The organism is Streptococcus sanguinis, assembly GCF_026781265.1.
Lineage (GTDB): Bacteria > Bacillota > Bacilli > Lactobacillales > Streptococcaceae > Streptococcus > Streptococcus sanguinis_T.
On the sequence record NZ_JAKUVC010000010.1, the window covers coordinates 1 to 115,343 of the forward strand.

General features: G+C 41.0%; 112 protein-coding genes, 5 tRNA genes, 2 pseudogenes and 1 riboswitch (1 of these 120 running past the window's edge). Of the genes and pseudogenes, 77 read left to right on the forward strand and 42 right to left on the reverse strand.

Going from position 1 to position 115,343, the window contains the following annotated elements:
• Positions 1-106 precede the first annotated feature (106 nt).
• The 13 genes from MK370_RS09990 to ychF all read right to left on the reverse strand — a co-directional run bounded on the left by MK370_RS09990 (position 107) and on the right by ychF (position 12,259).
• Complete coding sequence (locus MK370_RS09990) at positions 107-592, reverse strand: sigma-70 family RNA polymerase sigma factor (RefSeq protein ID WP_002894314.1); 486 nt, start codon at positions 590-592, stop codon at positions 107-109.
• A gap of 213 nt (positions 593-805) precedes the next feature.
• A tRNA-Asn gene (locus tag MK370_RS09995) sits at positions 806-879 on the reverse strand.
• Between the two features lie 5 nt (positions 880-884).
• Positions 885-956, reverse strand: a tRNA-Glu gene (locus MK370_RS10000).
• Positions 957-1,061: 105 nt separating this feature from the next.
• Complete coding sequence (gene ftsH, locus MK370_RS10005; protein ID WP_268685125.1) at positions 1,062-3,041, reverse strand: ATP-dependent zinc metalloprotease FtsH; 1,980 nt, start codon at positions 3,039-3,041, stop codon at positions 1,062-1,064.
• Positions 3,042-3,059: 18 nt separating this feature from the next.
• The gene (gene hpt, locus MK370_RS10010) at positions 3,060-3,602 is read right to left on the reverse strand and encodes a hypoxanthine phosphoribosyltransferase (protein ID WP_268685225.1); all 543 of its coding nucleotides are present in this window, start codon (positions 3,600-3,602) and stop codon (positions 3,060-3,062) included.
• A gap of 4 nt (positions 3,603-3,606) precedes the next feature.
• Positions 3,607-4,884 (reverse strand): tRNA lysidine(34) synthetase TilS, encoded by a 1,278-nt coding sequence (gene tilS / locus MK370_RS10015; RefSeq protein WP_268685126.1) that lies wholly within the window; start codon positions 4,882-4,884, stop codon positions 3,607-3,609.
• Positions 4,881-6,164, reverse strand: a complete 1,284-nt coding sequence (locus MK370_RS10020; RefSeq protein WP_268685127.1) for a serine hydrolase — start codon at positions 6,162-6,164, stop codon at positions 4,881-4,883. The genes tilS and MK370_RS10020 overlap by 4 nt, the downstream gene beginning before the upstream one ends.
• Positions 6,157-6,285 (reverse strand): SP_0009 family protein, encoded by a 129-nt coding sequence (locus MK370_RS10025; RefSeq protein WP_268685128.1) that lies wholly within the window; start codon positions 6,283-6,285, stop codon positions 6,157-6,159. The genes MK370_RS10020 and MK370_RS10025 overlap by 8 nt, the downstream gene beginning before the upstream one ends.
• 2 nt (positions 6,286-6,287) lie before the next feature.
• Positions 6,288-6,656: a septum formation initiator family protein gene (locus MK370_RS10030; RefSeq protein WP_268685129.1), complete on the reverse strand. Its 369-nt coding sequence runs from the start codon at positions 6,654-6,656 to the stop codon at positions 6,288-6,290.
• Positions 6,649-6,915 (reverse strand): RNA-binding S4 domain-containing protein, encoded by a 267-nt coding sequence (locus tag MK370_RS10035; RefSeq protein WP_002894302.1) that lies wholly within the window; start codon positions 6,913-6,915, stop codon positions 6,649-6,651. Before MK370_RS10035 ends, MK370_RS10030 begins: the two co-directional genes overlap by 8 nt.
• Before the next feature lie 90 nt (positions 6,916-7,005).
• The gene (mfd, locus tag MK370_RS10040) at positions 7,006-10,509 is read right to left on the reverse strand and encodes a transcription-repair coupling factor (protein ID WP_268685130.1); all 3,504 of its coding nucleotides are present in this window, start codon (positions 10,507-10,509) and stop codon (positions 7,006-7,008) included.
• Entirely contained in the window at positions 10,502-11,071 is a 570-nt protein-coding gene (pth, locus tag MK370_RS10045) for an aminoacyl-tRNA hydrolase (RefSeq protein WP_268685131.1), read from the reverse strand. Before pth ends, mfd begins: the two co-directional genes overlap by 8 nt.
• 72 nt (positions 11,072-11,143) lie before the next feature.
• Positions 11,144-12,259, reverse strand: a complete 1,116-nt coding sequence (ychF, locus tag MK370_RS10050; RefSeq protein WP_268685132.1) for a redox-regulated ATPase YchF — start codon at positions 12,257-12,259, stop codon at positions 11,144-11,146.
• Between the two features lie 165 nt (positions 12,260-12,424).
• Between ychF and MK370_RS10055 the strand changes: the two genes are divergently transcribed.
• Complete coding sequence (locus MK370_RS10055; protein ID WP_268685133.1) at positions 12,425-12,916, forward strand: DUF1307 domain-containing protein; 492 nt, start codon at positions 12,425-12,427, stop codon at positions 12,914-12,916.
• 125 nt (positions 12,917-13,041) lie between these two features.
• Here the strand turns inward: MK370_RS10055 and MK370_RS10060 are convergent, their stop codons facing one another.
• The 5 genes from MK370_RS10060 to MK370_RS10080 all read right to left on the reverse strand — a co-directional run bounded on the left by MK370_RS10060 (position 13,042) and on the right by MK370_RS10080 (position 18,221).
• Positions 13,042-13,236, reverse strand: coding sequence for a DUF951 domain-containing protein (locus MK370_RS10060; protein ID WP_049552985.1), 195 nt, complete (start codon positions 13,234-13,236; stop codon positions 13,042-13,044).
• 126 nt (positions 13,237-13,362) lie between these two features.
• Positions 13,363-14,499, reverse strand: coding sequence for a DNA polymerase III subunit beta (gene dnaN / locus MK370_RS10065; RefSeq protein WP_268685134.1), 1,137 nt, complete (start codon positions 14,497-14,499; stop codon positions 13,363-13,365).
• Between the two features lie 158 nt (positions 14,500-14,657).
• Positions 14,658-16,010 (reverse strand): chromosomal replication initiator protein DnaA, encoded by a 1,353-nt coding sequence (gene dnaA / locus MK370_RS10070; protein ID WP_268685135.1) that lies wholly within the window; start codon positions 16,008-16,010, stop codon positions 14,658-14,660.
• Between the two features lie 213 nt (positions 16,011-16,223).
• Positions 16,224-16,985, reverse strand: coding sequence for a ParB/RepB/Spo0J family partition protein (locus tag MK370_RS10075; protein ID WP_268685136.1), 762 nt, complete (start codon positions 16,983-16,985; stop codon positions 16,224-16,226).
• A gap of 63 nt (positions 16,986-17,048) precedes the next feature.
• A complete protein-coding gene (locus MK370_RS10080; protein ID WP_268685137.1) occupies positions 17,049-18,221 on the reverse strand; it encodes a S1C family serine protease in 1,173 nt (390 codons plus the stop codon).
• A gap of 203 nt (positions 18,222-18,424) precedes the next feature.
• Here MK370_RS10080 and rlmH point away from each other — a divergent pair, with 203 nt between their 5' ends.
• From rlmH to MK370_RS10115, 7 genes are all read left to right on the forward strand, one after another.
• Positions 18,425-18,904, forward strand: coding sequence for a 23S rRNA (pseudouridine(1915)-N(3))-methyltransferase RlmH (gene rlmH / locus MK370_RS10085; protein WP_268685138.1), 480 nt, complete (start codon positions 18,425-18,427; stop codon positions 18,902-18,904).
• Between the two features lie 42 nt (positions 18,905-18,946).
• Positions 18,947-19,020: transfer RNA gene (locus tag MK370_RS10090), tRNA-Arg, on the forward strand.
• A gap of 181 nt (positions 19,021-19,201) precedes the next feature.
• Positions 19,202-19,309 (forward strand): hypothetical protein, encoded by a 108-nt coding sequence (locus tag MK370_RS10095; RefSeq protein WP_002894290.1) that lies wholly within the window; start codon positions 19,202-19,204, stop codon positions 19,307-19,309.
• A gap of 27 nt (positions 19,310-19,336) precedes the next feature.
• Positions 19,337-20,671, forward strand: coding sequence for a competence system sensor histidine kinase ComD (gene comD, locus MK370_RS10100; RefSeq protein WP_268685139.1), 1,335 nt, complete (start codon positions 19,337-19,339; stop codon positions 20,669-20,671).
• Positions 20,672-20,676: 5 nt separating this feature from the next.
• Entirely contained in the window at positions 20,677-21,441 is a 765-nt protein-coding gene (comE, locus tag MK370_RS10105) for a competence system response regulator transcription factor ComE (protein WP_268685140.1), read from the forward strand.
• A 45-nt stretch (positions 21,442-21,486) separates the two neighbouring features.
• Positions 21,487-21,558 (forward strand) — tRNA-Glu (locus tag MK370_RS10110).
• 5 nt (positions 21,559-21,563) lie between these two features.
• Positions 21,564-21,637, forward strand: a tRNA-Asn gene (locus MK370_RS10115).
• An 89-nt stretch (positions 21,638-21,726) separates the two neighbouring features.
• Here the strand turns inward: MK370_RS10115 and MK370_RS10120 are convergent.
• Both MK370_RS10120 and MK370_RS10125 read right to left on the reverse strand, forming a co-directional pair.
• Entirely contained in the window at positions 21,727-24,312 is a 2,586-nt protein-coding gene (locus MK370_RS10120; protein WP_268685141.1) for a YfhO family protein, read from the reverse strand.
• A 75-nt stretch (positions 24,313-24,387) separates the two neighbouring features.
• Positions 24,388-26,010 carry an ATP-binding cassette domain-containing protein gene (locus tag MK370_RS10125; RefSeq protein WP_268685142.1) on the reverse strand — a complete coding sequence of 541 codons (1,623 nt, stop codon included), beginning with the start codon at positions 26,008-26,010 and terminating at the stop codon, positions 24,388-24,390.
• Positions 26,011-26,300: 290 nt separating this feature from the next.
• On the opposite strand from MK370_RS10125, the gene trpS reads away from it, so the two are divergent.
• Positions 26,301-27,326, forward strand: a complete 1,026-nt coding sequence (gene trpS / locus MK370_RS10130; protein WP_268685143.1) for a tryptophan--tRNA ligase — start codon at positions 26,301-26,303, stop codon at positions 27,324-27,326.
• 205 nt (positions 27,327-27,531) lie between these two features.
• The gene (gene guaB / locus MK370_RS10135; protein WP_002910933.1) at positions 27,532-29,013 is read left to right on the forward strand and encodes an IMP dehydrogenase; all 1,482 of its coding nucleotides are present in this window, start codon (positions 27,532-27,534) and stop codon (positions 29,011-29,013) included.
• A gap of 180 nt (positions 29,014-29,193) precedes the next feature.
• Here guaB and recF read toward each other — a convergent pair whose 3' ends face one another.
• Positions 29,194-30,288: a DNA replication/repair protein RecF gene (recF, locus tag MK370_RS10140; RefSeq protein ID WP_268685144.1), complete on the reverse strand. Its 1,095-nt coding sequence runs from the start codon at positions 30,286-30,288 to the stop codon at positions 29,194-29,196.
• Positions 30,289-30,290: 2 nt separating this feature from the next.
• Complete coding sequence (gene yaaA / locus MK370_RS10145; RefSeq protein WP_268685145.1) at positions 30,291-30,689, reverse strand: S4 domain-containing protein YaaA; 399 nt, start codon at positions 30,687-30,689, stop codon at positions 30,291-30,293.
• A gap of 187 nt (positions 30,690-30,876) precedes the next feature.
• Between yaaA and yfmF the strand changes: the two genes are divergently transcribed.
• From yfmF to MK370_RS10185, 8 genes are all read left to right on the forward strand, one after another.
• Entirely contained in the window at positions 30,877-32,124 is a 1,248-nt protein-coding gene (yfmF, locus tag MK370_RS10150) for an EF-P 5-aminopentanol modification-associated protein YfmF (protein WP_326845092.1), read from the forward strand.
• Positions 32,124-33,419, forward strand: a complete 1,296-nt coding sequence (yfmH, locus tag MK370_RS10155) for an EF-P 5-aminopentanol modification-associated protein YfmH (RefSeq protein ID WP_268685147.1) — start codon at positions 32,124-32,126, stop codon at positions 33,417-33,419. Before yfmF ends, yfmH begins: the two co-directional genes overlap by 1 nt.
• A gap of 33 nt (positions 33,420-33,452) precedes the next feature.
• Positions 33,453-34,307 (forward strand): cytoskeleton protein RodZ, encoded by an 855-nt coding sequence (gene rodZ / locus MK370_RS10160; RefSeq protein ID WP_268685148.1) that lies wholly within the window; start codon positions 33,453-33,455, stop codon positions 34,305-34,307.
• Between the two features lie 16 nt (positions 34,308-34,323).
• Positions 34,324-34,863 carry a CDP-diacylglycerol--glycerol-3-phosphate 3-phosphatidyltransferase gene (gene pgsA, locus MK370_RS10165; protein ID WP_268685149.1) on the forward strand — a complete coding sequence of 180 codons (540 nt, stop codon included), beginning with the start codon at positions 34,324-34,326 and terminating at the stop codon, positions 34,861-34,863.
• 1 nt (position 34,864) lies between these two features.
• Positions 34,865-35,701 carry an energy-coupling factor ABC transporter ATP-binding protein gene (locus MK370_RS10170; protein ID WP_268685150.1) on the forward strand — a complete coding sequence of 279 codons (837 nt, stop codon included), beginning with the start codon at positions 34,865-34,867 and terminating at the stop codon, positions 35,699-35,701.
• Positions 35,677-36,516, forward strand: a complete 840-nt coding sequence (locus MK370_RS10175) for an energy-coupling factor transporter ATPase (protein ID WP_268685151.1) — start codon at positions 35,677-35,679, stop codon at positions 36,514-36,516. Before MK370_RS10170 ends, MK370_RS10175 begins: the two co-directional genes overlap by 25 nt.
• On the forward strand, positions 36,509-37,303 hold the full coding sequence (locus MK370_RS10180) for an energy-coupling factor transporter transmembrane component T family protein (RefSeq protein WP_268685152.1): 795 nt from the start codon (positions 36,509-36,511) through the stop codon (positions 37,301-37,303). Before MK370_RS10175 ends, MK370_RS10180 begins: the two co-directional genes overlap by 8 nt.
• A 210-nt stretch (positions 37,304-37,513) precedes the next feature.
• Positions 37,514-38,104 carry a LysM peptidoglycan-binding domain-containing protein gene (locus MK370_RS10185; RefSeq protein WP_268685153.1) on the forward strand — a complete coding sequence of 197 codons (591 nt, stop codon included), beginning with the start codon at positions 37,514-37,516 and terminating at the stop codon, positions 38,102-38,104.
• A 133-nt stretch (positions 38,105-38,237) separates the two neighbouring features.
• Here MK370_RS10185 and MK370_RS10190 read toward each other — a convergent pair whose 3' ends face one another.
• Genes MK370_RS10190 through sdaAB form a run of 3 tightly spaced genes read right to left on the reverse strand, consistent with a single transcriptional unit; the run spans position 38,238 to position 40,489 of the window.
• Complete coding sequence (locus tag MK370_RS10190; RefSeq protein WP_268685154.1) at positions 38,238-38,885, reverse strand: HAD family hydrolase; 648 nt, start codon at positions 38,883-38,885, stop codon at positions 38,238-38,240.
• A gap of 51 nt (positions 38,886-38,936) precedes the next feature.
• Positions 38,937-39,809: an L-serine ammonia-lyase, iron-sulfur-dependent, subunit alpha gene (gene sdaAA / locus MK370_RS10195; protein WP_268685155.1), complete on the reverse strand. Its 873-nt coding sequence runs from the start codon at positions 39,807-39,809 to the stop codon at positions 38,937-38,939.
• Between the two features lie 8 nt (positions 39,810-39,817).
• Positions 39,818-40,489 (reverse strand): L-serine ammonia-lyase, iron-sulfur-dependent subunit beta, encoded by a 672-nt coding sequence (gene sdaAB, locus MK370_RS10200; protein WP_268685156.1) that lies wholly within the window; start codon positions 40,487-40,489, stop codon positions 39,818-39,820.
• Positions 40,490-40,787: 298 nt separating this feature from the next.
• On the opposite strand from sdaAB, the gene mnmA reads away from it, so the two are divergent.
• The 15 genes from mnmA (at position 40,788) to MK370_RS10275 (ending at position 56,960) form a co-directional block, all read left to right on the forward strand.
• Positions 40,788-41,909: a tRNA 2-thiouridine(34) synthase MnmA gene (mnmA, locus tag MK370_RS10205; protein ID WP_268685157.1), complete on the forward strand. Its 1,122-nt coding sequence runs from the start codon at positions 40,788-40,790 to the stop codon at positions 41,907-41,909.
• 137 nt (positions 41,910-42,046) lie between these two features.
• Positions 42,047-43,954 carry a tRNA uridine-5-carboxymethylaminomethyl(34) synthesis enzyme MnmG gene (mnmG, locus tag MK370_RS10210; RefSeq protein ID WP_268685158.1) on the forward strand — a complete coding sequence of 636 codons (1,908 nt, stop codon included), beginning with the start codon at positions 42,047-42,049 and terminating at the stop codon, positions 43,952-43,954.
• Between the two features lie 157 nt (positions 43,955-44,111).
• A complete protein-coding gene (locus MK370_RS10215; protein WP_268685159.1) occupies positions 44,112-46,133 on the forward strand; it encodes a DHH family phosphoesterase in 2,022 nt (673 codons plus the stop codon).
• Positions 46,130-46,582: a 50S ribosomal protein L9 gene (rplI, locus tag MK370_RS10220; protein WP_268685160.1), complete on the forward strand. Its 453-nt coding sequence runs from the start codon at positions 46,130-46,132 to the stop codon at positions 46,580-46,582. Before MK370_RS10215 ends, rplI begins: the two co-directional genes overlap by 4 nt.
• A 26-nt stretch (positions 46,583-46,608) precedes the next feature.
• A complete protein-coding gene (gene dnaB / locus MK370_RS10225) occupies positions 46,609-47,964 on the forward strand; it encodes a replicative DNA helicase (RefSeq protein WP_002894241.1) in 1,356 nt (451 codons plus the stop codon).
• A 2-nt stretch (positions 47,965-47,966) separates the two neighbouring features.
• Complete coding sequence (locus MK370_RS10230) at positions 47,967-48,242, forward strand: Veg family protein (RefSeq protein WP_002894239.1); 276 nt, start codon at positions 47,967-47,969, stop codon at positions 48,240-48,242.
• A 95-nt stretch (positions 48,243-48,337) separates the two neighbouring features.
• Positions 48,338-48,961 carry an HAD family hydrolase gene (locus tag MK370_RS10235; protein ID WP_268685161.1) on the forward strand — a complete coding sequence of 208 codons (624 nt, stop codon included), beginning with the start codon at positions 48,338-48,340 and terminating at the stop codon, positions 48,959-48,961.
• 84 nt (positions 48,962-49,045) lie between these two features.
• Positions 49,046-49,147: riboswitch (TPP riboswitch) on the forward strand.
• Positions 49,148-49,264: 117 nt separating this feature from the next.
• Positions 49,265-50,017, forward strand: a complete 753-nt coding sequence (locus MK370_RS10240) for an ABC transporter permease (RefSeq protein WP_002928546.1) — start codon at positions 49,265-49,267, stop codon at positions 50,015-50,017.
• A gap of 41 nt (positions 50,018-50,058) precedes the next feature.
• Positions 50,059-51,060, forward strand: coding sequence for an ABC transporter substrate-binding protein (locus MK370_RS10245; RefSeq protein ID WP_419153002.1), 1,002 nt, complete (start codon positions 50,059-50,061; stop codon positions 51,058-51,060).
• Positions 51,060-51,782: an ABC transporter ATP-binding protein gene (locus MK370_RS10250; RefSeq protein WP_268685162.1), complete on the forward strand. Its 723-nt coding sequence runs from the start codon at positions 51,060-51,062 to the stop codon at positions 51,780-51,782. The genes MK370_RS10245 and MK370_RS10250 overlap by 1 nt, the downstream gene beginning before the upstream one ends.
• A gap of 260 nt (positions 51,783-52,042) precedes the next feature.
• Positions 52,043-52,654, forward strand: a complete 612-nt coding sequence (rpsD, locus tag MK370_RS10255) for a 30S ribosomal protein S4 (protein WP_002899562.1) — start codon at positions 52,043-52,045, stop codon at positions 52,652-52,654.
• Between the two features lie 199 nt (positions 52,655-52,853).
• Positions 52,854-53,885, forward strand: a complete 1,032-nt coding sequence (locus tag MK370_RS10260) for an NAD-dependent epimerase/dehydratase family protein (RefSeq protein WP_268685163.1) — start codon at positions 52,854-52,856, stop codon at positions 53,883-53,885.
• Entirely contained in the window at positions 53,860-54,687 is an 828-nt protein-coding gene (locus MK370_RS10265; RefSeq protein WP_268685164.1) for an MBL fold metallo-hydrolase, read from the forward strand. The genes MK370_RS10260 and MK370_RS10265 overlap by 26 nt, the downstream gene beginning before the upstream one ends.
• Positions 54,656-55,915: a F390 synthetase-related protein gene (locus MK370_RS10270; RefSeq protein WP_268685165.1), complete on the forward strand. Its 1,260-nt coding sequence runs from the start codon at positions 54,656-54,658 to the stop codon at positions 55,913-55,915. Before MK370_RS10265 ends, MK370_RS10270 begins: the two co-directional genes overlap by 32 nt.
• Positions 55,916-56,015: 100 nt before the next feature.
• Positions 56,016-56,960, forward strand: a complete 945-nt coding sequence (locus MK370_RS10275; protein ID WP_268685166.1) for a 3-oxoacyl-[acyl-carrier-protein] synthase III C-terminal domain-containing protein — start codon at positions 56,016-56,018, stop codon at positions 56,958-56,960.
• 103 nt (positions 56,961-57,063) lie between these two features.
• Here the strand turns inward: MK370_RS10275 and MK370_RS10280 are convergent, their stop codons facing one another.
• Positions 57,064-57,594 (reverse strand): TetR/AcrR family transcriptional regulator, encoded by a 531-nt coding sequence (locus tag MK370_RS10280; protein ID WP_002918003.1) that lies wholly within the window; start codon positions 57,592-57,594, stop codon positions 57,064-57,066.
• 232 nt (positions 57,595-57,826) lie between these two features.
• Positions 57,827-58,531, reverse strand: a complete 705-nt coding sequence (locus MK370_RS10285) for a DUF4947 domain-containing protein (protein WP_002918002.1) — start codon at positions 58,529-58,531, stop codon at positions 57,827-57,829.
• Positions 58,532-58,904: 373 nt separating this feature from the next.
• On the opposite strand from MK370_RS10285, the gene MK370_RS10290 reads away from it, so the two are divergent.
• The 3 genes from MK370_RS10290 (at position 58,905) to MK370_RS10300 (ending at position 63,510) form a co-directional block, all read left to right on the forward strand.
• Positions 58,905-61,328 (forward strand): YhgE/Pip domain-containing protein, encoded by a 2,424-nt coding sequence (locus MK370_RS10290; protein ID WP_268685167.1) that lies wholly within the window; start codon positions 58,905-58,907, stop codon positions 61,326-61,328.
• Positions 61,329-61,517: 189 nt separating this feature from the next.
• Positions 61,518-62,231, forward strand: coding sequence for a polyphosphate polymerase domain-containing protein (locus MK370_RS10295; RefSeq protein WP_268685168.1), 714 nt, complete (start codon positions 61,518-61,520; stop codon positions 62,229-62,231).
• A gap of 19 nt (positions 62,232-62,250) precedes the next feature.
• Positions 62,251-63,510 carry a carbohydrate-binding domain-containing protein gene (locus MK370_RS10300; protein ID WP_268685169.1) on the forward strand — a complete coding sequence of 420 codons (1,260 nt, stop codon included), beginning with the start codon at positions 62,251-62,253 and terminating at the stop codon, positions 63,508-63,510.
• Between the two features lie 79 nt (positions 63,511-63,589).
• Here MK370_RS10300 and MK370_RS10305 read toward each other — a convergent pair whose 3' ends face one another.
• The 4 genes and pseudogenes from MK370_RS10305 to MK370_RS10320 all read right to left on the reverse strand — a co-directional run bounded on the left by MK370_RS10305 (position 63,590) and on the right by MK370_RS10320 (position 66,593).
• Complete coding sequence (locus MK370_RS10305) at positions 63,590-64,543, reverse strand: S66 family peptidase (protein WP_268685170.1); 954 nt, start codon at positions 64,541-64,543, stop codon at positions 63,590-63,592.
• 143 nt (positions 64,544-64,686) lie between these two features.
• Positions 64,687-65,727: a DUF4097 family beta strand repeat-containing protein gene (locus MK370_RS10310; protein WP_268685171.1), complete on the reverse strand. Its 1,041-nt coding sequence runs from the start codon at positions 65,725-65,727 to the stop codon at positions 64,687-64,689.
• Positions 65,720-66,280 (reverse strand): annotated as a pseudogene (locus MK370_RS10315) (DUF1700 domain-containing protein). Before MK370_RS10315 ends, MK370_RS10310 begins: the two are co-directional and overlap by 8 nt.
• Positions 66,255-66,593: a PadR family transcriptional regulator gene (locus MK370_RS10320; RefSeq protein ID WP_268685172.1), complete on the reverse strand. Its 339-nt coding sequence runs from the start codon at positions 66,591-66,593 to the stop codon at positions 66,255-66,257. The pseudogene MK370_RS10315 and the gene MK370_RS10320 overlap by 26 nt, the downstream one beginning before the upstream one ends.
• A 271-nt stretch (positions 66,594-66,864) precedes the next feature.
• On the opposite strand from MK370_RS10320, the gene MK370_RS10325 reads away from it, so the two are divergent.
• The 6 genes from MK370_RS10325 to MK370_RS10350 are packed head-to-tail and all read left to right on the forward strand — an operon-like array spanning position 66,865 to position 71,853.
• Positions 66,865-66,996, forward strand: coding sequence for a teichoic acid D-Ala incorporation-associated protein DltX (locus tag MK370_RS10325; protein ID WP_002894209.1), 132 nt, complete (start codon positions 66,865-66,867; stop codon positions 66,994-66,996).
• A gap of 19 nt (positions 66,997-67,015) precedes the next feature.
• Positions 67,016-68,566 carry a D-alanine--poly(phosphoribitol) ligase subunit DltA gene (dltA, locus tag MK370_RS10330; RefSeq protein WP_268685173.1) on the forward strand — a complete coding sequence of 517 codons (1,551 nt, stop codon included), beginning with the start codon at positions 67,016-67,018 and terminating at the stop codon, positions 68,564-68,566.
• Positions 68,563-69,807, forward strand: a complete 1,245-nt coding sequence (dltB, locus tag MK370_RS10335; RefSeq protein ID WP_268685174.1) for a D-alanyl-lipoteichoic acid biosynthesis protein DltB — start codon at positions 68,563-68,565, stop codon at positions 69,805-69,807. The genes dltA and dltB overlap by 4 nt, the downstream gene beginning before the upstream one ends.
• A gap of 19 nt (positions 69,808-69,826) precedes the next feature.
• Positions 69,827-70,066 (forward strand): D-alanine--poly(phosphoribitol) ligase subunit DltC, encoded by a 240-nt coding sequence (gene dltC / locus MK370_RS10340; RefSeq protein ID WP_002894204.1) that lies wholly within the window; start codon positions 69,827-69,829, stop codon positions 70,064-70,066.
• On the forward strand, positions 70,059-71,327 hold the full coding sequence (gene dltD, locus MK370_RS10345) for a D-alanyl-lipoteichoic acid biosynthesis protein DltD (protein WP_268685175.1): 1,269 nt from the start codon (positions 70,059-70,061) through the stop codon (positions 71,325-71,327). The genes dltC and dltD overlap by 8 nt, the downstream gene beginning before the upstream one ends.
• 40 nt (positions 71,328-71,367) lie before the next feature.
• Positions 71,368-71,853: an N-acetyltransferase gene (locus MK370_RS10350; protein ID WP_268685176.1), complete on the forward strand. Its 486-nt coding sequence runs from the start codon at positions 71,368-71,370 to the stop codon at positions 71,851-71,853.
• 30 nt (positions 71,854-71,883) lie between these two features.
• On the opposite strand, the gene MK370_RS10355 is transcribed toward MK370_RS10350, so the two are convergent.
• From MK370_RS10355 to MK370_RS10365, 3 genes are all read right to left on the reverse strand, one after another.
• Entirely contained in the window at positions 71,884-72,711 is an 828-nt protein-coding gene (locus tag MK370_RS10355; protein ID WP_268685177.1) for a Cof-type HAD-IIB family hydrolase, read from the reverse strand.
• Between the two features lie 32 nt (positions 72,712-72,743).
• Positions 72,744-73,490, reverse strand: a complete 747-nt coding sequence (locus MK370_RS10360) for a DeoR/GlpR family DNA-binding transcription regulator (RefSeq protein ID WP_268685178.1) — start codon at positions 73,488-73,490, stop codon at positions 72,744-72,746.
• A 163-nt stretch (positions 73,491-73,653) separates the two neighbouring features.
• Positions 73,654-74,049 (reverse strand): hypothetical protein, encoded by a 396-nt coding sequence (locus tag MK370_RS10365; RefSeq protein WP_002917987.1) that lies wholly within the window; start codon positions 74,047-74,049, stop codon positions 73,654-73,656.
• 280 nt (positions 74,050-74,329) lie between these two features.
• Between MK370_RS10365 and MK370_RS10370 the strand changes: the two genes are divergently transcribed.
• Both MK370_RS10370 and MK370_RS10375 read left to right on the forward strand, forming a co-directional pair.
• Positions 74,330-74,911: a DNA-3-methyladenine glycosylase gene (locus MK370_RS10370; protein WP_268685179.1), complete on the forward strand. Its 582-nt coding sequence runs from the start codon at positions 74,330-74,332 to the stop codon at positions 74,909-74,911.
• A gap of 3 nt (positions 74,912-74,914) precedes the next feature.
• The gene (locus tag MK370_RS10375; protein WP_268685180.1) at positions 74,915-76,177 is read left to right on the forward strand and encodes a S41 family peptidase; all 1,263 of its coding nucleotides are present in this window, start codon (positions 74,915-74,917) and stop codon (positions 76,175-76,177) included.
• A gap of 26 nt (positions 76,178-76,203) precedes the next feature.
• Here the strand turns inward: MK370_RS10375 and MK370_RS10380 are convergent, their stop codons facing one another.
• Both MK370_RS10380 and MK370_RS10385 read right to left on the reverse strand, forming a co-directional pair.
• On the reverse strand, positions 76,204-77,370 hold the full coding sequence (locus MK370_RS10380) for a CynX/NimT family MFS transporter (RefSeq protein WP_268685181.1): 1,167 nt from the start codon (positions 77,368-77,370) through the stop codon (positions 76,204-76,206).
• A 38-nt stretch (positions 77,371-77,408) separates the two neighbouring features.
• Positions 77,409-77,930 carry a TetR/AcrR family transcriptional regulator gene (locus MK370_RS10385; protein ID WP_268685182.1) on the reverse strand — a complete coding sequence of 174 codons (522 nt, stop codon included), beginning with the start codon at positions 77,928-77,930 and terminating at the stop codon, positions 77,409-77,411.
• Positions 77,931-78,099: 169 nt separating this feature from the next.
• Between MK370_RS10385 and MK370_RS10390 the strand changes: the two genes are divergently transcribed.
• The 24 genes from MK370_RS10390 to MK370_RS10505 all read left to right on the forward strand — a co-directional run bounded on the left by MK370_RS10390 (position 78,100) and on the right by MK370_RS10505 (position 103,513).
• Complete coding sequence (locus MK370_RS10390; RefSeq protein ID WP_268685183.1) at positions 78,100-78,987, forward strand: cation diffusion facilitator family transporter; 888 nt, start codon at positions 78,100-78,102, stop codon at positions 78,985-78,987.
• Positions 78,988-80,107: 1,120 nt separating this feature from the next.
• The gene (locus MK370_RS10395) at positions 80,108-81,790 is read left to right on the forward strand and encodes a GspE/PulE family protein (RefSeq protein ID WP_002901897.1); all 1,683 of its coding nucleotides are present in this window, start codon (positions 80,108-80,110) and stop codon (positions 81,788-81,790) included.
• Between the two features lies 1 nt (position 81,791).
• Positions 81,792-82,856: a type IV pilus twitching motility protein PilT gene (locus tag MK370_RS10400; protein ID WP_002899359.1), complete on the forward strand. Its 1,065-nt coding sequence runs from the start codon at positions 81,792-81,794 to the stop codon at positions 82,854-82,856.
• A gap of 3 nt (positions 82,857-82,859) precedes the next feature.
• Positions 82,860-84,086 carry a type II secretion system F family protein gene (locus MK370_RS10405; protein ID WP_268685184.1) on the forward strand — a complete coding sequence of 409 codons (1,227 nt, stop codon included), beginning with the start codon at positions 82,860-82,862 and terminating at the stop codon, positions 84,084-84,086.
• Between the two features lie 121 nt (positions 84,087-84,207).
• Positions 84,208-84,720 (forward strand): prepilin-type N-terminal cleavage/methylation domain-containing protein, encoded by a 513-nt coding sequence (locus tag MK370_RS10410; protein WP_268685185.1) that lies wholly within the window; start codon positions 84,208-84,210, stop codon positions 84,718-84,720.
• Between the two features lie 142 nt (positions 84,721-84,862).
• Complete coding sequence (locus MK370_RS10415; protein ID WP_268685186.1) at positions 84,863-85,321, forward strand: type II secretion system protein; 459 nt, start codon at positions 84,863-84,865, stop codon at positions 85,319-85,321.
• Between the two features lie 75 nt (positions 85,322-85,396).
• Entirely contained in the window at positions 85,397-85,861 is a 465-nt protein-coding gene (locus tag MK370_RS10420) for a prepilin-type N-terminal cleavage/methylation domain-containing protein (RefSeq protein ID WP_268685187.1), read from the forward strand.
• A gap of 113 nt (positions 85,862-85,974) precedes the next feature.
• Complete coding sequence (locus MK370_RS10425; RefSeq protein ID WP_268685188.1) at positions 85,975-86,463, forward strand: hypothetical protein; 489 nt, start codon at positions 85,975-85,977, stop codon at positions 86,461-86,463.
• Between the two features lie 20 nt (positions 86,464-86,483).
• On the forward strand, positions 86,484-87,908 hold the full coding sequence (locus MK370_RS10430; protein WP_268685189.1) for a prepilin-type N-terminal cleavage/methylation domain-containing protein: 1,425 nt from the start codon (positions 86,484-86,486) through the stop codon (positions 87,906-87,908).
• A gap of 12 nt (positions 87,909-87,920) precedes the next feature.
• Complete coding sequence (locus MK370_RS10435) at positions 87,921-89,408, forward strand: type II secretion system protein (RefSeq protein WP_268685190.1); 1,488 nt, start codon at positions 87,921-87,923, stop codon at positions 89,406-89,408.
• A gap of 44 nt (positions 89,409-89,452) precedes the next feature.
• The gene (pilM, locus tag MK370_RS10440) at positions 89,453-90,865 is read left to right on the forward strand and encodes a pilus assembly protein PilM (RefSeq protein WP_268685191.1); all 1,413 of its coding nucleotides are present in this window, start codon (positions 89,453-89,455) and stop codon (positions 90,863-90,865) included.
• Positions 90,865-91,446 (forward strand): PilN domain-containing protein, encoded by a 582-nt coding sequence (locus tag MK370_RS10445; RefSeq protein WP_268685192.1) that lies wholly within the window; start codon positions 90,865-90,867, stop codon positions 91,444-91,446. The genes pilM and MK370_RS10445 overlap by 1 nt, the downstream gene beginning before the upstream one ends.
• Positions 91,430-93,049: a hypothetical protein gene (locus MK370_RS10450; RefSeq protein WP_268685193.1), complete on the forward strand. Its 1,620-nt coding sequence runs from the start codon at positions 91,430-91,432 to the stop codon at positions 93,047-93,049. Before MK370_RS10445 ends, MK370_RS10450 begins: the two co-directional genes overlap by 17 nt.
• Before the next feature lie 290 nt (positions 93,050-93,339).
• On the forward strand, positions 93,340-95,055 hold the full coding sequence (locus tag MK370_RS10455) for an SSA_2305 family type IV pilus system protein (RefSeq protein WP_419153003.1): 1,716 nt from the start codon (positions 93,340-93,342) through the stop codon (positions 95,053-95,055).
• A 55-nt stretch (positions 95,056-95,110) separates the two neighbouring features.
• Positions 95,111-96,199: a PRC-barrel domain-containing protein gene (locus tag MK370_RS10460; protein WP_268685195.1), complete on the forward strand. Its 1,089-nt coding sequence runs from the start codon at positions 95,111-95,113 to the stop codon at positions 96,197-96,199.
• Between the two features lie 7 nt (positions 96,200-96,206).
• Entirely contained in the window at positions 96,207-97,271 is a 1,065-nt protein-coding gene (locus tag MK370_RS10465; protein ID WP_268685196.1) for a VanW family protein, read from the forward strand.
• Positions 97,268-98,080 carry a prepilin peptidase gene (locus MK370_RS10470; RefSeq protein WP_268685197.1) on the forward strand — a complete coding sequence of 271 codons (813 nt, stop codon included), beginning with the start codon at positions 97,268-97,270 and terminating at the stop codon, positions 98,078-98,080. The genes MK370_RS10465 and MK370_RS10470 overlap by 4 nt, the downstream gene beginning before the upstream one ends.
• 34 nt (positions 98,081-98,114) lie before the next feature.
• Entirely contained in the window at positions 98,115-98,714 is a 600-nt protein-coding gene (locus MK370_RS10475; protein WP_268685198.1) for a glucosaminidase domain-containing protein, read from the forward strand.
• A 167-nt stretch (positions 98,715-98,881) separates the two neighbouring features.
• On the forward strand, positions 98,882-99,796 hold the full coding sequence (locus MK370_RS10480) for a hypothetical protein (RefSeq protein WP_268685199.1): 915 nt from the start codon (positions 98,882-98,884) through the stop codon (positions 99,794-99,796).
• Positions 99,797-99,844: 48 nt separating this feature from the next.
• Entirely contained in the window at positions 99,845-100,735 is an 891-nt protein-coding gene (locus MK370_RS10485; protein WP_268685200.1) for a hypothetical protein, read from the forward strand.
• Positions 100,736-100,786: 51 nt separating this feature from the next.
• Positions 100,787-101,821 carry a SepM family pheromone-processing serine protease gene (locus MK370_RS10490; protein WP_268685201.1) on the forward strand — a complete coding sequence of 345 codons (1,035 nt, stop codon included), beginning with the start codon at positions 100,787-100,789 and terminating at the stop codon, positions 101,819-101,821.
• Between the two features lie 197 nt (positions 101,822-102,018).
• Positions 102,019-102,618: a DUF3796 domain-containing protein gene (locus MK370_RS10495; RefSeq protein ID WP_268685202.1), complete on the forward strand. Its 600-nt coding sequence runs from the start codon at positions 102,019-102,021 to the stop codon at positions 102,616-102,618.
• Positions 102,619-102,620: 2 nt separating this feature from the next.
• Positions 102,621-102,845, forward strand: coding sequence for a helix-turn-helix transcriptional regulator (locus MK370_RS10500; RefSeq protein WP_268685203.1), 225 nt, complete (start codon positions 102,621-102,623; stop codon positions 102,843-102,845).
• 149 nt (positions 102,846-102,994) lie between these two features.
• Positions 102,995-103,513, forward strand: a complete 519-nt coding sequence (locus tag MK370_RS10505; RefSeq protein WP_268685204.1) for an AAA family ATPase — start codon at positions 102,995-102,997, stop codon at positions 103,511-103,513.
• A 323-nt stretch (positions 103,514-103,836) separates the two neighbouring features.
• On the opposite strand, the pseudogene MK370_RS10510 reads toward MK370_RS10505, so the two are convergent.
• The 3 genes and pseudogenes from MK370_RS10510 to MK370_RS10520 all read right to left on the reverse strand — a co-directional run.
• Positions 103,837-104,221, reverse strand: a pseudogene (locus MK370_RS10510) (XRE family transcriptional regulator); the annotation flags it as partial.
• Positions 104,222-104,301: 80 nt separating this feature from the next.
• Positions 104,302-104,640, reverse strand: coding sequence for a Cd(II)/Zn(II)-sensing metalloregulatory transcriptional regulator CadX (gene cadX / locus MK370_RS10515; protein WP_268685205.1), 339 nt, complete (start codon positions 104,638-104,640; stop codon positions 104,302-104,304).
• 11 nt (positions 104,641-104,651) lie between these two features.
• A complete protein-coding gene (locus MK370_RS10520) occupies positions 104,652-105,266 on the reverse strand; it encodes a CadD family cadmium resistance transporter (RefSeq protein ID WP_326845093.1) in 615 nt (204 codons plus the stop codon).
• Positions 105,267-105,294: 28 nt separating this feature from the next.
• Between MK370_RS10520 and MK370_RS10525 the strand changes: the two genes are divergently transcribed.
• Entirely contained in the window at positions 105,295-105,480 is a 186-nt protein-coding gene (locus MK370_RS10525) for a hypothetical protein (protein ID WP_022525671.1), read from the forward strand.
• Positions 105,481-105,558: 78 nt separating this feature from the next.
• On the opposite strand, the gene rpmG is transcribed toward MK370_RS10525, so the two are convergent.
• Positions 105,559-105,708 (reverse strand): 50S ribosomal protein L33, encoded by a 150-nt coding sequence (gene rpmG, locus MK370_RS10530; protein ID WP_001265622.1) that lies wholly within the window; start codon positions 105,706-105,708, stop codon positions 105,559-105,561.
• A gap of 15 nt (positions 105,709-105,723) precedes the next feature.
• The gene (gene rpmF, locus MK370_RS10535) at positions 105,724-105,906 is read right to left on the reverse strand and encodes a 50S ribosomal protein L32 (protein ID WP_002894148.1); all 183 of its coding nucleotides are present in this window, start codon (positions 105,904-105,906) and stop codon (positions 105,724-105,726) included.
• A gap of 197 nt (positions 105,907-106,103) precedes the next feature.
• Between rpmF and MK370_RS10540 the strand changes: the two genes are divergently transcribed.
• Positions 106,104-106,979 carry a hypothetical protein gene (locus MK370_RS10540; RefSeq protein ID WP_268685207.1) on the forward strand — a complete coding sequence of 292 codons (876 nt, stop codon included), beginning with the start codon at positions 106,104-106,106 and terminating at the stop codon, positions 106,977-106,979.
• A 185-nt stretch (positions 106,980-107,164) separates the two neighbouring features.
• Positions 107,165-108,868, forward strand: a complete 1,704-nt coding sequence (ilvD, locus tag MK370_RS10545) for a dihydroxy-acid dehydratase (RefSeq protein ID WP_268685208.1) — start codon at positions 107,165-107,167, stop codon at positions 108,866-108,868.
• Positions 108,869-108,950: 82 nt separating this feature from the next.
• On the opposite strand, the gene MK370_RS10550 is transcribed toward ilvD, so the two are convergent.
• Positions 108,951-109,292: a metal-sulfur cluster assembly factor gene (locus tag MK370_RS10550; protein WP_002899327.1), complete on the reverse strand. Its 342-nt coding sequence runs from the start codon at positions 109,290-109,292 to the stop codon at positions 108,951-108,953.
• Between the two features lie 181 nt (positions 109,293-109,473).
• Here MK370_RS10550 and hisS point away from each other — a divergent pair, with 181 nt between their 5' ends.
• The 6 genes from hisS to MK370_RS10580 all read left to right on the forward strand — a co-directional run.
• Positions 109,474-110,754 (forward strand): histidine--tRNA ligase, encoded by a 1,281-nt coding sequence (gene hisS, locus MK370_RS10555; protein ID WP_268685209.1) that lies wholly within the window; start codon positions 109,474-109,476, stop codon positions 110,752-110,754.
• 127 nt (positions 110,755-110,881) lie between these two features.
• A complete protein-coding gene (locus MK370_RS10560) occupies positions 110,882-111,751 on the forward strand; it encodes a hypothetical protein (RefSeq protein ID WP_268685210.1) in 870 nt (289 codons plus the stop codon).
• A 136-nt stretch (positions 111,752-111,887) separates the two neighbouring features.
• Complete coding sequence (locus MK370_RS10565; RefSeq protein ID WP_002901839.1) at positions 111,888-112,100, forward strand: hypothetical protein; 213 nt, start codon at positions 111,888-111,890, stop codon at positions 112,098-112,100.
• A gap of 170 nt (positions 112,101-112,270) precedes the next feature.
• Positions 112,271-114,025 (forward strand): aspartate--tRNA ligase, encoded by a 1,755-nt coding sequence (gene aspS / locus MK370_RS10570; RefSeq protein WP_268685211.1) that lies wholly within the window; start codon positions 112,271-112,273, stop codon positions 114,023-114,025.
• Positions 114,012-114,947 (forward strand): YitT family protein, encoded by a 936-nt coding sequence (locus tag MK370_RS10575; RefSeq protein WP_268685212.1) that lies wholly within the window; start codon positions 114,012-114,014, stop codon positions 114,945-114,947. The genes aspS and MK370_RS10575 overlap by 14 nt, the downstream gene beginning before the upstream one ends.
• 182 nt (positions 114,948-115,129) lie before the next feature.
• A protein-coding gene (locus MK370_RS10580; RefSeq protein ID WP_268685213.1) for an MATE family efflux transporter crosses the window boundary here: on the forward strand, positions 115,130-115,343 show its start. Its footprint extends 1,064 nt past the window's final position; 214 of the gene's 1,278 nt are visible here — the first part of the coding sequence; it begins with the start codon at positions 115,130-115,132; its stop codon lies off the right edge, out of view.

Below are 115,343 nucleotides of genomic sequence, written 5' to 3' on the forward strand. Positions count from 1 at the left end.
ACCCTGTCAATACCTTTTCTAATATTTTTTTATTTTTATTTAATAAAAAAACTTGATAGTCGAACCTGTTACATTAAAACAGATAGCGACTCATCAAGCTTGATTATTATAAAATCGTATTATCTTGAAAATCTTTCAAGTGATTTTTTAAATCTTTAAGCATGGCTCTTCTTCCTTTAAAGCGCTCGTTGCTCATCAACCTCTGATAATTATCCAATCCAACATCATCAAGAGTTCTTTTATAATTGTCAATCGCTTCTCTGAAGGCAACTAACTCATCTAGAAACAATTCTTTTGATTTTAGTCGATGACCAATCTCACTCACTTCTTCATAAGGTTGGCGGTCCAATTTGCGCTTTTGGCTTTCTTGTTTACGAATTTTATCATGTATATGATTCCTGAATTTTGTTTTGAAATATCGATAGAGTTTTTCCTCATCATTTTCAATTCCTTTTTCTTTAAGCAAAAGTTCGTATAAAACTAACATCCCTTCTTGCTCCCAATCGCTATGTTCCCACAAGTGTATATAGTAATCTTTCTTACACTTCCAAACTATCCATTTCACCTTTTCATAAGTAGTTCTAAAATCCATAGTTCCTCCTTAAAATTTACTTGATTTAATTCTACTGTAAATAGAAAGCAAGGTGGACTCTTTCTTCTAAAAAGCATCTTTCTGGAGCTCTTCTGACTCGAATAACTATTTTTAAGTCATTTCAGGCACATATTTAGTCATTTGGGAGGATTGTGCGAAGTATGAAAGCAAGAAAAAAATCAAATGCTTACACATTTGATTTTTTAAACCTAGCTCCGCCAGTAGGACTCGAACCTACGACATCATGATTAACAGTCATGCGCTACTACCAACTGAGCTATGGCGGATTATATAGTCCGTACGGGATTCGAACCCGTGTTACCGCCGTGAAAAGGCGGTGTCTTAACCCCTTGACCAACGGACCATTTCTTGTCCTTCTGCAGAACATATTCCATTATATCAGCTTTTCTTCCTTTGTCAATAATTATTTCAGAAAAAGAGAAAAAAGTTGGAGTTTCTCCAACTTCTTTTACTCGGAACTTTTTTCTTCCATTTTCGTTTTAATTTCATCATAAGAAAGTGCATGAGCTTCTTTATCTAATTCAAGTTCAGACTCTTCTGGCATTTTGCCAGTTTCATACAATGATTTAATCTGATTGCTATCCAAAGTTTCATATTTAAGAAGCGCTTCAGCAATCAATTTATGGGTTTCGCGATGGGACTGGATAATCTCTGCAGCTTTGTTACGAGCTTCATTAAGAAGTTCTCTTACTTCTTCGTCAATCTCATATGCAGTCTGTTCTGAAATTGATTTTTGAGGACTGGCTGCACCAAACATAGCATGATTGCCCTCGTATTGAACCGGACCAAGTTTTTCGCTCATTCCATATTCCGTTACCATACTGCGGGCCATCTGAGTTGCCTGTTCAAAGTCATTAGAAGCACCTGTTGTTTGAACATTAAAGATAATCTCTTCAGCCACACGGCCACCCATAAGACCAGCTAATTGCTCTTTCATATCTTCTTTAGATAGAAGCATTTGGTCTTCCTTAGGCAAGGCAATCATATAGCCACCAGCACGTCCACGAGGTACGATGGTTACCTTATGTACGACACGCGCATTTGACAATACCAAACCAACAATAGTATGTCCGGCTTCATGATAAGCAACCATTTGACGATCGCGTTCGGACACCGTTTTATCTTTCTTAGAAGGTCCTGCGATTACTCTGTCTTCTGCTTCATCAATATCATCGGCATCAATGACTTTCTTGTTACGACGGGCAGCAACCAAAGCAGCTTCATTCAAGACATTTTCCAAATCAGCACCAACAAAACCTGGTGTCTGCTGAGCAACTAGTTTTAAATCAACATTTTTAGCCAGCGGCTTATTCTTAGCATGGACGCGAAGGATAGCTTCCCGACCTTTCACATCAGGACGACCCACCAAGACTTTTCTGTCAAAACGGCCAGCACGCAGCAAGGCTGGATCTAATACATCCGAACGGTTAGTAGCCGCAATAATAATGATTCCTTCATTGCCTTCGAAACCATCCATTTCAATCAAGAGCTGATTAAGGGTTTGCTCACGCTCATCGTTACCACCGCCAAGGCCAACACCACGCTGACGACCGACTGCATCGATTTCATCAATGAAGATAATGGCAGGGGCTGCTTTTTTCGCATCTTCAAATAAAGAACGGACACGGCTTGCTCCAACCCCAACAAACATTTCTACAAAGTCAGAACCTGAGATACTGAAGAAAGGAACTCCAGCTTCCCCAGCAACTGCCTTAGCAAGAAGGGTTTTACCAGTTCCTGGAGGGCCTTCTAGAAGGACACCGGCAGGAATACGAGCACCTAACTTGGTGTAGCGTTTCCGATCTTTCAAAAACTCAACGACTTCTACAAGTTCTTGTTTCTCTTCCTCGGCACCAGCTACATCTGAGAAACGAACCTTGATATCTTCTTTGTTAGCTGCTCGCGCTTTATTGCGGCCAAAATTCATGGCACCGCGGGCACCACCGCCGCCACCTTGATTCATCATGGACATAAAGAAGAAGATGACAATTACAAAAGGAACGATGGAAGTGAGGATTGTAATCCACATTCCGCTTGAACTTTCGCGCTTTATGCTGATTTCAGTGTTATGCTCAGAAGCTAATTTTTGTAAATCAGAAATTGTAATATCTGACGGTAAAATAATACTTGTAAATCTCTCTACTTTAGAAACGTTTGGAGTGAAAAATAAAATCCCTGTATCTTCTTTCGATTCCTGAGGTGTTTTGTATGTACCTGAAATCTCAACGACGCTGCCATTTGGCTGGTAGCTCATCTCTGTGACATTATTTTCCTTAATTCCCTTCACTAATTCTGTGTAATTGATTTGCTGACTGCGACCGCCAGTATCTCCTGAGAAGAAATACTGAAACCCTGTCACTAGGACAACAATAATCAGAATATAGAGAAATGGATTTTTTATAAAACCATTATTTTGCTTATTTTTCATCTATTAATAGTAAACCTTTTATTTTGTATAAACTTCTTCTTTTAAAATACCAATATATGGAATATTACGATAGTTTTCATTGTAATCTAATCCATATCCAACAACAAATTCATTTGGAATTGTGAAACATGTATAATCTGCATTGATTTCAACAACACGGCCTTCTGGTTTATCCAAAAGTGTAGCAATTTTAACTGATGCAGCATTTCTTTCCTTAAACAAATTGCACAGATTTTTCAAAGTCTGACCAGTATCAATAATATCCTCAACAAATAGGATATCACGTCCTGTGATGTCTTGATCAATGTCTTTAATAACATTAATGACACCTGAGCTGGTAGTACCTCCATGGTAGCTGGAGACCAACATAAAATCAAGCTCAATATGTGTGTCAATATGCTTTATTAGCTCAGCCATAAAAGGTACGGAACCTTTTAAGATTCCAACAAAAATTGGATTCTTACCTTGGTAGTCTTTGGTTAATTGCTGACCAAGCTTTTTTGCAGCATCCACGATTTCTTCATGGGAAATCAATATTTTTTTGATATCTTGTTCTAGCATAATTTTACCCATCTATTTTCTGAATATAAAGTACAGTACTCATTATATCACTTTTTAATGCCTTACTCAAATCACTGATAGCAATATTTAAGATTGCTAAAATTTGATGATTTTGTTCCACTATTACAGATGAATTCCGTACTTCAAAGGAAACCTTCTTATCAATAAAAAGACGACGAAGTTTCTTGTGATGATCATTCAGCAAAATACTGTCTCCCTCTTTTCGGAAGCGGAGTGTCAGCGAAGTTTCACGCGAAACAAAAATTTTCTGGATATTTTCACCACTCAAAGGAATCCCGAATGAAAATCGATAATGCCCAAACTCAATCAGATTCTCAAATTCTAACAAAATTGAATCCATTTTTAAATCGGGCTTACGACTGATTTTTTTAATTTCAAAACGCTGGTAATCTTTAACAAGCTCATAGTCTTTTTTCAAAGTGTGCTGATAATTGGCCTTAGTCCGCAGGATGTTTAAAACTTCCTCAAACTGCTGCTTGCTCAGATTCAGACCAGGAAAGTTTTCGAGATAGTTCTGCAATAGAAAACGTTGAACCTGAGGGATTTGCTGATGAAAAACTTGGACATTTTCTATATCTAAATCTCTGGTCAAGTAAGACAAAGCAGTCTGCCAATCTTCGATTTCCTTTCCCAGATACCGCAAAGAATCCTTAAATTGTGGATTTTCTTTTTCTAGATCCGGCAGATAAAGATTGCGAATTCGATTTCTGAGATAGTCATTTTGAAAATTACTGCTATCTTCAAAATGCTGAATATCTGGAAAGTCTGACTTATGAAAAGCAAGCAAAGGACGAATCAGCTCCCCGCAAGCAAAAGACTGGACAGCTTTCATGCCGGACAGATGACGAAGTCTAGCTCCACGCAGCAGCCGCATAAAAACAGTCTCAGCTTGATCATCTGCGTGGTGGGCAGTTACCAAAGCTGTATAGTGCTCCTCTTGCATCACTTTTCTGAAAAAATCATAACGGAACTGCCGAGCAGCATTTTCTGAAAAATTACCAGAAAAACTTGATGTAAAAATCTTTACACCAAGCTCTTCCGCAATCTTTACTAATGCCTTTTCTTCTTGATCTGACTCTGGCCGCTGTTTGTGGTTGACATGAGCAATCGCAAGCTCAATATCCAGTTCTTTTTGAGAATCAATCAACAGCTGCAGTAGCGTCATAGAATCCAGTCCACCTGATACAGCAACCAAAACTTTTCGATGGTCTTGGAAATACTTTTTCTCCTGCATTTTTTTTAGAAATTCTTGCTTAATCATTTCAGGACTCCATAGACATCGTCTGCTATCTGAGAAATATTATCGTAGGTTGAATTATTAGTAAAAATGACAATGATAAAAGGAGAATCTGTATAAACAATCGCAGCATCATGCTTGAAATCATAGGCGTCGCCAATTTTATGGGCCACTTTAGCGTCAATATTTTTAGAAATCCGCTGATTATCATAATTTGTCTGAGACAAGGCATCGATAATCATGCCATTTTGCTCATAGATAGCTTCCAAAACATTTCCAGCCATACGTGAAGATGCTTGTCTTTCTTCCACATCCCATTTCTTTCCAACTATTTTGTTGATAGTCTGCTGAAAATTTTTATCAGATTGATTGGTCGCATAATAGCCTAAAATATTGTGGGCGACATTATCTGATTCTTTGGCCACTCGATTTATCAAATCCTGAACCGAATATTCCTTATCATCAGCTGACTTAGCAATGCTGCCACTTCCTTCTGGTTCGTAAGCACCAGCAAAATCATTGACTGCTCCAATATACTTGAACTTCTGATCTAAGGAAAGTTTTTTCTGATCCAGCTGTTCCTGCACATAGTAAAGATAAGGCAGTTTGGTCACACTGGCCGAATACATCTCTTGATCTTGATTGATTCCAGCTTCTTTGCCTGTGTCCAGCTGTTTTACATAGATGGAATAGTCAGCCTTATTATATTTGCTACTCAAAATTTCTTGAACTTTGTCCATTCGATTATCAGTCTCATCCAGAAATTCCATAGAGACCCAGCCCTGTCCATCAACCTGGGCATAAGTTCCTTTGACAGTCTGGACAATTTGAACAATCGTCACTTTTGTATATGGAGCTAATGTTGTATTGACTTTTTTAGCTCCGTTGATATTGACTTTATCATAGAGAATGAAGCCAGGTTTCAGCCACATTTCCTGATGAACATCTTCGATTGATTGAACAGTATCTTCGTAAATTGTATTTTTATCCGCTATTACAAACTGCCCATTTTTCAGCTTGAAAATCGGAACTTCTTCTTCATTTACATAAAATCCTGCTATTTGAATAGGCTGGTCTGGAACTAGCTTTCCAGCAGTCTTACTCAGAGTAGAATCTGTAAATGTAGGAGTTTCTTCATAAACATTAGGATTTGTCGGGATGCTATCATAATAGCGTCCATACGTAGTGCTTGTAAAATGATATTTTTCTTCCTCGTCTAATACGAAATCTTTTTCGGTACTAATAACTGTGATACTGCTAAATAAAGCTGGCAGCAAAAATATCAGTAACAAAAGCTTACGCATGTTTTCCCCTTTCCTCTTGATTTTCTTGAAGTTTCAAAGCTTGATTTTTTTCAGCCAGTTCTTCCAATTTCTCATCTGAAAAGGTCAAGAACTGCTCAATTGTTTTTAGTAAATCTTCCATAACTACTGCGGCAATAAATCTGGGATAGTATAAATGTACTCACCCTCTTTTGAAAAAGAGTATTTAGCGCGTGCATACTTAGCAGCATAGCTATCATCTTTTAATTTGGCTGCTATATCAGATTGATAGACCTTTTCTTCGCTGAGCGCTTGATATTTCTCCTGAAGTTTAGAATACTGTTCACGACGCTGCAGCAAGGTTTGATAACTATGGTATAAATTATAGGTAGGTAGAATAAATAAGAGGATAACCAAAATCAGAACCCAGCCCATAAAACGGTTGCGTTTCCGCCGTTCCTGATCCACATATCTGCGGCGTTGATTTTCATCTTGAATAAAACGATTATTGAGTTGAACGATATTTTTAGGCATCTTCTTCTATCCTTGTTTCACTGACGATTTCATACATCTTAGCTGCATCTTCTTTTTTGGTACTGTCTTTCATCTCTAAAACCTTTACAGTCAAGAGTTTATTACCAAAGCGTACTTCAACCAAGTCATCCACTTTCAAATCTGTTGAGCTCTTGGCCAAGATACCATTCACCTTTATCCGACCCTTGTCAGCTACTTCTTTAGCTACTGGACGTCGCTTGATAATCCGTGACACTTTCAAATATTTATCTAATCTCATCCTATTACCTCATTTTCTCTTAATTTATTATTCTACCATTTTTTGAGAAAAATAGAGCTTAAAAAGCCAAACTTTACTGAATTGTAACCTTTATTCTGCCTTGCGCTGTTTAATTTCCAGCATCTTTTCTCCAAAATTAACCAGACCTTCTAAAATCTCATAATCTTTTTTGTTCTTCACATCAAAAATCACTTCAATCAAGCCATTTTTTTCGCCAATTCGAGCCTTTAAATTCGTCATCGAAAGTGCTTCAAAATAATCCTGCGTCAGATAAAGCTGCTGCGAAATTTTCTCAAAATGAATAATTACTGCATTCTGCTGGCGTTCCACTGACTTTACAAAAGCCTGATCTAAATAAGACTTAGCAAGTCCAATCTCCAACAGATAGGCTACAACATCAGGATACTCCCCAAAGCGATCAATCAATTCATCTTGTAGATTTTCATAGTTTACACGACTGTCAATCTCACGAATTCTCTTGTAAATTTCAATCTTCTGTCTTTCATCAGAAATATAGGCACTAGGAAGATAGGCATCAATATGCAGATTAAGTTCTGCATTGCTTTTTTGACGCTTGTTTTCTCTCCCCTGTTTTTTAGCAATGGCTTCTTCTAGAAGCTGTGAATACATCTCAAAACCAACAGAATCAATAAAGCCAGATTGCATACTTCCTAGAATATTGCCAGCACCCCGAATAGATAAATCTCGCATGGCAATCTTAAAACCAGAACCTAACTCTGTAAATCCTTTAATAGCCTCTAGACGCTTTTCAGAAACTTCTGTGAGGATCTTATCTGGTCTGTACATCAGATAAGCGTAGGCAATCCGATTGCTGCGGCCAACTCGTCCACGAAGTTGATACAAGGTTGACAGCCCCATATGGTCAGCATTTTCTACAAACAAAGTATTGGCATTTGGGATATCAACTCCAGTTTCAATAATGGTAGTGGTCACCAAAATATCATATTCTCCATTGATGAAATCCAGTAACGTATTTTCTAAACGAATTTCACTCATTTGGCCATGAACATAACCTATAGAAGCTTCTGGGATTAACTCTCTTAACTCTGAAACCTTCTGTTCGATTGTGTCAACCTTATTGTAAAGGTAGTAAACCTGTCCACCTCGGTCTATTTCACGTAAGACAGCTTCTCGAATCACTGTAGGATTACTTTCTAAAACATAGGTCTGAACAGGATAGCGATTGGTTGGCGGGGTCTCAATGACTGACAAATCTCGGATACCCAGCATAGACATATGAAGAGTTCGAGGAATAGGAGTTGCTGTCAAGGTTAGGACATCAACTTTCTTTTTCAATTCCTTTAATGTTTCCTTGTGCTTAACTCCAAAACGCTGCTCCTCATCAATGATGATCAAACCTAAATCTGCAAATTCTACATCTTTGGATAAGAGTCGGTGGGTTCCAATGATAATGTCAACTTGTCCCTTCTGCAGCTTCTCCAGGGTCTGTTTTTGTTCTGCCTTACTCCTGAAACGGCTGAGTACCTCGACATTGACCGCAAAATCATTAAAGCGTTCTTTAAAGTTAGTATAGTGTTGCTGGGCTAAAACCGTTGTTGGAACTAATACAGCTACTTGTTTATGATTATTGACAGCCTTAAAAGCAGCCCGCATAGCTACTTCTGTTTTCCCAAAGCCGACATCACCAACTAAGAGCCGATCCATCGGACGACTGCTTTCCATATCCTTCTTCACTTCCTGAATACTTCTTAGTTGGTCCTCTGTTTCAACATAAGGAAAATCATTATCAAATTCATCTTGATTGGAATCATCCGCTGAGAAAGCAAAACCTTTTAGCTGGCTGCGTTCAGCATATAGTTTAATCAAATCATCCGCAATATCCTGAACCTGATGCTGAACTTTTTGCTTACTCTTCTGGAAACGACCGTCATTTAGCTTATTTACCTTAGGTGTTTTTCCATCGCTGGCAACATATTTTGATAGGAGATCAATCTGGTCAACTGGAATCGAAATACGATCAGAGTTTTGATATTGAATCGTTAGATAATCACGGTGGACACCAGAGATTTCAATCGTTTCAATCCCCAGATAACGTCCTATCCCATGAATATTATGGACAACATAATCCCCTTTTTCTAGCTCATTATAATCTTTCAGTCGTTCGGCATTTGAGATATTCTGTCGCCGGATTTTTCGTTTTATTTTCTTGTGAATAATTTCGTACTCTGTAATAAGAACAATTTTCTCATCTACGAAATTAAAACCCTGAACAAGATTTCCTCCTATAAGCTGAACTGCAATTTTGTGAATCTCAGCCTCTTTTATATAGTCTAAATGAATATCATATTCCTGTAAATTTTTATGTAAACTTTGTAAACCTGCCGAAGAATTTGCTTGTAAGATTATTGTATAGCCAGATTTTTTGTAACGATTAATTTCTTCCTTAAGCAAGGGAAACTGACTGAAAAATTCTTGCATTGGATACTGATTGAATTGATACAAAGTATCAAATTTCAAATTTCCCAAACCTTTTTGAAAGCTTGAAAAGAAAGTTGCTGGTTTATATTGACGATAATCTTGGTACTTATCTGCAAAATATTTTTGACTTGATAAAGCTTTACAATTTTGTAAATCATCTGTCAACAAACTAGCTGTTTCCAGTTCAAATTGAGCATGTCGATCCACAATTTTTTGAAAATCATCAAAAAACACAGGGCTATGAACAGGTAAATAGTCTAAAATAGTCCACTCTTTCTGATAAAAATAGGAAAGGAATTTACGAATATCTGCATGATGAAACTCCTCTTTGGCACTGATTAGTAACTCTTCTAAGTAAGATTTCAAAGCAGGATCAACAGCTTTTTCTAAAATAGCTTCCAGATTTTCTCGTCCTCGAGCATAATCTTTCTCAGAAAGCAGGATATCAGAAGCAGGTTTAATCAAAATACTTTCTATATTCTCAGTTGAAGTTTGATTTTCTGGATTGAAAATCCGAATACCATCAATTTCATCGCCAAAAAACTCCAGTCGATAGGGAGAGTCTGCCGAGCGCTCAAAAATGTCTAAGATATCTCCTCTTAGACTATATTCTCCTTGGCTTAAAACTTGGGATACCTTCTTGTATCCTGATCTTAACAACATCTTTACAAGATTATTTAGGTCATATTCTTGTCCAACTGTCAAATTTATGTTGATTTTTTTAAAATCAATTGGATCAGGCAAGAGTAATTTGCTAGCTGCAACATTAGTAACTAGAATTCCAGACTTTTGATGATCTATTAAAAAGTTCAGAGCATCTAATCTGGAAAATATTTTTTCCTGTGAGGCAAAAACAAATTCTGCTATAGGAGTATCATCTGCTAAGAAAGTATAGACCTTGTCTTCTCCCAACAAAGAAATCAAATCACTAGCCAAACGATCTGCTTCATTTTGACTAGAAGTTAGCGCAAGGATTTTATCCGCTTCTTCTAATCCAGCCGCTATAGTAATTGCTTTTGTTGATGCAGACAATCCCATTATCAACTGTCTGCTGCTTTTATGGAGATTTTTCTTCCAATCTGAAATTTGCTGGTTTTGACAAAATAAGTCAATCAGGTTCATTTTATTATCCATTGTATTTCTGCATTGTTTGTTCAAAATTGCCTGACTGTAAATAATAATTTACAGCATTGTCAACCTTATCAAGAGTATTCAGAATCGTTATATAATCATCTTTATCAAATTTTCCTAGAACATGGTGAACCACTGTCACACCTTCTTTTGGACGGCCAATACCTATCTTTATCCGTTTAAACTCTTGACTTCCAATGTGTTTGATAATAGATTTAATACCGTTATGACCACCAGCTGAACCCTTGCTGCGCAAACGAATCTTACCAACTTCCATATCCAAATCATCATAGATGACCAATAAATCCTCTATATCTAAACCATAGTATGCCAGTAAAGCTTGAACGGCCTTTCCGCTCTCATTCATAAATGTAGTTGGTTTTACAAAATAGACTTTTTCACCATTTAGAAAAGTAGAGGCAATATCTGCTTGAAAGATTTTATCAGTTGTGAAATTTAAATCAAGATCTTTACAGAACTTGTCAACTAGCATAAAACCAACATTATGTTTGGTTTCAATATATTTTTCTCCTGGATTTCCCAGACCAACTATTAACTTTACCATTTTTCTCCTTTATAAAAGCCAAAAGGGCTGGAAAAAATTTCCAACCTAGAATTTTTAGACTTTACAAATACTTTACACATTAAATCTAAATTCCATAATATCGCCATCTTGAACGATATATTCTTTTCCTTCTTCGCGCAAACGTCCAGCCTCTTTAACTGCTTTTTCGCTGCCATAGTGCACTAGGTCATCATAAGACATAGTCACTGCTCGAATAAAGCCTTTTTCAAAGTCTGAGTGAATAATGCCAGCTGCTTGCGGAGCTTTCATTCCACGCTTAAAGGTCCAAGCACGCACTTCCTTTTCACCAGCTGTAAAGTAGGTTCCAAGTCCCAACAGATGATAAGCTGCTCTGGTCAGTTTATCCACACCTGATTCTGTCAAGCCGATAGCTTCCAGAAATTCTGACTTATCTTCATCGTCCAATTCAGAAATTTCTTCCTCTGCACGCGCTGAAATGACAACAACTTCAGCATTTTCTGTAGCTGCAAATTCACGAATCTGCTTCACATAGTCAATATTATCTGGATTGGCCACCTCATCTTCACTGACATTGGCCACATAGAGAACTGGCTTAGTCGTTAAGAGAAAGAGCCCTTTGACAATTTTTTGCTCTTCTTCTGTGAATTCAATTGTGCGAGCTGACAGACCATCTTCCAAGACAGGCTTAATTTTCTGTAAAACATTAAATTCTGCCACTGAATCCTTATCTTTTTGGGTACGAGCCATCTTCTCTACACGCGCATAACGTTTATTAATACTTTCTAAGTCTGCTAAAATCAATTCTAGATTAATGGTCTCAATATCTGCCATTGGATCTACAAATTCAGACTCACGCCCCTGTTCCCGCATAACATTTTCATCATCAAAGGCACGTACTACATGAACGATAGCATCTACTTCACGGATATTGGCCAAAAATTTATTCCCTAGCCCTTCTCCTTTTGAAGCACCTTTCACAATTCCAGCAATGTCAGTAAATTCGAAGGTTGTTGGAACTTTCTTCTGTGGTTTGATAAGTTCTGTTAATTTATCCAAACGTGCATCCGGAACTTCTACCCGCCCTACATTTGGATCAATTGTCGCAAAAGGGTAATTAGCTGCTTCTGCACCTGCTTTTGTAATTGCATTAAATAAAGTTGACTTACCAACATTGGGTAAACCAACGATTCCTGCTGTCAAAGCCATTCTTATCTTCTCCATTCATCTTTTCAATCCAAACCATTATACCATAAATCCTTATCCTAAACAGCGGATTTGAGTTATTTTTCTAGCTTTCTTTACAGAAATGTAAAATAAATTGAAGAAAAAAATGGTATAATATAGCTAATATTCTTATTAAAGGAGTTCCTAATGAAAAAGAATACTTTCAAAACACTTTTTCTTTCTTTCCTTGCGGTTTCCGCTTTGTTTGTTTTAGCTGCCTGCAGCAGTCCTAAAAAAGCTTATTTCCAGCTGATTGACAAAAATACTAAGCAGGATAGTCGCATCACTGTTGAATACAAAGGTGATGAGCTGCTTACAAACGAAACAAACAACACCTTCTACTATAAACCAGTTGGCTTGACAAAAGACACTGCTAAAGAGCAAACAGAAGCTTATGCTAAATCTATTGAGGGTATCAAAGGATTAACTCATAAAATCGAGTACAAAGATGATTATTTAACAGAAAAACTGACAATCGATTTCAGCAAAGCTGATATTGAAGAACTACAAAGTAAACAGCTTCTTCAAACATCTGGCAATCAAAAAGCAGATTATATCAGTTACAAAGAAACTGCTAAATTACTCGAAAAAGCAGGTTATAAAGAAGTTAAAGACGGTAAATTTGAAGATCTTAAATAAAAGTAAAATGGATAGGACCTAGAAAGTCCTATCCATTTTTGATTGAAAAATAAGAAAAAAATCTAAATCTAATCTTCAGCAATGCAAATTAGTTTTCCACAATAGCATTTACAATGACTTTTCGTCTAATCAATTATTTTCTTCATTTTTCTTTCAAAATCGTGACGACTCATCATCACAAGATGTTCACAATTGGTGCAACGGATTTTGATATCTGCACCAACCCTTGTGATTTCCCAGCGATTCGCCTTTTTCCCAGTCGATTTAATTGTGCAGGCATGGGGCTTTTTCATTTCTACAAAATGACCAATTTCATACATTTTTTTCTCCTTTCAAGGAACTATCATAGTCCAGGAAGAAATATTAAGCATCTATCATGCTTTGTAAATGAAAAGAGCTTAGGACCAAGAATTAAAAATCTGTAACTTGGCCCACTGCTTTTCATCTTAATTAGTTCTGACAGGTGTAATCAGCTGAATAAAGTTTTCTGTATCTTCACTCGGTACCAAGGTGAAAGGACGAACGGATGAGATAAAACTAATCGTTACTTTTTCACTGTCAATAGCCTTCAAAGCATCAATCAAATAAGTTGGATTAAAGCTAATAGTCAAATCTTCGCCAGTTACACTTTCTGTATCAATTTCTTCGTTAACACGGCCAACCTCTGGTGAATTTACATGGGCACTGACAATACCGCCTGCAATCTCCAGTTTAACTGTTCCATTCTGTGTGGCATTAGACAAGAGACGAGCACGTTCCATCGCTGCACGCAAATCAGAAGTATTGAAAGTAAGGACACTTGTAAATTCAGTCGGAATCAAGCGATCTGTATCTGGATAATTGCCTTCTAATAGGCGGGTGTAGAAGCTGATATTTTCGCTTCTGAAAAGAATTTGATTGTTAGCAAAGAAAACCTCTACCGTTTCAATTTCATCGGTAAAAACAGCCGTAAATTCCCGTAAAGAGCGACTTGGAATGACTACGTCGAAATTATCTCCATTTTTCTCCAGAGTAATTTTCTTTTGACTCATTCTGTGGGAGTCTGTCGCAACAGTCTTCAAAGAACGGTTATCTGTCAAAACAAAGTGAACACCAGTTAAAATTGGACGGCTTTCCTGAACACTGGCTGCAAAGGCTGTTTCGTTAATGACATCTTTGAGAATTTTTGTTTCAAGAACCAAGGGATTGCTGACAGAAATTTCCTGGATTCGTGGATACTGGTCAGCGTCTTTTCCTTTCAGGGTAATCTCTGATTTGCCGCTAGTCAAAACGATTTGTTTTTGTTCAATTTCTTTAAAATCCAAAATAATATCTGGCAGGCTAGAAACAACATTAATAAAGAAAGTCGCTTCTAATAAAATTGAACCTGTTGAGTTGACAAGCAAGCCTGCATTTTCATTTTGAGTAGAAATAAAGTTTTCAATCGACACTTGTCCATTCGATCCGATTAAAGTGATTCCTTCTTTGGTAACATCGATTTTTACAGTAGAAAGAATAGGAATTGCATTTTTATGACTGATAGCCCTTTTAGTGGTATTTAACGCTTGTAAGAAGAGATTTTTATTAATAGAAAAATGAATCATGGGATCTCCTTTTTATTTATTTATGATTATAAGATTAATAGTAATAGTAGTTTATGTGAATTCTGTGGAAAAATAGCTTAGTCCTTATTCTAACAAGTTTTGAGACTTGTTCACAAAGTGTGGATAAGTTTTGAAAAAATTCTGTAGTTTTCCACACGCTATTTAATTTTATTCTTGATGCTTTCAATTTCTAAACGTAAATTGTCATCTGATTCAATCATAGTTTTGATTTTTCCATGCGCATGGATAACAGTCGTATGATCTTTCCCGCCAAATTCACGACCAATTTTAGGCAGACTGTTGTCAGTCAGTTCACGAGTCAGATACATAGCTACCTGTCTAGCTAAAACTATATTTTGTACTCGACGGCTTCCTTTCATCTCTTTGACACTAACACCATAGAATTTCCCAACTTCAGACTGAATCTTATCAATCGGGATAACTGTCACCTGGCTTGAATCCTGCTTGCGTGCTCGAATAGCCTCTGCAGCGATATCAATAGTGATTTCCTTCAGATGACGAACTCTAGCGATGAGACTGATGTCATTCAAAGCGCCTTCCAAGTCGCGGACATTGGAGTCGAACTGTCCCGCAAGATATTCCAAGGTATCATTCGGGAAAATATAATCCAAATCTTCAATTTTGTTTCGCAGAATTGCAATTCGTGTTTCAAAATCTGGCGGTGTAATATTCTGAGTTAATCCCCATTTGAAACGTGTTACCAAGCGTTCTTCTAAATTGTCAAGATGATCAGGACTGCGGTCGCTGGTTAAAACAATCTGTTTATTTTCACCATGAAGAGCATTGAAAGTGTTGAAAAATTCTTCCTGAGTTGAAACTTTTTTTCCTCCCAAAGATTGAATGTCATCAATCAGCAGAAGATCCAGACTACGATAGATTTTTTTAAAGCTATCCATTTCTCCCAATCTTAAATGTTCGAGGAAGTCGTTAATAAAGGTTTCAGCCGGTATATACTTGACACGCGCATCTGGAATATTTTCTAAAATCTGATTGCCAATAGCATTTAATAAATGAGTTTTGCCCAGGCCAGGCCCTCCGTAGATAAAAAGAGGATTATAGGTTGTGGCTAGATTCTCAGATACCGCCAAGGCAGCAGCTTTAGCCCAGATATTTCCGTCTCCCTGAACAAAATTGTCAAAGGTATATTTTGACTTTAAGCCAGTATCAATAGGTGGCAAGCTTGGCTGAACAGTGCTGATTTGAGGACTGGTTACTGCAGATTTAGGTGTATCAATGTTAGTTTCTTCTTCAAAAATATACTTTCCAGCAATCTGATCATTAAAAATCTCAAATCCTGCAGTAAGAATAACTCCTACTAAGTTTTGCTCCCAAAATAATTGTTTTACTGGACTATCCAGGAAAATAACAGCTTGTTTTTCTTCAACTGTGATAAGCTTGGCTTCAGCAACAAAGAAATCATAAGTTGTCTGTTTTAGCTGAGCATGAGCCAATTCTAAAATACGATTCCAAAAGTCCTGTTCTTTGGTCATAACTTCCCTCCTTTTCTATAATTTTCTGATTTATACGCATCTTATTTTATCATAAAGGTTCAAAGTTTTCCACAAGAACTGAAAAAGAATTCACATTGTTAGCTGAAGTTATCCACAGAATGTGAATAAAGTTTAAATTTCTTATTTTAATGGGCTTTCTAATTGATTTAACAGTGGATAATCTTGTTATTTTTAAAAAAGAAAATAACAGTTTTATTTAAAACTGTTTATAATTCTTTGATATTCTTCTTCGCTTTCAAAAGGAATAATTAGCTTTCCTTTACTCTGGCTTTTTAACTGAATAGAAACTTCCAGACCGAGAATTTTTTTAATTTTTTCCTCTTCAGATTTAGCAAACAGTTCCTTATTAGGTTTCTTTTTGAGAATCTTTTTTTGCTGGAGAAGCTTTTCAACTGCTCGAACTGATAAATCTTCTCGACAGATCTTTTCCAGCCATAGTAACTGTTCTTCTTCTTTTAAGGGGACTAGCAGGCGAGCATGTCCTTGAGATATCTCTTCTTCCTTGATAGCTTGACGAACTTCTTTGGATAATTGTAAAAGTCTGACAATATTGCTGATATAGGGTCTAGATTTTCCCATGATTTTAGCAATTTCATCATGTGTCAAGCCTTTGTCAATCAAATTTTGATAAGACTCAGCTTCTTCTATAGGATTCAAGTCTTCTCTTTGAAGATTTTCGATAATGGCCTGTTTCAGCATGTCATCATCAGATAATTCTTTGACGATAGCTGGGATCGTTTCTAGGTCAAGAAAAGAGGCAGCTCTAAATCTCCGTTCTCCTGCTAAAATTTCATAACCAAAAAGCGAAGATTTCCGAAGAATGATTGGCTGAATGAGACCATTTTCTTTGATTGATGCTGCTAATTCTTCAATCTTTTTTTGTGAGAACTCTTTACGAGGCTGATAAGGGTTGGTTCGAATATCTTTAAGTGCAATATATTGAAAGTTTTCCATTTGTATATAGAATAACACACCTTTACGATTGTGTAAAGGTGTGTTGACAATCTTGTAAATAGGTTAATTTGAGCTTAGTTCTTTTGTTGATTTAGTGAGTTTGATTTTTGTTTTATCAATTCGGCCATTACGATAGTATGTAACTTCAATCTCATCTCCAATGTCATGTTTATATAGTGCAGATTGTAAATCAATTGTAGATTCAATATCTGAATCATCAATTTTCGTAATGACGTCATATTTTAAAAGCTTATTATCAGCAGGCATCCCCTCTTGAACTGATCGAACTAGAACACCTGATTTTACTTTAGCAGGTAAATTAAGTTTGGATAAATCTGATGAAGTTACGTTTGCTAAATCTAACATTTGAATACCTAATGCTGGTCTAGTAACTGTTCCATTTTTCTCAAGCTGATTTATAATACTTACGACATCATTAGATGGTATTGCAAATCCCATCCCTTCAACAGAGGTTTGACCATTTGTTGAAATTTTACTTGAAGTAATCCCAACAACTTGTCCTTGGATGTTAATTAATGGGCCGCCAGAGTTACCAGGATTGATTGCAGCATCTGTTTGCAGTGCAGTTGTTGAAATATTTTCTCCATTTTCAGATTGTAACGTAACGTTTCTACCTAGACTAGAGATGATTCCTTGTGTAACAGAGTTAGCATATTCTGTTCCAAGAGGACTTCCGATAGCGATAGCTGTTTCACCAACTGTCAGAGATTTAGAATCTCCAAACTCTGCGACATCAGTCACTTTTTCAGAACTAATTTTAACAACAGAAATATCAGAGTAAACATCAGAACCAACTACTTCTCCTGGTGTCTTACTACCATCAGCTAGTAGAATATCCACATTAGTTGATCCGTTTAAAACATGAGTATTTGTTACTAAATAAGCATTCTTTCCTTCTTTTTTATAGATTACGCCAGAACCTTCACTAGAAATTTGAGACTCATCTGTGTTCGTTTCATCATTTATGAAGCCACGAGATGAATTAGCATAAGTAATTACTGAAACAACGGCATTTTGAACCTTTTTCACAGCTTTTGAAATGTCTGTAGAGTTTTTATATGAATTAGATACACTAGTTGTTGAATTTCCATTCATTTTTACACGTGAAGTTACTAATGTAGTAACATAATTTCCTAAACTTCCGCCGATAAAACCTACAATTAATACTGCAAAAAGCAATAAAGTTTTTTTGATGGCATTTGAAGAGTTTTTCATGTTTTCCTCCTTGAATTACAATTGATGAAATTATAGTTAGCTAAACTTAATTATAACTTAAATTCTTTAAGTTTTCCACACCTTGTGGAAAACTTAGAAAAACTGTTGATAGGCATTAGAAAATACACAGATTGGCCGATTCCCAGATAAATTTTACTTGTTAATAAAGTGTGAAGTATAGATGAATATGATAGAATAAACTTATGAAAATAAAACTTGTAACAGTTGGAAAACTGAAAGAAAAATATTTAAAGGATGGAATTGCTGAATACATGAAGCGTCTCAATCGATTCTGCAAGGTGGAAATGATTGAGCTAGCGGATGAAAAAACACCTGATAAAGCTAGTGATTTAGAAAATCAGCAGATTCTTGAAAAAGAAGGAAATAAAATTCTGGCTAAAATCAATGAGCGTGAATTTGTTATTGTTTTAGCAATTGAAGGAAAGCAATTTCCATCAGAAAAATTTAGTCAACTCATGATGGATGCGACAGTACGTGGTTTTTCTGATATCACTTTTGTTATCGGCGGAAGTTTAGGTTTATCTCCTACTGTAAAAAAACGGGCAAATCTTCTGATGAGTTTTGGCAAATTAACGCTACCTCATCAACTGATGCGCCTTGTTTTAATAGAGCAAATTTATCGAGCTTTTATGATTCAGCAGGGGAGTCCTTATCATAAGTAATCTTGACGGCAACCCTATTTTCTGATAGAATGAGATGGTATTGGTCTCATAGCTCAGCTGGATAGAGCATTCGCCTTCTAAGCGAACGGTCGCAGGTTCGAATCCTGCTGAGATCAGAAAGGCAAAAAAATGCGAAATATTTTACAATATTTCGTGTTTTTTTCTTCTATTTTTTTGGTATAATGTCATTTTGGGGATAAAAAATGACATTTCAGGGAAAATTTTCACTAACTCTTTCTATTTTTCTATAATGATAAATGTAAGGTGACTTACAAGATAAAAAGATAGGAGATAGTTATGAAAATCTATTCTTTTCAAATTGCTGCAAATAGCAATTCACTTGTTCAAACCTTTTGGGATTTAAGAGGTGTTCCAAATCCATGGGGTTGGATTTTTGGAAGATAAGAATTTTAAAGTTTAGAGGAGAAATTTATGTCACTTGAAATAATTGGATTAATTATTCATCCTTTTATTAATGTAGCTTCATTTTTAGTGATTTTATCAAAAATAACTAAAATTAAGCATACTCGCTTTTTTGTAGCTGTTTGCTTTGGTCTTGAGATTATAGTTCCGTTTATAATTGCTTTTTTAGGACACATATTTTCATTTTCTAGCACAATTCCATCATATACACTGTCATTTTTTCTCCCTCTATTTTTAGTTTGGTATTTTTGTAGAGTTGAAAAAATTAAAAAATATCAATCTTTCTTACTTTCCTTCTTTTTATGTCTGTCAATTGATAGTTCTACTACTTTCTTTTCAGTTATTATTTCATCTGTTTTAGGAGATGATTTTGTAGCTCAGTACATGGGCTTGTTTCTGACATGTATCAACTTAATATCCTTGTTCTTTATGGTAAAGGTTATCGATATTTTTGATTTCAGAATAGATTATCTTAAAAGAAGTTTCTTTAAATCTCAGATTCTAATGATTAGTAGTTTATATGCAATGAATTGGCTGATTTTAAATCTCTCTCACTGGATTAGTAATATAAATCATTTCAACAGTTTTAGCAGTATGATTGCTACTATTTGTTTCTTGGCCTTTCTTTCTACCTTGGTGACATTCAAGGACAGCCGTGAGAAATACGAGAAAGAAGAGCGTTTGCGTCAAAAAGAATCTGAGCAGCTTCGACTTCAGGAATATACTGATGAAATTGTGAGATTGTACTATGAAATCAAAGGATTTCGTCATGATTATGCTAGCATGCTGACAAGTATGCAAGTTGCTATTCAAACTGGAGATATCAAGGAAATTGAGCACATTTATCAAGAGGTCTTGGCTGATGCAAACTTGAACCTGCGTTCAGATAAATATACAGTTTTTGATTTGAATAATGTAGGAGATTCAGCTTTAAGAAGTGTCATGACTGAGACAATCTTTCAAGCGCGTGAACATCAGATTCAGCTGACTTTTGAAGTTAAGGATAAAGTGGAACGCCTTCCAATCAAGTTGTTAGATCTGGTCAGAATTGCTAGTATTTTATTAAATAATGCTATTGAGAGTGCCATTGACAGCCTGGAAAAAATTGTCCATGTTTCTCTGGTTCAACTGGATGATAGAACCATTTTTGTTGTTCAAAATTCTCGTAAAGAAGGAAAATTGGATTTGGAAGAACTCTATCAGCTGGAATTTTCAACTAAAGGAGAAAATAGAGGCTATGGATTGAATAACATCAAGGAAATTTTAGATAGGTATGAATTTATCACTCTTGATACACAAATTGAGCCAAGCAATTTTACACAGATTTTAACAATTAGGAGATAGAATTTATGAAAGTGTTAGTTTTAGAGGATACCGTATCTCATCAAGTCAGGATGGAAATGACATTAGCAGAAATTGCTGAGGAACTTAGAATTGACATCCAAGTTCAGGTTACAGGAAAAATCAAAGAATTCAAAAAATATATTGAAAATGGAGACGTTAACCAGCTTTATTTTTTGGATATTGACATTAAGGGGGAGGAAACAAAAGGGCTGGAAGTAGCTCAATTTATCCGTCATCATAATCCTTATGCCATTATAGTTTTTGTAACTTCAAAATCTGAATTTGCTACTATGACTTTTAAATATAAAGTATCAGCACTTGATTTTATCGATAAAGATATCAACAATGATGCTTTTAAAAATAGAATCAAAGACAGTATTCTTTACACTAAGAGTACACTAATTGAAAATACCAATATGGTAGATTATTTTGAATATAGTTATCGTGGCAATGATGTTCGAATGCCTTATAACGATATTTTGTATATCGAAACGACAGGGAGCTCTCATAAACTTCGGATTGTCGGTAAAAATTTTCTCAAGGAGTTTTATGGAACGATAACAGATATTCAAGAAAAAGATCAGCAATCTAAACGATTTTTTTCACCACATAAATCTTATCTGGTTAATATTGGCAACATTGTTGATTATGACAAGAAAAATCGAGAAATTATTTTTTACGAAAATCATCGCTGTCCGGTCACTCGTTTAAGAGTGAAGTATCTGAAAGATATTTTCGAAAATAAAGGGAAAAGAGTTGACAAAGCTTAAAAACCTGATATAATGGAATATGTTCTGAAATAGAGCATACCATATGGTCCGTTGGTCAAGGGGTTAAGACACCGCCTTTTCACGGCGGTAACACGGGTTCGAATCCCGTACGGACTATATTATCCGGCATAGCTCAGTTGGTAGTAGCGCATGACTGTTAATCATGATGTCGTAGGTTCGAGTCCTACTGCCGGAGCTAGAGACACTCCTAGTGGGTGTTTTTTTTTATTGTTTAAGAAAAGGCCTTCACTAGCATTTTAATGAAGAGCCTTATTTTTTATATATTTATATTCTCTGTCGTTTTCTATGTAGAAAATTATAGCAAACAAATAAGATTATGCCAGATATGAAGGCAATGCCACCTTCTTTTAGTCCATTAGGAATGAAAGTGAGAACAACATTTCCTTCTCCTTTTTTCACATCCAATTTCATAAAGCCGTTTTGAGCTCGTTTTAGTGTGACAGGCTTCCCGTTAAGAGTGGCTGACCATCCCTTATCATAAGGAATGGTAAAGAATAATGAAGTATCCTTTTCCGCTCTATAGTTTGTTTTTACTGTGTTTAAATCAGTATTTGTGGAAACGGGCTGTTCTTTTAATTTTTGAATGACATTTTGATATTGCTCAGTATTAACGGCAAAAAATTCTGGTGTATCAAATGAAACTGTTGAATTGTCTGGGAATGTAAAGCGAATAGATACTGTTTGACTTTGACTGAAATAGCCAGCATTAAAGAAAGGAAAAACATTATTAGTTGTATAACGTTCTGTAAAGTTATTGACAGTAATGTCAATATCTGTCTGATCATCATTACTAAAATCAATCCCAGCAACATTAACATATAGTTGACTGTTAGCAGGTACATTGACAGTATAGATTACACTAGCAAAGCTTGTATTATGTTCTCTGTCAACATCCACAGTCACTCTGTTGCCAATTTGCTTGACATTTTCATTAGTAGTTATAGCATCTACTTTATCATAATATTTAAAATCAAAGCCAGTCAATTGATTCAAAAATTCTGTCTGATTATCTAAAGTCAAATTTGTAAACTTGACATCCTGGTAAACATCATTGGTCAGAAAAGCTAAACCAAGTGCAGCATCATTTTGATAGAGAGACATTTCTTTTTCACTTTTCTCAGGAAGAAAACCAAATTTTTGAGGATCTGTTTCAGATAGATTGTAGCGAACACCAAAAATACTGTCCATTAAAATACTGTTGTTTTGATAACGAAGATTCAGATTTGTTCCTGCTGATTTAAAACCAAGTTTATCTAAAGTAGAACTTGCCTGAGTATTTCGAACAGATGAGAACTGGGAAATTCCATTGTAGTTGAATTTCATACTGTCATTTCCTGTTTGTGGATTCAATCTTTCAGTTCTAAAAAAGTCAATATTTTCCTTTTTGGAATAATTGACAAGCTTGTCAATCTCGTCAAGGTGACTAGAATAAGATGAACGAGTGGCAAATACCCATTCTTTAGCAATTCCTCCAACTTGATAATAGGAATTAAGCGACAGTTCAAAAATAACAAAGAAGAGCAAGACAGGGAGAATGATTTTTGGTTGAATAGAAGATTTTGCTAAGACAAAGCTAATCAAGAGATAAGCCAGCAGAAATTCTAATGTTAGAATATAATTCTCAGGACCCAAAAAGTCATAATGTTTTCTCTGAATAAAAGTAATAATAAATCCAAGGCTGAGCAAAGTGAAACTAATGGCAACATTCATTAATTTCACGTCTTTCCAACGATTTAAAGTCTCAGCAGCCATATAGATAACTACCAGAGAAAATAGCCAAGAATAACGGTGAAGAAACATGTTCGGAGCATGCATTCCCTGCCAAAGTAAGTCTAAATATTGAAGATAAAAACTAGCTATGAAAATTGCAATGAGTAAAAAGTAGCAAAGTTTCACGTGAAACTTAACAGATTTTAAGTTGAAAAATAAGATAGCCAGAATCAAGGGGAAGGTGCCGACATAAATCATAGGGATAGAACCATACTTGGTTGTATCAAAACTGCCAATAAAATTTTTAGCAAACACATCTAAGAACCAACTTTTTTCTGTCAACAAAGAAGAAACTTTTGTTAAGGTTTCACCATGAGTACTTATGTCTAGGTAAGTTGGCAGAATCATGATTAGGCTAGTCAGACTTGCTAAAGCAGATACAACTGTAAAGTCAAGTACGCTTTTAATTCTATTTTTGAAATCCCAAGATAATTGAAGAAGGTACCAAAAGACCAAAAAGATTGCCATCATATATCCAAAATAATAATTTTGGATGAAGAGAATTGACAGTGTTGTAAAGTATAGTACTCTTCCTTTTCCAGTTATCAATCTATGTAAACCTAGCACTATCAAAGGTGCAAGGATAAACACATCCAGCCAGGTTTTTATTTCCAATTGACTGACTGAAAAACTCATTAAAGAAAATGAAGTTGAAAGAGTGATGATGAGTAAAGCTGGAATCTTTTTGAATATTCCTTTGATGCTGATAAAGGTTGAGAGTCCAATCAATCCAAACTTGATTAAGGTAAATAGATAGACGGCATCTGGCATTGATTTTAAATCAAAGAAATAAACTAAGGGAGATAAGAAGCTACCTAAATAATAACTGGATAAAGCATAGAAATTCTGCCCAAGTCCGCTAGAGAAAGTATAGAAAATACTATCTGTGCCATGGAGGATATTTCTTAGGTTAGTGTCAAAAATGACATATTGATGAAAACCGTCACCAAGCAAGGGAGACGTTTCGCTATTCCAGTAAATTCCATACATCAAGTAGACAAAGAACATGATGAAAAATGGAAGAAAGAAGGCACAAAAATAAGGCCAATTTTTTTTAAAATATTCTTTAATGTAATTCATATTTCTTATATAGAAAGAGGCAGAAACGTTGTTTCATGCCTCTGTAAAGCTTTGTAAATATAAGTTGACAAGGAATTAATCTTTCCAAAGTTCCTTGACTTTTGCCTGAACTTCTTGATTTTCCAAGAATTCATCATAGGTTTCGTCAATGCGGTCAATGACACCGTTTTTAGATAAGACAATGATATGGTTGGCCAAGGTTTGAATAAATTCATGGTCGTGACTGGCAAAAATAATGGATCCTTTGAAGTTTTTCAATCCATCATTTAAGCTGGAGATTGATTCCAAATCTAAGTGATTGGTTGGGTCGTCTAAGACTAAAACGTTGGATTTAAGCAACATCAACTTAGATAACATAACCCGAACTTTTTCTCCTCCTGACAAGACATTGACAGACTTGTTAACCTCATCTCCAGAGAAAAGCATGCGCCCAAGGAATCCTCGAAGGAAGGTGTTGTCATCCTCTTCTTTGCTAGCAAATTGTCGTAGCCAGTCAAGGATTGACTCGCCACCAGCAAAGTCACGAGAATTATCTTTTGGCAGATAAGATTGACTGGTTGTGACACCCCACTTGACAGTTCCTTCATACTCAATATCACCCATTAAGGCACGAATCAAAGCTGTTGTTTGGATGTCGTTTTGGCCAATCAAAGCTGTTTTATCGCCAGGACGTAAAATGAAGTTAATATTATCAAGAATAGTTTCTCCGTCTATCTTGACAGAAAGGTTTTCCACTGTCAAGAGATCATTACCGATTTCACGTTCTGCTTTAAAGCTGATAAATGGGTATTTACGGCTAGATGGAACAATTTCTTCTAACTCAATCTTGTCAAGCATCTTTTTACGAGAAGTTGCTTGTTTTGATTTTGAAGCATTGGCAGAAAAGCGAGCAACAAATTCTTGAAGTTGCTTGATTTTTTCTTCTGCTTTGGCATTTCGGTCAGCTAGAAGCTTAGCCGCTAGTTCGCTTGATTCTTTCCAGAAATCATAGTTTCCGACATAGAGTTTGATTTTTCCAAAGTCAAGGTCGGCCATATGAGTGCAGACTTTATTCAAAAAGTGACGGTCGTGGGATACAACAATAACTGTATTGTCAAAATTGATAAGAAAGTCTTCCAACCAAGTAATAGACTGAATATCCAAACCGTTAGTTGGCTCGTCCAGAAGTAAGACATCAGGTTTACCAAAAAGGGCTTTAGCTAAGAGTACCTTAACCTTGTCTCCGTTAGAGAGCTCGCTCATATTTTGGTAGTGAAGATCTTCCGGAATATTGAGATTTTGCAATAATTGAGAGGCTTCACTTTCAGCTTCCCAGCCACCTAGTTCAGCAAACTCTCCCTCAAGCTCGGCCGCACGTACACCATTTTCATCAGAAAAATCAGGCTTCATATAAATAGCATCTTTTTCTTTCATGATGTTGTAGAGATGCTCATTTCCCATGATTACAACATCAATAGCCCGTTCTTCTTCATAGTCAAAGTGGTTCTGGCGAAGGACTGAAAGACGTTCATTTGGTCCTAGAGAAATGTGGCCTGTTGTTGGCTCGATATCACCAGCTAAAATTTTTAAAAAGGTTGATTTTCCAGCGCCGTTAGCTCCAATCAATCCATAAGTATTTCCTTCTGTAAATTTGATGTTGACTTCATCAAACAATTTTCGGTCACTGAAACGCAGTGATACATCTGATACTGTAAGCAATGTCTTTCTCCTATATATATAATCTTCTTCATTTTACTAGAAAACAGAACTTTTTTCAAATAATTCTGAGATAAAAAGTAAAAAACGAAGCCAAAAGAAAAAAGGAGAATAGAATGAACTAAGACTTTTAGGTTTTCTAGCCAGAATAGTTCGTCAATTAAGTTTACAAATACTGTAAAGGTATGTCAATTAAGCTGTAAAAACTGGATTTTTTGCTTTTTTCTAGAAACTTCTTTCTCATTTTCATTGAAAATGATATAATGAACTCATTATAAATTGAGGAGTAATAAATGACTAAACCAATTATTTTAACAGGAGATCGTCCGACAGGAAAATTGCATATTGGTCATTATGTAGGAAGTTTACGGAACCGCGTGCTTTTGCAGGATCAGGGTAAGTATGAGATGTTCGTATTTTTGGCTGATCAGCAAGCTTTGACAGATCATGCAAAGGACCCTCAGACAATTGTTGAGTCCATTGGGAATGTAGCTTTGGATTATCTAGCGGCTGGATTGGATCCTGAAAAGGTGACTATTTTTATTCAAAGTCAGATTCCTGAGTTGGCAGAGTTGTCAATGTATTACATGAATTTGGTATCATTGGCTCGTCTTGAGCGTAATCCTACTGTAAAGACTGAGATTGCTCAAAAAGGATTTGGTGAAAGTTTGCCGACTGGATTTTTAGTTTATCCAATTTCTCAGGCAGCTGATATTACTGCTTTCAAGGCTAATTTTGTACCAGTAGGACATGATCAAAAGCCTATGATTGAGCAGACTCGGGAGATTGTCCGTTCCTTTAACAACGCTTATCAGACTGATGTTTTGGTAGAGCCTGAAGGAATCTATCCTGAAAATGAAGCAGCTGGACGTTTGCCTGGATTGGATGGCAATGCTAAGATGTCTAAGTCTCTCAATAACGGCATTTATTTGGCAGATGATATGGATATTCTGCAAAAGAAAGTTATGAGCATGTATACAGATCCTAATCATATCAGAGTGGAAGATCCTGGAAAAGTCGAGGGCAATATGGTCTTTCATTACCTGGATATTTTTGGGCGCTCGGAAGATGCTGCGGATATTGCTGCAATGAAAGAGCATTATCAAAGAGGCGGTCTGGGAGATGTCAAAACCAAACGCTATCTGTTAGAAATTTTAGAGCGAGAGTTAGGTCCGATTCGTGAGCGTCGTGTGGAGTTTGCTAAAGACATGGAACAGGTCTATCAGATGCTGCAAGAAGGATGCGATAAGGCCCGTCAGACTGCCGCTCAGACTCTTTCGGAAGTGAAGTCTGCGATGGGGATTAATTATTTTAAATAACGAACATTATTGATTATAAATCATAAAAACTATCGTTTTTAGTTTCAAAAATGATGGTTTTTATTTTTTGTGTAATAATGATTGACAATTTCCTATAGAATGGTATGATATTAACAACAAAAAAACCAGCTCTTATTCAAAGAAAACTGAACTTCAATTTTCTTTGGGTATTAGTTCAAATAAGAAGGAAAAGAGGAAACTGTGGATGTCTAACTGGGACACTAAATTTTTGAAAAAAGGTTTTACCTTTGATGATGTGCTGCTGATTCCAGCTGAAAGCCATGTGCTGCCCAATGATGCTGATTTGAGTACCAAGCTTGCTGAGAATCTGACTTTAAATATCCCAATCATTACTGCCGCTATGGACACTGTTACAGAGAGTCAGATGGCTATCGCTATTGCCCGTGCTGGCGGTCTTGGAGTTATCCACAAAAACATGTCTATTGAACAACAGGCTGATGAAGTTCGAAAGGTTAAACGTTCTGAGAATGGCGTAATTATTGATCCTTTTTTCCTAACGCCAGAGCATACCATTGCTGAAGCAGATGAGTTGATGGGACGTTACCGTATCAGTGGTGTTCCTGTTGTAGAAACTCTTGAAAATCGTAAGTTAGTAGGGATTCTAACTAATCGTGATTTGCGTTTTATTTCTGACTATGACCAACCCATTTCCCGTCATATGACCAGTGAGAATCTTGTCACAGCTCCTGTTGGTACAGATTTGGGAACTGCAGAGCGCATTTTGCAAGAACATCGGATTGAAAAGTTGCCTTTGGTTGATGATAAGGGCTGTCTTTCAGGTTTGATTACCATTAAAGATATTGAAAAGGTTATTGAGTTTCCAAATGCTGCTAAAGATGAGTTTGGCCGTCTCTTGGTAGCTGGTGCTGTCGGTGTTACTTCAGATACTTTCGAACGTGCGGAAGCTCTTTTTGAAGCGGGTGCAGATGCGATTGTTATTGATACTGCTCATGGCCACTCAGCTGGAGTTTTGCGCAAGATTGCTGAGATTCGTGCTCATTTCCCTGATCGCACCTTAATTGCTGGAAATATTGCAACTGCTGAAGGTGCACGCGCTCTTTATGAAGCAGGTGTGGATGTTGTTAAGGTCGGAATTGGTCCTGGTTCTATCTGTACAACCCGAGTCATTGCTGGTGTTGGTGTTCCTCAAGTAACTGCTATTTATGATGCAGCTGCTGTAGCGCGTGAATATGGAAAAACCATCATTGCTGATGGTGGGATTAAATATTCTGGAGATATTGTTAAGGCCTTGGCTGCAGGTGGCAATGCTGTTATGCTGGGTTCAATGTTTGCTGGTACAGACGAAGCACCAGGTGAGACGGAAATTTTCCAAGGTCGTAAATTTAAGACTTACCGTGGAATGGGATCTATCGCCGCTATGAAGAAGGGTTCTAGTGACCGTTACTTCCAAGGTTCTGTCAATGAAGCGAATAAGCTAGTTCCAGAAGGAATTGAAGGTCGTGTGGCATACAAGGGAGCTGCTGCAGATATTGTCTTCCAGATGCTCGGTGGTATCCGCTCTGGAATGGGCTATGTTGGTGCTGCAAATCTGCAAGAACTTCACGATAATGCTCAGTTTATTGAGATGAGTGGTGCTGGATTGAAGGAAAGCCACCCTCATGATGTGCAAATTACAAATGAAGCCCCTAACTATTCAGTTCAATAAAAAATAAAACGAGGTCGGGAATTTTTCCTAACCTCTTTTTAAATTTACGATTTAAATTGACATACTTTTACAATTTAAAAGGCTATAAAAGCTTTTCTAACAACAATTCGATATAATTCGTTTACACTATAAGCAATATTTTGTAAATGAAATTTACAAAAACGTAAATCTCATGTAATGCTAGGATTGAGATATAATTTGTCCTTGCTGAATGGTGAAAATTTTAATATCTTGTGGAAGATTCTTTAAATGTTCTAAAGTTGTTGTGGTAATGAAAGTTTGAATATCCTGAGAGATAGTTTCTAATAATTTTAGTTGACGGTTATTGTCAAGTTCGCTCATTACATCGTCAAGCAACAAAATAGGCGTTTCCTTCGTAATGCTTTCTATTAACTTGATTTCGGCTAGTTTCAGTGATAAAACAAGACTGCGATGTTGACCTTGACTACCAAAGTTGGCATCCATCTGGTTGATAAAAAAAGCAATATCATCACGATGGGGACCAACACCTGTATTTTTTTTGAATAGATCGCGTTTACGGCTGCTTAATAAAGAAGAGCGGTAAGTTTCTTCTAAACTGTCAATTTGGTGTAAAGGAATAGATGACAGATACTTGATAGTCAATTCTTCCAAATTTTGAGAGATGTCCCAGTGCTTGTCTTGAGCAAAGCTTTCTAATTTTTGCAAAAAATCCAACCGATGCCTTATGACACGACAGCCGTAGTCAACCAGTTGCTCATCAAGGACAGTCAAGAAGGTTTCATCAACTTTGTCATTAGCTTTCAGATAGGCATTGCGTTGTTTGAGGACATGATTGTAATTGGATAAATCTGATAGATAAACAGGCTTGATTTGTCCAAGCTCAATGTCTATAAATTTACGGCGTAGACTTGGGGAACCTTTAATCAACTGTAAATCTTCAGGAGCAAAAAGAACAACATTCATTGTTCCAATATAGTCTGATAATTTACTTTGTTTCAAGTGGTTGACTTTTGTGATGCGACCTTTTGGTGTCAAGTTAATGTCAAGGGGAACTTTACCAGTCTTTTTTTCTAAGATGCCAGAAACAAAGAGATCATTTTCTGTAAAATGAATCAGATCCTTATCTGATCGTGTGCGGTGGCTTCTTGTCAACGCTAGGAAATAAACAGCTTCTAAAATATTGGTTTTACCTTGTGCGTTCTGGCCTAGAAAGACATTTAATCCAGGATGGAAGTCAATATCAGCTTCCTGATAATTTCGGAAATGCTTGATTTTTAATGATTGCAGCCACATGATTAGATACCAGGGAAACGAACAGGGCTTTTGGTAGTTTTCTGCTTTTTAGGTAGCCCTGTATTCTTACGCTTTTCTTTTTTAGAAGTCTGAGATTTTTTTAAATCCTTATTCATGGCTTTGACAAGTTCAGCAACTCGTTTTTTTTCTGCGATTTCTTTCTGGTGTTGCAGAATTTCTTCTTGATTAGGAGCTGTCAGATTAATTTCAATTCCTTGATCGGGAAGGGAAATCCTGTCATTGACACGGAGTTTTTTTCCTCGACGGTTTTCTGGCTCACCGTTAAAAAGAACTGGATATTCACTTAGAAATGTTTTAATTGCCCCACCGCTTTGGATAATTCCTGTTTCTTTTAAAAGTGCTTGTAGCGTGATGTAGTCATCAAATAATTTATATTCCATATTTCACCTCAACCCTGTCATTATACCATATTTGTTACTAAAAAGTGCTGAGGTGCTTTGGATAAAAGCGGAAATTTTCTCCTGTTATCAGAAAACGTTTTAATCAGCAAAAAGCTTGTTAGAACAAACAAATCAGAGGCATTTCATGATATAATAGTAGTCTATATTATTCAGTATGAGGGGCGTCATGGAAATCACTAAAGGAGTTCGTCTCCATTTTATTCAATCAGAAAAATTTAAAACAAACAAAATTAGGGTTCGTTTTTCAGCGCCTATGTCCAAAGAAACAGTAGCTGGTCGGGTTTTAACAGCCAGCATGCTAGAGACTGTCAATGCGGTTTATCCTACTTCGCAGGCTTTCAGAGAACGTTTGGCCAATTTGTATGGAGCTGATTATTCTACGAGTCTTTCAAGGAGAGGATTTGTCCATTATTTAGATATCAATCTTTCTTTTGTGCGGGATAAATTTTTGAGTCGTAAAAATGTCCTAACAGATGCCATGCTTGATTTTTTGAAAGCCAGCTTGTTTTCTCCATTGGTAAGTCAGGACGCTTTTGATGAATCTGCTTTTGAAATTGAGAAGAAAAATATCTTGAATGATTTGGAAGCAGAAATTGAGAATCATTTTTATCACGCTCATCGAGAATTAGATAAACTCTTTTATGAAGAAGAGGAAATGCAGATGCCTCGTATTGGGACGATTGAATTAATCCAGAAAGAGACTGCTGCAAGTAGTTTTGCTGCTTTTCAGCAGATGCTTCAGGAAAATCAGATTGACTTTTTCTTTATTGGGGACTTTAATGAAGTGGCTGTTCGGGAGAAAATTCAATCTTTCAATTTTGCACCTCGTCAGCAAGAACTTCAGTTAGTTTATCAGCAAGAATATTCCAATGTTTTGCGAGAAGGACTGGAGCAGAAAGATGTCCATCAGTCAATTATTGAGTTGGGCTATCATTTCCCTATTCAGTACGGAGAGAGTGAGCACCTGCCCTTGGTCGTTTTAAATGCTTTGCTAGGTGGCTTTGCCCATTCGAAATTATTTGTCAATCTTCGTGAAAAGGAAGGGCTGGCTTATACAATTTCTAGCAATTTTGATATTTTTTCAGGAATGATGCGGATTTACGCTGGTATTGACCGCAGCAATCGGATCAGAACAGTTGCTTTAATCAACCGACAGATTGGTGATTTGAAGCGTGGAAATTTTAGTCAGGAAGAACTGAATCAAACCAAGAAAATGCTGAGAAATTCGGTATTGTTAGCTCAGGATCGACAGAATACAATCTTAGAGAGAGCTTATATGTCTTCTGTTTTAGGGAAAAAATTCTTATCTCTTGAAGCTTGGCTGGAAGCTTTGGAACAGGTTCATAAAGATGATATTGTCAAAGCAGCTGGTCTCTTAAAATTACAAGCTATTTACTTTATGGAAGGAAAATAATGCAGGGAGAAGTGCTAGAAAAAATCAATTATTCAGCAGTGGGAGAAACTGTTTATCAGAAAGTCTTGGCAAATGGTTTGCGTGTTTTTCTTCTGCCTAAAAATGATTTTAATGAAACTTATGGGATTATCTCAACTAATTTTGGTTCAGTGGATACGGAGATTGTTTCACGTGAAACCAAGCAGGTCACTCAGTATCCGGCGGGAATAGCTCATTTTTTGGAACATAAGCTTTTTGAAGGCCCGCAGGGAAAGGATCTGCTGCTGGAATTTACTAAGCTAGGGGCTGAGAGCAATGCCTTTACAAGCTTTACTCGAACTAGCTATTTATTTTCTGCAACGGATAATATTTTAGAAAGCCTACATCTTTTGCAAGAACTGGTGCATCGGGCTGATTTTACAAAAGAATCCATTTTGCGGGAACAGGATATTATCGGCCAAGAAATTGAAATGTATCAGGATAATCCAGATTATCGTCTCTTTTTTGGAGCCTTGGCCAATCTCTATCCTCAAACACCTCTGGCAGAAGACATTGCAGGAACGAAAGAGTCCATCTCTGAGATTACCGTCGAAAATTTGAAGGAAAATTTCAAAAACTTTTATCATCCTTCTAATATGACTTTGTTTGTGATTGGTAATTTCGATTTGGAACAGATAGCTGCTGAGATTGTAGAACAGCAGGAAAAACTAGTTTTTGCTGGGAGTTCGGAACCTATTGAAAAAATTCCTGTTAGCCTTCACCCAGTGGTATCAACGGATACCTACCGAATGGAGGTGGCTAGTCCAAAACTGGCAGTTGGGATTCGAGGTACAGACTTTGTTGATGAATCGGAGTTGTATCGCTATAAAATCACTTTGAAACTCCTATTTGCCATGATGTTTGGCTGGACTTCCAAGCGTTTCCAGTCCCTCTATGAAAGTGGGAAAATGGATAATTCTTTAACGCTGGAAGTGGAAGTAGAAAAAGATTTTCACTTTGTCATGCTGACGATGGATACTCAGGAACCGGTGGGACTTTCTCATCAATTTCGTTCAGCTATCAAGAATTTTGACAAGGATCCGGATGTGACAGAAGAGCATTTGGATACGATTAAAAGTGAGATGTTTGGTGATTTTCTGCACGGTTTAAACTCGCTTGAGTATATTGCAACCCAATATGAACCGCATTTGACGGGTGAAAATCTGTTTGATTTGCCGAAAATCTTACAGGATATCAGCTTAAATGATGTGATAAAACTAGGTCATCGATTTATCGATCAGTGTGATATGACAGATTTTACTATTTTTCCAAAATAATTCCAGAATCGTTTTTAAAATTTTGTTAAAATAGTGAAGAATAGAAATAAGGGAAAAGTACGTATGAGAAAAAAAACGATAGGAGAAGTGTTGAAGCTTGCCCGGACCAATCAAGGGCTGAGCTTAGAGGAATTGTCAAAAAAGACAGATATCCAGCAGGATTTGTTAGAAGCACTGGAACGAAATGACTATGATTTGCTTCCTAGTCCCTTCTATGCCCGTAGCTTCTTGCGGAAATATGCTTGGGCTGTAGATTTGGATGAGTCTATTATTCTGGAGGCTTACGAAGCTGGTGAGATGATCGTCTTTGATGAAGTGTCACTGGCAGCAGATGATGAATTCAGGAGTAGAAAAAATAAAAATAAAAACTCTTTTCTGACCTTGTTCTATTTTCTCTTATTGGCTTCGGCTATTGCTGCTTTCGTAGCTTATTATATTTGGAGCTATGCTCAGACTAATTCGGTAAGTTTTAAAGCATCTAACAACAATTATAGTCTGGTTTCCTCTACAAGCACTAACAGTCAGAAGAGTTCCTTTTCTTCGGCTGATTCTAAGTCAGTTTCTTCCTCGGCTGGCAAATTGACAGTTAGTGGAAGCGGAGAGAATTTAATTGCTGAGTACAGCGGAGCAGGTCAGCCTGTTAAAGTGACCGTTTCTGTGGAGCAAACAACCAATTTGGTAAGCATAAGCGATTCAGAACTAGCCGAAGGCATCACCTTATCTCCTGAAAAATCAAGCCAGACGGTTTCTCTTGAGCCAGGCAATAAGTATCTTATTACGTTAGCACCTGTTAAAGGAGCAACTGTGACGATAGAGGGACAAAAACTAGATACTTCGGCTTTGACTAGCGATAGTGGAACCATTAGTTTGAACATTACGAAAGGATAAAAACGAAGGGAATCCCATGAAAAAAGAAAATATTCCAAATGCCTTAACTCTTGTTAGAATTGCTTTAATCCCTGTATTTGTTGTGATTTTAACATTCGGTCATTCTTACACCATGCATATCTTGGCAGCTTTTATATTTGCTTTTGCCAGTATAACTGATTATCTAGATGGCTATTTGGCTCGAAAGTGGGAAGTGGTAACAAATTTTGGTAAATTTGCTGATCCCATGGCTGATAAGCTTTTAGTGATGTCTGCTTTTATCATGTTGATTGAGATGAAAATGGCTCCTGCCTGGGTTGTAGCTATTATTATTTGCCGGGAATTGGCAGTAACAGGTCTGCGCTTGCTTTTAGTGGAAACAGGAGGGACAGTCTTAGCAGCTGCTATGCCAGGTAAAATAAAGACCTTCACGCAGATGTTTGCTATTATTTTTCTACTGATTCATTGGACTCTCTTAGGGCAAATCCTTCTGTATATCGCTTTAATCTTTACGATTTATTCTGGATATGACTACTTCAAGGGAAGTGCCTATCTCTTTAAAAATACCTTTAAATAATATGGAAAATATCATCGAAGTAAGAAATCTTAAGTACAAATACGATAGTGAGTCTGAGAATTACACTTTAAATGATGTCTCCTTTCAAGTAAAAAAAGGGGAATGGCTGTCTATTGTCGGTCATAATGGGAGTGGAAAATCAACCACAGTTCGTTTGATTGACGGTCTTTTAGAAGCGGAAAGCGGAGATATTATTATCTCAGGCGATAAGCTAACAGCTGAAAACGTCTGGGAAAAACGCAGACAGATTGGCATGGTATTCCAAAATCCAGATAATCAGTTTGTCGGTGCAACTGTAGAAGACGATGTAGCCTTTGGTTTGGAAAATCAAGGGCTAGCCTATGATCTGATGGTAGAGCGAGTCCAGCAGGCATTAGAGCTTGTCGGTATGCAGGATTTTAGAGAACGTGAACCAGCTCGTCTTTCTGGAGGCCAGAAACAGCGAGTAGCTGTTGCAGGTGTGGTAGCTCTGAGACCGGATATTATTATTTTGGATGAAGCCACCAGCATGCTGGATCCAGAGGGACGTTTGGATCTTATCCAGACCGTGAAAAAAATTAAAGATAGTAATCAGCTGACCGTCATTTCTATCACTCATGACCTGGATGAAATAGCCTTAAGCGACCGTGTTTTGGTTATGAAAGAGGGTCAGGTTGAATCTACCGCTACCCCGAGAGAACTTTTTTCTCGAGAAGATTTGGAAGAACTAGGATTGGATCAGCCATTTGTCAATCTAGTAAAAGCGGCTTTACGTCAGTCAGGCTTTTCTCTGCCAGACTCTTACTTAACAGAAAAAGAATTGCAGGATCAACTATGGGCATTACTCTCAAAAATGTAAGTTATACTTATCAAGCTGGCACTCCTTTTGAGGGACCAGCGCTTTTTGGAGTGGATTTGGAGATAAAATCGGGCAGTTATACAGCTCTTATCGGGCATACTGGCAGCGGTAAGTCAACCATTCTTCAGCTTTTAAATGGCTTGCTGGTTCCCAATCAGGGTAGTGTTGAAATAGGCAGTACAGTCATCACGGCTGATTCTGTCAATAAAGATATTAAACAGGTGCGCAAGAAGGTCGGTCTAGTCTTTCAATTTCCGGAAAGTCAAGTTTTTGATGAAACAGTTTTGAAAGATGTGGCTTTTGGACCTCAGAATTTTGGTGTTTCTAAGGAAGAAGCGGAAGCTTTGGCGCGTGAAAAGCTGCACTTGGTCGGGATTTCTGAGGATTTGTTCAATCGCAGTCCTTTCGAACTTTCTGGTGGCCAGATGCGCAGGGTGGCCATAGCTGGTATACTGGCCATGGAGCCTGATATCTTGGTTTTGGATGAGCCGACAGCAGGACTTGATCCATCCGGTCGAAAAGAACTGATGAGGCTCTTTGAAGAGCTGCATTGTGCCGGTATGACCATTGTTTTGGTAACTCACCTAATGGATGATGTAGCCAACTTTGCTGATACAGTCTATGTTTTAGATAAGGGCAGAGTCGTCAAGAGCGGTCAGCCTGCTCAGGTATTTCAGGATCTTGATTTTATGGAGAGTATTCAATTGGGTGTTCCTAAGATTACAAAATTTGCTCACGAATTGGCGGAGAAAGGGATGATCTTCTCGCACTATCCTATTACAATTGAAGAATTCAAGGAGATCTTGCATGGATAAGTTGATTTTAGGCCGCTATATTCCCGGAAATTCAATTATTCATCGTTTGGATCCGCGAAGCAAGTTGCTGACGATGTTTCTTTTTATTCTATTAATTTTCTGGGCCAATAATCTTGTGACCAATCTGCTGCTGTTTGTTTTCGTTTTTAGTTTGGTCTTGCTGTCTAAGGTTCCTTTGAAGTTCTTTTTAAAGGGTATCCAGTCCATGGTTTTTATCATAGCTTTTACCACCTTGTTCCAGCTGTTTTTGACCTCGGGAGGGGCCACAATCTTTCGATTCGCTTTTGTCAGAATTACAGAACTAGGACTGTCACAGGCTGGCATTATTTTTAGCCGCTTTATTCTGATTATTTTCTTTTCTACTCTTCTGACTCTGACAACGACACCCTTAAGCTTGTCCGATGCGGTTGAGTCTTTACTGAAACCTTTGAAGGTTTTCAAGGTGCCAGCACATGAGATTGGCCTGATGCTTTCTATGAGCCTGCGCTTCGTTCCAACTTTGATGGATGATACTACTCGGATTATGAACGCCCAGAGGGCGCGTGGTGTTGACTTTGGTGAGGGAAAACTTGTTCAAAAGGTTAAATCTATTATTCCCATTCTAATCCCTTTGTTTGCTTCCAGTTTTAAAAGGGCAGATGCTCTAGCAATTGCCATGGAAGCGCGAGGCTATAATGGAGGTGAGGGGCGGACACGTTTTCGACGCTTGGCATGGAAAAGAAATGACAGCTTGGCTATTATTAGCTTACTTATATTAGGTATTCTGCTTTATATATTGAAAAACTGATCTGCTGTTTAAAGTGTTTTTAGAGAATAGTATAAGTTAAACCTGTCTATTTTTTACTTCGTCAAAGAAAATATTTGGCAAAAAAGCTCTAAAAGTCTGTTTTTAACGTCTAAACTAAATGTTTCTGTAACGTTTGACTTGGCAATGTAACTTTTTGGTAATATTTTATGTGTAAGATAGTATTATCACCGAAAGGAGAATTACATTTTAATGAACAAAAAAACAGCAAAATGGACTTTAACAGGTGCAGTCGCTGCAGCGGCTTTCTTGGTTTCAGGTATTGCAAATGCTGAGACCTATACAGTTGAAGCCGGTGATACTTTATCAGCTATTGCTAACGAAAAAAATACAACTCTTGAGAAATTAGTAGAGTTAAACAAGATTGCAGATCCAAATCACATCCGTGTTGGTCAAATCTTGGAACTTGGAAATAGTGCCAAATCCTCTGAAACAAGCGTAGCAGCAACTGCAACTCCCGTAAATAATTATGCAGCGCCCGCAGCAACAGCTAATTCAGCAGCAACTTCAGGAGGCCTTATACTTAGCAATGGTAATACCGCTGGTGCAACTGGTTCTTATGCAGCATCACGTATGGCAGAAATGACTGGTGTTCCTGCATCAACTTGGGAAGCTATCATTGCTCGTGAATCAAATGGTCAAGTAGATGCTTACAACGCATCTGGTGCTAGTGGTCTTTTCCAAACGATGCCAGGTTGGGGATCAACGGCTACTGTTGATGATCAAATCCAATCAGCATATAGTGCCTATAGCGCTCAAGGACTCTCAGCTTGGGGCTACTAAGATAGAAATAAAAAAACCACAGATTTCTGTGGTTTTTTGGTTTACATAAAGTTGACAATTTATAAGCAGAAAATGATAGTGTAGATAAAGATTTAAAGGGAACAATCTTATCTAGATCGACAAATGTGTAAAGTTATGAAAAGTGTTCGTTCAATATTTTTAAAATGTGCTTGGGAGAATTAGCCAGCAAATCTGCTCCATTTTCTAGTAACTCTTTTTGGCTGCCAAAGCCCCAAAGGACTCCCAGAGTTGAGATTCCTACTTCTTTACCGCCAATTATATCAAACTTTGTATCGCCTATGATTATGGTTTCTTCTGGATTTGCATCTAGTGTTTGCAGAGCTCGGCACAGAACATCTGCTTTGTGAAATGAATCTGGCAGTGAGCCAAAAATATCATCAAATTGCTCAGAGATAGCTAGATTTGCTAATAAATCTTGAGCTATGGGTTGATTTTTACTCGTTGTTACATAAATCTGATAGCCGGCTTCTTTTAACTGTGTCAGCAATTCTGGTATCCCCTCATAGAGGCGGACGCCCCAGATGCCTTTTTCCTTATAGAAGCTGCGGTAATAGTTAATCGCTTCTGGAACTTGGCTTTCTTCAAGAACAGAGGCGAAGCTTACTTCCAGAGGCGGCCCCATAAAACTTTTTATAATACTTTCTTCAGGGCACTCTTTTCCAAGTTGTTTGAAGCTGTATTCAAAGGATTCTTGGATGCCCTTTGAACTGTCAACTAGGGTTCCATCCAAATCAAAGAAGATATATTTCAAATGGCTCATCTTGTCTCCTTGTTTACTATCTAGTAAATCTACTTGACAAATTTGTCAAGGTTATTCTCCAAAGATTTCTTTTGAAAGTCTGCGGCCTGTAGGTGTTGTAGCTAGACCGCCTTCAGCTGTTTCTCTGAAAGCAGTAGGCAGACTTGACCCTACTTGATACATGGCGTCAATGACTTCGTCAACAGGAATTTTAGATTCGATTCCTGCAAGAGCCATATCAGCTGCAATAAAGGCGTAACTGGCTCCCATAGCATTTCGCTTGACACAAGGCACTTCGACCAGACCAGCTACTGGATCACAAATCAAGCCCAGCATGTTTTTAATGACAAAACAAATAGCTTGACTGGCTTGAAAAGGTGAACCTCCAGCAGCGAGAACTAAAGCAGCTGCACTCATAGCAGAAGCAGAGCCAACCTCAGCTTGACAGCCGCCTTCAGCACCCGAAATTGAGGCGTTATTGGCAATAACTAGGCCAAAAGCACCAGCAGTTAATAAAAAGTTTAGCTGTTCTTCTTCTGTAAGTCCTAATTTTTCAATAGCTGATGTAAGAACAGCTGGCAGACAGCCAGCGCTGCCGGCAGTAGGTGTTGCACAAACTAAACCCATTTTAGCATTATGCTCATTGACAGCAATAGCATTTTTTGCAGCAGTCAGTACAGTGTGATCTGATAAAGCCTTTCCTGACTGGATATAGTGGTCAAGTTTAGCTGCGTCTCCGCCAGTCAAGCCACTCCGAGACTTGCTCTCATCCAGTCCAAGAAGGACAGAGGCTTTCATGACTTCCAGATTGCGAGCCATCAGTCGCAGGACTTCATCTCTTTCACGACCAGTTAGTTCATACTCGGTAGCAATCATCAATTCTGCAACATTTCCTTGGTAATCCAAGTCAGCTTGCTCTACCAATTCTTTGATGGAATAAAACATATTTTCTCCTATTTAAAGAAATTCACATTATGCAGATGAGGAATATTGCGAATTTCATCGATAGCTTCCTCGCAGCTACGGCTGTCAACTTCAATAATCATAATCGCTTTTTCTCCAGCCTTCTCACGGGTAACATTCATCTGAGCTATATTGATATTGTAGCGTGACAGAGCTTCGGTGACATGGGCAATCATACCTGGGACATCCTGGTGGACAATAATGATGGTCGGAGTATTCATGCTCAGAGATACTGAAAAGCCATTCAGCTCTGTTACTTGAATGTTGCCGCCACCGATAGAGACTCCAGTCACACTGATTGTTTTACGGTCATTTTTGACTGTAATCTTGGTCGTATTGGGGTGGGGGGCATTGCTATCCTTTTGAATGGTCCAGACAATCTTGATACCGCGTTTATGGGCGATTTCAAGGCTGTTAGGAATCTCTGGATCATCTGTATCCATACCTAAAATCCCTGCTACAAGAGCTAAGTCAGTTCCGTGACCTCGGTAAGTTTTGGCAAAAGAGTTAAAGAGCTGGAATTCTACTTCTGTTGGCTCATCATTAAAAATAGAGGAGACAATTTTTCCGATACGGACGGCGCCTGCTGTATGACTACTTGATGGGCCTATCATCACAGGTCCGATAATATCAAAAACAGATTGAAATCTTAGTGAAGTCATGATTTCTCCTTGCAGCTTATTTATTATTTTCATTATAACAAAGTTAAGGGCTTTCTGCTGATTTTTTAAATGAATTAAAAGTGAATATTATAAAATTTTGTTAGAGGAGAAAGTAAACGAGAAAATTAATAACTTTACAGAGTTGTAAACATTATTTACAGTTGATAATTCTAGTTAAATTTCTGATTTGTTTTCCTAGTCCTTTCATGCTATAATAGGGCTTGCTCAAGCGACCTTCAATCGTTGAAAGCACAGCACGACCTTCAATCGTGAAATAACGAAAAGATGGGAGAACACAATGAGTGATAACTCTAAGATTCGTGTCGTTGTTGGTATGAGCGGAGGTGTCGATTCATCAGTAACTGCTTTGCTCTTAAAAGAACAAGGTTACGATGTGATTGGCATCTTCATGAAAAACTGGGACGACACAGATGAATTTGGTGTCTGTACAGCCACAGAAGACTACAAGGATGTAGCTGCTGTTGCAGATCAGATTGGCATTCCTTACTACTCTGTCAACTTTGAGAAAGAGTACTGGGATCGCGTTTTTGAATACTTCTTGGCGGAATACCGAGCTGGTAGGACTCCAAATCCAGATGTCATGTGTAACAAGGAAATCAAGTTTAAAGCCTTCCTTGACTATGCCTTGACACTAGGTGCAGATTACGTTGCAACGGGTCACTATGCTCAGGTGAAGAGAGACCAAGATGGCTTGGTTCACATGTTGCGTGGCAAGGACAACAATAAGGATCAGACTTACTTCCTAAGTCAACTGTCACAGGAACAACTGCAAAAGACCATGTTTCCTCTGGGGCATTTAGAAAAGCCAGAAGTTCGAGCGATTGCTGAAAGAGCTGGTTTAGCTACAGCTAAGAAAAAAGACTCGACAGGTATTTGCTTCATTGGTGAGAAGAATTTTAAAGAATTTCTGAGTCAATATTTACCAGCCCAGCCTGGTCGCATGATGACCTTGGAAGGCCGAGATATGGGCCAGCATGCTGGGTTGATGTATTATACTATTGGCCAGCGGGGTGGTCTTGGAATTGGTGGTCAGCATGGTGGTGATAATGAGCCTTGGTTTGTGGTTGGGAAAGATCTCAGCCAAAACATTCTTTATGTTGGTCAGGGGTTTTATCATGACAATTTGATGTCAACGAGTCTTGACGCTAGTCAGGTTCATTTCACAAAAGAAATGCCAGAAGAATTTACACTGGAATGTACTGCTAAGTTCCGTTATCGTCAGCCGGATTCTAAGGTGACAGTTACTGTAAAGAGTGACAAGGCTGTTGTCAACTTTGATCAACCGCAAAGAGCTGTTACTCCAGGTCAAGCAGTTGTCTTTTATGATGGCGATGAGTGCTTAGGTGGTGGCTTGATTGACAGAGCTTATAAGAATGGTCAAGTCTTGCAGTACATTTAGATTGACAATTCAACATAATTTGCTAAAATAAGATAAGCAATGCCTATGATGGTCAAAGCTCATGGATGTTGCAGGCTTTTTGTCCTGCACTTCTAGAGACTTGGCCTTTTTTGGTGAAAAAATGAGGGAAAAAGAAAATGACACACAATTTTACTGAAAGTTATGATATTATCGTGATTGGAGCAGGGCATGCTGGGGTTGAGGCATCGCTTGCTGCTAGTCGAATGGGTTGTAAGGTTCTTTTGGCAACCATCAATATTGAGATGCTGGCTTTTATGCCCTGCAATCCATCTATCGGAGGGTCTGCTAAAGGCATTGTTGTCCGTGAAGTAGATGCTTTGGGCGGTGAGATGGCAAAGAATATTGACAAGAGCTATATTCAGATGAAAATGCTGAACACAGGTAAGGGTCCTGCAGTGCGGGCTCTTCGGGCGCAGGCGGATAAGGAAGTTTACTCCAAAGAAATGCGGAAGACTGTCGAAAATCAAGAAAATCTAACCTTGCGGCAAACTATGATTAATGAAATCTTGGTAGAAGATGGTAAGGTAATTGGGGTTAAGACAGCGACCCATCAGGAGTATGCGGCTAAAGCTGTTATTGTTACAACTGGAACAGCCTTGCGGGGAGAAATTATCATTGGTGATCTCAAGTATTCATCTGGTCCTAACCATAGTCTGGCAGCCATTCCTTTAGCAGATAACCTACGGGATCTAGGTTTTGAAATTGGTCGTTTTAAGACCGGAACGCCACCGCGTGTCAAGGCGTCATCTATCAATTATGATGTGACCGAGATTCAGCCAGGTGATGAAAAGGCCAATCATTTCTCTTACACTTCTCGTGATGAAGACTATGTGAAAGATCAAGTTCCTTGCTGGTTGACTTATACCAATACAGAAAGTCATGAGATCATCCAAAATAACCTGCATCGGGCGCCTATGTTTTCAGGAGTAGTAAAGGGTGTGGGGCCACGTTATTGCCCGTCTATTGAGGATAAGATTGTCCGTTTTGCAGACAAAGAGCGCCACCAACTTTTCTTAGAGCCTGAGGGCCGTGATACGGAAGAAGTTTATGTGCAAGGGCTATCAACCAGTCTGCCAGAAGATGTCCAGAAAGACTTGGTTCACTCTATCAAAGGTCTAGAAAATGCTGAGATGATGCGGACAGGCTATGCCATTGAATACGATATGATTATGCCCCATCAGTTGCGGGCAACCTTGGAAACCAAGAAAATTTCAGGGCTCTTTACAGCAGGTCAGACCAATGGGACTTCTGGTTATGAAGAAGCTGCAGGTCAAGGGATTATCGCTGGGATTAATGCGGCCTTGAAGATCCAAGGTAAGCCAGAGTTAATCTTGAAGCGCAGTGATGGTTACATTGGAGTCATGATTGATGATTTGGTGACCAAGGGGACCGTAGAACCTTATCGACTCTTGACTAGCCGAGCTGAGTACCGTTTGATTCTCCGCCATGACAATGCCGATATGCGTTTGACAGAGATGGGACGAGAAATTGGTCTTGTAGATTATGAGCGCTGGGCTCGTTTCGAGATTAAAAAGAATCAATTTGACAATGAAATGAAGCGTTTGGAATCTATCAAACTAAAACCTGTCAAGGGAACAAACGCTAAAGTAGAAGAGCTTGGCTTTAAGCCTCTGACGGATGCAGTAACTGCCAAAGAATTTATGCGGCGTCCAGAAGTGTCTTATCAAGATGTGGTTCAATTCATTGGTCCGGCAGCAGAGGAACTTGATGAAAAGATTATTGAGCTAATTGAGACAGAGATTAAGTACGAAGGCTATATTTCTAAAGCTCTCGATCAGGTTGAAAAGATGAAGCGCATGGAAGAGAAGCGGATTCCGGCTAATATTGACTGGGATGATATTGACTCAATTGCGACAGAAGCACGACAGAAGTTTAAGAAAATTAATCCAGAAACGATTGGTCAGGCTAGTCGTATTTCTGGTGTCAATCCAGCAGATATTTCCATTTTGATGGTTTACTTAGAAGGCAAATCTAGAAGCATTTCTAAAAATCAAGCGAAGTAACTCTTTTAAAAGGCTTAGTTTCCTTTGGGAAGCAGCCTTTTTGTGTAAATTTACAAGAGGTTTACAAGATTGTAAACTTTGAAAGACTATTTTTCGCTTCCTTTACCCTTCTTAAATGCTTTTATTATTGGGAGAAATTCGCTTTTTTCTTGGATTTATGGTAAAATGGCGGAATAAGAGGTCTATGATGAAAAAATTTCGTTTTGCCCCAATTCACTTGGCGATGGCGGGTCTAATTTCCTTTATAATCTTAGCCATCTGTCTGAGGCTTTTTGGTGATAGTTTAGCCATGCTAGCTGCTCTTATGCTTGTGCTGGCTCTTTTGATTGTGCTTTTTATCCAGCAACAGAGAGTATCCGAGCTAGATGAGATTGAGCAGATTCATTATGTCAATCATCAAGCAGAAGGAAGCCTCGCTTCCTTGCTGGATAAGATGCCAGTTGGTGTCATTAAAATTAGTGAAGATAATGATGATGTAGAGTGGTTTAATCCATATGCAGAACTGATTTTTACAACCGAAGATGGTGATTTTGATGCTGATATGCTCAAGAATATCATGAAGGCTGCTTATTCAGACTCTGGTCATTATGCTACGGTTGGAGACAAGAAATATTCAGTTTACTTGGACCGTGCATCCAGTGTGTTTTATTTTTTTGATGCATCCAATGAATATGAAGCCACTGTTGGTCTGGTAACAACACGCCCAGTAATCGGGATTATCTCGGTGGATAATTATGATGATTTAGAAGATGTCGTTTCTGATACGGATATCAGTCTTATCAATAGCTTTGTGGCCAACTTCGTAGCAGAATTTTCTGAGCAGTTTCACATGTTTTACCGTCGGGTTGGCATGGATCGGTTCTATCTTTTTACGGATTACACAGTGCTGGAACAGCTGATGGAAAATAAATTTTCTATCATTGATCAATTTCGGACAGAAGCTAAAAATCGAGAGTTGTCACTGACACTCAGTATGGGCTTTTCTTATGGTGATGGCAATCATGATGAAATCGGTCGGGTCGCCCTGCTTAACCTCAACTTAGCTGAAGTTCGGGGCGGGGATCAAGCTGTCGTCAAAGAAAATAATGACAACATGAATCCAATCTTCTTTGGTGGAGGAACGGCGTCAGCTGTTAAGCGCACGCGCACCCGTACTCGGGCTATGATGACTGCGATTTCTGATAAGATTAAGAGTGTGGATCAGGTCTTTATAGTTGGACATAAAAATCTGGATATGGATGCCTTGGGCTCTTCTCTTGGCATGCAGCTCTTTGCTAGTAATATCATTGAGAAAGCTTATGTGGTCTATGATCCGTCCCAGATGGCTTCTGACATTGAGCGCTCCATTACAAAGCTCCAGCAGGAAGGGGCTGACTATCTGGTGCCGCTTTCTGAAGCAGTAAATATGGTGACCAATCGTTCTCTTTTGATTATGGTTGACCATTCCAAGATATCTCTGACTCTGTCTAAGGATTTCTTTGATCAATTCAGTCAGATTATCGTAGTTGACCACCATCGTCGTGATGAAGATTTTCCAGAAAATGCTGTCATTGCCTATATCGAAAGTGGGGCTAGCAGTGCCAGTGAGTTGGTAACGGAGCTGATTCAGTTCCAGAATTCTAAAAAGAACCGTCTCAGTAAGATGCAAGCCAGCCTTCTCATGGCGGGGATCATGCTTGATACCAAAGGCTTTTCAGCTCGAGTCACCAGTCGGACCTTTGATGTGGCCAGCTATCTACGGACTCGGGGCAGTGATAGTGTTGTGATTCAGGATATTTCCGCTACGAATTTTGAGGAATATCGTGCGATTAATGAGCTGATTTTAAATGGCAAGAAGATTTTGCCAAATGTCATTGTAGCAGCTGGTCCAGAGGAGAACACTTATGATACGGTTGTCATCAGTAAGGCAGCTGATACCATGCTCTCGATGTCAGGAATTGAAGCTACTTTTGTCGTAAGCAAGAATACCAAAGGCTATGTGTCTATTTCGGCTCGCAGTCGCAGCAAGATAAATGTTCAGCGAATTATGGAAAAGCTGGGCGGTGGCGGTCATTTCAATCTGGCGGCAGCTCAAATTGAAGGTAAAACAGTTTCTGAGGTCCTTCAGTCGCTGAATCAAGAAATTATGGACCAAGTCATTAAAGAGGAAGTAATAATAGACGAGGAGAAAAAAGGATGAAAGTAATTTTTTTAGCAGATGTAAAAGGCAAGGGCAAAAAAGGCGAAATCAAGGAAATGCCGACTGGCTATGCTCAAAATTTTCTGATTAAGAAAAATTTAGCCAAGGAAGCAACAGCGCAGGCTATTGGTGAGCTGCTCGGCAAGCAAAAGTCCGAAGAAAAAGCCCACGCGGAACTAGTGGCAGAAGCTCAAGCTATTAAAGCTAAGTTAGCAGAAGAAGCTACTCTTGTTGAATTTACTGAAAAAGTTGGTCCGGACGGCCGCACCTTTGGCTCTATTACCAGCAAGAAAATAGCAGAAGAGCTGCAGAAGCAGTTTGGCATTAAAATTGACAAACGGCATATTAAGGTGGACTCACCGATTCGCTCCATTGGTCTGATAGATGTTCCAGTGAAAATTTATCAGGATATAACTGGGGTGATTCGTTTGCGGGTTAAAGAAGGATAATAGTGATTTGAAGGAAGGATTTACCGATGGCAGAGATTGATGAACTCCGAGCTCAGCCTCAGGATATTTTAGCGGAGCAGTCCGTCTTAGGAGCCATTTTCATTGATGAGAGCAAACTGGTCTTTGTTCGTGAGTATATCGAGCCTGCTGACTTCTTCAAGTATGCCAATCGCTTGATTTTCAAGGCTATGATTGACTTGGCTGACCGCGGCGATGCCATTGATGCAACGACGGTTCGTAATATTTTGGATAGTCAGGGTGACCTGCAGAATATCGGCGGTCTCAGCTACTTGGTGGAAGTGGTCAATTCTGTGCCAACCTCTGCCAATGCTGAATACTATGCTAAAATCGTTGCAGAAAAGGCTATTCTAAGGCGGCTGATTTCGCGTCTGACAGAGTCTATCAATCAAGCCTACGATGGTGACCGTCTGTCAGAGGAAATTATTGCCGGAGCTGAAAAAGCTCTGATTGATGTCAGTGAGACGGCCAACCGCAGTGGCTTTAAAAATATCCGTGATGTGCTGAATCTTAACTTTGGCAATCTGGAGGCTCGGTCTCTGCAGACATCGGATATCACTGGGATTGCGACTGGCTATCGTGAGTTGGACAAGATGACGACTGGTCTGCATGAGGAAGAGTTAATCATTCTAGCGGCTCGGCCAGCGGTCGGAAAGACGGCCTTTGCTCTTAATATTGCTCAGAATATCGGAACCAAGCTGGATAAGACTGTAGCCATTTTCTCTTTGGAAATGGGGGCGGAGAGCTTGGTGGACCGGATGTTGGCTTCTGAAGGGGTGATTAACTCTCATTCCATTCGTACGGGGCAACTGACAGATGAAGAGTGGCAGAAGTATACTATTGCGACAGCTAATCTGGCCAACGCTAGTATTTATATCGATGATACACCAGGGATTCGGATTACAGAGATTCGCTCGCGGGCTCGAAAGCTTGCCCAGGAAACGGGGAATCTAGGGCTGGTCTTAATTGACTATCTGCAGCTGATTACGGGAACTGGTCGTGAAAACCGCCAACAAGAGGTTTCGGAAATTTCCCGGCAGTTGAAAATCTTGGCTAAGGAACTCAAGGTGCCGGTCATTGCGCTGAGTCAGCTCTCGCGTGGCGTGGAGCAGCGGCAGGATAAGCGACCAGTGCTGTCTGATATTCGGGAATCAGGTTCCATTGAGCAGGATGCGGATATCGTTGCCTTCCTTTACCGGGATGATTATTATGATCGAGCTGGTGAGGAGGAAGAAGGCATTCCCAACAACAAGGTTGAAGTCATTATCGAGAAAAACCGGAGTGGAGCGCGTGGTACAGTAGAGTTAATTTTCCAGAAAGAGTATAATAAATTCTCAAGTATTTCCAAAAGAGAGGACGAATAAAGATGAGTGATGCATTTACAGATGTGGCAAAAATGAAAAAAATCAAAGAAGATATCAAGGCGCATGAAGGACAAATCGTTGAGATGACGCTGGAAAACGGTCGTAAGCGCCAAAAAAGCAAGCAAGGCCGTCTGATTGAAGTCTATCCGTCTTTGTTTATCGTGGAATATTCCAACGAAGGCGGTCAGCCAGGGGAAATCTCCAATACCTATGTGGAGTCTTATACTTATTCTGACATTTTGACAGAAAAGAACCTCATCCGTTATTTTGATGAATAGAAAGGTCCAGTGGGCCTTTTTACTTATATTTGAAGCAATTCCTCAGTCAAAGCGACTTATACAGGGTATGATAAAAAAGAAAACAGGTGGTCATCATGATTAAAAATTTAGTTTTTGATTTGGGCAATGTTCTGATTGAATGGAATTCTGAGAAAAACTTGACATATTTTGAACCTGAGAAAGAGCGGCGGCAGGTTCTTAGGCAGGTCATTTTTGAGTCGGGTGTCTGGCATCAGACGGACAAGGGAGAGCTGAGTTTGAAAGAAGCCTGTGAGGAAGTCATGGCTCAGTTGGACGTTTCCTATCATTCCGCCATTAAGAATATCTTTTATCATTGGTATGAGGTTGTGCATGTTTACAGTGATTTACAGGAAAGGATTCAGGTATGGGCTGACCAGGGCTATGGAATCTATATCTTGTCAACCACTTGTGAGATTTTTTATCATATTGAAAAAGCTGGTTTGTTGCCCATTTACCCACTGCTGTCGGGCTATATCCTTTCCTCAGAGGTCGGTGTTGTCAAGCCGGAAGCAGAGATTTACCAAAAGCTCTTGAAAAAGTATGGTTTGAATCCAGTAGAATCCGTCTTCATTGATGATATTCAGGCTAACTTAGATACGGCAGCTGAACTGGGCTTTGAAACTATTTTATCCACAAGTGAGACTGAGAATATCAGTGCTATGGAGACTTTGCTGGCTGTGAAAGGGAAGTTTGGCTGATTGATGATAGTTTGCTTTACTTATAGTTGAAAAGGAGTGAGTCCAAGCTCCAACCTTGACATTTGCTTATGATTGCGCTATCATAGTCCTATATATGGGAGTCTGTGTACAGTCTGAGAGGAAGTGTAAGCTTCGACCGCACCTGATCTGGGTAATGCCAGCGTAGGAAACATGCCTAAAATTGTGGTATTTGTGCGCCTTTTCCATATATGGAAAAGGCCTTTTCTTTTATCATCTTTTCAAAAGTTTGATGATTGAAAGAATTGCAGGGCCCAAAATAAATGAAGGGAGGAAAACTAATCAATGAAAGCACTACAAAGGCTGATGCGGCAGCAAATCGGTCTCTTAGGGATGCTGGGTGTACTTGTCATCTGGCAGGTCATGGGCTGGCTCAAGCTCTTGCCCAAGTTTATCCTGCCGACACCTCTGGAAATTGGTCAGGCCTTTATCAGAGATGCTGGTTTTCTAGCAAGTCATAGCTGGGCCACCTTAAAAGTAGCCTTGCTGGGTTTAGTCTTGGGCGTCATTTTGGCTTGTATATTAGCTATACTCATGGACAGCATGAGCTGGCTCAATGATCTGATTTATCCCATGATGGTCGTGGTGCAGACGATTCCGACCATTGCTTTGGCGCCAATTCTGGTTCTCTGGCTGGGTTATGGGATTTTGCCCAAGATTGTGCTCATTATTCTGACGACGACTTTTCCGATTATCGTCAGTATTCTGGACGGTTTTCGGCATTGTGACCGGGATACTCTGACTCTCTTTGAGCTTATGCAGGCCAATCGCTGGCAGATTCTCTGGCATTTTAAGATTCCGGCTAGCTTGCCTTATTTCTATGCGGGTCTGAGGGTGAGTGTTTCCTACGCCTTTATCACGACCGTGGTTTCTGAATGGCTGGGCGGTTTTGAAGGCTTGGGTGTCTATATGATTCAGTCTAAGAAGCTTTTCCAGTACGACACCATGTTTGCTATTATCATATTGGTTTCGGTTATCAGTCTTCTGGGGATGAAGCTGGTGGCTGTCAGTGAAAAATATGTCATTAAGTGGAAATAGGAGCTCAGCTCTGCTATTTTCCAAAGAAAGAAAAGAGGATAATGATGAAAAAAAGTTACAAAATGCTGCTGGCAGGTTTAGCTGCCGTGTCTATCTTTGGTCTAGCGGCTTGCAGTCAGTCAGGCTCGGAGTCAGCTAAGAAGGATAAAAAGATTGATTTTATCCTAGACTGGTCACCTAACACCAACCATACCGGCCTTTATGTGGCTCAGGAAAAAGGCTACTTCAAGGAAGCAGGCGTGGATGTGGATATCAAGTTGCCGCCTGAAGATAGCAGTTCGGATTTGATTATCAACGGCAAGGCACCTTTTGGTATTTACTTCCAGGACTCCATGGCTAAAAAACTGGATAAGGGCGCAGAAATCACAGCTGTTGCCGCTATTGTAGAGCACAATACTTCGGGTATCATTTCCAAGAAGTCTGCAGGGATTACAACTCCTAAGGATCTGGCTGGCAAGAAATATGGCACCTGGAATGATCCAGTGGAGCTGGGCATGCTTAAAACCTTGGTTGAAAGCCAAGGCGGTCAGTTTGATGAGGTAGAAAAAGTTCCTAACAACGATTCCAACTCTATTACGCCGATTGAAAATGGTTTGTTTGATGCAGCCTGGATTTATCATGGCTGGGACGGCATCATGGCAGAGACGCAAGGCATGGACACTAATTTCTTTTACATGAAGGATTACGTCAAGGAGTTTGACTACTATTCTCCAGTGATTATTGCTAATAATGATTATCTCAAGAAGAATCCGGAAGAGGCGAAAAAGGTTCTTCAGGCCATCAAAAAAGGCTATCAATATGCTATGGAACATCCTGAAGAAGCAGCGGATATTTTAATCAAGCATGCGCCGGAATTGAAAAACAAGCGCGACTTTGTCTTGGCTTCCCAAAAATATCTGTCTGAGCAATATGCATCGGATAAGGACAAGTGGGGTCAGTTTGAGGCTAGCCGCTGGAACGCCTTTTACAAATGGGCCAAGGATAATGGTATCGTGGACAATGACTTGAGTGACAAGGGATTCAGCAATGAATTTGTGAAATAATGACAGAAATCAAACTTGAAAATGTAAGCTATGCTTACGATGAACAACAGATTTTAAAAGACATCAATCTTGAAGTGAGAACTGGTCAGATGGTAGCAATCTTGGGGCCTAGCGGTGTTGGAAAGACGACCCTCTTTAATCACATCGCTGGGATTTTGGAGGTCCAGTCGGGCAGGATTGTCCTAGATGGGCAGGAAAATCCTAAGGGCCGGGTGAGTTATATGCTGCAGAAGGACTTGCTGCTGGAGCACAAGACGGTGCTGGGTAATGTCATCTTGCCCCTGCTAATCCAAAAGGTATCCAAAAAGGAAGCGACGGATCAGGCAACCCAGATTTTGAAGGAGTTCGGGCTCTTTGATGTGGCAGAAAAGTATCCACATGAGCTGAGCGGGGGGATGCGGCAGCGTGTGGCACTGCTACGGACCTATATGTTCGGCCACAAGCTATTTCTTCTAGACGAGGCCTTTAGTGCCTTGGATGAGCTGACCAAGATGGAGCTGCACGCTTGGTATCTGGATATTCACCGTAGGCTGGGTTTGACGACTCTCCTCATCACTCATAGCATCGAGGAAGCTCTGGCTCTCAGTGACCATATCTATATTCTGAAAAACCGGCCTGGGCAAATCGTGGCAGATCTCCAACTGACCTGGTCAGACAGCGAGGATAAGGAACTGCAGAAGCTACGATATAAGCAGGAGATTTTAAAGATTTTGGGAATGTGAAGTAACTGCCTGAAATCCTTTACTTTCAAAACAACCTCAATCAAGCCTTTTGGCTTGATTTTTTGCATGAGGCCCTTTACTTTTGACTGTATTCATGGTACAATAGCCCTTGTGTGAAATAGCAGCAGGAAAGCATGGAGCTCGTCAACAGAACATCAGCTATAAAAGTAGCCTTAGCTGTTTGGGCGAAAATGTTCTGCACGAATCAGGGCTTTCTAAGTGACTATTTCCTCAAAAATATTTTACAGGAGGACATTTTTATGTCACGTTATACAGGACCATCTTGGAAACAAGCTCGTCGTTTGGGTCTTTCTCTTACTGGTACAGGTAAAGAATTGGCTCGCCGTAACTATGTACCTGGTCAGCATGGACCAAACAACCGCAGCAAATTGTCAGAATACGGTTTGCAATTGGCTGAAAAGCAAAAACTTCGTTTCACTTACGGTGTAGGTGAAAAACAATTCCGTAACTTGTTTGTTCAAGCTTCAAAAATCAAAGAAGGAATCCTTGGTTTCAACTTCATGCTTCTCTTGGAGCGTCGCTTGGATAACGTTGTTTACCGTCTTGGTCTTGCGACTACTCGTCGTCAAGCTCGTCAATTCGTAAACCATGGCCACATCCTTGTTGACGGCAAACGCGTTGATATCCCATCATACCGCGTAACTCCAGGTCAAGTGATCTCAGTGCGCGAGAAATCATTGAAAGTGCCTGCAATCCTTGAAGCTGTTGAAGCAACTCTTGGACGTCCAGCATTCGTATCATTTGATGCTGAAAAATTAGAAGGTTCATTGACTCGCCTTCCAGAGCGCGACGAAATCAACCCAGAAATCAACGAAGCACTTATCGTTGAATTCTACAACAAGATGCTTTAATTTGTATTTGTTCAGAAGTCGGTTTCCCGGCTTCTTTTTTATACTCTCAATGAAATAATAAAGCTAATTCCTACTAAAAAATGTCAATTGCTTGAGACAGCTGTTTTGGGAAATTATCTGATTTCTTTCTACTCCTATCCAATCAGGTGAGACACTCTGTAAAGATTTTTTCCAGCTTTTTTACGGAAGATTTGCTGAAATGGTGTATAATGGGGACAAGAAAGAAACAGAAAATTGTATGAAAGGAGTAGCGATGAAGGTTCTAGTGACAGGAGCGACTGGCTTTCTAGGAAAGTATGTTGTTGAAGAGCTGGCTGAACAAGGCTATCAGGTGCGGGCTTTTGGTCGCAATCTGAAAGCTGGTCGGCAGTTAGAAGGTCCTTTAGTAGAGTTTTTTGCTGGTGATTTTACCAGAGAAGAAGAAATTTTTGCAGCCTGCGAAGGAGTGGATTCAGTGGTGCATGCTGGAGCCCTCTCAACGATTTGGGGACCATGGGAGCAGTTTTATCAGACGAATGTTGTAGGAACCAAGCTGGTTATGGAAGCCTGCCGACATTTTGGAGTACAAAGACTGGTCTATATTTCCTCCCCAAGTGTTTATGCTGCTGCGCGTGACCAATTGGCTATCAAAGAAGAAGCTGCTCCTCAGGAAAACGAGTTGAATTTCTATATTAAAAGCAAGCTCATGGCTGAGCAGATTGTCCGAAGCTATCCTCAAGTTCCATCAGTTATCTTGCGCCCTAGAGGGCTTTTTGGTATTGGAGATACCAGTATTTTTCCTAGAATTCTGCGCTTGAGCCAAAAACTGGCGATTCCACTCATCAGAAATGGCCAGCAAATGATGGACATGACCTGTGTGGAAAATGTGGCCTTGGCTGTTCGTCTGGCTTTGGAAATGCCAGAAGCGCAAGGACAAGTTTACAACATTACCAACGGAGAATCCCGTCGTTTCAAAGATATGCTGGATGAAGCTTTGGAAGGTTTACAGGTTCGTAAACGTTATATTAAGTTACCTGCTGCTTTTCTAGGTCTTCTAGCACAGTGCTTTGAAAGCTTTTATCGCTTTTTTCACATTGAAAAAGAGCCACCTCTTACTCTTTACACCTATTACTTAATGCGTTACAGTCAAACGCTGGATATATCAGCAGCAGTAAGGGATTTGGGCTATCAACCCAAGTTGACAATCAGTGAAGGGATTGCAAAATATGTCCAACATTATCGAGAAAATTGAGTATCTTCAGCCTGGGCGCTGCAGCAGTCACTTGCAGCAGATGTTTAAGGGAGTTGCCAAGAAAAAAATAATTTTTCCAGCTGGTGTTTTCCTCTTGAATCATCGTGAGAAAGGCTATATTCTCTACGACACTGGCTATTCTCCAGCTATTCTGAAGCCCAATTTCAAATACTGGCTTTATGGTCTGGGAACGCCTGTTGATATGTCAGAAGAGGAGCGTGTAGATCGTTTGCTTGAGAAAAAAGGAATTGCGCCAGAAGATGTTTCTTATGTCATCTTGTCGCACTTGCATCCAGATCACATTGGTGGATCCGCTCTCTTTCCCAAGGCCCGCTTCATTCTGACCAAGACCGTCTTCAAAACTTATCAGCATACCAAGCTTAAGGATTTGATTTTCAAGGAATTTCTTCCGCAGGATTTTGAGAGTCGGTTGGAAGTGGTGGAACCTCAGCAGGTCCAAGCAGCATTCCTCTATCGCAAGACAGTTGACTTGTTTGGGGATGGAAGTATATATCTGGCCTCAGTTGATGGCCATGCCGCTGGTCAAGCTTGTCTCTTTTTGCCAGATTATCATCTGTTTATCGGGGCTGATTTGTGTTGGGGGGTGGATTTACTACCTTATACAGAGCAGATGCGTTTCTTGCCGTCACTGATACAGGATAACAAGGAAGAATACATGGCTGGTGTGGCCTTGCTGCGGCAGTTGCTTGCTGTCAGCTATCAGGTGCTAGTCAGTCATGATCCGGCCGAGAGAGCGGAGCAGATTTTGTATGAAACTAGGAACATTTCTAAAAACCTTTAGCGTCATGCGCTGGGGGAATCGATTTAAAGATCGACAGGCTCTGGAACGCTATCAAGTTAAGGCTTTAGCAGCCTATCGGGAATTTCTGCAGCAGGAATCGCCTTATTTCAAATCAGGTATTCCAGCAGATTTTAAGATGAATAAGGCCTTTATGATGGAGCATTTCAATGAGCTCAATACTCAGGGGCTGAATCGAGATGAGTTGCTAGCCTTGGCACTGGAGAGCGAACGGACACGTGATTTTAGTCCCATGATAGGAGAAATTGCTGTTGGCTTGTCTTCAGGGACATCCGGACACCGAGGCTTGTTTGTCACCACTGAAAAGGAACGCAGTATGTGGGCGGCAGCAATCTTGGCCAAGATGCTGCCTAAAGGTAAACTCTTTGGGCACAAAATAGCCTTCTTTCTTCGGGCAGACAACCAGCTCTATCAGACTGTCAATTCAGTCTTGATTTCTCTGGAGTATTTTGATACTTTTCAGGGAGCCGAAGAGCATGTAGAGCGTTTGAATGCTTACCAGCCAACGATTTTGGTAGCGCCAGCATCAATGCTCTTGGAACTGGCTAAACAAGTCCAGGCAGGAACTTTGCAGATTGCCCCTAGCAAAGTCGTATCGGTAGCAGAGATTTTGGAAGAGCCAGATCGGCAGAGGATTCAAGCAGGATTTGGTCTGAAAAAGGTGGACCAGGTCTACCAAGCGACCGAGGGCTTCTTAGCCTGTAGCTGTTCCTACGGGAATCTTCATCTAAACGAAGACATTGTCCATGTAGATAAGCGCTACTTGGATGATAGACGCTTTTACCCAATTATTACGGATTTCAAGCGGACTTCTCAGCCAATTTTTCAATATGAGCTGAATGATATCTTGGTGGAAAATCCTGAACCTTGCCCCTGCGGTTCGGTCTTTACACGGATTGACAGGATTGAGGGGCGCTCGGATGATATTTTCATTTTTGAAAATGACGCAGGTCAGTCGGTGGAGGTCTTTCCAGACTTTATTCGCCGTTGTCTGCTCTTAGTTGATGGGATTGGAGAATACCAGGTAGCTCAGAAGCAGGACCATTCGCTGGCCATTGCTATCGAACATCGTAGTCAGCAGCGAGAAGACGAGATTATCCAGCAGTTTCAAAACTTAGCGACTGATAAAAGCTTTCTTATGCCGGCTATTTCTTTTGAAGATTATCAGCGGGACAGAAGCCGTAAGTTGAAACGTATCTATCGGGCTTAAGAATGCCCCAAGAGGAAAAATATATGAATCGGTGGCTCAAGCGCTTTAGCAGTTTACCTAGCTGCCGAGCAGCCCCAAGTCTGACAAGAAGGAGTTTAATATGACTGCAGTAAAGAATCACATAAAGATTGTTGGTTATGGTACGCATCTGCCTAGAAATACTGTGACTTTTAAGGATCAGACCCGTTATCGAGTGGTGGAAAATGAAGAAACCCAGCTTTCCATGGCGGTTAAGGCGATTGAAAAAGCCCTAGACAAGGCGGGCTTGACTATCAAAGACATTGATTGCATCGTGTCGGCCAGTGCGGTGGGCGTTCAGCCCATTCCCTGCACTGCGGCCCTGATTCATGAGTTGGTGGCTAAGGGCTTGTCCATTCCAGCCATGGATATCAATACGACCTGCACCAGCTTTATCTCAGCTTTGAGTCTCATGTCTCATTTGTTGGAGGCTGGTGAGTATCAAAGAATCCTCATCGTGTCTAGTGAGGTTGGAAGCCTGGGTCTCAATCCTAATCAGAAGGAAAGTTTTGAGTTGTTCAGTGATGGTGCGGCTGCTTTGATTTTTGAAGCAACAGAGGAAGAGAGAGGGGTTATCTCCAGCCTGCAGCGGACCTGGTCTGAAGGAGCTCACGATACAGAGATTCGCGGTGGTTTGACATCTTTTCAGCCTAAGGAGTATTCGGATGCTACCAAAACTCACTACATGTTTGACATGAATGGTAAGAAGATTCTCTTACTCTCTGCCAGAAAAATTCCGGAAATGTTTAAAGAATTTAAAGAAAAGAGTGGTCTCAGCCTATCTGACTTGGATTATATCATTCCGCATCAGGCGAGTCGTGCTCTGCCAATGGTCATGCGCAGCTTGGGTATTCCTGATGATAAATACCTTAATATTGTGCAAGACTATGGTAATATGGTGTCAGTAGCAGTGCCCTTTTCTCTCTGCTATGCTCTAGAGCGCAAGCTAGTCAAGGAAGGAGACACCATCGCTCTGATGGGAACAGCAGCTGGTATGACAGTCAATATGTTGGCTATGAAATTATAATACAATAAAAATAGGGTGTACAGAACCTCTTTTGGTTTCGTACACCCTGTTTAATTTTTCAAAATATGAAAAGAGCTGGAACCCATTGGGTTCGAGCAGCTTCTTACAGCATTTTCAAAAGAAATTCTGCTATTTGTTCAGGACTTTCTTTTTTTCCTCTGGAAACCCACATCTGGCAGACGCCGAAGAAGGCATTAGCGAGAAAGACCCGGCTGTATTCTTTTTCAAAATGATTGTAAATGCGATTGCTAAAGCGATCCTGAAGGCTATCAGCTAGCATCATCTGCAGCTTATGGCGCAGGAAATTTTGAATTTCTTTCGTTCCGTTTTCCGTCAGAAGAGCAGCTAAAAGCGGCTCTAGCTGGAGGAACTGAAAGACCTCCGTAATCGCAGTTTGAATATCCTCCTGATTGTTATCAAAAATATACCCCAGTTGATGAAAGAGGTTTTGCTGATAACGTTCAATCATATCGTACTTATCCTTGTAGTGAGTATAAAAACTACTACGGCTGATGCCAGCAGCTTGAGCTAGCTGGACAGTAGTGATATGGTCGAAGGACTGCTGATGCAGTAGTGAAACCATGGCTCTCTCAATAATAGCCTTGGTTTTTCGGCGTTTATTGCTTTCTAACATAAAATCTCCCTTTGAGGCTAAGCCTCAGTCTGCTCTTCAAACTAATAGCTATCATAGCAAACTACTTTTTCTTTTTCTCCATGTACTATTATATCAAATGTTTTTCAAGTGGAAAAGAGTTAAATTCCGAAAATAGGAATAGATAGGCAAAATTTTATTTTATTAGGTTTCTTAGACTGGTAAAATAATAAAGCCAAGACTTAAAGTAAAGTCTTGGCCTTCGTTTTGAGCATTATTTAAAGTAGAGGTAGTCGGGGTCGGGAGTGACGTAAAGCAACTCACCCTCTTGCGAAAAGATAATAGAAATTTGCTCATTTTTATAAGAGTAAATTGTATAGGTGTTTTGTAACCTTGATGCTTGAGAAATATCAACTACACCTGCTAAGAAAGCACGCGCTTGTTCGGTGTTGATTTTTTGTTCTTGAACCAGCCTCTTCAGATTTTCTAATTCTTTGTTTTGGAAAGCTTCATATTCAGAAGCGAGATCGGTACTTACTTTTTCTGGTTCGCCGAGAATACTTTTAACTTTTTCTTGGGTATATCCTTTAAATTCAGGAATTTGAGCTTCAAAACCCCCAGATTCATAGGATTGGTAATAAACCTTGGCATCGCCAGTCGCATAAATCTTATCTTTCTTAGCATGATCGGCATCTTCTGGAAGACCATCTGTGGTTTTTTCTATATCCTTACTAGAACTACTATTTTCTTTACTAGAACTTCTGGAAGAACTACTGCTGCTAGAGGAGCTGCTTTTGCTTTTGGAAGATTGCTTTGATGAGCTTGAGGAATCCTTTAAACTAACTTTTTTTCCTGATTTATCTGAATTAGAAGGGCGAGTGGTGGACTCTGAGTTAGATGGTACAAGGAAACGGCAGGCTGACAGAAGAAATAGTACTGCAACTAGAGAAAATAAGCTAAAGAGTGTTCTTTTTTTCATTGTCTTAAACCTTTCTTTACTATGCTCAATCTGACTTGAGCTATTGTGATGTGAGGCATCTGCTGGCAGCAGTGTTTCACATGGAACCGTACCGTCAAGTTAAGATCTCGATGCTTGACTCCATTTACCTCGCTTATCATTCTAACATAATACTGATTTTCTGTGTAGCTACCAGTGGAAAAATATTTTTTATCTACAGATTATTTAGGGATTAAAGACAGTAGGGCGAACTTATTCCGCTTCTCTACAATCTTTTTAAACAAAATTAGACACGGTGTGCAATTTTTAAAGAATAAACTTGTAATAATTTTCGATTGGTGTATAATCAATTTTATCGAAATTTGGACACTGTGTATAATTTTAGGAGGTAGACATGTTAAGAGAATGGAAAGCTATTTTAAAAAAGCCGACTTTTATCATCGTGATGTTAGGGGTCTCTATGATTCCAGCCTTGTATAATGTTATTTTCTTGAGTTCCATGTGGGATCCGTATGGAAAGGTATCGGACTTGCCAGTGGCGGTCGTCAATCAGGATAAAGCTGTAACTGCTAGTGGCAAGGCCTTGTCTATAGGCGAGGATATTGTTTCCAGCCTCAAGGAAAATAAAAATCTGGATTTTCATTTCGTCAGTAAAGAAGACGCTCAAAATGGTCTGGAAAAGGGTGATTACTACATGGTTGTGACGCTTCCAAGTGATTTATCTGAACGTGCAGCCAGTGTTTTGACCGATAATCCTCAGCAAATGAAGATTGACTATCAAACGTCTAGCGGCCACAGTTTTATTGCTGGTAAGATGAGTGATTCAGCTATGGCTTCTTTGAAGCAGACGGTGGCGCAAAATGTGACGGATACTTATACGAGCGCCTTATTTAAGAATATGGGAGATCTAAAAACGGGATTGGTTAAGGCATCCGATGGTGCTCAGCAATTAGCATCTGGCAGTCAACAACTAGGCTCAGGCAGTCAGACAATTGCAGATAATTTAAGAACTCTGAATCGAGCTACGACCAAATTATCGTCCGGTGCAACTCAATTTAACACAGGACTACAGACTTATACTGGGAGTGTTGCACAAGTATCGTCTGGACTGGGTAGTTTGTCAAATGGGATAAACACTTATACTAGTGGTGTAAGTACTGTAGCCGCAGGTGCAAATCAGCTGTCGGGTCGATCAGCAGACTTATTGGGTGGAGTCCAACAGCTCACCCAGTCAGGAGAAGGAGTTCAGGCCTTATCGACAGGTGTGACAAATCTGAATACTGGCTTGGCTACATTAAAGTCATCAGTAGATACAACCTTAGCTAACAATCAGCAAAATGTGAATGATTTGGCAACTGGCTTGACTCAGTTGAATGCTAGTATTCAAGCTGCAGCAAGTGACACAGAAGTTTCTACGGACAGTATTGAAACTTCGTTAACCAGTGTAGCAGGATCCGCTCAGTCTATCATCAATAATAATCAAGATGCCAGGGCTGCAGCTTTAGCAAGTGTCCAAGGGACCAGTGCTTATCAAGGACTTTCTAGTGAGGCTAAGGCTGAGATTGATACAGCAGTCAGTGCTAGTCAAGCAGGAAGTGATCAATCTGCTCAGGCAATTTTATCAGAAGTTGATACGATGAGGGCTTCTCTTGAAGTGATAAAAGCTACCAGTCAAACGAAGATTAGTCAATTGGGAAACACTTCTACTCAGGTTTTACCCCAAGCATCTACCATGATTAATGGCCTTTATAATGGCTTATCAACGGTGAGTACTAGCCTCGGTTCAGCAAGTGGAGGAGCCAATCAACTAGTCGCAGGTGTAGATACCTTAAATGAAAAACTAACGACTGGCGCGACACAATTGGAACAAGGGGTGACAAGCTATACCAATGCAGTCGGTCAGCTATCTGAGGGAACATCAGCTTTGGCAAGTAAGAATCCTGATTTGCTAGTAAATACAACAAAATTAGCAAACGGGGCTGCCCAATTAACAGATAAATCACCAGAATTGACCTCTAGTTTCGGGAAATTAGCAGATGGAACCAATCAATTAGCGAGCGGTACAGAAAAGCTGGCTGATGGCAGCAGTGCTTTAACGGATAATCTCTCTAAACTTACTGTGGGAACAAGTGATTTGTCCAATGGCCTCTCAGATGCAGGTGATAAATTGTCGGCTGTTTCAACCAAGGAAGACAATGCAAAAACTCTAGCAGATCCTCTGACGCTGAGCAAGACAGATGAGAACAAGGTAGAGAAAAACGGCATTGGGATGGCGCCTTATATGATTTCAGTAGCTTTATTTGTGGCGGCTATTTCAACCAATATCATCTTTAGTACACTTCCATCGGGTCAAGACCCTAAGACGAAACGAGACTGGCTGAAGGCCCGTATAGAGGTAAATGGAGTCATTTCTGTCGTGGCGGGTGTTTTGGTCTATGGTGCTGTGCACTTGATAGGCCTATCTGCTAACCATGAGTGGGCAACCCTTGGTTTGATTGTCCTAGCAAGCATGACCTTTATGGCTCTTGTGACCGCTTTGGTTACTTGGGATAGCAAGCTCGGCGCCTTTGCCTCTCTGATTCTCTTGCTCTTACAGCTAGCTTCTAGTGCAGGAACCTATCCGCTGGAGCTGACTAGTAAGATTTTCCAAGTTATCAACCCTTGGCTGCCAATGAGCTATTCTGTATCGGGCTTACGCCAAACGATTTCCATGAATGGCCAAATAGGTACTCAGGTACTCTTCCTTGCTTTTGTTTTAGTTCTTTTCATGGTACTTGGTACTCTGGTCTATCGAACAGATAAAAAACAGCTAGCTTAGGGCTTGTGCTTTTATGAATGTGTAAAAATGTAGATGAAAAGTCTATCTGTAATTCTTTTAGTTTTTCTCTAATCAACATCTCCTGAAAAGGGAGATGTTTTGTTTTCTTTAAGTTTTCTTTATCTTTCTTTTAAGTTTTCATCTTTAAAATTGCATTACATTCAAGAAAGATAGAGAGGGGAGAAGCCCATGGCAGAAAAATTTTTTCAACATCATTTTCAGCGCTTTGAAACCAAATACATCATTTCCAAGGAAAACTTGCTGGATCTATTGCTAGAGTTTGAAGGCTATCTGGTGGAGGATGAGCGAGCTTATTCGACCATTAACAATCTCTACTACGATACGCCGTCTTATCAGCTCATTCGTGAGTCCTTGGAAAATCCTTGCTTTGACGAGAAGGTGCGCTTGCGGACTTATCAAGAGCATCCGACCGAGGATAGTCAAGTCTTTTTGGAAATCAAGAAAAAGACTGAGAATCTGGTCACCAAACGCCGGCTTGCGGCAGATTTGCTGATGGCAGAAGCCTATCTGGACGGTGATTACAGTCAGCTGACTGACCTTCAGATAGATAAGGAAATGGTCTGGCTGACCCAGCATTTTGGCAATATTCAGCCTATGATGTATGTTGGCTACAATCGTTATTCGATGAAAGGGATTGAGGATGAGCGGATTCGGATTACCTTTGATCACGGCCTGACCTACCGTCCTTATGATCTGAGTCTCTTGGCTGGTCGCCATGGAAATCATCTCCTGCCAGCCAACCACGTGATTATGGAAGTTAAGATTCCAGAAGCTTGTCCGCTATGGCTTAGCGAGATCATGGATCGCTACCAGCTGTCTCCAAGCTCTTTCTCCAAATACGGTTTTGCTTACAAAAAGGCAAACTGTATCAGCAGTAAATAAAATAGATAGGAAAAGAAAAATGAAACAATCAAAATCAACCCTTAAAAAAATTAAATTGATGATTCCACTAGTCTTGATGACAGCAGTGCTAGGAGCCTGCAGCTCAAACGCCAGCAGCTCTACAGCTTCAAGCAACACCCAGGCTGCTAACGCTACAAGCACCAGTCAGACCAAGACCAATACTTCTGATTACTTTGCCTCAGAGGACTCAGACGCTTCTTATAATGAGTCCAAGGCGACGACTATCAGCTTGAGTGGATCCAGTGCTAAGACATCTGGTGACGGCGCTAGTGTCTCCGGCTCTACCGTGACAATCTCAGAAGCTGGGACCTATGTTATTTCCGGAACGAGTGAAAATGTGCAGATTGTCGTCAAAGCAGGTGATAGCGACAAGGTTCAAATCGTCCTAAATGGCGTAACCATGAGCGGGACAGATGCAGCTATTCTCGTAGAAAATGCGGGTAAAACAAGCCTAACTCTGGCTGACGGCAGCCAAAACACCATCTCAGACTCATCTAAGCACAGTAATACGGATGCAGATGCAGCTATCTATAGTAACTCTGACCTGACTCTCAATGGCTCTGGAAGTCTGACAGTTGACGGCAAGTATGAAACAGCGATTAAGTCTGAGCAGACCTTGCGGGTGACAGGTGGTACTTATACGCTCAAAGCAGCTAAGCATGGTCTGTCAGCAGCTTCAGCCATTAATATCAAGGATGCTACTATTGACATCACAGCGACAGAAGATGCTATCCACGCGGACAATGATGAAGATACTTCTCTGGGAAATCTCTATATCCAGTCCGGCACCATCACGATTAATGCTGGTGATGATGGTCTGCATGCTAGCAATATTGCTTTGATTGATGGTGGAACGATTACGGTTTCCAAGAGTGTAGAAGCTCTGGAAGGAACCAATGTTACCATTAACGGTGGCAAGCTAGACCTTTATGCGACGGATGATGGTATCAATGCAGCTAGTGACGTAACTGGAGCTGATATCTTTATCAAGATTACCGGTGGCGATATCAAGGTCGAGGTTGGTGAAGGCGATACCGATGCTATTGACTCCAACGGCGATGTCATTATGTCAGGGGGAAACTTAGACATTACTTCTACGGTATCAGCCTTTGACTTTGATGGAACGGCTACCTACACTGGCGGTACCATCACGGTCAATGGTGAAAGCCGAACAGAAATCACAGCCGACGGACCTGGCGCTGGTGGACCCGGTGGCGGCGGTGCCCCGGGCGGCCAAGGCGGTTTTGGTGGGCGTTAAAAAAGCTGACGAGATAACAATGAAATAGTGCCTAATGAAAGAGAAGAATCCTCATTCCAGCTGGAATGAGGATTTCTTGCTATTCATCAATTCTGATAGATAATTTCTCCGTATCCACGGTCACTTGAGCACCGATGGTGATGGTAAAGAGTGGCTGAGTATGAGCAAAGTCCAAGTCATAGAGGACGGGAATCGTCTTTAGAATTGGATGTTTATCCAAGATATAAAGGAGCAGCTCCTCTGTCATCTGACATTCTTTTGGAAAGCGGCCGATGAGGAGGGCCTGCGGGTTAGGATAGGCCTGAAGGAGGGCAGCTAGATTGCGGTCAAATTCCACATAATCATCTTCCTCTGCCTCTTCAACAAAGAGAACATAGTTTTTATCTGTCGGGGCGTAGGGCGTGCCGCGAAGGAGTGAGAAGGTGGAGAGATTGCCGCCGATAACAGTGGCTTGGGCTTGTCCATGGTTGTAGACCTTCCACTCTGTTTCATGGAAGGTCAGTGGGGCATCGGGCAGATACCAAGCATTGTCGCCCCATTTTTCACTAGGAGTCAATTCATAAGAAGTCTGGCTGACGGCCTTGAGCCAGCTCTCAGTCTGATAGTCCTGCAAGGCATCCATCTTAAAGCTGGAGTAGGATGGTCCCATATAGGTTTTCATACCGGTCTTGCTATAGATAGCGTTGAGCAAGGCTGTTGTGTCTGAGTAGCCGCAGAAAATCTTAGGATTTCTAGCAATCAACTCAAAGTCCAGATAGGGCAGGAGCTCATTGCAGTTGAAACCGCCGATAGTGGCCAGAATAGCATCAACGGAGTCATCTGCGAAGGCAGCATGGATGTCTGCCATTCGGCTTTCGATGGAGGCAGAGCCTAGTATATCATTTTCCAGATAATGTTCCGAAAAAGACACGGTAAATCCTAGCTTTTCCAAGCGCTCCTTGGCGGCTAGATTGGCCTCAAAGCCACCAAGGCGTTCGATTGACGACGAGGGACTGACGATTCGAATGTGCATACTAGGTACGAGTTTTTTCATAGGGACCTCCTTATGATAAATTTTTATAGAATATCATAGCACAAAGGCCAAGGCCTGTAAAGCAATCTTAGGGCATTGCGGGAATTTTTATCAAAAAGGGAGTCGCTGAGGACTCCCTGATTGTATATATTCTTTTATATGATTTATTCGCTGAGCTTAATGCTACCGCTTTGGGCGCTGGCAGTAAGTGTAGTTGTCGGATTTTCGACTTTACGGATGGCAGAGTCGCCAACATCATCGCCTTTGGTGTGCTCTACATTCATACCACTAGGGATGTCAATTTCACCTAGATTCGTTTTCAGATCAAAGGATAGCTGCGACAAACTGCCAGAAACCAGATGCAGATTAATATCGCCCAATTGGTCAGTGATAGAGATTGTACCAGCTAATTCCAACTGTTCAGAGTTCAGTGAGCCGCTTGAGATTTTCAGAGTGCTGTCGGAGATTTTGCTCGAGTTTAGATTGACCTCTCCCAGAGAGTTTGCTATTTCGCCCGATGCGAACTGGCTGTTGCTCAGAGTGATGGTACCCGAAGAAGCATTGATTTTTCCAGAGCTAATCTGGCTGTTATTAAAGGAAATCTCTCCCAGAGAGTTCTTAAATTTACCAGATGCGAATTGGCTATCATTCACAGTCAACGAGCCATTGGATAGAGAGAAGTCAGCATTTTTTGCTGATAGATTGGACAGCGTAACATCTCCTAATGACGAACTGCCGCTGAATGTCTCAAGCTTGGTCCCCTTAGGCAGGGAAAGCTGTACAGTACGTTTCCCCTGAGATTCTTGGTCAAATAAGCTGAGTAGGGAGCGGATGCCAGCGCTTATGTAGAAGGAGACTGCACCATCTTCCTTGATGTTTAAGTTTCCGTTTTCAGAACTTGTTGTTATTTTTCCAAGCGAGCTTCCATCAATCTGATAGTTACCATCGCTTTGGTAATAGGTCAAGTGAGCCTTGTCATCAGGAGATTCGCTGATGACGAGATTTTTAGCTGCTAAGTTAATATTTAGGGAAGAAAGATCAGAGAAACTTTCTTCTTTTTTCGTTAGTTTTACCTTGCTTTTGGCAGAATTGACCAAGTCATTGACACCGCCTGTCATGGAGCCGATAGTTGTCAAGGCTCCACCAAAGAGGCAGGCTAAAATAGTTGCAGATAAAAGAGGTTTTTTCAATTTGATGTTAGCCATGACGTGCTCCTTTCTTTGCGAAAAGTTGAGCTAGTTTGACAAAGCCAGCCTTGCCAAACTGAGCAACAGGAGAAATGCCTGAGTAGAAGATGCCTGACAGTCCCAGAGATAGGATACTGAGTCCTAGGGTTAGAGTATCCCAGATCAGGCTGATTCCAAAGATAAAGAAGGCAAAGGCACCTATAGCCATGACGAGAGCAAAGATAAAGACTAAGAGGAAGAAAACGAAAGTCAAAAGTGCTGCTACTATAAAGAGCGGAATAGCCAAGGGTGCTGCCAAAATGGATAGGATAGCAATCTGGACGATGTTCTTAGTGTTTTTTGATGAATTGCTGTCTTGATTATCTTCCTCGACTTTTTTGTCCAAAAGATTCAGCATAATCTCGTGGGCCGCTTCCTTTGGGCTGCCTAGCTCAGCAATAGCGGCTTCCTCGCCCTCTGGGCCTACCTCGTCGAATTACTCAGTGAAGTAATCCATAGCTTCCTGGTAGTCCTTGCGTGGGAGTTTTTTCAGATATTTTTCTAGCTCAGCTAGATACTCGGTTCTTGTCATGACGGATGCTCCCTTCTATGATACCGCTGATGGTCGTAGTATAAGTTTGCCACTCTTCTTTTAGAGTGAGTAGATGTTCATGCCCGTAGGCAGTGAGTGAATAGTATTTTCGTTTTCGTCCTTGGTACTCCTGCGAATAAGTCGTGAGACAGTCATTTTGCTCCAGCTTCTTCAGAATAGGGTAAAGTGTTGATTCTTTGATATTGGCAATCAGCTTAATCGTCTGGCTGATTTCATAACCGTAGGAATCGTCTTTTTCAAGGATGGCTAAGATGAGAAACTCAATCAAAACCGATGATGTGGGGAAAGACATAGGACCACCTCCTTGTGTAAAATATTTATATATAATATTTATATATAATCTTTCTATATATAGTCTACAACCTCTTAGGGAAAAAGTCAAGCAAAATATATAAAATTTTTATATATTTTTTGAAAAAGCCTTTTTATGGCTATTTATAAGGCACATCAAAGTACATTTCTTCCTTACAAGAACTTTACATCTTCCTTAGCTTTTGTGTTGAAAACATCTTCCATAAAATGGTAAAATGGTGTAAGTCTAACTAAAAATATAAGAGAGATCAATGAAAAAACATCAAACCCTATATAAGTTTTTGGGCCAAACCCTACTATATTTTGTTATCTTTCTGGCCTTGCTTTATTTCTTTAGCTATCTGGGTCAGGGTCAGGGCGGCTTCATCTATAATGAATTTTAATGTGAGAGAGTAGGAAATAATGTCAAATAAAGTGATACATGATATGATTGAAGCGATTGAGCATTTTGCTCAGGTGCAGCCGGATTTTCCGGTCTATGATATTTTAGGTCAAGTTCATACTTATGGAGATTTAAAGAAGGATTCCGATTCGCTGGCGGCTCAGATTGACCGTCTGGAACTTCCTGACAAGTCTCCGGTTGTGGTCTTTGGCGGTCAGGAATACGAAATGCTGGCTACTTTTGTGGCCTTGACCAAGTCTGGTCATGCCTACATTCCTATTGACAGCCATTCAGCCTTGGAGCGAGTGGAAGCGATTGTGGAAGTTGCTGAGCCAAGCTTGATTATCGCCATCAACGATTTTCCGTTGGCAGATGTAGCAGCCCCTATTTTTAGTGCGGAGCAAGTTCAGACAGCCTTCAGAGAGGGAGCATCCTATGAGCTTAGCCATCCGGTTCAGGGAGATGATAATTATTACATTATTTTCACATCAGGAACGACTGGCAAGCCTAAGGGAGTGCAGATTTCCCATAATAATCTGCTCAGCTTTACGAATTGGATGATTACAGATAAGGAGTTTGCGACTCCGGAGCGTCCTCAAATGTTGGCTCAGCCGCCTTATTCTTTTGACTTGTCGGTAATGTATTGGGCGCCGACTTTGGCTTTGGGAGGGACTCTTTTTGCCCTACCTTCGGCTGTGACTCAGGATTTCAAGAAGCTGTTTGAGACGATTCTCAGTCTGCCTATTGCTATCTGGACTTCGACGCCTTCCTTCGCGGATATGGCCTTGCTGTCGGATGACTTTAATAGTCAGAAGCTGCCTCAGCTGACGCATTTCTACTTTGACGGTGAGGAGTTGACAGTCAAGACAGCTCAGAAGCTGCGTGATCGCTTCCCTCAGGCTCGCATCATCAATGCTTACGGTCCGACTGAGGCAACAGTGGCCCTGTCTGCAGTAGCAGTGACAGATGAGATGCTGCAAAATTGCAAGCGCCTGCCGATTGGCTATACCAAGGCGGACTCTCCGACCTTTGTCATTGACGAAGAGGGACGGAAAGTGCCGAATGGTCAACAGGGAGAAATCATCGTCTGCGGTCCAGCCGTATCTAAGGGCTATCTGAATAATCCTGAGAAGACAGCGGAGGCTTTCTTTGAATTTGAAGGTCTGCCAGCCTATCATACGGGAGATGTTGGCTCAATGACAGATGAAGGCCTGCTGCTCTATGGCGGCCGGATGGACTTCCAGATTAAGTTTAATGGTTTCCGTATTGAGCTGGAGGATGTGTCTCAGAACCTGAACAAATCGAAATACATTGAATCTGCAGTGGCTGTGCCCCGCTACAATAAGGACCACAAGGTCCAAAATCTGCTGGCCTATGTCATTCTCAAAGACGGTGTGGCTGAGCAGTTTGAGCGAGAAATCGATATTACCAAGGCAATCAAGGAAGATCTGCAAGATATCATGATGTCCTACATGATGCCGTCCAAGTTCCTCTATCGAGAGACCCTGCCTCTGACCCCGAATGGCAAGATTGACATTAAGGGGCTGATTAGCGAGGTCAATAAGCGATGATGGATTTCTTGAAACAGCTGCCTCACTTGGAACCCTACGGCAATCCAGTTTACTTTGTCTATATCGTTCTAGCAGTTCTGCCAATCTTTGTTGGACTTTTCTTTAAGAAACGCTTCCCCCTTTATGAAGCCTTGGTTAGCTTGGTCTTTATCGTCCTGATGCTGATAGGTTCTAGTCTGGCGCAGCTTTGCGCTCTGCTAGGGTATGTCGTCTGGCAGACGGTTTGGGTTTACTCATACAAGCTCTATCGCCGGTCGCGGGACAGCAAGTGGATCTTTTATCTGCATACCTTGCTGGCGGTTCTGCCACTTGTGCTTGTCAAGGTAGAGCCCGCAATCAGCGGCCATCAGTCTCTCTTTGGCTTTTTAGGGATTTCCTATCTGACCTTTCGCTCAGTAGGGATGATGATTGAGATGCGGGATGGAGTTTTGACAGAGTTCACACTCTGGGAGTTCCTGCGTTTCCTGCTCTTCATGCCGACCTTTTCGAGTGGCCCCATTGATCGTTTCAAGCGTTTCAATGAAGACTATTTGAACATTCCCGAGCACGATGAGCTGCTGGATATGCTAGAGCAGTCTGTCAAGTATATCATGCTAGGCTTCCTTTATAAGTTTATCCTGGCCCATATTTTTGGGCATCTGCTGCTGGGTCATGTCAAGACCTACGCTCTCTATACCGGCGGTTTCTTTAATCTGGGAACTCTGGGCGTCATGTATGTCTTTGGTCTGGATCTCTTCTTTGACTTTGTCGGTTATTCGATGTTTGCGCTAGCTATTTCCAATCTCATGGGAATCAAGAGCCCTATCAACTTTGATAAGCCCTTTCTCTCACGCGATTTGAAAGAATTTTGGAATCGCTGGCACATGAGTCTGTCCTTTTGGTTCCGTGACTTTGTCTTTATGCGGCTGGTCATGGTCCTGATGCGCAATAAGGTCTTTAAAAACCGCAACACAACCTCTAGTGTGGCCTATCTGATCAACATGCTGATTATGGGCTTCTGGCATGGTGTAACCTGGTACTATATCGCCTACGGTCTCTTTCATGGAGCTGGTCTAGTCGTCAATGATGCCTGGCTGCGTAAGAAGAAAACTCTAAACAAAGAGCGCAAGGCTAAGGGACTTCCGCCTCTGCCAGACAATAAATGGAACCAAGCTTTAGGGATTGTGGTGACCTTTCACGCAGTCATGTTCTCATTTTTGATCTTTTCTGGATTTTTAAATGAGCTTTGGTTTAAAAAATAAAAATGAATGAGGAAGAAAAATGGATATAAAAGCAGAAGTAATTGAAATTATTGAAGAACTATTTATGGAAGATGTGTCAGACATGATGGACGAGGATTTGTTTGACGCTGGTGTCCTAGACAGTATGGGAACGGTCGAGCTGATTGTTGAGCTGGAAAACCGTTTTGATATTCGTGTGCCAGTGTCAGAGTTTGGCCGCGATGACTGGAACACAGCCAATAAAATCGTTGAAGGCGTAACGGAGCTTCGCAATGCTTAAACGACTCTGGCTGATTCTGGGGCCGGTTTTCTGCGCCATGGTCATGGTTGCCCTGCTCTTTTTCTTCTATCCGCTTGATAAAAAGCATGATATAGAAGCAGAGAAGCGTTCGGCAGTGACCCTGACAGCAGAAAACTTCAAGAGCCGCAGTAAGAAGGTGACAGCCTTGACCGATAGGAAGATGCGTTTTGTTCCCTTCTTTGGCTCTAGCGAATGGCTGCGCTTTGATAGTATGCATCCGGCAGTGCTGGCTGAGAAATACGACCGCTCCTATCGTCCCTATTTTCTAGGACAGCGCGGGGCAGCATCATTTAATCAGTACTTTGGTATGCAGCAGATGTCCTCTGAGTTGGAGGGACAAACGGCGGTCTATGTAGTGTCGCCCCAGTGGTTTACCAAGACTGGCTATGATGCTTCGGCCTTTCAGCAGTACTTCAACAGCGATCAGCTGACGGCTTATCTGTCTCAGCAGCAGGGAGATGCGGCGGCGCAATATGCAGCCCAGCGCCTCCTTCAGCTCTATCCAGATGTCGCTATGGCAGAGAGCGTCCAGAAGCTGTCTGAAGGTAAAAAACTGAGCAGCTTTAAAGAGCGTCATATTGAGATGATGGCCCATCTTAATGAGCGCCAAGATGCTTTTTTTAGCAACTTTGCTGCCCTTAATAATGAAAATTATGACCAGCGAATTTTACCTTATATGGCTGATCTGCCAGATACCTTCTCTTATCAGGCTTTGGAAGAGATTGCCACAGCAGAGGCCAAGAAGAAGACCAGTAACAATCAATTCGGCATAGACAATCATTTTTACAAGACCCGTCTGGCCGGCAAGGTTTCCAAGCTCAGAGGTTTTCAGACCAAGCAATCTTATGAAAAATCCCCTGAGTACAACGACTTGCAGCTAGTTCTGGATCAGTTTGCCAAGTCAAAGACCAATGTTATCTTCATCATTCCACCGGTCAATTCTAAGTGGACGGAGTATACAGGTCTCAGTCCTGAAATGTACCAGCGGACGGTGGCTAAGATTCGCTACCAGCTGGAAAGTCAGGGTTTTACCAACATTGCTGATTTTTCTAAGAACGGCGATAAGCCCTACTTCATGCAGGATACTATTCACATGGGCTGGAATGGCTGGCTGGCCTTTGACAAGGCGGTTAATCCTTTTGTGGCCAATCCACAGCCGGCGCCAAACTACCAGATCAATGACCGCTTCTTCACTAAGGAATGGTCTCAGTATACTGGCAAACCAGAAGAATTCAAATAAGGTTGGGACTTTCCAGCCTTATTTTTATAAAGGAGGAAAGATGAAGATTCGTTTGTCCCAAACAGAAGATATCCCAGCCATTATGGCGATTTATGATGTAGCCCGTCAGTTCATGAAAGACCAGGGCAATCCGACGCAGTGGGATAGAGGCTATCCTAGCGCGGGTTTGATTGAGGAAGATATTGTGGCTGGCCACTCCTTTGTTGTCGAGGAAGAAGGGCAGCTGGTCGGCACCTTTGCCTTTATCATCGGAGAAGACCCGACCTATCAGGTCATCGAAAAGGGGGCATGGCATTTTGCAGAGCCTTACGGCACCATTCATCGCATCGCCTCGAACGGGCAAGTCAGAGGCCTATCCCGTCAGGTCTTTGATTTTTGCTGCCAACAGATTCCCTACTTGCGCATCGATACCCATGCGGACAATCAGGCTATGAAAGCAGCAGTGCTGAACTACGGCTTTAGGGAGTGCGGCATTATTTATGTGGCTGACGGCAGTCCTCGTCTGGCTTATGATTATCATCAATAAAAAAATCTGCCCTTGAGCAGATTTTTTGCGTTATATCAAAACATACTTTTCTACAACTTCTGCTACTCCGTGCTCATTGTTGCTTTTGGTGACGGCTTTTGCCTCGGTTTTGACTGCCTCAGGGGCATTGCCCATAGCGACTCCAAGTCCAGCCAGTCGCAGCATAGGAAGGTCATTGAAGTTGTCTCCGATTGTCATGACCTGCTCTAGAGGCACTTGGTAGTGCTGGGCAATTTCGTACAAAGCTTGCTCCTTGGAGACATGCTTGGCCGTGACTTCCATGTAGTTGTCCTTAGATAGGTAGAAGGCTGTCTTGGGGAAGTCTAAGGTCTGTAGGTAGTCATGGAGTTTCTGGATGACAGGCGCTTGATCAATCAGAAGTAGCTTGTGGACATGCATTTGCGCATTCAGTACTGGCACTAGTACATTCTGAATCATCGGCTGCTCCCCTGTAATAGCAGCCTCTATCTGTACCCACTTATCCAAACGATCGGCAATCCAATCCTTACCAGAATAGAGATTGATGGACACACTAGGAAATTCGGTCTTGACCAGTTCCAGAAAAGTGCGGATTTCTTTCTTGTCCAGAGGGTGCTCGATAATAGTTTCATAAGCTTGCGGGTCACCCTTGATGACCAGAGCGCCATTGTAGCAGGCTAACGGATTATCTCCCAGTCCCAGCTCACGCGCAATCGGGTCCATGCCTAGAGGAGAGCGAGCAGAAGCGAGGACGAAAGGGATTTTTTCTCGGTTTAGCAGGGGAATCATATCCTTGAGTTTAGAATCTACTTGGTGCTGGTCATCCAAAATCGTGCCGTCAATATCGCTGATAATCAGGCGAATCGTTTGTTTTGTCATAGCTCGTCCTCCTATGTATCTAATGAATCGATTTAATAAATTATTTTAACCTTGTCTCCTATCTTTTCTTGGACTTCAGGACTGGGCTCTTGGTCCGTAATCCAGTAGTCAAAGTCGCTGACAGGACCTAGGATGTACTTAGACTCTTTCTGCCATTTGTCTTGCTCGGTCAGCAGAATCTTAGTCTTGGCGTGCTTCAAAGCCAGTTTTTTCAGGTGAGCATCAGCTTCGTCTTCAAAGCTGACTAGGCCATCAGAGACACTGGCTGCCCCGATAAAGGCAATGTCAAAGGAAATCTGCTCCAGCAGCTCTGCTTCATTGAGCGCGTAGTAGAATCGGTTTTTGGGATAAAATTTCCCACCTAAGAGATGAAAGTCTACTTTGTCCTGACTGCTCAGCATGATTGCATTATCCAGAGAATGGGAGTAGATTATCATAGGCTCCTTGATGCGCTGAGCCAGATGGAGAACGATGGTTGAGACATCAAAGAAAGCTATTTGCCCCGGCTTGAGAAGGTCACGGGCTTTCTGAGCAATAGCCTTTTTTTCTTGACTTAGTTGGTTGATACGGTCGTTAAAGGAGGGGATTTGCCGGCTAGTGTCCAGCGGGATAATACCTCCGTGGGTGCGTTGCACAAGCCTACGCTCGCTCAAAATCGAAAAATCTCGCCGAATAGTATCTTTAGAAACCTGAAAATGCTCAATCATATCCTTAGCTGACAGCTGTTTTTTCTCAGTCAAGAGCTCTAAGATTTCAGCTAAGCGCTGTTCTTGGTACATGCTTGTCCCTCCTTACTTTTCTAAATAGAGTATAACACAATGAATAAGTTTTTAAAAGTATTTATAATCATTTATAAGTTATCAAGAATTACATTGTAGAAAATCAAAAAAACGAGCAAAACTCGGTTTTTATTATTTATAATAATCGAAATATGTTTTTCAATTAAGGTGTTTGGATATTGACAGATCCATCGCTGCCGACCTTAACATCAACACCGCCGCCTTGAACATGAACGCCATCTTCATTTACGCTAACCCCAGCGTTGTCAGTTTGTACATTAGCACTACCGTCTCCGTTAGTTTCAACAGAAGCATCTCCGCTTTCGTCTCCGCCATTTACATTAACGCTAGCATCTCCGCCGTTTACGTTGACTTTGGCACTACCGCTTTCTTCAGATGTGCTGCTAGAGCTTGTCTTAGCCTTAGATGAAGAAGATACGCTTGAGCTTGAACTTGAGCTTTCTTCAGTCTTCTTATCTGCAGAATTTCCGCAAGCTGCCAAAAAGAAAAGTGCAATTAGTGGTAATAAAAATAAAGAAATTTTAGATAATTTTTTCATCTTACCCCTCCTTCTAGTATAATATTAAACAAATATTTCATTTGAAGCAATGAAAAACCGGATTGATACATAAATAACATACTGTTTTAATAAAAATGTTACAAAATATATGTAAGATAAATAGAAAATATACAGATTCTACAAGCTTTTTCGCGCTTTCTGGGCTATTTATCTTGTAATCGTTTTGTAACAAATAACAAGTCTATGAGAAGGAGAAAAATAGCATTTTTGCAACATTTCTTTTCCTCTGTAAATGGAGAAATCATGCTATAATCAACCTATGTTATCAAGAGATTTTCAGAAACTAATCGAGGCAGATACGGTTGCAGCAGCGCGAGCTTTGCTAGGTATGCAACTGATTCTAAATGGTCAGAAGCTAGGCCGGATTGTCGAAACAGAAGCCTATCTAGGAAGTCAGGATAGTGCCTGTCATTCGGCTGGAGGGCGCCGTTCCCCTAAGAATGAATCCATGTATCTGCCAGCTGGTCACTGGTATATCTATCAGATTCATGGCCATCAGATGCTGAATCTGGTGACCAAGGCTGAAAATGTGGCCGAAGCCGTACTGATTCGAGCCTTGGAGCTACCGGATGGCCGTCTTTTAGCTAATGGTCCTGGCAAGTTAACCAAGTATGCTGGGATTGATAAGCGCTTTGATGGGCAGAGTTTAGCGACCTCCGGTCTGCAATTAGCCTATGACCTGACTCCGAATCAGATCGCTAGCCGTCCGCGGATTGGCGTGACTTGCACAGATGCCTGGCGGGAGGAGCACTTGGGCTTTTATGTGGTCGGCAATCGTCATGTCTCAAAAATGCCCAAGCGAGGTCTGCTGGACGATGAGGACACCTGGAAGAATGAGTAAAAGATGAAGAAAACAGAGATTTTTGAGCAAGTCGTAGAAATTATGCGAGAGGATTCCTCTACAAAGAAAGACATCACGGGTGCAAATCCCGAAGAATATCGAGCGCGTATCACAGACCAGATGAGCCAAGAGGACTTTCTTTACCAGATGCATTGTTATATAGCCAGTTTTGGAATTTTGTCTCATGTTTGGTTTGGACTTAAGGAAACGCAAACGCCCGGTTTTAAACTGAGATACTACCACGATCGCCTCTATGTCCTACAGGCAAATAGTGACACGGGGCTGAAACGTGGCGACCAGATTCTAGCCTTGGATGGAAAACCTTTGCCCCAGGTCTATCAAGAGCACAAGGATTATTTTGTCAGTGCCACACCAGAGCGACAGCACAAGGAGTGGGCTTACTTTGTGGAGCATGCCGGAGAAGTTACGGTGGTACGCAATGGCAAGGAAGAGCAACTGCATGTTCAGCCGACTGCCCACCCAAAGAAGCCACCGCGGTTTGAATGGCGCAGCCTTTCTGAGGATGTCGTCTATCTCAAGTTAGAAGATTTTACGGATGAGGTTGCTATCAGCCAGCTATATGCAGACAGTCAAGCAGCTATTGAGCAGGCCAAGTATTTAATCATTGATGTTCGAGTCAATTATGGCGGGACGGACTCGCTTTATTATCCACTTTTCAAATATACTCTCCCTCAGGGAAAGGCCTTCAGTGACTTAGATTTGCCAAACGATGATGGGATGGAGATTCTCTATACTGATAGAAATGTTGATTTGCGTCAGCAACTGATGCAAAATATCCTAGAAGATCCAAACTTGTCAGCAGAAACTCACCAGATTCTCAAAGAATTTCTAAAAGAGCTAGAAGAAAATCGGGGGAAAGGGTATGTCCTTTATGGCAATGAAGACAGCAATCAGAACTTTCTAGCAGATGTTCTAGGTCTAGCTCAACCTGAAAAAGTCTTTTTGCTAGCAGATGTTACCTGCGGATCTTCAGGTGATAATTTTGTTGATACCATGAAAAAGATGTCTAAGGTTACGGTTCTAGGGCGTCCGACTATGGGAATTTTAGATTATTCCAATTGCTGCGTGAAGGATTTTGGTGACTATGAGCTCCTGTTCCCCACTTCACGTGACACTAGGATTGATCAAGGAAAGGGCATGAATGACAAGGGAGTTGAGCCGGATATCCTGATTCCTTGGACACCAGAACACTTAGAGCGAGATGTGGATCTAGAAGAGTGCCTCAACTATTGCAAAAACGCTTAGGATTTCTAAGCGTTTTTTCGTCTATATTAGATCTTGTCAAACTTCTCAATGTAAAAGAGAGTTAGTGTCACGATGGCAGCCAAGCCAACGAGAATGAGGATGGCTGGAGTCCAGGAATGGAATAAATCAAAGCTGTATCCAAAGAGGCTAGGACCAAAGGCGGCCAGAATATAACCACCAGTCTGGGCTAAGCCAGATAGCTGAGCGGTTTGCTCAGGAGTACTGGTTTTCAGCGAGAAAGTAACCATAAGGTAAGGGAAGAGGGCGCTGACGGACATACCGATTAGCAGATTGAGAATGAGCCAGTAGATAAAGGAGTCTGTCTTGACCAGCAGCATGCCCAGACCAACCATACCAGTTACAGAAAAGAGAGCAATCATCCCCAAGCGTTTTTTAGCGGATAGACGCGTTGTCAGACTAGGTATCGTCATAGCCAAAGGAAGGCTGATAATTGAAAAGATAGAGGCTAAGAATCCAGTAGCATCATTGGAAAGTCCTGCCAACTGACCAAGAGTCGGCAGCCAAGTGATAGCCGTATAAAAGAGTAAGGACTGCAGGCCACCGAAAACAATCAGAGCCCATACTCTAGGATTTGTTAGCAGAGAGCCCATTTGCTGTTCACGATTTTTACTAGTCAGCTTGTGATTGTGATGGCTGTTAGGCAGCCAGATTAAGCAGGCCAGTAAGCAGATGAGGGTCAGGACGAGAATCAGGCCTTTCCAGCCAGCTAAGCGGACAATAGGCGCAGCCAAGGGAGACATGACTGAGATAGCCAGTCCCATAGAAGTGATATAAAGCGTGGTTAAAAAACCAATTTTTTCTGGCTGATTAGCCTGAATGACATTAGGCAGGAGCACATTTAAGACAGCGATTGCAGCCCCTAGCATGATTGTACCTGCGTAGAGTAGAGGCAGGTTAAAGATACGAATAAAAGAGCCCAGAGTCAGCACAATCATGGCTATTGTAAAGAGCTTTTCCAGGCCGACCTTTTGAGCTAAGCGTGGGGAAAAGGCTGAGCAGAGGGCAAACATGATCAAGGGCAGGCTAGTCAGCAGTCCCAGAGAGTTGACGGGAACTTGCAGTCCCTTAGCAATATCACCCAGAACAACAGGCAGCACTGCAAAAGGTGCCCGTAGGACAACCCCCACCATCAGAATACCTGGAAGTAAAAATTTCGAATGTTGCTTTTTCATAAAGTTAAGTTTCCTCCTATATAAGTATCAAAATAAAATCAGTCCATCAAATCCAGAAAATACTGGCTGATAACTGTTTCTGGCAATGTATTCTTCTGCTGGAGCCACCAGCTGACCGTCTCCACAAAGGTAGAAGTCACATAATTTCTTAGAAAGGGCTCTGGCAGCTGAGATTTTTTCTGCAGGAGCTGCTCCTGAATCATCGGAAAGAGATAGTTTTCCAGCTCAATCTTTAAGCGATTGGTGAAATAGATATTTTTCGAAAGCAGCAAGGTTGCAATCTTGTCCTGATTCTTTTGGAAATGCTTGAAAATATGGGCGGTTGCTTCAAAGAGATCCTTGCCGTCGTCGCGTTCAAGAAAGGTATGCTGAAAGAGATCTTGGCAAACCTCCTCTAGCAAGGCTTCCTTAGTATCGAAATGGGCATAAAAAGTCGACCGGCCAACGTCTGCCAGGTCGATGATTTCTTGCACCGTGATGCTTTCATAGCTTTTTTGATGCAGCAAACTGATAAAAGCCTGGTAAATAGCTGCGCGTGATTTCTTGACTCGTCTGTCCATAGCGATTCAACACAAAAGAGCGGGATTGTTCAGTAACGGACAAAGCCCCTCAATTGCTTCTTGTTTCCTTTCTGAGAATAAGGGATAATAAAGATGAAGAAAACTGAACAAGGTGTTCCGTTTTGATTACATTATACTATAAATTTAGCCAAACTGAAAGGAGGCTGCTGTGAAATCTAGTAAAAATATGACTATTGCCTTTCTGTTAAACTTTTCCTTTGCCATTCTTGAGTTTATCTTTGGCTTTATGTTCAATTCCAGCGCTGTATTAGCCGATGCTGTGCATGATACAGGAGACGCGATGGCCATCGGACTTTCCACCCTTTTTGAAAAAATTTCTAATAAAAAAGAAGACAAGAAATACACTCTGGGCTATAAGCGCTACAGCCTTTTGGGAGCCCTGCTGACCTCGGTCATCTTGCTGGTCGGCTCGACCTTGGTGATTATCGAAAACGTAGCCAAGGTCTTTGCGCCTGAAAAGGTCAATTATGACGGCATGCTGGTGCTGGGTATCTTTGCCATTATAGTCAATCTAGCAGCCAGCAAGGTGGTCGGCCATGGTCATGGACACAGTCATAATGAGTCTATTCTCAGTCTTCATTTTTTAGAGGACATTTTGGGTTGGGTGGCTGTTATTCTGATCTCCATCGTGTTGCGCTTTACTGACTGGTATTTTCTTGACCCGCTGCTCTCCCTGCTCATTGCAGGCTTCATCCTCAGCAAGGCCCTGCCTAAGTTCTGGGAAAATATCAAGATTTTTCTGGATCATATACCTAGCGATATTGATTTGAGCCAGCTTTATCAGGAAATCCTAGCCGTTGAAAACGTTCAGACTATTACCCAGCTCAATGTCTGGACCACAGATGGTTTGGAAAAATTTGCCATGATCCATATCTGTCTTGAAAATCCAGACCTGCTGACCGAGACCCAAGCCACCCTGCGTCAAGAACTGCAAGCTTACGGTATTACCAAAATCACTATCCAGACAGATAGTAGCTTGGAAGAGCACGAAGAGTGGTGTATAGGTGGAGAAGGCGATTTAAAACTTCATACTTAAATAGTGCTACTGAAAACTATATCTCTACAGTCCGATATTTCGGGCTTTTTTTTAAAGCTTGATTATCATATTTTCAGTGGTTTTGTTTTTACGATTTTCTTCTTATTTAGTTCCTCTATTTCCCTGTCTGAAAATTCTAGCTTTTTGATTTTGTGGTTTTTCTATTAAAAATAGACAAGCTGAACACATTGTGCATTTTTAGAGAGATTTTACATCTAATAAAATGCAAATGTATTGACAATGCTTTTTCTTTAGCATATACTATTGAGTAGGAAGAAACAGGCAAAGCTTGCTAAGCCTTGTCCTGAAGCGCCTTTCCTAAGCATATCGACTACCGATTAGAAGAAGACAGATGCTGTCACACTGTCCATCTGAAGGTTGAAAAAGTAGTAGTAAAGGGGAGAAATTCCCTTAAAAATTTTGCTGTTTTTTAAACTTTGAAAGAAAAGAAGTCATTTAAAAAAATGTTAGAAACGTTGATATAACAAGGTTTTATCAAGATTAAACATTTTTTAAAATGCAATCATTTTTTTTCGAGGCAAACCTGTTGACAAGATGTCAATTATGTCATATACTGTGATAGGTAAATGTTTTTTAAAGCAAATAAAGCTTTTGTTCCTAGCATTTCCTACCAAAATATGCATATCGGTAAAAAGAAAAACCATAAGATAAGAATTCTTATCTTATGGCACTGGCTGCTTGATGATTCGGGTTAAACCAACTTCACACACACACGGTTTAACCTGCATCTAAAAGCATGAGAAACTTTGCAAGAGAACTTGCTTTGTATAGTATTTAAGAACGCAAGAACAAATGTTTTTGGCATCTGCTTTTTTGCGCCCCTTTTGACAAATCTAAAACGACCCTTATCAATCTTAGGATTGATTTAAGGATTGTTTACTAGGTTTATCAAATAGAGATATTGCTTAAAGCATCTAACTTAAAACATTAAGTTTGGTTCTATTGGTAAATTTTCCATGTACTAGCCTAACTTAAAAAGCTTAAAGAAACCTTAAAGGAATCTTTAAGCGAGGGAGATTTTTTTAAGAAAGCTGTTATCTATTAACGCATAGAAAGAATTGAAGGATTTTTACAAAAAAATCACAGACAGGAGAAACAAATGGCACTAATCGCTATATTGGTTCAATTCAATCTGATAACGGCAGCTCAAAAAGAAGAAATTCTTCAAGATATGCCACAATCAAACATGCAGTTAGAGAGATATCTAATCAGCAAGGGCTATGTGACAGAAGAAGATATGCTGAAAGTCATGAGTTACTATTATCGTGTACCTCATGTCAATCTATCACAGTTTGTGATAGAAAAGGAAGCTGTCGAGAAGGTTTCAGAAAAAGTTGCTAAACGTCATGGATTGATTCCGATCTCTTTCACAGATGGAGAAGAGGGAGAAGAACCCAAGTTAGTAGTTGCGATGGCAGACCCAAGCAACTATATCGCCCTAGATGACGTTAAAATCGTTTCTAAGATGGCGGTAGAACCTTATGTAACTTTTCGGGATGATATTGAGAAGTATATCGATCAATACTATTCCAAAGGAGAAGAAGCCCAACAGGCAGCGACCGAAATCGAAGGTTTTAATGTGGATGAAGAGATCATCGAAGAAGATCTCGAAATCAAAAACGCTCCGGTTGTACGTTTGATTGACTCGATTATCAGTCAGGCAATCAAGACGCGGACCAGCGATATCCATATTGAACCCTTTGAAAAAGTTGTTCGTGTTCGTTTCCGGGTTGACGGAACCTTGGTGGAAAACATGCAGTTGAAAGCCAATGCTCACTCAGCCATTGCGACACGGATTAAGATCATGAGTGGTCTGGACATCGCTGAGCGGCGGATTCCTCAGGATGGACGGATTGAGACAACCATCGACGGCAAAGAAGTCGACATGCGGGTTTCAGTCTTGCCTACTGTATTCGGTGAAAAAATCGTTATTCGGATTTTGAGCCGGAACGCAACCCTCCTCAGTAAAGAGGAACTGGGATTCTCGCCAACCAATCAGAAGCTCTTTGAAGATATTCTTAAGGCTCCAGAAGGCATTATCTTGCTGACTGGTCCTACGGGAAGCGGAAAGACAACCACTCTCTACACAGCGCTCCGTGAGCTCAATGATGTAGGAAAAAATATCATCACCGTTGAAGATCCGGTTGAATACCGATTGGAAGGGGTCAACCAAGTTCAGGTAAATAACAAAGCTGGACTGACCTTCGCGAGTGGTTTGAGAAGTATCCTGCGTCAGGACCCGGACATCGTTCTCTTGGGGGAAATTCGGGACGAAGAGACAGCTAGTATCGCGGTTCGGGCCGCTATCACTGGTCACGTCGTTCTCTCGACTATCCACACCAATGACACAGCTAGTACAGTCAACCGTTTGGTCGATATGGGCATCAAGCCTTATCTAGTCTCAACGGCGACTGTCGGTATTATCGCACAGCGCTTGATTAAGCGCATCTGTCCTAAGTGTAAGACTGAATATACTGTAGAAACAAATGAACATGCAGGTATCGGTATTCACAAGGGAGACACCTTGTATCGCGGACGCGGCTGCAACTACTGCAGCGGTACGGGATACTATGGACGTATAGCTATCCACGAAATCATGGCGGTGACACGGGAGATTAAATCACTAATTAATGATGGTGGAACAACAGCACAGCTTCGAGCAGAAGCTAAGAAAAATGGTATGCGAGACTTGGCGGAGGAGGCCATTGATATCGCAAAACAGGGGACTACAACGATTGAAGAAGCAATGAAGATTGCCTTTAGTCTAGAAGGGGAAGTTTAGGATGAATTTGGATGAGTTAATTAAGCAGGCGATTGAAGCGGGTGCATCAGATATCCACTTCACGGTTGGCGCTGAGCCAACCATGCGTCTGCACGGGAGGTTAACACAACTCAACAATACAATTTTGACCAACGAAGACACGGTTCGCTTCACCAAGCATATTTTAAATGAGAAGCAGATTGCTCATCTTTTAGAAGTCGGTGAAGTGGACTGTGCCTACGAGGTCGATAATGGCTATCGCTTGCGGGTCAATATCTTTAAGCAGAAAAACAACTGTGGGATTGCCTTGCGGGTCATTCCCAAGGATATTCCATCTATGGAATCTCTGGGATTGCCACCAGTTATCAAAAAGCTAGCTGAGAAACGCCGGGGGCTGATATTGGTTACCGGACCAACAGGAAGCGGAAAGTCAACGACCCTGGCAACCATGATCAACTACATGAACAGCTTGCGGGATGAGCACATCATCACGATTGAAGATCCGATCGAGTACATGCACACGCATAATAAGTGCTTGGTCAACCAGCGTGAGCTGGGAGCGGATACGCAGAGCTTCGGCAATGCCCTCCGCGGTGCACTTCGTCAGGACCCGGATGTCATCCTAGTCGGTGAGATGCGGGATAAGGAAACGATTGAAATCGCCTTGCGTGCGGCGGAAACAGGTCACTTAGTCCTGTCAACTCTCCACACGGTCGGTGCCGTAAACACCATGGACCGGATTATCGACGTATTTCCAGCCGAGCAGCAGGAGCAGATCCGTGTGCAGCTTTCAGCCGTTATGGAAGGGGTTGTATCGCAGCAGCTTATGCGTACAGCGACTGGCAAGGGTCGTGTGGCTGCCTTTGAAATCATGCTGGGAACACCCGCTATTCGCAACCTCATTCGCGAAGGGAAGACCCACCAGCTGCTGACGCCAATCCAAACGGGGGCTCAGCTAGGTATGATTACCATGGACACTTCGCTCATGGGACTCTACCGTCGCAATGTCATCGATCAGAGAACGCTGCTGTCCTACTCAGTGGATCGCGCTCAAGTTGAAAAATCCCTAGGAATAGTGGGGTACTAGAGCATGACAATATATGTTTGTAAATACCTCGACACTAGGCAAGGGGTCGTCACACTAGAGGTGGACGCTCCTAACCGGACAGATGCCGTCAATCGGATCCGTCTCAAAGGGAAGCCAATCAGTGTCGAAGAAAAGGTCATGGGCTCTAAGGAGATCCACCTTTTCCAAAGCAAGAAGATCAAGCTCAAGGACATATCGCTCTTCTGTAAGCAGATGTCGGTTATGCTGGAGTCGGGGATTCCCCTCAATAATGCAGTGGATATCCTAGAGCAACAGGCTACTTCAAAGAATCTCAAGTCTAGTCTTAAAATCGTCAGCAAGAGCCTAAAAGAAGGTAGTCAGCTGTCCAAGGCCATGCTGGATCAGGAAGGGATGTTTCCCGATCTCCTGATCCGTATGGTGCAGGCCGGTGAAAAGACTGGTAAGCTGGATGAGGTGCTGGAAAAGATGTCTGAGCACTATACTAAAGAGCTCAAGACCAGCCGCCAGATTCGCGGAGCTATGATCTATCCCGCAGTCCTAGCCTTTCTAGCTGTGGCCGCAGTCTTGGCCCTGCTCTATGTCGTTATCCCTAGCTTCTCAGGAATCTTTGAGCAGAGTGGGATGGACATGCCGCTGCCGACGCGTATCGTCCTAGCAGCTAGTAACTTTGTCCGCTCTTACTGGTATATCCTCTTCGGTGTGACGGGGATTCTGGTCTTCCTCTTCCTGCGCTATCGCAGCACAGAAGCAGGACGTTACCAGCTAGATCGACTTAAGCTTTGGCTACCGGTCATCAAGGGGCCAATGCAGAAGATTGTTACTGCTCGCTTTGCCAGCACCTTGGCTATCCTGACTAGTGCAGGTATTCCTCTGGTCGAGGCTATTGAGTCTGCTGCTGCGACAACCAACAACGCTGTCGTCATTGAAAAGATGAAGATCGCTAATGAAGGTCTGCAAAAAGGGGAACGTCTGACAGGGATGATTACCGCAACCGGTCTCTTCCCGCCTATGATGCTCTCGATGGTCAAGATCGGTGAGGAGTCTGGGTCTCTGGAGTCCATGCTGGTCAAGACATCCGATTATTATGAAGAAGAGCTTGAAACAGCTATTAAGCAACTGCTCTCACTCTTGGAGCCAGCCATGATCATCGTCATGGGGGTTATCATCGGTGGTATCGTAGCCTCTGTCATGCTGCCAATGTTTGAGCTTGCTCACGCTGTGGATGCAGGATCTGGAGTTGACCAGTAGGAAGGCGCTTCAGAAAAGTTTAGGAGATGGCAGGGCAACTGCTCTGCACAAAAAGTTAGGAAATCGTTCTGATGCTGGGAGTTTGTAGGGTCTCCCAGCTAGGAACAAAACAAATGCCCCTGTGGGCGAAAATAGTAAAAATTGTGAAAAAATAGGAGATCTATTCAAAATGTTAAACAAATTGCAAAAGTTCCGTCAGGACTTGAAGAAAAAAGGTAAAGGTTTTACCTTGGTTGAGTTAATCGTGGTAATTATCATTATCGCTATCATTGCAGCTGTAGCTATCCCAGCTATCACTTCCTTCCAAGATAACGCTCGTAAGAGCCGTATCCAGTCTGAACACCGTGAATTGGTATCAGCTATCCAGTCTTATATCGGAGCGCAAGATGATCCATCAAATCCAACCTCACCTACGCTTCAGGATTTAGCGCCATACATTTCGAAAAATGCTGCTAAAAAAGATGCGTCTACCCTTGTAGAAAGTTTGGCTAAGAATGGTAAGGATTCAGCACATACTATTAGTGGTACCAAGCTGACTTCAACCTTTATTCCATCTGGTAAAACTGCTGCTACTGATAGTGGAGCTAAAACTTGGGAATACGACTGGTCATCAGCTGGTGTGAATGCTAACTAGGTATAACCCGTCTAGTTAGGCTATTTAAAAAAGTGGTAATACTTATCAAATCATCTAAGAAAAGATGAATTAAAACCCTACATTTGAGAGATATTAAAAAGGCTGCTCAGCAGCCTTTATGAAAAAGAATTAGGAGAAGTTAGTGCGAAATAAATTGCAAAAATTTCATCATAATTTGAAGAAAAAAAACAAAGGTTTCACCCTCGTTGAGTTGATTGTGGTCATCATCATTATCGCGATTATCACAGCTGTAGCAGTTCCGGCCCTCACTTCTTTCCAAGATAACGCACGTCGTTCGCGTATTCAATCGGAACATCGTGAGTTAGCAACTGCGATTCAGTCTTATATCGGATCACAGGATGACCCAGAAACTGTAAAGTCAATTACAATGGAGCAATTGGCCCCATATATTTCTAAAAATTCCAAAGGTGACTCAACTAAAATTGTAGATGCTCTCGCTAAGAATGATAAGGAGCCGGCTCATAAAATTGATGGAACAACCTTGGTTTCAACCTTCCATCCCTCAGGTGCTGGCTCTAGTAAAACCAAGGATAAAACGTGGCTTTACGATTGGAGATATAGTGGTTCCAATACCAACTAACCTAAAATAGTTTTAAAAATTAAGCTGACATTCAGCGAAAACAAAGATAAAAAGAAAATAGGAGATCTATTCAAAATGTTAAACAAATTGCAAAAATTCCGTCAGGATTTGAAGAAAAAAGGTAAAGGTTTTACCTTGGTTGAGTTGATCGTGGTAATTATCATTATCGCTATCATTGCAGCCGTAGCGATTCCAGCTATCACTTCCTTCCAAGATAACGCGCGTAAGAGCCGTATCCAATCTGAACACCGTGAATTGGTATCAGCTATCCAGTCTTATATCGGAGCGCAAGATGATCCATCAAATCCAACCTCACCTACGCTTCAGGATTTAGCGCCATATATTTCGAAAAATGCTGCTAAAAAAGATGCGTCTACCCTTGTAGAAAGCTTGGCTAAGAATGGTAAGGATTCAGCACATACTATTAGTGGTACTAAGCTGACTTCGACCTTTATCCCAGCTGGTAAAACTTCTGCTACTGATAGTGGAGCTAAAACTTGGGAATACGACTGGTCATCGGCTGGTGTAAATGCTAACTAGAGATAATTTCTCTACTCCGACTGCTTCGGCAGTCGGATATTACCAAAGTAGTTGTCAGGTTGTGACAACTATTTTGGCAATATCAAAAGTAGAAGTATTAGGAGAGTAATAAAATGAAAGGAAAAAAAAGACAGGGTTCAACCTTGCCTATGGTTATTGTAACCATTGTGCTGCTTGTAGCTATGATTGGGATTCTAGCTTCTATCGTGGATACGGGGCAGACACAGACTCAGCGCATGTATAGCTATCTAAAAGCTAAGTATGTGGCAACATCTGGTTCACAGTTGGCATGGGGTGCGTATTTGGGGAACGGAGAGAGTTCACCATTATATAAGGAGTTTGCCCAGAGGGCTACTAGTCCATCTCCATCGACAGTGCCTGTTAAATCTACTCATACATTTAAAGATGGCGGTATAGCTGAGATTGAGATGAATGGAGAACTAGACAAAGGGATACGTGGAGCTGAGAATTACTACATAACTATTAAATCTAAGTCAAAATTGGCTGGTAGTGATGATTATTATGAGCATGTCGTCGTTTTTAATTTTCAAACTAGAGGGATTCGCTCGGAAGAGGGGCATTTGAAATCGGCGAAAAAGTAAAAATGAAGTAGGTATAAAAGATGAAACAATTACGAAAAGGTTTTACTTTAACCGAAATGATTATGGCTATCATGCTTATGAGTATGATAGCAGTGATTATTGGCGTTATATTTAATACTATGTTTTCTAGTCGAGAGTTAATCGAGCGCGAAGCTAGTATACAAGCGGAAATGCGAACTTCTATGCAGTATGTGGACCGAACTATTGGTAAGGCGACTTCAGTCTTTATCTTAGATGATAGCAAATACAAAGGTAGTGATAAAGGATTGACTAAGGAGTGGAGCTATATTGGGCTATCTGAAGATGGGAAGAAAGTCAGAAATTATGTTTGGAATAAGGAAAAGCAGGGATGGGATATTAGTGATTTAGGCACTAAATCTTTATATGATATGAAGTTGAATTTAGTTTTCAAGACAGATGAATCATATAAGGATAATCGTTTAGTTAGCTACAATTTAACTGGGAAGTATCCGCATTCGAACAATAAATTTTCTCTTGATACGGCTATTTCAGCACTAAACACCAAGCAAGTTTTTTCTAAAGTTGCTAAAGGGAAAAAAGGGATTGCTCTCGCTTATCGGAATGACCCTATTGAGGGTCAAATGAATGTGGCTATTTCTTTTATATTTGACACCTCGGGCTCTATGAGTAGAACGATGAAGGGTGGTTATTATAATGTAAAAGACGAAGATAGACGATATAGTATTCTTAGAAGAAATACAGAAATGCTGTTAGATGATCTAGCACCTCTAGGAAATGTAAGTGTAAATCTAGTTGAATTCTCAACAACTGGAGCTTATGTCCAAGAAGAATTTTTAGATGTAGCTAGTAAAATGACTGATATTAAAGAAAAAGTTAATAAACTTGGTGCAGCAGGTTATACAAACCCTGGTGATGGTCTTCGCTACGGCTTAGTTAGCCTGCAGAAGAATCCGGCTCAACTTAAATATGCAGTTCTATTGACAGACGGTGTGCCTAATGTTCGTACTATTGCACCAGGACATGGTGAGTATATACATATATATAGGAGTGGTGCGATTATTCCTACAAGTAAAAATAAAATGTATAAAGAGAATTATCCAAATGATAAAGCTATTGGGGGAGGGTATAGTCCCCAAGAGGAAGATTTATCTGATGTTGTTGGGGCGAAAGGTAGTAAAGCTAATCACCACATTGTAGATGGAAATAAAGCTATGCCAGAAGCTGTCGTTTATCCCGGACACGTTGCACAAAAATTTGGAAAGGGCATTAAACGAATTAATGTTTTGGGGTTCTCCGCACTTGATGAGGAAAGAGCTTATGGTAATCAGATGACGGAAGGAATTAAAACGGCAGGAGTTGACGCAACTTATACAGATGTATTAGATTCAGAGGGACTCAAAAAAACATTTTCTGACATAAAAAAGCAGATTGAGCAAGATCTTTGGTTTGTTTCAGGCCCGTAGAAAGGACAAAATATGAAAGGACTTAAAAAACACAAAGGGGTTACCTTGGTTGAAGTTTTAATTTCCCTTGTGTTGATAGGCGTTATTACAGCTGGCCTTTTGACTTTCTTTGCTGGAAGTTTCAATAACATCCTCCGACAAAGAGGGCAGAATACTATTAACTTTGATATTCAGGAATCATTTGAAACAGAGTTGGCAAGGATTAAAAAAGACGGTGGTAGCGGAAAAGATATTGAAACTTTCACATATCGTGTCGGGCAAGGTGGCTCAACGCAAAGTATTGATGTACAAGGGACTAATCTAAGTTATAAAGATAATAAAATAAAAAATATCCATCTTTTTGCTGCTAATGCTAAGGAAAGTGTTCTGGATATTCCAAGTGATTTATCTGTTACTATACCTAATTCTAAAGGCTTCTACTATGTAGGCGAGACCACTCCTGGAGGGATTGCTGGATTGAAAGGTGATCAACAAAATAGTAGGGCTAGGATTTATACGGACTCAGCATGGTTTCTTAGTTATTCAAGTATTAGTGTTGATAATCGTAACATTGTTCCTGTCGGGACGCTTGGTCCAAGCTCTGGTAATACGGTCTCTCAACTCGTACTACCTAAAATGCCAAGTGATTTTCAACAGAAATCGAAACTTCAGAGTGGTGTTAAGATTACCGATGAGATGCGAGGCCGCTACTTGACTTTTGCCGCTCGGGCTGTTAACTCTTATGGGCGGGTTGGTAGTTTCCAAGAAGCAGAGAACAGAATTTGGGTTATGGGGTTGCCTGTAACAAGCAATCTAGATGTGCATACTGATGCAGATTTGGCTATGCTGAAAAGTGATGATAAGACACTTTCAATATTACCGAGTGATGATCAAGTTCAGACTGAAGTAGATATACGTGATTATTTTCATAACACTTCATTTGATAGTATTGATATCCATAATGTACCTGTTCTGAATTATTATGAAGAACGTATCCAACAGGCGCGTCAACTAATTTCACTTCAGGGTACTTATTCAATGGCTTTTAAAGACAAAGATTTCAGAAATGGGAACTCTTATACAACTTCTATGCTGATTGGAAATCGAAAGCAAACGGGTCCTCTTCTAACTTACTTGCTAGATAATAAATTAAGTTGGGGGATTAACTTAGAAGAAGATGGTAGAATTGCTGTTAAAACAGTGGATGATACGGCAGCTAATAATGGTGGTCAGCAGTATGCAAATGCTAAACTAGACTATACAAAGGATAATTCTATTCAGGTACGTAGTTCTGCGGTAAATAATATTCTAAAGCTTGAAATTTTTGTCAATGGAGCTTTGGTCCATACACAGCAGATATTTTTGAAAAATAATGGAGTTGATCACAATGTCGAAAAAAGTCAGATTATATTTGGCGGAGAAACTTTTATAAATGAGTTTGCTATTTATACAACAGCTTTGAGGGATCCGGATATCAATAAATTATCTGAGTATTTCAGTGATAAATATAGAGCGAAATAATTAGGGAAATAGTTTTTAGGAAAAATAAGGGAGATTAGGAGATTATGGCAAAAAATATGTTTTCGTCCAAGGGGCGCAGAAAAGCTTTGGACGAAGAAGATAATGAGAAAAAAGGCTCATTTTTAGGAAAATTAAATAAACCGCTCTTCTCATCAAAAGGGAAACATAAAGAACACTTATCTATTCAAGGGGTTCAGATTAAGTCAGATCGTCAAGAAGACTTTGATGATGAGGAAAAGTCAACAGCAAAAGGGAGCTTCTTAACTAAGCTCAACAAGCCGCTCTTTTCTAAGAATAGTGGCAGTGATGATATGCAGGCTAAGTCTGGTAATCGCTCGCTCTTTGCTAAGAAAGGCAGTGGTGCGGCGAGCCAACCGGTCACTAGAATGCATGCACCTTACACTATGTTTGGTAAACCAATCAAGGGCAATCTGATGGCCATTGACTTCACTGACGAATCAGTCTATCTGGTTGTTGCTAGACAGAAGCGCAATGAGCTGGAGATTATCAAGATGGCATCTGCAAATCTGCCAGAAGGCGTTGTGCTTAACAGTGAGATCGTCGATCCGATTACTCTTAAGAATGTTATCAGCGACTTGATGGAGCAGCATGCGATCACAGCTAAGTATGCATTCTTTGCTCTGGGCAATACCAATATCATTGCCCGTTCGGTTGATGTGGCAGCTAGTGTGCAGAATGATGAAGATATTGAGGGCTTGGTATCTTATGAGCTCCAGCAATATCTGGATATTGATCCGACTTCTTATGTTATCCAGTTCCAAGAGCAGGAGTCCAATTCAGCTTTTCCGCTTGATGAAGATACTCGCTCACTCATGGTCTATGCTGTGCCAAAAGGCGTGGTAGAGCAATATCTGGGCTTGGCTGAGAATTTGAAGCTGACACCTTATGTCTTTGATCTTCAATCTAATACCTTTGAAAAATGGCTGGAGCGCGTTCAGGCAATTAACAATCGTGCCAAGAAGCTGACCAAAGAAAATGTCGGCATGGTACATCTGAGCAAGAGTTTCATCGGCGTCTATCTCTACTCAGAAGGCAAGTTTGTGACAAGCAACTATCTCAACCGTGGCTACAAGGACATCCTAAGCTATGCAGACGATGCTAGTCTTTTACAGAAGCTTCCAGCAGTGGCTTCAGATGATCTGGATACAGGTCTTTTGAAGAGGGCCTTGGATGAGTGGGTGGCTGATGCTAAGAACCACATTCTCAATACTGAAAACTTCTTCAGCGGATCAACCGGTCTCAACATTGACAGTTTCTATGTCTTTGGGGACCAGGACATCTGTTGGCAGTTGGCATCTATTTTGAAGCAGAACATGAATCGGGAATTCATCTCAATTGATAATGTAGATTATGAGAATGTACTGTGGGAAGGTTCTGCCGAGTTTAATGCGGAGTTCATTCCGGCTACAGCCATGTTGATTAGGAGAGCAAACTAATGCGGAGAGATTTAAACTACTTTTCAAAATATCATGTGGCACCGGCTAAGGCCAGTCCACTGAAACTTGCTGCTATTTCCGCTTTTGCTGGGATTGCAGCGATTATGATTGTGCTGATTGGCTTCTTCCAGTTTAGCGCTATGCAGCTCCAAGGCGAGATTGACCGAGCAGAGCAGACGCTCAAGAGTCCAGAAATGGCTCAAGAGCTGAAGGCAGTCTCTGAGACTGAAGATAAGATTGTAACGGTCAAGAATGACGAACTTCTCTTTGGCAGCTTGGAAGGCGACTTCCGCCGCCTGCACCGAGTAAACAAAGCCTTTATGGACTTCCTCAATAAAAATGTGACACGGGACTTGGTCTTTGACGATATCAAGATTAATAACGACAGTGTAGAAATCAATGGCTCTGCCAAAGAGCAACTTTCCATCGCTAAGTTTGAAGAAGAGCTTCGTAAGTCTGAGAAATTTAACCATATTTTTGTGGATAAGATTACTCGCGAGGAAAAAGATAATAATTCAATTTATGAGTTTAACATTAAAATTGTGACGAAGGATGTAGATTTCAATGAAGAACAAAAATGAGAAAGAAAAGAAAAAACTCCTGAGTAATTTGAATGAGCGTGACAAGAGATTGTTGGCCTGTGTCGGAGGAGTAGCGGTACTTGCTGGTGGGGGATATCTAGTATCAAATTCATATACTCGGATGGCTCAGCTGAATGAAGAACACGCAACAATTATGACAGAGCTGGACGGCAAGAATGCCAAGATTAGTCAAAAGAAGTCTCTTACCAAGCAGCTCAAAACTCTGAATGCCAAGACTCTGGATCAAGCTAAAAAATACTATGGTACAACCAATCAAGGGGAGTTCATTTTCCTAATTGACAAATTGGTCAGAGAAAGTGGCATTAAATTCAAGTCTGTCAACTATACTGAAAGCAAAGAGTTGGAACTCCAGCAGGAGGGATTAGCTGCGACCTCATCTAATGGTCAAAACTCCAACTCTTCTGGTACGACTAGCAGTTCAAGCTCAAGTGGAACATCATCGTCATCCAGTACGACCTCTAGCTCGTCAGGTACATCGTCCTCATCGTCAACAAGCAGCAGCTCTTCATCAGATGCCAATACTGCAACGACAACCGCAGCTAGTACAGCGACTTCAGGAAACGGTAAGTACAACAATTCCAATATTACTCAGATGACAGCGGACATTGAATTCGAAGGAACTTATACGCAAGTTTTAAAACTCTTAGAATTAATCGATGGAAATCAACAAAAAATCGTTTCCAGCGAGCTAGAACTAGGTGAAAAGACAAGTTGGTCTTCTATCGAGGAGAATAGGAATCCAGAGCTAGCTACCGGTAAAATCAAACTGCGCTTCTATCAAGTAAAAGATGTTGAGCGCTATGTGACTCCAGAGAGCAATGTCGATAAGACCCCGATTCAGTTTGCTAACTGGGAGTCCCCGTTTGCTGCTCCAGCTTGGCAGAAACCCTTCATGAAAGTGGTATCGTCTAGTAACGGCACGGATGCAAGTGGGAACAATAACACTTTGGGGGCCGCAACAACCAATACAACTAGCAGTGCGACTGCTAAAAACAATACCAATCTAGCTTCGTCTTATCTGGAGCAACTCAGTAATCTAGCTCCGTCTTATCTGGAGCAACTCAGCAATCTGTCCAGTCAGAACGATGGTCTGTCAGCTTATTACAATTCATCAACTATCTACCGCTTCGAATCACCTCTTAAGTTGACTCAGTCAGGCGGCAGCAATCAGTATGATGTGACGGTTGATAACACGGACTTCCTTGAGGGTTCAGGCTCCAATGTGGTTAAGATTCCAGCAACCAAGTCTTCTACCATGTATGAAATGGAATTTGCAGCACCGTATGTATCCTTGAACAATAAGCCGGATGCTATCAGCTTCTCTCTATCTCTGTCTAATCAATGGGCTGGTAAGATTGGCTTGATTGTCAAAAATGCCAGTGGTCAGAAGATTTATCTTCACGTCATTCGTCCCAACAGCTGGACTGGCTGGCGCGAAGTTAGCTTCGATCCTGAAAACATTCCAGGATTCAGCTATCCAATGACTATTGTGGGTTACTACTTCGAAACTCCGAGCGGAGAAAGCCCTGAAACGACTATGAAGCTGGATAACCTATCTGTGAATAACTTGGTAGTTAACTAAAACACTTTGAAAAAATACCAAATAAGTCTAGGGTTTGAAATTTCAAAAGAATGACTAAATTTTTTCTTAAAAAAATGCTAAAAACCAAGTTATTAGACTAGTATTAACAGTGCATTTATAGTAAACTAAAACATAGAGATATTTGAAGTTATAATACAAGCAAACTCAAAATAGACGCCCGAGTCTATTTTGGGTTTTAATGGAGTTTATGGAAAAACAAAATCAAGATTGGTTTTGCATTGAAAAAGTTTAATATCATTTAGAAAGTGGGGGGTGTCGAAAATATTCAAATGGCATATTTTTTACCTTTTGGAGCAGGGCTTATAGCGCTGCATACGATTAGCATTTTATTTGTTTCTAGGATTTCATTAATAAAGCGCCTTTTTCTCGTAGTATGGGTCATGCTATTTGCGATTGGTGCTCCATTCCTCTTTCAACAAGTTCCCGGCATAGCCTTTGTTGGACTCTGTGCTTTGGCTTTGGCAGTCTATATGGTGCTGCTCTTTTCACAGGAGCTAGCTCCAGTCAAGAAGAGAGCAACTGCTTCAGCGCGAAGCAGAAGCCAGAAGCATACCAAGAGCACACGCAAGAAAGCGGAAGCGACGAGCGCAGGCTTGTCATCTGCTAGGGATTTAAACTTATCCAATGCTTCAACCGGTAGGATGAGAAAGGAAAGTAAAGAAAGGGTTCAGGCTGAGGAAAGTCCGGCAAGGCAGAGAGCATCTGCTTCTGGTCGCACCCTAGCAGACCGTTCTATCAAAAAGGATATGACAAGATATGAGAAAGTCAAACCTCTCTACCCTGTTGATAACTTGGCTACAGCTCCTGCCTTTGGAGAATACGAGCCAAACAGTCAGCTAGCGGCAGCTGAGGTCGGTATGGTGGGTATGGACCACAGCTCACAAAAAGCCAATGATGAATTTTTGCAGTCTCTGCTTCATCACCGCAAGGGAGCAACCAAGATTAAGGTGGCCAACTCTCTGATTCAGCCTACTGAAGCAAATGCAGCCGGCAATCAAGGCTATACAGATATAGATGATCCAGCCTTTGAAACAGCTGTTCTGTCTAAGATTAGACCGATGTCCTATACTGAGTCTAGCTATGGCAACTTCAGACCGCAGGCGGTTGAGGTGACAGGTGTTGTTTCTCAAGATGAGGAAGAATTCTTCACTGAGCAAGAACAAGCTCAGCAGCCGGTGGCAGAAGAAGTAGGAGGCAACAGCCTGGAAGATGTTTTTGCTGCTACGGGAGATATCAAACCAGTTAGAGCAGAAGAGTCAAGAGCAGCAAACAGCTTAGAATCTCTCTTCTTTGCTGAGGAGAAAGCTGAGCCAGAGGCTCAGGTGGACTCAGTCTTCAGCCAAGCTAGTGCAGAGCCAGAGTTTTCTGCTTCTGAAGAGTCTATGGTTAGCCGTGATCGCGCTGATATTCAGGGTTATCAAGACATTCTCAGCCAGATTCAGCATGATTTGCTTGGGGCTGAAGAGGAAGATTTGACTGCTGAAGTGGCAGAGGCTTGGGAGGAAGAAGACAATTTCGAACCTGCAGCTGAGACGTTTGAGTTTGAAGAAGCTGCTGAACCAGCTGTTGTTCAATCAGTTTCTGAAGATGTTCTTTGGACACAGGTTGAGCCTGTTCAAGAAGCAGTTGCAGATGAGACAGAAGAAGACCTGCTCAAGGGAATTGCTGACATCCTCAAAGCTGAGGAAGCACAAGTCAAAGCAGCTCCGGTCGTTCCGGCTGCAGATGAAACAGAAGAAGATTTACTTCAGAAAATCACTGACATCCTCAAGGCTGAGGAAGCAGCAGAAGCACAACCAGCTGCAACAACTGCGGGAGATAAAGAAGTCTATTTCCAATTCCTTCTACTGGAAAGTCAGGAATTGTTGGCTTCTAATGCAGTTCTAGAAGCGGCTAGCTACCTGCAGGAAATTGTGCAAGGAAGCTCAGATCAAAATCTTCGTCAAGAAGCGTTCAACATGCTGGACAAAATCGGGAAAAATTAATACTATATAAACATACAATTGATAGTAATCAATTAGAAGGGTTTTAGGGGAAATTATGAAAAGTTGTAAAACAATCACAGGGACCGTTGTCATTGAGATTGAAAAAGGGATGGGACTGGGTGAAGTCCATGAAGTCTTTGTTGACGAGGGAGTCAATCTGACTTTTGTCATTAAGTCAAAACAGTCTGAACAGCCTTTTGCCTTGCTTTCTAGCAAGAACATCCAAGGTATCGGTGACTTTGCGGTCATGGTAGAAAACAGCTCAGTCTTTCAAGAGCTGCAAGAAGCTGACCTAAAGGTCTTGAACGACAAACAGGGCAGTATCTTTGACGAAATTGTCATCACAATTGATGGAAACAAGGTGGGAACTGTTGTTGACTATCATATTGACGAAAAGAATGAAATTGGCTACTTGGTGGTTAATTCTGAAGATACCAGCGAGGAAATTCAGATTCCTAAATCACGCATCTTGATGATTGGTAAAGAGTATATCATCCTCAATGATGAAAAAAAGACAGCTCCTCATCTTGAAGCAGATGTAGAGATGGGCCGTCTGGCTGTAGCAGATCTGCTCCATGAGACTGAAGCTGCAAAACCTGCCGAAAAAATTGAAGAAGTAGTCGCTGAAGCGCCTGTATTCGAGCCAGTTGTAGATGAAAAAGCAGATGTAAAAGAAGAAGCTGCGACAGATTTGACAGAAGCTTTGGCTGCTGTGGGTCTGGGTAATGCTGCTTCTGACTTGGAATTTTCTGAAGCAGTCGTAGAGACAGTAGAAGAGCCAGAAGTCCAAGACTTGGTACAAGAAACAACAGCTCCAGCTGAAGAAGAAGTTGAAGAAACAGATGCAGCGCTGAGTCTAGATGCTGCTTTGGAAGAAGTATTGGCAGCTCCCGCTGAGGAAGTGGAATCAACAGTCAGCACAGCGCCAGTTGCTGAGGAAGACTCTGCAGCAAAGAAAGCTGTTAATGACTTTATCGATCAGCAAAAACGTCTTCTGGTAGGGAAAACACTGCAAAAAGACCTTGTTAATGCAGATGGAGGAGTTATCCTGAACGCTGGAGATACTGTTTCAGATGACATCATTGATTTTCTTCGTCGTATCGACCGTAAATTCCTTATCCGCTTAGCTGAATGCGTAGTATAAGGTTGGGATGAGATTCATGTCAAGAAGAAAAAGAAAGGTTTCATCAAAATATCAAAAACTACTTCCAGCAGCGACACTTGCTGCCTTTCTGCTGGGTAGTTTATTTTATGTCATTTTTGTCTTTAATCCAACGATTGACCTGAGTATCAATGGCCGCCCCTCTATGAAGGTTCGCTCTCGGAGCGAAGCTGAGATTGAAGTTTACAGAGAACTGCCCTATAAGGCTACATTTCAGCTGACTACGGGGCAACACTTCTCTGTAGATATGCGCTTTTTAGGACTGAGCTATTTCACAGAAGAAGAGCTTAAGCGGCTGGATAATATCTCGGCCAAGACAGTTTGGGATAAGTTTACACCGTTTTTCGATACCAAGGAAAACCTGCAGATTTCCATCTATCCCAATCGACTCTTTTGGCTCAGACCTTTAAATGATGTCTTGGCTGCCCATCCTGATGTTCTCAGTCAGCTTCCAACGACCAATCATCTGGTCATGGACGGTGAGTCTAATGTAAAGGTGGGAGACAAGTCTAATGGCTATAAGATTGACCCTGCTGCTTTTATCCAAGCATCTGAGGAGATTGCCAAGACTGGTAAATTTGATGATGTCAAGGTTGAGAGCACGCCTGTCGAAGCAGAAGATCAGAGTGAGCTTCTGAGCCAATATACGCACTTTATAGAGCGTAAGGAAGTACCACTGCCGACCAACGCTGCCCAAGCTCAAAACATGAAGACAGCTTTTTACAAGCTGCAGAATGTTTACTTGGCTCCTGGTGAGACCAAGTCTATCTCAGAATTACTGGGCGCTTTGAATGCGGAGTCTGGCTATCTGCCAGTCAAGGGCAAGGATAATAAAGAAGTTTACGGTCAGGGTGCTGAGCAGATTGTAGATGCCATTCAGCAGCTCGCCTTTTCACGGACCAATGTTATTTCCTATCGAGGACAGTATTTCAACATCGGAACGCCGGCTGAAGGTTTGACCGAATTGACCATTCAAAACAATACAGAAACAGATATGGTGTTTTCATTAAGCTTGGAGGAGGGGCAAGTATCCATCATTCTGGCATCTAAGTGATACTCAAGGGAAGTCGAAGTTTGACATCGTCACCTGAGATTTTCAAAGAGTATAAAAAGGGAAAAATTATGATTGCAAGTTTAGTATTTATATTAGGTGTCGTATTTGGGAGCTTTTTCAATGTCGTCATCTACCGTGTGCCACTGGAAAAGAGCATTGCCAAAGGTCGGTCTATGTGCCCGTCCTGCGGTCATGTCTTGACTTCGGTGGAGCTGATTCCGGTTGTGTCGATTATCATGCAAGGCTTTAAATGCAAGCACTGCAAGGAGCCGATTTCACCGCGCTATCTCATTGTGGAGCTCCTGACGGGTCTGCTCTGGCTGGCCTCTTATCTGATTTTTCAAGATCAGGGGCCATGGATGGTTGTTTCAGCCTGCCTCTTGGTGTCGCTTTGTCTCATTATCGGTTATATCGATTTTGATACTCAATACATCTCGGACTCGGTTCTGCTGGTTTTCTGGCTGGGACGTATGGCTGTTACGTTTTTTACCAATGAGTTCAATTGGGAACTACTCCTTTCGCTGTTAGTCGGCGCTGGTCTCTACTCTCTCATTTATTTTGGGGCCAAGGCTTATTACAAGAAAGAAGCTTTCGGGATGGGAGATATTCTCTACCTAGCAGCCCTGAGCAGTTGGTTTAGCCCCTTGAATACGCTGATTTTGGGATATGGTTCTTTCTTTGTGGCTGGAGCGATTCTCTTAATCGCAACCATCTTTAAGAAATTCAAATTTAAGTTGAAAGAAGAAGTCCCTTTTGGTCCTGCTATGAGTATCATGGCGGTCATCCTATATTTCTGGGGAGGAATCTAGGAAACCAAAAGCGACAATAGAAATGGATAAAAAAATGTTTAGGAAGAAAAAAGTTATCATAGCATTAGCGACAGCTACTGTCCTTTCAGGCAGTGTGCTGTCTGTCAGCCGCCTAGCGGCAAATGAAAAGGCCAGTCTGGATCCGTCTTTAGTTCAGGTGTCAGATCAGTTTCAGGCCAAGAAAACAGGAGCAGTCGTCTTTTCAGAAGATGTAACAGTGCCAAGCACAGTGTCAGCCGATTTCATTGATAGTCGTCTGGCTGGCACACCGATGGCTGGATTGGGAAAAGCTTTCAAAAAAGCAGAGAAAGATCATGGAGTTAATGCAATTTTTCTCGTAGGGCTGGCTATTCACGAATCGGATTACGGCCGCAGTCAGATTGCTCAGGCCAAGCACAACTTGTTTGGTTTCATGGCTTATGACTCCAGTCCTTTTTCCAGTGCAGGAAATTTCGCAACATTTGACGATGGTATAGATACAGTGGCCCGCTATCTCAGCGAGCACTATCTCAAACCTGGCGGTCAGTTCTACAATGGTAAGAGCATGGCTGCTATCAATGTAAGATACGCATCTGACAAAACTTGGTCAAGCAAGATTATGATTCGTATTCGAAATTTTTTGAAAAAAGGTTAAGGAGGCTGGGACAATCGTGTCTCAGCTTGCTTTATTATAGAAAGAATTTCTTTTGGTGAGGCGACTGACGGGTTTTTTCTTGCTCTCTGGGGCTCTAAAAATTCCTAATCATCCTCTCGGGACTAAAAAATCAAAAAATTGCTTCTGCGACATCTACATCGTCTTTTATGGCGAAAAATGACTTAATTAGGGGATTTATGAAAAGAAAGTTTGACGTAAGCGATGTGTTAAAGGAAGCCTGGGGACTGACTGTTGATTACTTTTTTGTATGGACAGCAGGGCTAGCTATCATTCAACTGCCATTTTTTATTCTAGGGCTGTTAATTCTATTTTTTTCTCCATTGACTTCTACATTTGTTCCAAGTATGATTTTCTTTGGATTTCTATGTTCTTTTGTGATTTCTTATATCCATAAGTTTTCCTTGACCATGGTTCGTAATCCGCGGATGGTGCGGCGAAACTTCTGGAGGGCTGTTGGCTACAGTATTTCTGATGGCTTTCTTGGGCGTTTGCTTTCTATGTCTATTTATGTCTTCATCTTTTTCTTGGCTATATTACTTCTTTTTGTATACTTTTATAATGTCTTGATGCCAGATGCAAATTTTCGAGAGAATATGGGAACTTGGATGATTTGGGTTGCAAATAACCAAGAGAAGATGGCTAGTATGCTCTTCCTGCTTTTTTTGATAGCACCAATGTTTAACTTGGTATTCCATTTGTTTTACAGTTATTTTATCGTCTCTCACTTCTTCTTATTGCCTTATATTATTCAAGATACCAACTCCTCTGATAACCTATTGCGTCCTCTGTCAGCCTTTGGCAGCTTGGGCAAGTCCTTTTCTTGTATGAATGGTCAGAGAGGGCGTTACTTACTGGTAGAGCTTGTCTTAAAGCTTATTCCTGTAGTATTGGGTCTGATAGAAGTTTTGAGTTTACTTTTTAGTGCTGGTGTGTCTAATATTGTGGGAATGATTGTTAGTATGATAAATGGCTTTTTGCTGATTTATGCCTTTGCAGCCCGCTCGGTTATGGCTGACATCCTGATGTCTTATGATCGGGAAATAGTTAATTTTGGAGATTAATATTTATGAAAAAATTAGAAAGGGTTTTAGGATTTAGGATAATGAACGATGAATGATGTAAAAGTAACAAGGGTTTTCAGAGAAGCTTGGATTTTTGTTACAGAATATTATTTTGTTTGGCTGAAAGGCCTTTTGCTGGTAGGAATCCCGCTTGCAGTGCTGGGCTGGTTTCTTTTTCCGCTGGTTTCGAGTTGGTCTTACCGGTCCATTTTAGTCTTGACCTGTTTGGCATTTATAATTGCCTTCGGTTTTGCTTATGTCAATAAATTTGCCTTGACAGTGATACGAAATCCGCAGATGGTTAAGCTCTATTTTGGTTATGCGGTTTGGTATAGTATTTCAGATGGCTTGCTTACTCGCCTCTTTTATTCCTTCATTGTCAGTGCAGTCCAAGTCCTGATTCTGTACATGGGTTGGTCGGCAATCGGCATCAATCTTGGGGTGGCTAGTCTCTTTGCCTTTTATCGGAGAGCAGTAAGTCCAGAGGCCATTGTGATTTTCCAGTTTCTCTTTCCTTTCTTGTTCATGGTCTTTTACCTGCTCTTCACTTATCTGGTTGATTCGCACTTCTTTTTGCTGTCCTATATCATTCAGGATACTAGCTCCAGAGACAATCTGGCCAAGCCGCTTTCTTTCTATGGCTGTTTGAGAAAGTCAGTCCTGTTGATGAAGGAGCGCAGGGGTCGTTATGTTCTGCTCAGCTTTTTTCTAGCTTCTTTTGGTGGGCTGATTGGCTTGGGTACTCATCTCCTGATGGATCTGATAAGGCAGTATATTGGTCCCTTGCTGGGGGAACTGGATGATTTACTTGGCCTGATCCAGATGATTCCTGTCCTAGTTTTCAGTAGCTTTTACTGTGTATTTGTTCTGGTTGTTCGGACGATTTTTGCCGATACTCTGATGGAAAATGATGTAGAAGTGGTGGATTTTGGTGATTAGTTTAGGAAGTTGCAAGACCAGACAATACTTGATAGAAACAAGAGGAAGGATATGAAATCAGTAACAAGAATTTTAATAACAGCTTTGGTGTTAACTGGGATTGGCTTTATCCCCCTGCCTTATCAAGTGGAGACCTTGAGACCGGCTCTGAATGCCAAAGACTTTGTCCAAGTTCAAGGAGGAACTAGTCAAGGAAAAGGTCAAATCTATGTCATGGCTGTCGGTGTTTCCGATGCCCGGGTGTTCAGTCTCTTTTTGACTTTGCTGCCTAATTACAGGCTAGAAACAGAGTATGTCTCTGTACCTGAAAACTATTTCGATAAGGAGAAGGGACGGGAAGAGCGAGAGAACAGCACTATGGGGTCTTCCCATCTCAATGCCTTGCAGGTAGCTTATCAAGCATCCGGTCATACTGTTGAGATTAGACATAAAGAGATTTTTGTGGATGTTGTCAGCCAAGAGACGCCGTTAGCTCAGGAGCTGCAGAAAGGCGATGTGATTTTAAAGATTGACAATCAGAATTACACTAGTCCATACGATATTGTCGATCAGATGGAGCAACGGCCAGTTGGCGATGTGGTATCAATTGAGTACAGCCGTAATGGTGTAATCGGTTTGGCTAGCGGTCCTGTGATTGTGGATGAGACAACTGGTAAGCCTGGTTTGGGGATTGCATTGGGTTCTAAAGCCAGTGTTGCCATGAATCCTCTGACAAAGTTTAAGAGCAACGGTGTAGCAGGCCCCTCTGGTGGACTCATGTTCAGTTTGGAGCTGTACAATCAGCTCGTTTCTGAAGACATTACCAAAGGAAAAGCTATTGCTGGTACTGGAACGATTGACCACAAGGGAAATGTTGGCCGGATTGGCGGGATAGAGATGAAGGTCATGGCTGCCGATAAGGCAGGCGCTGAGATTTTCTTTGTTCCTGATGATACCATTGACGCTGATATTGCCCAGTACAATCCCAAGCTGCGCTCTAATTACCATGAGGCACTTCGTGCTTCTATCAAAATCAAGAGTAAAATGAAAATCGTCCCTGTCAAAACCTTCAACGAAGCTTTGAACTATCTCAGAGAGATGGAATAAGAGACTTTACTACTCTATGAATAGTCAATAGAAACACAAGCTCTTGCTAGTTATTTATCTGGCGAGGGCTTTTATTATAGAATTTTTTCAAATAATTGCCACCTTGACACATAAATTCTTGCTTTCCAAATTGAATTGTGATATATTTATAACATAAAGAGTGTTAAATATTTCTAATACAAGGAAAGGAGTCTATCATGAAAAAAAGTCAAAAAATGGGTGGTCTCATTGCGATGACTGCCGCAGCTCTCTTTATTGATTTTACTGTTTTATTTGTTTCTAATCTTAGTTGGGGGCCCAAGTTGATTATTGTTGGTATTTCAGTATTAGGTCAGATTGTAGCTATTTGGGGCTGGCTGCATATGAAACCATGGCCGGGGAAGACTCAAGAGATTAAGGAAAAGCAAGTATATAATCTAACCATGAAATTTTATAATGTACTTACTCTTATAGCAACCTCTATCTATACTGTCGGAATCGGGTTGTCGACTCCAAACACCAATCCGCCCTTTATAAAATACATTGCTTTGGGAGGTCTCCTCGCTATCCAGCTTCTCTTTCTTCTGTTCTTTTCTTTGAAAAAAATCAAAGAGAGAGCGGATGAACGCTTTTATGCTAACCTGGCCAAAGCAGCTACTTTGATGTTTGCCATCTGTATAGCAACTTTACTGGTTCTTGCAGGTATGAGTGCTATTTTAGGATCGATTAGAATCAACGCTGGAATATTTTTTATCATAATTGGTATATTGGTTCTGATGTTTGGTTTTGTCTTCTTTCTATTTGAGAAGGGAGAATAACCATGGCCAAAGAAAGCAAGATTATCACTAATCTCAAATCCGTTCGTGAGTCTATGGGTATGACTCAGCAGGAGCTAGCCGACCGCATCGGCATGCGGCGCGAGACAATTCTGCACTTGGAAAATAACCGCTACAATCCTTCGCTGGAAATGGCTCTCAAAATTGCTCAAGTCTTCAATCTGAAAGTAGAAGACCTCTTTGAACTTAGGCAGAAAAAGGAGGCATAGTTCTTTTCGAGACCTGCTAGTGACATAAATGAGAATACTCTAGACAGTTTGCTGCCTAGAGTATTCTATTTGTAAATGAATTATCGTTTTTATCTTTTTCCAATAAATGCTATAATATGAGCAAGTATGTAGATTATAGAGGTATTAGTTTGGAAAATTTTGTTTATATCATTTCGGGACCTCCAGATGTTGGGAAAAGCAGTGTCAGTAAAGAATTAGCCTATTCTTTTGACCATAGTGCTGTGATAGAAGGCGACATGATTTATTTAATGGTTAAAAGCGGCTTAGTAGCACCTTGGGAAGACGATGGCTACTATATGGATTTATTCTGGGACAATATCATTAGCCTTACCAGTAATTTACTTGATAGAGGAACTACAGTCATCATAGAATATGTCATCTTTGAGGAACAAATCAAAAAAATTACAGATTTTTTAAAGGCTAGACAAACAAGATTAAAATACTGTGTATTGCTGGCAGAAGAAGAAAGGCTTAAAGAAAGAGATTTATCCAGAGAGGAAGTAGAAAGAACGGATGACTTATCGATCAAGTCTAGAAATGAATTTCTAGCTAAAAATATTAATCCAGACTATTTACTTTATACGGATCATTTAGATATCAAAGAAACTGTGAATCTCATAAAAACAGAAGATCGATTTTTTGTTTAAATGTCAATAAAAGAAAAAAGCCTTTGAAATCAACGTTTCAAAGGCTTTTCTTTATCTCAATTATTTCACTTCTGTAATGGTTAAGTATTTCTATTTTAGCTGTTATAAACCTTATTGTATCAATGTTTATTGATAGTTGCTTAATAAAAGGTAGAGTGAATGGTAGAGTAGTTATTGCGTTAGTTCAGCAATCTTATCGAGATAAAGATTGACAGCTTCTAACTTTCTTTGCGGTGCTAACTCGGTGTATGTATCCATTGTTGTTGAAATTGATTTATCTTTTTTGATTTTTTAATGACCTTTTTGCCATTATGGATAATTGTTTCAGTTTCATCAGAAATCAAAAATTTTTTTCTTTGAATATTGAAATTTGCGACTGTCTTGGAAAGTCTAAGACAGTCTAAGACAGCTAGATTGTATTAAAATTAAGTCATCATCCGACAAAGAATTCATTCTTTTATTTACAGTTTCCAAATCTCTAAATAAAATAGAGCCGAAGCAGTGGTAAAACATATTTTCAACAAGCTTAGCAATATCTCCAAAAATAATTTCTTTATAGTCTAAGTCGGTTTGAGTATTCAAATAAAGCAATATTGAAGCAGTAACTTGTCGCTTTCCCTTTTCAACTTGGCTAACTTGACCTGCATTACCTAGGTCGCTTTGCTTTAAATTATACTTTTTTCTTAAACATTTGATACGAGTAGGTATTTCTTGTGAGTAATTTTCATCAAAAAATTTCTTAGATAAGTCCTATATATATAATCATGGTAAAGTAGTAAAAATAGTTGTTATCCTAGTTGATTAAAAAAATCTCTGATTTCCTCATCTTTTATAAAATAATATATAATTTTCCCCTCTCTTCTAGTGTCCAAAATGTTTTGATTGGCTAGTTTACGAAGATGGTGGGATGCAGATGCCATACTGAGATCTAGTAAAAAGGCTATATCACAGACACAGAGTTCTTCAACAGCAAGGAGATAAAAGATGATATTTATCTGTTTATTATCGGTAAACTTTGTTAAAATGCGAAGTGATTTTTGGATTTTTTCCTTTTCAAGGTAGTTCATTGCGGTTGTAACATTTTGTTGATTTATAATATTCACTTGGCAGATACTATCTTTTTTCATAATATTTTCTCCTAGCTTAACACAGTCCACAGCATGTTAAAACTGTTGTTTTCAATCAGGATATATATCCCCAATCCTAAATAAACAACGGCAATAAACCATCTGCTATATTTTTCCAAGGTTTCTCCAATAGAAGGGACTTGTGCCAATTTTTGGGCAGAAAAAACCAAGAGATAAATCATGACTAGAAAGGTAAATAAAGCTACTATCAAATTCGCTAAATTTAAGGTGGTAAAATATGGGACAAAGACACCAATATTGTCAGCGCCACAACTTGCAAAAGTAATCATAGCGACTAGAAAAATCAGGTTTTTATTGTCTTTTCGCAAACCATCTTTTGCAATAGCATCTCCATCAGAATCTCCTAAAAGCAAAACTTTGAGGCCTAGGAAAATAGGAATCAAACCGAGCAAACCTAAAATCTCTTTACTAGGAATATAATTTAAGATAAATGCAAAAAGCAAACTTAGCAATATTAGACTAACAGAGCCTAGAAATTGTCCTAAATAGATGTTAATGATGTCTTTTCTGCTTTTTCTTTTGGCAAAAAATAACATTAGGATAATAAGTAAGTCTACGGCTGTCCCAGAATACAGGATTATTGAAGTAACAACATTTTGAATCATAAAACACCTCATTCAAATATATTTTTGAATGTATTCTAACATTAAACTTTTTAGATGTCAACTTAAAATCCACCAAAATATAGATAAGAAGTTAGTGTACCAAATATTAAAAAGCCCTGCCATCGAAATGATAGCAGGGCTTAACTTCAATATCCAGATGATATATTTATCTAAAAAAGGTAGAGTAAAAGGTAGAGTTTCTATTGATTTGTAGTGCGATATAATGAGTTTCAAAAAATCAAAAATCGCTTAAAATCAATATTTTGACGTCTATTGACGTGTACTGAAACCCTTACTTAACTTCTGTAAACACAACGTGCTTGCGAAGTTTTGGTGAGTATTTCTTCAATTGAAGACGGTCTGGTGTGTTGCGTTTGTTTTTAGAAGTAAGGTACAAGCGTTCACCAGATTCTTTGTGTTCAAGTGTAATATTTACGCGCATGGTAGCTCCCTTCTATTATTCTGCTGCAGCAGCTTTGGCAATCTTACGGCCCTTGTAGTATCCTTTAAGGGATACACGGTGAGAGCGTGAGTAATCACCAGTAGTTTCGTCAAAAGTTACAGTTGGAGCTGTCACTTTGTAGTGAGTGCGGCGTTTGTTTTTCTTCGCTTTGGAAGTGCGACGTGCAGGTACTGCCATTGTTTGTTTCTCCTTTTAGATTATGAATTCGATTCAATTTGATGATTTTCATCAACTTTAACAGTATAACAAAACTTTTTTGTAAAGTAAAGTTACTTGACAGATTTTTTTAAATCTTTTCTGCTTACGTTTTTAAAAGAAACCGGTTTTTCCGTATGCTATAATAGGAACAAAGGAGGCAGACAAGGAGGCAGACTATGAAAGAAGCATTAAAATTACTTAGTCTATTCTGGCTGGGAATCATGTGTATTGTTTTAATCTTTTGGGGAGTGAAAAGTTTTCGTGATTATCAAATTATGAAAGATGTAGAAAATCATTTGACTGCGGATTTCAAAAGCATGGGATACAAGGGGAAAGTGACGGTAAAAAACTACGATAGGCCTGCCGGCTATGGGGAGACCTTGGACTTTAGCTATGAAAAAAAGATTGATGGAAGACTTTTGACCTTCTCAGATAGCTTGGATTATGATCCGACAACCAAGCAATACGAAGTTTCAAGATTAAGTCCCGTACCTGAGGAAACTGAGACAGGTTTAGATGATAGCATTCAGTTGGGAGCCATGTGGCAGCAGCCTTATGTTCAGAAGCAGTTTAAGAAAATGAAGTCGGTCTTCAAAAAGCTAGAAGATGAGGATCTGACTTTAAAAGAAATTTCAGGTGAAACAATGGAAGTGCTTCGTCAGGATGACAATCAAATAACCTCAGAAATGCTGGATGCTGGGCAAGCAGAGCTAGTTCAAGATTTCCAAAAGAACAGGCAGAAAGGCCTGCCTCTCAATGGTTATTATAATGTTGATGTCAAGTCTTATCTGCAAAAACATACTCTGCAGCTTCGAGTGAACTATGAGCTATTGGTTGATGATTTATATGATGATGAGAAAGCTATAGATAAGTACCCCGGAGTTTTTTTCCAGAAGCTTAAAAAGTTAGACTACAGTCATTTTTGGGATGGTTATTACCTAGTAGGCTATGATTTGAGAGAGCGTTCTGGTAGTGGTATAGGCGGGAATTCTGAGGTGATTGTGTTGGATATTCGCGGAGGTAAATTAGTTCGTACTTTTAGTGCTTTTTAGAGCTTGACTATTTTTGAGAAGAATTGGTTTATTTCAGGAATTAAGCTGATATGTTTTAATTGCTTAAGATTTTTGAGGAAAATTCATTTTTGAATCTTCTGAAAATTTAAAAATTTTCTTCTGTAAAATACAGCCTAAATGTGGTATAATAAAGCACAAAGATTACTGCAATGAAAGGGAAAGATATGACAGATAAGGACATTCGTCACAGAAGTAAGATTTATGACAGTATGGTTAAATCTCCTAACCGTGCCATGCTTCGCGCGACGGGGATGACTGATAAAGATTTTGAAACGCCTATTGTTGGGGTGATTTCCACTTGGGCGGAAAATACACCCTGTAACATCCATTTGCATGACTTGGGCAAGCTGGCCAAGGAAGGCATCAAATCAGAGGGCGCTTGGCCTGTTCAGTATGGGACTATTACGGTTGCGGACGGGATTGCAATGGGAACGCCGGGCATGCGCTTCTCTCTGACCTCACGAGACATTATCGCAGACTCCATCGAGGCTGCCATGGGCGGGCATAATGTGGATGCTTTCGTAGCTATTGGGGGCTGTGATAAAAATATGCCAGGCTCCATGATTGCCATTGCTAATATGGACATTCCTGCTGTCTTTGCCTACGGCGGAACGATTGCACCGGGGAATCTGGACGGCAAGGATATTGACTTGGTTTCTGTCTTTGAAGGAATCGGGAAATGGAACCATGGTGACTTGACAGCTGAGGAAGTGCGCCGCATTGAGTGTAATGCCTGTCCTGGCCCTGGTGGCTGTGGCGGTATGTACACGGCCAATACTATGGCGACGGCTATTGAAGTTCTGGGTATGAGCCTGCCAGGCTCCTCTTCTCACCCTGCTGAGTCTAAAGATAAGCAAGAGGATATCGAAGCAGCTGGCCGTGCCGTTGTGAAAATGCTGAAAATGGGGCTGAAGCCGTCTGATATCTTGACGCGTGAAGCCTTTGAAGATGCAATCACGGTGACCATGGCTCTGGGTGGTTCTACTAATGCTACCCTGCACTTGCTGGCCATGGCGCATGCGGCCAATGTTGAGCTGACGCTTGATGACTTCAATGTCATTCAAGAGAAGGTACCGCATTTGGCTGACTTGAAACCATCCGGTCAGTATGTCTTCCAAGACCTTTATGAGGTTGGTGGAGTACCGGCTGTGATGAAATATCTCTTGGCGAACGGCTTCCTGCATGGCGACCGCATTACTTGTACAGGTAAGACGGTGGCAGAGAATCTGGCAGAATTTGCTGATCTGACACCAGGTCAAAAGGTCATTATGCCGCTTGAAAATCCAAAACGTGCAGACGGTCCGCTTATCATCTTGCATGGTAATCTGGCTCCAGATGGTGCTGTTGCTAAGGTTTCTGGTGTTAAGGTACGCCGTCACGTTGGACCAGCTAAGGTCTTTGACTCAGAAGAAGCTGCTATTGATGCGGTACTGGCCGATGAAGTGGTCGATGGCGATGTGGTTGTAGTTCGCTACGTTGGACCAAAGGGTGGCCCTGGTATGCCAGAAATGCTGTCACTTTCGTCTATCATCGTAGGGAAAGGCCAAGGGGACAAGGTTGCCCTTCTGACCGATGGTCGCTTCTCAGGCGGTACTTACGGCTTGGTTGTCGGACACATTGCTCCGGAAGCTCAGGATGGTGGCCCGATTGCCTATCTTCGTACAGGCGATATGGTCACGGTTGACCAAGATACCAAGGAAATTTCCATGGCGGTCTCTGATGAAGAACTGGCGAAACGTAAGGCAGAAACGACTATTCCACCGCTTTATAGCCGCGGGGTACTTGGTAAATATGCTCACATGGTATCCTCTGCCGCTAAAGGTGCTGTTACTGACTTCTGGAAACCAGAAGAAACAGGTAAGAAATAGCCTATATATGACAAAAGAACCCGCTAGTTTTTCTAGCGGGTTTGATATTTTTATTTTAAATACTGATAAGTTAATTATCTTCTTATCTAGGACTGATTCCCAAAGCAATGCGACCGAAGCGACTGATACGAGTGATTTTCCAAGCAGGAGACCAAGTAACCTCAACAGAGGCACTTTCAATCTCATCAATTTTCTTAAGAGAGTCCATAATGGCGATGGGCAGACTCTCAGCACAGTCGCAGGCTGTATCAGTAAAGGTCATAACAACCTTGCAGTGGCCGTTTTCGTCTAAGTTAATTTCATAAATCAACCCTAAGTTATAAACATCCAACTCTACATCCGGATCGTAAATACGCTCGAGCTTCTCCACCAATTTATCCTGAATGGCAGCTGCTCGGTCATTGATTTTGATATCGTCTCTCATGGCTATCCCCTTCTATTCTGAGTTGAATTGTTTTTATTTTCTCACAATTCAGACTTTTTTTCAAGCTATTTTGGAACATGAAAACGTATTTAGTCCTTCCAAATGAAAAATCCCTTTCAGACTCCTCAAAATGGCGGACTTATGATAGAATATAAGTACTAAAGAAGGCGGAGGTCAGAAGATGAAATTACAAAAACCTAAAGGAACTCAGGACATTCTTCCTCAGGAATCAGCCAAGTGGCAGTATGTAGAAGACTTTGCCCGCAAGACATTTAAAAAATACAATTACGGCGAAATCCGCACGCCGATTTTTGAGCACTATGAAGTCATCAGCCGCTCGGTCGGGGATACGACAGACATCGTGACCAAGGAAATGTATGACTTCTATGACAAGGGCGACCGCCATATCACGCTGCGTCCAGAGGGGACAGCGCCCGTGGTGCGTTCTTATGTAGAGAATAAACTTTTTGCTCCTGAAGTGCAAAAGCCTGTTAAAGTCTATTATATGGGATCTATGTTCCGCTATGAGCGGCCTCAGGCTGGCCGTCTGCGGGAATTTCACCAGATTGGCGCAGAGTGTTTTGGATCCAGTAATCCTGCTACAGATGTAGAAATGATTGCCATGGCTGCTCAATTTTTCAAGGATATTGGCATTACCAATGTCAGCTTGGAGCTTAACTCGCTGGGGAATCCTGAGAGCAGAGCTGCTTACCGCCAGGCCTTGATTGATTATCTGACCCCACTGAAGGTTAACCTATCAGCCGATAGCCAACGTCGTTTGGAGGAGAATCCGCTGCGCGTGCTGGATTCTAAAGAGCCCGAGGACAAGGCGGCTGTAGAAGGTGCTCCGTCTATTCTGGCCTATCTGGATGAGGAGAGCAGTACCTACTTTGCGGCTGTTCGTTCTATGCTAGAGACCTTGCAGATTCCTTATGTCATCAATACCAACATGGTCCGTGGGCTAGACTACTATAATCATACGATTTTCGAGTTTACGACAGAAGTAGTTGGCAGTCAACTGACCATTTGTGCTGGCGGCCGTTATGATGGGCTGGTTGCTTACTTTGGTGGTCCTGAAACGCCAGGTGTTGGCTTTGGTATGGGCTTAGAACGTCTACTTCTCGTACTTGACAAGCAAGGAGTAGAGCTGCCGATTGAAACCGCTCTGGATGTCTATGTAGCTGTTTTAGGAGCTGGTGCCAATGGCAGAGCTTTGGAGTTAGTGCAGGCTCTCCGCGCACAAGGGTTTGCGGTAGAAAGGGATTATCTAGACCGCAAGCTCAAGGCTCAGTTTAAGTCGGCTGATAGCTTTAAAGCCAAAACTCTTATCACTTTGGGCGAAAGCGAAGTGGAGAGCGGTCAGGTGACTGTTAAGAACAACCATAATCGTGAGGAGATTACTGTTAGCCTAGACCAAATCCAAGAAAACTATCAGCTTATTTTTCAGAAATTAGGGTTTTAAGCGAAGTATATAATTTTTGTTTCACAAAAGGAATGTTACGGTTTTGTTACAAGAATATGATATAAACCAACAAGTGGATGATATTTTGGTATAATGGTCATATTATATTAATTTAAAAGGAGAAACGATGAAAAAAATCCTTAAATTTGGTGTATTGCCTGCCTGTGTTCTTTTGCTTGGAGCTTGCTCAATGCTACCAAGAGCAGAGAAGAAAAAATCAGAAGATGTGAAGACAGAGCAATCATCTTCATCCTCATCTGAGAAAGAAACGAATGAAAAGCGAATTGAGAAAGATGCCGATATTATTCTGCGAGCAGTCTTTACAGATCATTCTTCAGGTTTTACAACCTTAATGGGGACTTCTGTTGACAAATGGAAGAAAGGAATTTCTCAAGCCTACGTAGACGAAAACATATCCAAATATACGCCAGAAGAGGATTATACTATTGATTTAAAGACTGAATCATTTACTCCATCAAAAACATTAGAGTTGTTTGATCAGGCTCGCTTTAAAGTCTTGGCGACTATTGGGGATGACTTTGAGATTACTGGTGTTGAGGATGATGAAGAGACTGCAACAGTAACATTTAAGTCTCGTGCTATTGCAACCCGTGATTTGGCGAACTTGATTAATATGGCTAAAGCTAGCCTTTTTGAGAATGGAATTGAAGATGTAAAAGAGTTGGAAGATTCGACTAATCCGGATCTTGAAAAACGTCTAGCTCTGCTTAATAACTTCCTTTTCTACTATGCTTTTGATCGTATGAATGAGGACTTTGGTTATATTGAACCTCGTGAATTTACGATGGAGTTAACTAAAACCAAAGAAGGTCGCTACATTCTTACTGATGAAAGCTTCCTTGAATTACGGAAATCTATTTTTGTGAATGAGTATTCGTCTAATGATGCTGAAACACGTAAAGGTAATAAAACAACTGATTCTGGGTCAAAATCTGACTCAAGCTCATCTTCATCATCTGATAAATCAAAGATTTAATTTATTTAGCTAAGGATTCTCCTTAGCTTTTTGAATCCAGCTCTGATGTTAGATCTATTTTTAGGTTTCTATAAACAAATTTGTTTATAGAAACCCAGATGGCTTATGCTATAATAGTCTATAGAAAGTCGAGGGAATGATGAAGAAAATATTATTGGTGGTTGTGGTGCAGGGCTTGGCTATCTTTGTGATTACTGGTCTGCTTTGTTTATTTATGCGGGGGGATTTTTTCTTCCGTGCTTTGGCGCCGATTTTTGGTCTGGCAGCGGGAGGTTTTCGCTTCGTGACGGCCATGGTGACAAAAGCATTTGCACCTAGTCTCTATGAGGATAGCAAGAAAAAGGAATAATCTATAGAGCTGACAGTAGGTCTGGGGTCGTTTGCCTCAGGCCTTTTGTCATAACTGTCAGCATTAGTCATGCGGAGCTTTAATATTTTTCAGAAAAAGAACGGACAGAAGGGCTTTCTTAGGCTCTTTGTGGTAAAATAGTAACAGAATTAAAAATTTGGAGAGTAAAGATGAAACGTTCTATGTATGCTGGGCGTGTTCGCAAGGAGCATGTTGGTCAGGAAGTCACTTTAAAGGGCTGGGTAGCCCGCCGTCGGGATTTGGGCGGTTTGATTTTCATTGATTTGCGCGACCGCGAAGGCATTATGCAGCTGGTCATCAATCCTGAGACTGTGGCTGCAGAGGTTATGGCGACCGCAGAAAGCCTGCGCAGTGAGTTTGTGCTGGAGGTGACAGGTAAGGTGGCAGCGCGTGAGCAGGCCAATGACAAGCTGGCGACAGGAAGCGTGGAGCTGCATGTGGAAAGTCTGACTGTCTTAAATACAGCCAAGACGACTCCTTTTGAAATTAAAGACGGCATCGAGGTGAATGACGATACGCGTTTGCGCTACCGTTATCTGGACTTGCGACGGCCAGAGATGCTGGGGAACTTCAAGCTTCGTGCCAAGGTCACTCACTCTATCCGTAACTATCTAGATGAGTTGGAGTTCCTTGATGTGGAGACACCTTTCCTGTCCAAGTCAACGCCAGAAGGGGCGCGTGATTACTTGGTGCCTAGTCGGATTCATCAAGGGAACTTTTACGCTCTGCCCCAGAGTCCGCAGATTACCAAGCAGCTCTTGATGAATGCTGGTTTTGATCGTTATTACCAGATTGTTAAATGCTTCCGTGACGAGGACTTGCGTGGTGACCGACAGCCAGAGTTTACTCAGGTGGACTTGGAGACTTCTTTCTTGTCTGATCAGGAGATTCAGGATATTACAGAAGGCTTGATTGCTCGTGTCATGAAGGAAACTAAGGGCATTGACGTTAAGCTGCCTTTCCCTCGTATGAAGTATGATGATGCTATGGCTCTTTATGGTGTTGATAAGCCTGATACTCGTTTTGAGATGTTGTTGCAGGACTTGACAGAGCTTGTCAAGGGAGTTGACTTCAAGGTCTTTTCAGAAGCTCCAGCTGTCAAGGCTATCGTGGTGAAAAATGCTGCAGATAAATACTCTCGCAAGGATATTGACAAGCTGACAGAGCAAGCGAAACAGCATGGTGCTAAGGGTCTTGCTTGGGTGAAGGTGACTGATGGTGAGCTGGCTGGTCCCGTTGCTAAGTTCTTGACAGACTTGACAAGCCAGTTGACAGAAGCTTTACAGCTTGAAAATAATGACCTAGTACTCTTTGTGGCTGATACTTTGGAAGTGGCAAATGCTGCTTTGGGAGCTCTTCGTGTACGCTTGGCCAAAGAGTTGGACTTGATTGACCCAGATACCTTTAACTACCTTTGGGTGGTGGACTGGCCCATGTTTGAATGGTCAGAAGAAGAGGGCCGCTACATGAGTGCCCACCATCCTTTCACCCTGCCTCAGAAAGATTCTGAGCAAGAGCTGGAAGGTGACCTGAGCAAGGTGAGGGCTGTGGCCTATGATATCGTCCTTAATGGTTATGAGCTAGGTGGCGGCAGTCTTCGGATCAACCAGAAAGACTTGCAGGAGCGGATGTTCAAGGCGCTTGGCTTCTCAGCTCAAGAAGCTGCCGAGCAGTTTGGCTTCCTTCTAGAGGCTATGGACTATGGCTTTCCACCGCATGGCGGCTTAGCTCTGGGCTTGGACCGTTTTGTTATGCTGCTGGCTGGGGAAGAAAATATCCGCGAAGTCATTGCCTTTCCGAAAAATAACAAGGCTTCTGACCCAATGACACAGGCACCTAGTCCAGTGTCGGTAGCTCAACTAGAGGAATTAAGTTTACAAGTGGAAGCACATGAAGAAGACTAATTTTTATAAACTCTTTCGCTATCATGTCCGCAGATTTGCTTATAATTTTAAGATTTTGCGGTCTTTAAAGAGTATCTCGCGTGAGAAGTATGATGAGAAGATTTCTGCCTCGCTTGTCTATGGCTTTTTGTCGGCTGTCGCAGTCAATTTCTTCTTTCAGCCGGGGCATGTCTATTCCAGCGGGGCGACTGGTCTGGCGCAGGTCATTACTGCCCTCAGTACTCGTTTCTTAGGTTTTACCATTCCGGTTTCTGTGACTTTTTATGCCATCAATATTCCGCTGATGATCCTGGCCTGGTACCAGATTGGGCATAAGTTTACCATTTTCACCTTTATCACGGTAACCATGAGCTCGCTCTTTATCCAGTTTGTGCCGGAAGTGACCTTGACTGATAATCCTATTATCAACGCCCTTTTCGGTGGTGTGGTCATGGGCACGGGGATTGGCTTTGCCCTTAAGTCCAGCATTTCCAGCGGTGGGACTGATATTGTTAGTCTGACTGTTCGGAAAAAAACGGGCCGGAATGTCGGAAATATTTCCTTGATTGTCAATGGGATTATTATGCTGATTGCGGGTTTGACCTTTGGCTGGGAATATGCGCTGTACTCCATGATAACTATTTTTGTATCAAGCCGGGTGACGGATGCTGTCTTTACCAAGCAGAAGCGCATGCAGGCTATGATTATCACTAGTCATCCAGATAGGGTGATTGATAAGATTCACAATAAGCTGCATCGCGGGGCGACAGTAATCCATGGCGCTGAGGGAACTTATAATCATGAGAAAAAAGCTGTTCTGGTGACGGTTATCACCCGAGCTGAGTTTAATGAATTCAAGCAAATCATGAAGCAGACCGACCCAGCTGCCTTCGTCTCCGTTGCAGACAATGTCCATATCTTGGGACTCTTTGTGGAGGAGTGAAGGTATTCATTGAGTTTGGGAATGCAAAGCGGTATAGTGCGGGAGTTTGTGCTTAAAACGAGGTTTTATGATAGGAGATTCATATGCGGTAGGACAATAGTCCCACCGCTTTCTATTCTCTATGGTGGAGGGTGGAAATCTCAAGTAAGAAAAGATATACAGATGCAGGAGATCTTTAGATAATGACGACTTATAAAAAAATCATGAATATCGCCTTGCCGGCTATGGCGGAGAATTTTTTACAGATGCTCATGGGAATGGTCGACAGCTATCTGGTGGCTAGTCTTGGGCTGATCGCGATTTCCGGTGTCTCAGTGGCCGGCAACATCATTACGATTTATCAGGCAATCTTTATCGCGCTGGGGGCTGCTATTTCCAGTCTCATCTCCAAGACTC

Excerpts from the sequence above, each read along its gene's own strand:
- MK370_RS10170 (WP_268685150.1), top strand. The coding sequence starts at position 34,865 with ATGGAAAATATCATCGAAGTAAGAAATCTTAAGTACAAATACGATAGT.
- MK370_RS10485 (WP_268685200.1), top strand. The coding sequence starts at position 99,845 with ATGAATGATGTAAAAGTAACAAGGGTTTTCAGAGAAGCTTGGATTTTT.
- MK370_RS10560 (WP_268685210.1), top strand. The coding sequence starts at position 110,882 with ATGAAAAAAATCCTTAAATTTGGTGTATTGCCTGCCTGTGTTCTTTTG.
- MK370_RS10260 (WP_268685163.1), top strand. The coding sequence starts at position 52,854 with ATGGTGTATAATGGGGACAAGAAAGAAACAGAAAATTGTATGAAAGGA.
- MK370_RS10450 (WP_268685193.1), top strand. The coding sequence starts at position 91,430 with ATGAAGAACAAAAATGAGAAAGAAAAGAAAAAACTCCTGAGTAATTTG.
- MK370_RS10445 (WP_268685192.1), top strand. The coding sequence starts at position 90,865 with ATGCGGAGAGATTTAAACTACTTTTCAAAATATCATGTGGCACCGGCT.
- MK370_RS09990 (WP_002894314.1), bottom strand. The coding sequence starts at position 592 with ATGGATTTTAGAACTACTTATGAAAAGGTGAAATGGATAGTTTGGAAG.
- MK370_RS10355 (WP_268685177.1), bottom strand. The coding sequence starts at position 72,711 with ATGACAAAACAAACGATTCGCCTGATTATCAGCGATATTGACGGCACG.
- sdaAA (WP_268685155.1), bottom strand. The coding sequence starts at position 39,809 with ATGTTTTATTCCATCAAAGAATTGGTAGAGCAAGCTGACTTGGATTAC.
- dnaN (WP_268685134.1), bottom strand. The coding sequence starts at position 14,499 with ATGATTCATTTTTCTATTAATAAAAATCTCTTCTTACAAGCGTTAAAT.
- MK370_RS10455 (WP_419153003.1), top strand. The coding sequence starts at position 93,340 with ATGGCATATTTTTTACCTTTTGGAGCAGGGCTTATAGCGCTGCATACG.
- pilM (WP_268685191.1), top strand. The coding sequence starts at position 89,453 with ATGGCAAAAAATATGTTTTCGTCCAAGGGGCGCAGAAAAGCTTTGGAC.
- MK370_RS10575 (WP_268685212.1), top strand. The coding sequence starts at position 114,012 with ATGAAGAAGACTAATTTTTATAAACTCTTTCGCTATCATGTCCGCAGA.
- MK370_RS10465 (WP_268685196.1), top strand. The coding sequence starts at position 96,207 with ATGAGATTCATGTCAAGAAGAAAAAGAAAGGTTTCATCAAAATATCAA.
- trpS (WP_268685143.1), top strand. The coding sequence starts at position 26,301 with ATGACTAAACCAATTATTTTAACAGGAGATCGTCCGACAGGAAAATTG.
- MK370_RS10425 (WP_268685188.1), top strand. The coding sequence starts at position 85,975 with ATGAAAGGAAAAAAAAGACAGGGTTCAACCTTGCCTATGGTTATTGTA.
- MK370_RS10185 (WP_268685153.1), top strand. The coding sequence starts at position 37,514 with ATGAACAAAAAAACAGCAAAATGGACTTTAACAGGTGCAGTCGCTGCA.
- MK370_RS10275 (WP_268685166.1), top strand. The coding sequence starts at position 56,016 with ATGACTGCAGTAAAGAATCACATAAAGATTGTTGGTTATGGTACGCAT.
- tilS (WP_268685126.1), bottom strand. The coding sequence starts at position 4,884 with ATGATTAAGCAAGAATTTCTAAAAAAAATGCAGGAGAAAAAGTATTTC.
- rpsD (WP_002899562.1), top strand. The coding sequence starts at position 52,043 with ATGTCACGTTATACAGGACCATCTTGGAAACAAGCTCGTCGTTTGGGT.
- sdaAB (WP_268685156.1), bottom strand. The coding sequence starts at position 40,489 with ATGACTTCACTAAGATTTCAATCTGTTTTTGATATTATCGGACCTGTG.
- MK370_RS10270 (WP_268685165.1), top strand. The coding sequence starts at position 54,656 with ATGAAACTAGGAACATTTCTAAAAACCTTTAGCGTCATGCGCTGGGGG.
- MK370_RS10350 (WP_268685176.1), top strand. The coding sequence starts at position 71,368 with ATGAAGATTCGTTTGTCCCAAACAGAAGATATCCCAGCCATTATGGCG.
- MK370_RS10490 (WP_268685201.1), top strand. The coding sequence starts at position 100,787 with ATGAAATCAGTAACAAGAATTTTAATAACAGCTTTGGTGTTAACTGGG.
- dnaB (WP_002894241.1), top strand. The coding sequence starts at position 46,609 with ATGGCAGAGATTGATGAACTCCGAGCTCAGCCTCAGGATATTTTAGCG.
- MK370_RS10175 (WP_268685151.1), top strand. The coding sequence starts at position 35,677 with ATGGGCATTACTCTCAAAAATGTAAGTTATACTTATCAAGCTGGCACT.
- MK370_RS10375 (WP_268685180.1), top strand. The coding sequence starts at position 74,915 with ATGAAGAAAACAGAGATTTTTGAGCAAGTCGTAGAAATTATGCGAGAG.
- MK370_RS10435 (WP_268685190.1), top strand. The coding sequence starts at position 87,921 with ATGAAAGGACTTAAAAAACACAAAGGGGTTACCTTGGTTGAAGTTTTA.
- comD (WP_268685139.1), top strand. The coding sequence starts at position 19,337 with ATGTCACTTGAAATAATTGGATTAATTATTCATCCTTTTATTAATGTA.
- MK370_RS10310 (WP_268685171.1), bottom strand. The coding sequence starts at position 65,727 with ATGGCTAACATCAAATTGAAAAAACCTCTTTTATCTGCAACTATTTTA.
- MK370_RS10285 (WP_002918002.1), bottom strand. The coding sequence starts at position 58,531 with ATGAAAAAAAGAACACTCTTTAGCTTATTTTCTCTAGTTGCAGTACTA.
- MK370_RS10235 (WP_268685161.1), top strand. The coding sequence starts at position 48,338 with ATGATTAAAAATTTAGTTTTTGATTTGGGCAATGTTCTGATTGAATGG.
- MK370_RS10565 (WP_002901839.1), top strand. The coding sequence starts at position 111,888 with ATGATGAAGAAAATATTATTGGTGGTTGTGGTGCAGGGCTTGGCTATC.
- dltD (WP_268685175.1), top strand. The coding sequence starts at position 70,059 with ATGCTTAAACGACTCTGGCTGATTCTGGGGCCGGTTTTCTGCGCCATG.
- MK370_RS10025 (WP_268685128.1), bottom strand. The coding sequence starts at position 6,285 with ATGGAAGATTTACTAAAAACAATTGAGCAGTTCTTGACCTTTTCAGAT.
- pth (WP_268685131.1), bottom strand. The coding sequence starts at position 11,071 with ATGGTAAAGTTAATAGTTGGTCTGGGAAATCCAGGAGAAAAATATATT.
- MK370_RS10480 (WP_268685199.1), top strand. The coding sequence starts at position 98,882 with ATGGCGAAAAATGACTTAATTAGGGGATTTATGAAAAGAAAGTTTGAC.
- yfmH (WP_268685147.1), top strand. The coding sequence starts at position 32,124 with ATGCAGGGAGAAGTGCTAGAAAAAATCAATTATTCAGCAGTGGGAGAA.
- MK370_RS10230 (WP_002894239.1), top strand. The coding sequence starts at position 47,967 with ATGAGTGATGCATTTACAGATGTGGCAAAAATGAAAAAAATCAAAGAA.
- MK370_RS10305 (WP_268685170.1), bottom strand. The coding sequence starts at position 64,543 with ATGAAAAAACTCGTACCTAGTATGCACATTCGAATCGTCAGTCCCTCG.
- MK370_RS10030 (WP_268685129.1), bottom strand. The coding sequence starts at position 6,656 with ATGCCTAAAAATATCGTTCAACTCAATAATCGTTTTATTCAAGATGAA.
- MK370_RS10120 (WP_268685141.1), bottom strand. The coding sequence starts at position 24,312 with ATGAATTACATTAAAGAATATTTTAAAAAAAATTGGCCTTATTTTTGT.
- MK370_RS10370 (WP_268685179.1), top strand. The coding sequence starts at position 74,330 with ATGTTATCAAGAGATTTTCAGAAACTAATCGAGGCAGATACGGTTGCA.
- MK370_RS10265 (WP_268685164.1), top strand. The coding sequence starts at position 53,860 with ATGTCCAACATTATCGAGAAAATTGAGTATCTTCAGCCTGGGCGCTGC.
- MK370_RS10060 (WP_049552985.1), bottom strand. The coding sequence starts at position 13,236 with ATGTATGAAATTGGTCATTTTGTAGAAATGAAAAAGCCCCATGCCTGC.
- MK370_RS10055 (WP_268685133.1), top strand. The coding sequence starts at position 12,425 with ATGAAAAAGAATACTTTCAAAACACTTTTTCTTTCTTTCCTTGCGGTT.
- yaaA (WP_268685145.1), bottom strand. The coding sequence starts at position 30,689 with ATGGAATATAAATTATTTGATGACTACATCACGCTACAAGCACTTTTA.
- MK370_RS10280 (WP_002918003.1), bottom strand. The coding sequence starts at position 57,594 with ATGTTAGAAAGCAATAAACGCCGAAAAACCAAGGCTATTATTGAGAGA.
- MK370_RS10325 (WP_002894209.1), top strand. The coding sequence starts at position 66,865 with ATGAAAAAACATCAAACCCTATATAAGTTTTTGGGCCAAACCCTACTA.
- MK370_RS10460 (WP_268685195.1), top strand. The coding sequence starts at position 95,111 with ATGAAAAGTTGTAAAACAATCACAGGGACCGTTGTCATTGAGATTGAA.
- MK370_RS10250 (WP_268685162.1), top strand. The coding sequence starts at position 51,060 with ATGACAGAAATCAAACTTGAAAATGTAAGCTATGCTTACGATGAACAA.
- MK370_RS10495 (WP_268685202.1), top strand. The coding sequence starts at position 102,019 with ATGAAAAAAAGTCAAAAAATGGGTGGTCTCATTGCGATGACTGCCGCA.
- MK370_RS10240 (WP_002928546.1), top strand. The coding sequence starts at position 49,265 with ATGAAAGCACTACAAAGGCTGATGCGGCAGCAAATCGGTCTCTTAGGG.
- MK370_RS10215 (WP_268685159.1), top strand. The coding sequence starts at position 44,112 with ATGGTAAAATGGCGGAATAAGAGGTCTATGATGAAAAAATTTCGTTTT.
- MK370_RS10385 (WP_268685182.1), bottom strand. The coding sequence starts at position 77,930 with ATGGACAGACGAGTCAAGAAATCACGCGCAGCTATTTACCAGGCTTTT.
- dltA (WP_268685173.1), top strand. The coding sequence starts at position 67,016 with ATGTCAAATAAAGTGATACATGATATGATTGAAGCGATTGAGCATTTT.
- cadX (WP_268685205.1), bottom strand. The coding sequence starts at position 104,640 with ATGAAAAAAGATAGTATCTGCCAAGTGAATATTATAAATCAACAAAAT.
- MK370_RS10405 (WP_268685184.1), top strand. The coding sequence starts at position 82,860 with ATGACAATATATGTTTGTAAATACCTCGACACTAGGCAAGGGGTCGTC.
- MK370_RS10035 (WP_002894302.1), bottom strand. The coding sequence starts at position 6,915 with ATGAGATTAGATAAATATTTGAAAGTGTCACGGATTATCAAGCGACGT.
- comE (WP_268685140.1), top strand. The coding sequence starts at position 20,677 with ATGAAAGTGTTAGTTTTAGAGGATACCGTATCTCATCAAGTCAGGATG.
- ftsH (WP_268685125.1), bottom strand. The coding sequence starts at position 3,041 with ATGAAAAATAAGCAAAATAATGGTTTTATAAAAAATCCATTTCTCTAT.
- MK370_RS10475 (WP_268685198.1), top strand. The coding sequence starts at position 98,115 with ATGTTTAGGAAGAAAAAAGTTATCATAGCATTAGCGACAGCTACTGTC.
- mnmA (WP_268685157.1), top strand. The coding sequence starts at position 40,788 with ATGAGTGATAACTCTAAGATTCGTGTCGTTGTTGGTATGAGCGGAGGT.
- pgsA (WP_268685149.1), top strand. The coding sequence starts at position 34,324 with ATGAAAAAAGAAAATATTCCAAATGCCTTAACTCTTGTTAGAATTGCT.
- MK370_RS10520 (WP_326845093.1), bottom strand. The coding sequence starts at position 105,266 with ATGATTCAAAATGTTGTTACTTCAATAATCCTGTATTCTGGGACAGCC.
- MK370_RS10430 (WP_268685189.1), top strand. The coding sequence starts at position 86,484 with ATGAAACAATTACGAAAAGGTTTTACTTTAACCGAAATGATTATGGCT.
- hisS (WP_268685209.1), top strand. The coding sequence starts at position 109,474 with ATGAAATTACAAAAACCTAAAGGAACTCAGGACATTCTTCCTCAGGAA.
- guaB (WP_002910933.1), top strand. The coding sequence starts at position 27,532 with ATGTCTAACTGGGACACTAAATTTTTGAAAAAAGGTTTTACCTTTGAT.
- MK370_RS10420 (WP_268685187.1), top strand. The coding sequence starts at position 85,397 with ATGTTAAACAAATTGCAAAAATTCCGTCAGGATTTGAAGAAAAAAGGT.
- MK370_RS10365 (WP_002917987.1), bottom strand. The coding sequence starts at position 74,049 with ATGAAAAAATTATCTAAAATTTCTTTATTTTTATTACCACTAATTGCA.
- MK370_RS10080 (WP_268685137.1), bottom strand. The coding sequence starts at position 18,221 with ATGAAAAACTCTTCAAATGCCATCAAAAAAACTTTATTGCTTTTTGCA.
- MK370_RS10075 (WP_268685136.1), bottom strand. The coding sequence starts at position 16,985 with ATGGAAAACTTTCAATATATTGCACTTAAAGATATTCGAACCAACCCT.
- MK370_RS10360 (WP_268685178.1), bottom strand. The coding sequence starts at position 73,490 with ATGTACCAAGAACAGCGCTTAGCTGAAATCTTAGAGCTCTTGACTGAG.
- rpmF (WP_002894148.1), bottom strand. The coding sequence starts at position 105,906 with ATGGCAGTACCTGCACGTCGCACTTCCAAAGCGAAGAAAAACAAACGC.
- mnmG (WP_268685158.1), top strand. The coding sequence starts at position 42,047 with ATGACACACAATTTTACTGAAAGTTATGATATTATCGTGATTGGAGCA.
- MK370_RS10180 (WP_268685152.1), top strand. The coding sequence starts at position 36,509 with ATGGATAAGTTGATTTTAGGCCGCTATATTCCCGGAAATTCAATTATT.
- MK370_RS10540 (WP_268685207.1), top strand. The coding sequence starts at position 106,104 with ATGAAAGAAGCATTAAAATTACTTAGTCTATTCTGGCTGGGAATCATG.
- yfmF (WP_326845092.1), top strand. The coding sequence starts at position 30,877 with ATGGAAATCACTAAAGGAGTTCGTCTCCATTTTATTCAATCAGAAAAA.
- MK370_RS10380 (WP_268685181.1), bottom strand. The coding sequence starts at position 77,370 with ATGAAAAAGCAACATTCGAAATTTTTACTTCCAGGTATTCTGATGGTG.
- dltC (WP_002894204.1), top strand. The coding sequence starts at position 69,827 with ATGGATATAAAAGCAGAAGTAATTGAAATTATTGAAGAACTATTTATG.
- mfd (WP_268685130.1), bottom strand. The coding sequence starts at position 10,509 with ATGGATAATAAAATGAACCTGATTGACTTATTTTGTCAAAACCAGCAA.
- MK370_RS10300 (WP_268685169.1), top strand. The coding sequence starts at position 62,251 with ATGAAACAATCAAAATCAACCCTTAAAAAAATTAAATTGATGATTCCA.
- MK370_RS10550 (WP_002899327.1), bottom strand. The coding sequence starts at position 109,292 with ATGAGAGACGATATCAAAATCAATGACCGAGCAGCTGCCATTCAGGAT.
- ilvD (WP_268685208.1), top strand. The coding sequence starts at position 107,165 with ATGACAGATAAGGACATTCGTCACAGAAGTAAGATTTATGACAGTATG.
- MK370_RS10320 (WP_268685172.1), bottom strand. The coding sequence starts at position 66,593 with ATGTCTTTCCCCACATCATCGGTTTTGATTGAGTTTCTCATCTTAGCC.
- MK370_RS10395 (WP_002901897.1), top strand. The coding sequence starts at position 80,108 with ATGGCACTAATCGCTATATTGGTTCAATTCAATCTGATAACGGCAGCT.
- MK370_RS10095 (WP_002894290.1), top strand. The coding sequence starts at position 19,202 with ATGAAAATCTATTCTTTTCAAATTGCTGCAAATAGCAATTCACTTGTT.
- rplI (WP_268685160.1), top strand. The coding sequence starts at position 46,130 with ATGAAAGTAATTTTTTTAGCAGATGTAAAAGGCAAGGGCAAAAAAGGC.
- MK370_RS10290 (WP_268685167.1), top strand. The coding sequence starts at position 58,905 with ATGTTAAGAGAATGGAAAGCTATTTTAAAAAAGCCGACTTTTATCATC.
- MK370_RS10400 (WP_002899359.1), top strand. The coding sequence starts at position 81,792 with ATGAATTTGGATGAGTTAATTAAGCAGGCGATTGAAGCGGGTGCATCA.
- hpt (WP_268685225.1), bottom strand. The coding sequence starts at position 3,602 with ATGCTAGAACAAGATATCAAAAAAATATTGATTTCCCATGAAGAAATC.
- rlmH (WP_268685138.1), top strand. The coding sequence starts at position 18,425 with ATGAAAATAAAACTTGTAACAGTTGGAAAACTGAAAGAAAAATATTTA.
- dnaA (WP_268685135.1), bottom strand. The coding sequence starts at position 16,010 with ATGACCAAAGAACAGGACTTTTGGAATCGTATTTTAGAATTGGCTCAT.
- dltB (WP_268685174.1), top strand. The coding sequence starts at position 68,563 with ATGATGGATTTCTTGAAACAGCTGCCTCACTTGGAACCCTACGGCAAT.
- MK370_RS10190 (WP_268685154.1), bottom strand. The coding sequence starts at position 38,885 with ATGAGCCATTTGAAATATATCTTCTTTGATTTGGATGGAACCCTAGTT.
- aspS (WP_268685211.1), top strand. The coding sequence starts at position 112,271 with ATGAAACGTTCTATGTATGCTGGGCGTGTTCGCAAGGAGCATGTTGGT.
- MK370_RS10295 (WP_268685168.1), top strand. The coding sequence starts at position 61,518 with ATGGCAGAAAAATTTTTTCAACATCATTTTCAGCGCTTTGAAACCAAA.
- MK370_RS10525 (WP_022525671.1), top strand. The coding sequence starts at position 105,295 with ATGTATTCTAACATTAAACTTTTTAGATGTCAACTTAAAATCCACCAA.
- MK370_RS10020 (WP_268685127.1), bottom strand. The coding sequence starts at position 6,164 with ATGCGTAAGCTTTTGTTACTGATATTTTTGCTGCCAGCTTTATTTAGC.
- rpmG (WP_001265622.1), bottom strand. The coding sequence starts at position 105,708 with ATGCGCGTAAATATTACACTTGAACACAAAGAATCTGGTGAACGCTTG.
- MK370_RS10500 (WP_268685203.1), top strand. The coding sequence starts at position 102,621 with ATGGCCAAAGAAAGCAAGATTATCACTAATCTCAAATCCGTTCGTGAG.
- ychF (WP_268685132.1), bottom strand. The coding sequence starts at position 12,259 with ATGGCTTTGACAGCAGGAATCGTTGGTTTACCCAATGTTGGTAAGTCA.
- MK370_RS10245 (WP_419153002.1), top strand. The coding sequence starts at position 50,059 with ATGATGAAAAAAAGTTACAAAATGCTGCTGGCAGGTTTAGCTGCCGTG.
- recF (WP_268685144.1), bottom strand. The coding sequence starts at position 30,288 with ATGTGGCTGCAATCATTAAAAATCAAGCATTTCCGAAATTATCAGGAA.